The organism is Legionella qingyii (genome assembly GCF_003184185.1).
This window is the reverse complement of sequence record NZ_QHJG01000005.1, coordinates 57,672-173,014: the sequence shown is the minus strand read 5'-3', so window position 1 is coordinate 173,014 and position 115,343 is coordinate 57,672. Positions and strand designations below refer to the sequence as shown.

Genomic DNA, 115,343 nt, shown 5'->3' with positions numbered 1-115,343 from the left:
ATGCCAACGCTCTGTTCAGTTAGAAGAGCTTGCAAATAAAGTTAAACTTTTGCTCCCTGATACTTTAGCAAATGAATGTCAGGTGGGCAGTTTTAATAAAGGTTGTTTGCTGTTAACAACTACTGACGCTGCCTGGGCAATGCAATTACGTTATGCAATTCCTGAACTGCGAGATAAATTACGTAAAGAAGCAGGCATGTATCAACTTTCTTCAATTAAAGTGGTTGTTATTGAACCAACAGCACAATATGACAAATCCGTACCAACCTCAAAGCATGAGCTATCCGAAAAAGCGAAAGCAATCATTATTAGTGAAAGCCAACATTGTACCTATGAACCATTACAAAAAGCATTATTGCATTTAGCTGATGGTGATGATTCAGTAAATGCAAGCAGTAATAATCAAGAACATTGACAACTGCACCTATTATCATTAATACAATGTCATTGTAACCTGGGTGAAGCATTACATCCTGAGTGCAACGAGGCCCCACGATTTAGCACCGTATTACGATTGGAGTCCTGGGTTCCGTTTTGCTGTACTCAACCTAGAAATACTGCAGATATAATTAGAGAAAAAAATTAAGAATTTGTTTCAGTTAGCGCTGTTGCAAAACGACGAGTTACCCATTCCGGGCCAAGATAAGCAAAACAATCTTGTAGATAATCAGTCAATTCTTCTTCTTCAATTATATGTTCTTTACCACTCGGCTCAACATCATGATGAAAATAGGAATCAAAATAGTTTATGGAAAAATCGACATAATCTCGTGTATGGAGAATAAAGGTATGCCACAGTTCATCAAGAATGAGCAATGGTCCAAAAAGGTAGGTTTTCTTACCTTGTTTTGCCCTTTGCGCATTTAGCCACATCCAAGCCAATAAATCTGCAAATAAAACCTGACCTTCTTGCTCAGAACAGTCAGGATGATGATAGCAAAAATGATTAACTACTGTTTTATTTTTATAAGCAAGTAGTTCAGATAAACTAATCATCCGCAGCACGCTTTTTTGCGACTTGGTTTTTGGGTTACATAACGTACGATACGACAAATCATTTCTTCTTTAGTCATCATTATCTCCACAATTAATTGTAAACAGTGCAGAAAGTCTAACCAATGTTCACAATGGAAGCAATTTAATTATTTATATTTTTTCATCTTCATAAGCGTATAAGCTCCTCTTGCATATTCAGGAGGAGCAACTAATTACCAAATCACACAACGGTTTTTATTCACCATGGGACTGTCATTAGGAATATCGAACGCTTCCTGAAATTGAGGAATATTAGCTAAACTGCCATTCACCCTATATTGTGCAGGAGGATGTGGATCAGTAGTTACCTGATTACGCAGTTGTTGTGGCCGAATGTTCATCGCCCAAACATGTGCTGTTGCGAGAAAAAACTGTTGATCTGGTGTCAGACCACCAATTGTAGGTGCATTTTTATATGCATCAGAATGCTTAAAAGCTCTATAGGCAAGTGTAATCCCTCCTAAATCAGCAGCAGCTTCTCCTACAACCAACTTTCCTTGTACATGCAAATTATCATCTACAACATATTGAGAAAACTGATTCACAATGCACTGCGTAGCTGCCTTGAATTTTTCTAAATCACTTGGAGTCCACCAATTTTTTAAATTACCATGCCCGTCAAATTGCGCGCCTTGATCATCAAATCCATGCGTCATTTCATGTCCCATTACAAAACCAATCGCGCCGTAATTTACAGCAGCAGGTGCATTTGGATCAAAAAATGGTGATTGAAGAATTCCTGCTGGAATATTTAAATTATTCATTGAAGGATCATAATAGGCGTTGATGGTTTGTGGTGTCATAACCCATTCAGTTCGGTCTATAGGTTTACCGATTTTATTAAGATCACGATTCGTTAAAAATTTATTAGCGCGAATTACATTTAAGACATATGGCCCTCTATTAATTACTAATTTGGAATAGTCTCGCCACTTGGAAGGGTAACCTACTCGTTCCTCCATCATTGAAAGCTTTTTCAATGCTGCCTCACGAGTAGCAGGGGTCATCCATGATAGAGTGCTAATATCTTCTTGTAAAACCGCGCGGATATTTTTGAGTATATCCAAAGCTTGCTTTTTATCTTCAGGAGAAAAATAACGCGCCACATACATTTTACCAATAGCAAAACCCAAAGCACCATTTTCCGTAGCAACTACCCGCTTCCATCGAGGCAATATTTTTTCAGCCCCCGTCAGGACTGAAACCATTTTAAAATTCTGGTCCACAAAGGGTTTGGATAAGTATGATGCAAAAGCATCAATTAAATGCCAACGCACGTATGTTTTCCAATCATCTAAAGAAACGGTTCTTAGTTGTTTGTTCATGTCTTTAAAAAATTCGGGCATTGCTAAATTAATACTTTTGATTTGAGCTTGTCCCATCGCTGAAAAATAAGCTGGCCATGAGAAATTGGGAGTGACTTTAGCAAGTTGTGCTCTATCCAAAATATGATATATCGCATGGGGATCACGTTGTTCTATCTGAGACATCGAAGCCTTTGCCATTTGCGTTTCTAAGTTCATCACCGTGCTGGCTTCAGCAGCTGCTTTATCTGGAGAATCACCCAATAGCTCAAACATTTTAGCTATATGATTTATATAAGCCGTGCGAATTTGTTTAAACTTGGCATCACCTTTTAAATAATAATCGCGATCGGGCAAGCCTAAACCGCCCTGCATGGCGGCAGCAATCATCTCTTCACTGTTTTTGAAATCTTGCATGCTGCCAAAATTAAAAAACACATCAACTCCTATTTGATGCAAATGTGCTATTTCATTTTGTAGATCAGTTAAATTTTTTAAATGATTAATGCGATCAAATTCTTGCTGCAGTGGTTTAATACCCAGTTGATTGATGCTGGCTTCATCCATACCGCTATAATAAAAGTCCCCAACCTTTTGCTCTATGCTGCCTGGCTTTGCTTTAGTATCTTTTGCAGCATCGATTAACATTTGGTGAATAATATTTTGAACTTTCTCATTAATCAGATTAAAGCTTCCCCAGCTTGAATAATCGGGAGGAATGGGATTATTTTTTTGCCAATTACCCACAGCATAAGCATAGAAATCTTTGCTTGGTGAGATATTGGTATCCAACCAATTCATTTGGAGTGCTTGCTCAGCATTCTTTTTGGGTGTTTCTGCAGTACTTGCAGAATATATTGAGGAACTACACAACAACGCAAAAGTAAAAAGGCTAATATTAAGTTTCATGCCACAACACTCCCTTGCCAATCATTTATTATTAAATTCACTAGGAATCCGAATAAACGTAGCCAGGTGGAGGCAAATCATAACCAGAGACATATGCGGTTTTGTTTTCCTGGGTTACGACGTTGTCTTCACCCAGGCTACATTCCTACGCTTCGACAGGATAAAATTCGGTTTGCATTGTAGGGAGATATTCTTCTTTATCAAAATAAGTATATTCCCAAGCGTCTTGTCTTACCATTAATTCACGTAACAATCTGTTATTCAGTTCATGACCTGATTTGTACCCTTCGAATGCACCAATCAAACTAGAACCTAATAGATATAGATCACCAATTGCATCCAATACCTTATGTGAGACAAACTCTGATTCAAAACGAAGTCCATCATCGTTGAGAACACGATAGTCATCGACAACTATAGCATTATCCAAACTTCCGCCTTTTGCCAAATCACATTCTCTTAATTTTTCATAATCGGAGAGGAACCCAAATGTACGGGCTCTGCATACCTCTTTCACATAAGAAGTTGTAGAAAAATCAAAACTTACGGTTTGTGGCTTATCATTAAAAGCAGGATGATCAAAGTCAATAGTGAAAGAAATTTTATACCCATTATAAGGATAAAATTGAACGTATTTTCCATTGTCTTCCACTCGAATGGGTTTAAGAATCCGAATGTACTTTTTAGGCGCGTTTTGCTCTCGTATTCCTGCTGATTGGATCAAGAAAACAAAAGGAGCGGCACTGCCATCCATAATTGGCAATTCTGGAGCATTCACATCAATATAAGCATTATCAATACCCAACCCAGCCAAGGCAGATAGCAAATGTTCCACGGTGGCAATTTTAATTGGTCCATGGTGTAACGTGGTACATAACATAGTGTCACCCACATTTTCATATGACGCGGGTATTTCTACTACAGGTGAAAGATCTACTCTTCTAAAAACTATGCCTGTATTAACAGGAGCAGGTCTCAAGGTTAACAGCACTTTTTCACCGGAATGCAATCCTACACCAGTTGCCTGGATCACCTTTTTAGGAGTTCTTTGTTTTGTCATTCAGTGCTCACCTTGTTCCTCTTAATATCAATTTTAAAAATTTTTTATTTTGCACGCAAAACCTAGTGATCGTATCAATATTTTAATATTTAGTCTAATTATTTTTTTATCAAATAATTAAATTTCCCTTCATCTGTACTAATACAGAGGAAGGGGGACAATTTATTTTAAGCTTCTTCTTGCCGACGTAAAAATGCTGGAATATCAAGATAATCCACATCTGGTATGCCATCACCATTTTGTTTTACGCCCGAAGACATTCCTGATTGAGCTTGTTTGCGAACAACGGCAGGTCTATCCAATTGCTGATAATCCAAAGAACCATCACTGCGCGTTGTTTCAAGCAAACGTGCCCGATGGGATTGTGGCTGTGCCTGTTGATGGCGCTGTCTCGCATCGCCTAAACCAGTAACAATAACTGTTACCCGCATTTCATCTGTCATTTCTGGATCGATTACTGTTCCGACCACTACAGTTGCATCATCAGAAATGAATTCTTTAACAACATCTCCGACTTCTTCAAACTCACCAATTGACATGTCAAGGCCAGCAGTAATATTGACCAGGATTCCTCGTGCGCCTGAAAAGTTCACATCTTCTAATAATGGAGACGCAATTGCTGCTTCGGCGGCTTGACGCGCTCGCTGCTCACCCACCGCACTGCCAGTACCCATCATAGCCATACCCATTTCTGACATTACTGTTCGTACGTCTGCAAAATCAACGTTAATCAAGCCTGGACGAGTGATTAAGTCAGAGATACCTTTTACTGCGCCAAGTAAAACATTATTTGCAGCTTTGAACGCATTAAGAAGGCTGATGTTTTTTCCCAAAACACTGAGTAATTTATTATTAGGAATTGTGATTAATGAATCAACATGTTCGGCTAAACGACGGATTCCGTCCTCTGCGGCCAATGCGCGTTGCTTACCTTCAAAAGAAAAAGGCTTGGTTACAACAGCTACAGTTAAAATACCTAATTCTTTAGCAATTTCTGCAAAAACCGGTGCTGCACCTGTTCCAGTTCCACCACCCATTCCTGCAGTAATGAATACCATATCTGCACCACTTAAGATTTCTCGGATATGGTCTCTATCTTCTTCGGCTGCTTCGCGACCTATTTGTGGATTTGCGCCTGCCCCCAAGCCCTTAGTCAGCTCATCACCAAGTTGAATATGTATTTTTGCATTTGAGCCTCTTAGTGCTTGTGCATCAGTATTAGCACAAATAAACTCAACACCATCAATATTTTCTGCAACCATATGCTGGACGGCATTACCACCACCACCGCCAACACCTACGACCTTAATAACAGCATTATTACTATGGTGTTGGCCTTCCATTAATTCAAACATAACCTGCTCCCCTCATATGTTTAATCTTTCAACAAACATCGGCAGTATACCCTTAAATAGAATTATTACCGATCGAGTTATATACGTTAGTTGTAACCTAAAAATTACCCTGAAACCATTCTTTCATACGGGCCCATAAACTTTGGGTATTATCATTCATTGTAGGTACCTTGTAGTTCGATACATACTGTTGTTGGTATCCTTGTAACAACAAACCTACCCCTGTTGCAAATGAAGGATTTTCTGTTGCTTCAGCCAATCCGGATACATGATGGGCGCAACCTTTTCTTACCGGCATTTCAAAGCAAAGTTCTGCAAGTTCAATACCGCCTCTAACATTGGCAGCCCCACCAGTTAGAACAATACCTGCAGCCATTCTATCCTCAAAACCACTACGTCGTAATTCATTGCGTACTAGAGTAAATAGCTCCTCATAACGTGCCGCGACTACATCGGATAGAGTCTTGGCTGATATCTTCCTTCCTGGCCTGTCATTAACACTAGTAACTTCCAACATGAGGTCCGAATTTGCTAATTCAGTTAGAGCACACGCATGATTCAGTTTAATGGACTCTGCTGCTTTTGTCGGTGTGCGTAACGCCATAGCGATATCATTGGTTACTTGATCCCCCGCGATGGGAATTACGGCAGTATGTTGAATTGCACCTTCACAAAATATCGCAATATCCGTAGTACCACCACCAATATCAATCAAGCAAACACCAAGATCTTTTTCATCTTCGGTCAAAACTGCATGACTTGAAGCCAATTGCTCGAGAATAATATCATTTACCTCTAAACCACAACGACGCACGCACTTGACTATATTTTGAGCAGCGCTTACTGATCCTGTAACTATATGCACACGCGATTCAAGTCGTACTCCTGACATTCCTATAGGTTCGCGGATGCTGCCTTGTTGATCGATGATAAATTCCTGCGGTAATACATGTAGAATTTTTTGATCGGCAGGAATTGCTACAGCCTTTGCAGCATCGATCACACGTTCCACATCAGCTTGCGAGACTTCTTTGTCGCGAATCGCCACAATACCATGTGAATTTAAACTACGAATATGGCTGCCAGCAATACCGGCATAAACTGTTCTCACCTCACATCCAGCCATAAGCTCAGCTTCCTGAACAGCTCGCTGAATGGAGTTCACGGTCGCCTCTATATCAACCACAACACCACGTTTTAAACCCCGAGAAGGATGACGACCTATTCCGATGATTTCTATTGCACCATCCGCTGTGACTTCGCCAATTAATGCAATAATTTTTGAAGTTCCAATATCCAATCCAGTGATAATATCTTTTTCTATTTTTTTTGCCATTATCGTTCCGTTTGTTGTTTCCACTGCACTGCCATACCACGTGGATAACGCAGGTCCACGCTAGACAGTTGCTCAATTTTTTCAGCAAACACTGCTGGATATGCTTTACAAAAACGCTGCAATCGTTCTTCTAACTCTTTCTTTCCTAAATATATTTTTATATCATTGGCTAAAAGCAATACCCAGGATTGGTTTTCTCTTAGATGCAGTCCAGTAGCGTTTAAGCTGTACATTGACAATATCTTACTCAATTTTTCGTAAACTTGTAAGACTTCTTCTTGCTGAGATGGTGGTCCTTTTAATTTCGGTAAGCTTAGACCCTCTGGTATAGCACCTTCATTAAATAATCTTCCATCCGCGGTCATCAAAGCATTATCCCAAATTGCAACGGGTTTTTTTTCAACAAGCCTTATTTTCAATGTATCTGGCCAAACACGCTCCACAGATGCTGTGTCGATCCAACCGAGCTCATTTAACTCATTCTGTAACGCACTGATTGATAATGTAAAAAAGCTATTACTCAAGTGTTTTGATAATACACCTTCCAGCTCTTTATGCGTAACATGTTCATAATTTGCTGCAACTTTGATTGTAGTAATTGGAAACCGCTCTGCATCGGATAGAAAATAGTAGCCTAAGCGGCAAGTTAAGAATATTGCACTTAAACTTAATACCAACAACCAACAGATATACCGCAAATTACTGGAATCAACATCCCTATTTTTCTTCATGGCGCTCACAAATAGTTGGTTACCAAATGTTGGCGGCAATTCTGATGCACCATCGCAATACGAATCAACTCATCCAATAATTCGGGATAAGATAAACCACTCGCCTGCCATAGTTTTGGGTACATACTGATTGAAGTAAATCCAGGTAAGGTGTTTACTTCGTTAAAATAGATCGTTTCTGTTTTATCATTAACAAAAAAATCCACACGCGCCATGCCCTTACATTTTAGCCGGATAAAAATATCTGCAGATGCCTTTCTTAATTGCTCATATAAATTCTGACTTAAAGGAGCAGGTACAATCAGATCAGTTTGTCCACTCTCCAAGTATTTTGCTGAATAAGAATAAAAACCATCCGGGTGATTGACACGTATTTCACCTGCGATGCTAACTCTTGGCTCACCGGAAGGTACTGCACTCTCCAGAACAGACAATTCAATTTCTCGTCCATGAACAAAGGACTCTACTAAAATCTCTTCGTCATAGCGCAAAGCATCATCAACTGCGACTAACAATTCAGCCATATTTTTTGCTTTATGAATGCCTACGCTGGAACCCATTGAGCAAGGTTTAACAAATACTGGCCAACCAAACTCTTCTGCAACTTCATGGCAAAAGTGTTGCCTTTCTGATGCTGAGGCATGCCATGATAAGAGCTTATAATTTGCTGATTTTAAACCATTGACGCAAGCAATGCGTCTTGCCATATCTTTATCCATTCCAATGGATGAAGAAAGTACATCACAACCCACATAAGCAACACCTGCTAGCTCAAGCATTCCTTGCAAGCAACCATCTTCATATAAGGGTCCATGAACTACAGGAAAAACAACATCAGCATCAATTGATAAACGTCCATTAACAAATAAACTAGCCAAAGATTTTGAGTGTTCAGTTACTACTGGAAGTTTTTCTTTGTAGGCTAGCAAATCCTGATATTGATGGAGATGAAATAATCCCTCTTTATCCATTGCTACAGGAATAATATTATATTTTTCAGTATCCAAATGAGTAAGCACAGATGCAGCTGAAATTAATGAGATTTCATGTTCTCCGGATTTTCCACCATAAAGCAGAACTAAATTGAGAAGTTTGGACATTTAATGGTCTCCGATTATATGAACTTCGCGCATCAACTCAATTGATGTCTGCTCACGAACTTTAGTTTGTACTAAATTAATCAATGCTTCAATATCAGCTGCAGTTGCTGTACCTTGATGATTGATAATAAAATTAGCATGTTTCTGAGAAACTACTGCGCCTCCGATATTGATACCTTTTAATCCACAGGACTCAATAAGCCGAGCTGCATAATTTTCTGGTGGATTTCGAAACACTGAACCACAATTGTATTCATTAGTGGGTTGTGTGTTTGCACGGTGTGCCAACAAATCTTTTATGACCTGTAATGAGGTTTCTTTATCACCAGGCTGTAGCTTAAATGTAGCTGAGATGAACCATTCATCAGATGGGCCAGAAACATGTCGATACGCCACCGCATATTCATCGGGCTTACGAATTCTTATTTCACCATTGCGAGTCATGGTCTGCAGTTCAACTACAAAATTCCAGGTTTCGCCACCATGACAACCGGCATTCATACGCAAAGCGCCTCCCATTGTTCCAGGGATTCCCGCCCAAAATTCGCCGCCAGACAAATCATTACGCGCGCAAAAACGCGCCATACTCGCACAAGATACTCCTGCATCAACTTTAATAATTTGCTTGTCTAATAGTGCGATTTCTCTTAAGCATCCTTGAGTCAAAATCACTGTTCCTGGAAATCCAGTATCGCGAATTAGAGAATTAGAACCTAATCCCAACCATAATAAAGGTTCTGTTTCGGGGAGCTGGCGAAGAAATATAGCCAGATCCGCAATGCTTTTGGGCTTATATAGCTTGGCAGCAGGACCGCCAACACGCCAGGTAGTATATTCTGCCAAAGGTTCATTATAAAGCAAACTGCCTTGAAACTCGGTAACAAGGCTACAATCATTCTCAGTTGGACTCATGTTGCTCTCACACTTCCCTCATTAAGTTCACAGCAATTTGACCAATACTCCCTGCACCCTGCATCAAAACCACATCACCATCTTTAATCAACTGGTTCAATTTTGCTTTAAGCGATTGTTCATTCACAAGAGTTACTTTTTTATCTTTACCTCTGATTTTCTGTGCCAAACTTTCACTAGTTACTCCAGGGATTTCTGGTTCTCCTGCAGAATAAATATCAAACAAAAATAATTCATCAGCAAGGCTCAACACATCAACAAATTGTTCTTGTAAGGATTGAGTTCTTGTATAACGATGCGGTTGAAAGACATGTACAAGACGCTTATTGGGCCAAACATGTCGAAATGCATCAATGGTTGATAGAATTTCTTGAGGATGATGGCCGTAATCATCCACAATAAGAGCTGAACCATTCTCAAATCTTTTCTCACCTAACATTTGAAAACGGCGCCCCACTCCTTGGAATTTTGCTAATGCACGTTTAATGGAAGCATCATCCACACCTAATTGCGTCGCAATCGCAATAGAGGCCAAGGCATTTAATACATTGTGGCGACCCGGGTACTGAAATTGAATGTTTAATTCAGAATATGGTGCTGGACGTACTACAGTGAACTCGCTAATGAGTTCATTTTGAGTCCATTTGGTCGCACGATAATGAGCTTCCTCAGAAAATCCATACGTTAAGGTAGGTCGCTCAATAGCTGGAAGGATCTTGCGTACTTCCGGATCATCAATACATACCACCGCTAACCCGTAAAAAGGCAAGTGATGCAAAAATTCAAGAAATGTTGTTCTTAATTTATCAAAATCATTCTCATAGTTATCCATATGATCTGCATCAATATTGGTCACTATGGCCATCATGGGTTTTAAGAATAAAAAAGATGCGTCACTTTCATCAGCTTCAACTACAAAATATGGGGATTGACCAAGCTGAGCATTAACTCCGAGACTATTTAATTTCCCACCAATTACAAAACTTGGATCTAAGCCACCTTCAGCTAAGAGACTACTTACTAGGCTTGTTGTCGTTGTTTTACCATGGGTTCCAGCTACAGCAATCCCATGACGAAAGCGCATGAGCTCGGCAAGCATCGCTGCTCGTGGTATTACTGGAATCATTTGTTCGCGAGCAGCCACAATTTCAGGATTATTCATACCTACAGCTGAGGAACGCACTACAACATCAGCGCCTTTTATATGTTCTGCTTTATGTCCCATATAAACATGGATTCCCAAAGATTTTAACCTTTGTACGGTACTCCCATCACCTAAATCAGAACCGGTAATCCGATATCCTTGGTAGTGTAATACTTCAGCGATGCCACACATGCCAACCCCACCAATTCCAACGAAATGTATTTGTTCTACACAGCCCATCCTTGAAGATATAAATTGTCCTGAATTACCCACAAATGCCCCCTTATGATGACAGTGGCCCCAATCCAAGAGCCTGCCAACGATTTTCATGATCAATGCGCAATAATAACGCAATTACAACACAATTGATAACCATACTTGCACCACCATAACTCATTAGTGGTAAAGTTAACCCTTTTGTCGGTAATAATCCCGAATTAACACCCATATTTATAGCGGCTTGCAGCCCCAACCAAAAAGTCAGACCATAAGCAGTATATGAAGCAAACAATCGCTCTTGCATATGAGCATTGTATGCGATAGTCATACCTCTAATAACCAATATAGTGTATAAAAGCATGACCAGTAAAATGCCTACCAAGCCTAATTCTTCAGCCAATACAGCAAATAAAAAGTCAGTATGTGCTTCTGGTAAATACAATAATTTCTGGATACTTTCTCCCAAACCAGAACCAAACCACCCTCCTCGACCAAATGCAATCAAGGATTGAGTCAACTGATAACCACTATTGTACTGATCCGCCCAAGGATCTAAAAATGCCGTTAAGCGGGCAACTCGATAGGGAGATGAAACCGCCAAAAAGGCTAGTGCCCCCATAACGACAACCATAAGTCCTATATAATAGCGTAATTTCACACCAGCTAAAAATAGCATAGCCATAACAGTACCAGAAATTACTACTGTGGCACCAAAATCAGGCTCAAGTAATAACAAAAAAGAAACAACTCCCAAAATTACCATGGGCTTAATAAAGCCCAAAATGCTCTCACTGACAGCTTTTTGTTGGCGTACTAAATAGCCTGAAAGATAAAAGATCATAGTGAGCTTGGCAAGTTCAGACACTTGCACACCTATTGGCCCTAAAGCCAACCACCGTCGACTGCCATTGACTGACCGGCCTATTCCAGGAATCAAAACAATAACCAACATCAACAAACAAATTAGCAACATTGGCATGCTGATGCGTTCCCAAACACTACTATCTGTCCTAACCACGATAAGGGCAATCATTAAACCTGCAAATAAATAACATGCTTGACGAATTAGAAAATGAAATGGTTGATGGAAATATTTGGTAGAAATCATGACTGAACTTGAAGCCACCATCATCAGTCCGATAATCAGCAAACCAATAACCACGCTAATTAACCACTTATCATAAAGCGAAATAGGTCTGCTGACAGGTTTACCCCTTTGATTCACATGTCTTGGCCGCATTGATTACAATCCATTCACTAAAGAAGCAAACGTTTCACCGCGATGATTAAAATCACGGAACATATCTAAGCTGGCACATGCAGGAGACAATAAAACAACATCGCCTGGTTTGGCTTGCGATTTAGCCACAACAACAGCATTATCCAGGGAGGAAGCCCGCGAAATTGGCACTACATTAGCTAATGCAGCTTCAATCTTGTCTGCGTCTTCTCCGATTAAGATAATGGATCTTACATAATCAGCTATAGGCTGAGCCAGTTCGCTAAAATCAGCGCCTTTTCCTTGCCCGCCTGCAATCAATACAATCTTTCCTTCCATAGAGCCTCCTATTCCATTAATAGCAGAGATGGTTGCACCAATATTTGTCCCTTTAGAATCATTAATCCAATCTACGTCATCAAGAGTTCGCACCCATTGACACCGATTCGGTAACCCCGTGAATGAAGTTAACACACTAGTGATGTGTTGATTTGAAATCCCTGCAGCATCCGCTAAAGCAGAAGCAGCAAGCGCATTAAGCCAGTTATGAACTCCTTTGATTAATACAGACTCAACGGGCAAAAGGCCTGTGCTGCCTTTTGCCAAATAGATTTTATTTTCTTGGGTGATCAAACCCCAATTGTCTTTTTCAGGGGCATCAGTACCAAAAGAAATACGATTATCCTCTGTAGCTGGAACAGTATATAGATCATCGCGATTAAATAATGCAACTTGTGCTTGATGATACACTCGTTGTTTCGCTTGCACATAAGCATCCATTGTATGATGTCTATCTAAATGATCAGGAGATACATTCAGAATTGTAGCCGCGATTGGTGCTAAAGAATAAGTTAAATCCAATTGAAAACTGGACAATTCCAAAACCCACAAATCATACTGATGCTCATCATGAAGCATATCAAGAACTGGTGTTCCTATATTTCCGGCGACAGCAACTTTATATCCTGCTGCCTTTGCCATTTCCCCTACTAAAGTGGTCACCGTTGATTTTCCGTTAGTTCCAGTAATTGCGATCACTGGAGCATGAATCTCGCGAGCCAAACACTCTATATCACCATATACAGAGATGCCCATTTGCATCGCTTTTTTTAAAAACGGTGTATCCAAAGACAAGCCTGGGCTTGCAATTATATCTGACAGTTGGCCGATTACTTCATCAGGAATATGCTGAGTATAAACAAGAATATCCGGGAATTCTTTTGTAAATTCAGTTACACTTGGAGCTTGTGCACGTGTATCAAAAGCAATAAAAGGTTTATTTTTTCTACGTAAATATCGCGCTACCGATATTCCAGTTTTACCCAAACCTGCAACTAAATACAAAGGAGAGTTCATGAATGCACCTTTTTATCGAAGTTTTAAAGTGGCTAACCCGCATAACACAAACACAACAGTAATAATCCAGAATCTAACAATTATCTTAGGCTCTGACCATCCTTTTAATTCAAAATGATGATGTAAAGGTGCCATTCTGAATAAGCGTTTACCATGAGTATATTTAAAATAACCTACTTGTAAAATAACGGAAATTGTCTCTATGACAAATAAGCCACCCATCATTAATAAGACTAGCTCTTCTCTAATGACCACCGCGACAATGCCCAAAGCAGCCCCTAAAGCTAGAGAACCCACATCGCCCATAAATAACTGGGCAGGATAACTATTGTACCAAAGAAACCCAAGTCCTGCGCCAACAATCGAAGAACAAAAGATTGTCAATTCTCCTGTATTTGGAACATAAGGTATACCCAAATAAGGTGCATAGACTGAATTCCCAGAAGCATAAGTAAAAATCCCCAATGCACCCGCAACCATGACTATCGGCATAATAGCTAAACCATCCAGTCCATCAGTCAAATTCACTGCATTGGAACTTCCTACAATTACAAAATAAGCTAAAACAGGGAAGAGAATACCCAAACCAATCGTTAGAGATTTAAAAAAAGGCACTGTTAATTGGGTATGGACGGGTAAAGTAGCATGCATATATAAATAAATTACAGCAATAAGCGCGATAACTGATTGCCAAAAATACTTCCAACGCGCAGGTAATCCTTTACTGTTTTTTAATACCAGTTTGCGGTAATCATCAACCCAACCCACAACCCCATTTGCAAGCGTAACCAAAAGAACAAGCCATAAACTGGACTGTTGCAAATCACCCCAAAGCAAACAACTCACCGTGATTGCCAACAAGATTAAAACTCCCCCCATAGTCGGGGTTCCTGCTTTGGATAAATGTGATTGAGGACCATCATCCCGTACCATCTGACCAATCTGTAAGCCTCGCAACCAGCGAATCATGACCGGACCACACAATAATCCCACTATAAGTGCAGTCAAAGAAGCTAAAATAGATCTGAAAGTCAGGTATTGAAAAACTCTTAACGCATGATATTGCCCTTGAAATAGCTGCGTTAGCCAGTAGAGCATAATTGTTCCTCTTGGTTAACCCCAATTATGGGTTTGTGTTAAATAATGCCCAACAGAATGTTGGGTCAAAAAAGCGGCCAAGCATACCACAAACCTACATACCATTCAGCATCATACAAAAAAATTTCTTTTGTTCTTTATTTAATTATTTGTTGTCATGTAGCTTAGAGCTAAAGCTCCTTAATCTATATGAGCTGATGCACAATTTTTTCCATTGCACTGGATCGAGATCCTTTTACCAAAACAACAGTATCTGGTGCTAATTTTTCTACTAAGTTTTGTACCAGTGTCTCTTGACTAGAAAAATGCTCACCACCGACACCAAATGACTCAGCAGCTAGTCTGCTGTTGGAGCCACAACTGAGCAACTGATCTATACCCAACCTACGCGCAGCAAGTCCAACTTCCTGATGATGCTGAGTAGCCCAAGTTCCCAACTCACCCATATCACCAAATACAAAAATTTTTTTGCCTGGGCGTTCTGCTAATACCTCTAAAGCAGCTAAAACAGAACGTAAATTCGCATTATACGTATCATCGATCACTGTAGATTGATTTTTTCCTTTAAGAACCGACAAACGACCTTTTACACCTCCAAAACAATTGAGACCCTGTTGAATTTCTTTTATGGAAATACCCACTGCATAGCAACATGCTGCAGCCGCTAACGCATTGCGAACATTATGCAAACCAGGAATTTTTAAATGAATATCTGCTTGTCCATTAGGCACAATTAAAGAAAATTGACCACAGACCTGCTCATCCAGCACAACGTCTTGAGCATAGATATCCGTGGGATGATCTAGAGAAAAACGAAGAACCTTTTGGTCAATCAATAATTCATCCCAAAAATGGGCATAAGCATCATCATCGTTAACTACTGCAACACCAGCAAGAGATAAGCCCTGATGTATTTCACCTTTGGCGCGAGCAACACCATCTATAGAGCCAAATCCTTCCACATGTGCTGGAGCAATATTATTAATCAATGTCACATCGGGATGAACAATTGCAACCGTATGTGCGATTTCACCTGGGTGATTTGCACCTAATTCAAAAACCGCATAACGATGTTTGTTATTTAATTGTAAAACACTTAAGGGAGCACCAATATGATTATTTAGGTTGCCTTTAGTAGCATGAGAGGGAGGCGGTAAAATGGCAGCAATCATTTCTTTAGTTGTAGTTTTTCCATTGGATCCAGTTAATGCGATAACAGGACAATGCACATTTTGTCGGTGCGCTGCTGCTATTTTGGCTAATGCTTGTACAGGATCCGAAACTACAAATTGCGGTATACCTACTCCATCTACAGTATGACTCACTATTGCAGCTACTGCACCTCGCGCTTCTGCTTCTTTGATAAAATCATGCCCATCAAAACGCTCACCACAAATGGCAATAAACAGACTTCCTGGTGTGAGTTCACGAGTATCAGTACAAATACCAGTAAGTTCAGCATTGATCTGACATGGTTGGGCAAGTAATGCAGCAACAGTATTTAGGTTCATAGTATTTAGATATGGCCAAAAGTCTAGTGTACTAACACTTGTGCGTAGAGTTCAAGTGGGTAATAACAGTAAAAAAAGGTTAATCCTTATTCCCAATCAAAACTTTAGGCTGGCATGGCGCATGCAAAATCCATGTTTCAAGGAAATGAAATACATGTATCAATCCCGGGTTCCGCAGCGTGGCACCCGGGCAACTATACAGTCTTAACCTGCAACAGACTCGAAATGAGACTGATTAATTTGTAATAGACGGTAGTAACGTGCAATACGATCTTCAGTCAACGGCTTACGCTGATCATCCAGCAAGTGCGCATCCAAACCTTCACTTAATTGTCTTGCTGTTTCCAGCATCACCGTAAATCGTTCAATATCAATACCGGGATTTTTTGAGGAGTGCATATACAAACAAAGACCACGCACACTAAAAGCACCAATATTTTGCAAATCAAAAACACCTGTCGCAGTTGCAGCGGCCAAGCTACACAAAACAGGGCCTTGACCATTAGGAAATTGATGGCGATGAAATAATTGTCCTTCGCCAAAACGTAAACCAGCCGCTAAAACCGTTTGTAATAAGTCATATCCCGCAAATTGTCTGTTTTCTTTTGCGAGCAAAAACATCATCAAAGTAGTCTGACTGTCCACCTGGGTTTTCGTCTCAACTTCTATTTTAGGTGTTGGTTTTGACTCAATCTCTATCTTTAACTTAAAGTCATCTTCATCATCCATAGGCATTAAACGTGGTTGTGAGGGCTTTGCCGTAGTTTTCTTTACTAATTGCAAATCCTTATCCACTTCAATTTTATTCTCCATTGCCTCAGCATTGACTTTACGTACAGCAATAATGTCATCATTATAATTCTGTGTGCCATCGGAACTCTTTTCTGGTGTTCCCAGATTAGGTTGATAACGTTCTGGACTTAAGCTCTGTCTTCGAGCTTTCATTAAGCGCCCAATTGCTACGATAACGCCAATTAACAACAGGACATTAAGAATTAGGCTCCAATTTTCCTGCATCATCTACTCCATAGCCAAAGCTTGTGTTACATCAACCGCAACCAAGCGAGATACCCCAGGTTCACGCATAGTTACCCCAATCAAATGATCTGCCAATTCCATTGTAACTTTATTATGTGTAATAAAAAGAAACTGTACGAATTGTGACATTTCTTTCACTAAAGCGCAAAAACGCCCTACATTTACATCATCTAAAGGTGCATCCACTTCATCTAGCATACAAAAGGGTGAAGGATTTAACTGAAAAATAGCAAAAACTAATGCTACAGCAGTCATTGCCTTCTCGCCCCCGGATAACAAATGGATCGTACTGTTTCGTTTTCCCGGAGGTTGTGCCATTACTACAATACCAGCTTCCAACAGATTATCACAAGTCAATTCAAGCTGCGCTCTCCCACCACCAAACAAACGCGGAAAAAGCGCCTTGAATGAAGAATTAACTTCGTCAAAGGTATTTTCCAAACGTGAGCGGGTTTCTTTATCCATTTTTTCAATGGCAGTTTCCAGAGTTGCCAACGCTTGATTTAAATCATTATACTGTTCATCCAAATATACTTTACGTTGCTGTTCTGCAGTAAATTCTTCAATCGCAGCAAGGTTAATAGCACCCAAGCGTTTGATTTTTTCAGAAAGAGCGATTAATTCATCCTCCCGCATAACTTGGGTCACATCAATAGGAATCAACTCAAGTAATGATTGCGCTTGCAAACCCAGTTCATCAAGCGATTCATGTACGGAGCTAGCACGCACTGCCAAAGCCTGCTCTTCCATCCGAGTCTGGCTTATTTGTTCTTGGATACGTTTTACCTCAAAATCACAGTTTAAAATATTTTTCTCACACTCTTCAAGTTCGCTCCTTAATTGTGATGACTGCTCTCGACCAAGAGTCAATTGCAATTCCACTTCACTATGTTTTTGCAACAGTAGGGCCAGTTGTTCGTTGAGCTCTTCCCCAGGACCTTCAGTTTGCAAGCAAAGCATCGCTAAATTTTCCAGACGCTCCTGCAAAATATTTAAACGTTCTTGTTCCCGCTGGATACGATCGTTAATTTGTTGTATTTTATTTCGTTCTCTATCATATTCCAGCTCTGCTTGATGCAGCACAACGCGAGACTCTTCTATTTGTTTATTTTTTAATGCCAGAGTTTGCAACCATTCTTGCTTTTCACGCAGACAATGCTCATGTTGTTGTTCATAATCTCGACATTGTTCTTCTAAAGAATGCAATTTCTCTTTTATATCAAATTCTTCTGCTGCCATTTCTTCCAAAATAAGCTTCAACTCTTCGCACTCTGATGCTAAAGCGGTTGCTTGTTTTTCAGCATGAATAATGGCTTGCTCATTAGCACTCAAAGCCACACTATTTACTCTTAATGCCTCATTACTGGCATTCACATTAAGCTGTTGTAATTCTATTTCCTTCAGACTTCTCTGTAACTGCAGATGGGTCTCGTCACGTTCTGTTCTCAGGATCTCAATTTTTTGTTGTAACTCCTGAACAACTACAGATAAATCAGAAATTTTTTGTTGTCGGGCCAATAAACCTAATTCATCCTGGGTTTCAGGAGTAACAAATTTCACCCATCCTTTCCCCAACCAAAAACCATCAGGCGTTATAATAGACTCATGCTCTGCCAGCTCAGGCAACCAGCTTAATGCTTCATCAAAATGTTCCGCAGTATAAATATGCTCCAATGGACATACATGTGCCGGGATATCCCCTTTTATTTTATCTATGAGACGTGGATGAGTCGCGGATTTGAGATCGCCCTTTCTAAGGGTAACAATATGTTCCCCTTGCCGCTCACAAAGTACTCGGTGCGGCCATAACTCATCAAAAGTTTCCAATACGTAAGCATGTAATGCTTCATTAAGCACACGTTCGCAAGCTGATTGCCATTTGGTTTCAACCTGTAAAATATCCATTAATCGGGGCTTTTCTGACCATTCCTTAATCGTATTTTTATTACTCTGCACACCTTGTTTTGCTGCGCGTTGAGCGGCCATCAATGCGGCATACTCACTGTTTGCCTGATGGAAATCATCTTGTAATCCATGCAGCTTTTGTTCTATATCTTGTAATTTGGCGCGTAATTGTTCCGCACTCTCTTGGCTTTGTTTGAGTTGAAGTTCATCAAATTCTTGATCTGCAATTAATTTAGTATGTTGATTCTCTAAATTTTTCCGAGTTTGTTGTAAATCTGCTACAGAAATGGTTTCTTGTTCTAATTGAAGCTTTTCTAATCTTAAAAGGGTTTGCTGATGCTTCTCTTCCAGGTGCTGCGCTTTAACTTGTGCAACTTGAAATTCCCTTTTCAGAGTACTGCTTTGAGTCTGAACCTCTTGCCATCGAAGTTCCCATTCTGCCTGTTGTTTTTGCGTATCTAGCCAATTAGCTTCTTGTTCTGTAAATTGATTCTTTAATTGCTCAAGTTGTTTTTCCAAATCGCATGCGTGCTGCTGACACTGAAGCAGTTCTTCTTTATCATGTTTGAGTTGTTCCGCAGCAACCCGCCAATCCTCCTGCATTTGCTGTTGATCTTGTTCCAAACGTTTCTTTTCACGCGTTTGCTGTTGTATGGTCTCTTCCAAACGTGCAATTTCAGTACCCAACTGATAGAAGCTCGCTTGAATTTGTTGCGATTGTTCCTCTGCATCGTGCAGGGTTTCATTCAAAATGACCCGGTCTTTATTTGCTTTTGTTAATGCACTTTGCTGTTGTTCATAACCAACTGCGAATTCTTGTATTTGACGTTGTTTCACTTCTTGTTGGGCAATAAAATCTCGCCATTTTAATGCTAAAATTTCTGCACGACATAAGCGCTCTTCATCTTTGAGAATCAGATAACGTTCCGCCGCTTTAGCCTGACGTTCTAAACGCTGTAATTGTTTGTCTAGTTCTTCTCGGATATCCGCAACACGAGTTAGATTTTCGCGCGTGTGATCAATACGTTGTAAGGTCTCGCGTCGTCGTTCTTTATATTTGGATACGCCTGCAGCTTCCTCGAGGTATACTCTTAAGTCTTCTGGTCGGGCTTCAATCAACTGGGAAATAGTACCCTGACCGATAATTGAATAACCACGAGCTCCAGCACCAGTTCCAAGGAAAATATCGGTAATGTCTTTACGTCGACAACGACTGCCATTTAAATAATAAGAAGAATCACCATCGCGAGTTACAATGCGCTTTACGGCAATTTCTCCATAACTGGCAAAAGGACCGGTCAAACGTCCAAGGCTATTATCAAACACCAGTTCAACAGAAGCCTGACCTACAGATTTCCGATTAGAAGAACCATTAAAAATCACATCAGCCATAGATTCACCACGCAAATTTCGCGCAGAACTCTCCCCCATGACCCAACGTACGGCATCGATTATATTCGATTTTCCGCAACCATTGGGGCCAACAACTGCAACCAATTGACTCGGAAAATGAACCACCGTAGGGTCAACAAAAGATTTAAAACCGGCTAATTTTAATTGCTTCAAATGCATAAGAATGGCAATTCTAAACAAAAATAAGAGCGCATTATAACCGAGGATGCATAGGCTATCCACATAAGTACGTAACCTCTTTCCAGTTCCCAATCCTATAGTGAGCGATTTTTTCAGATGATCGGATGTCAATTGGGAATGATTTATAAATCAATTTATCAATAAAGCGGGAAAAGCAGGCGAAATTAAATGAAATGTCAACACACTCTAATAAAGTCAAAAATATAATTATTTAAAACTTTAATTTGGGACTGATTTGACAAACAAATGAACAAAGATATAATTCTGTCATTTAGTAAAAAATGGATGAATAATGACGCGTTTTCTCAATAAATCACTCACTCTAATTGCACTTGGTGTGGCGTTTCTTTTTTCAAATCCAATTTTTTCAGATCCACCGAATCTCACCTTAGTAAAAAATGAACTAAAAAGTTATTATAATTCAGGTCTTTATCAAAAAGAGTTAACACAAGTTATTAAAAAAGCCCAAAAATATATTGATCAACAAGTTGAATTAAATCTAAAAGATAAATCGCATAAAAAGCTCGCTCTGGTTCTAGACATCGATGAAACCAGCTTATCGAATTATAAGTACATGATTGAACGTGATTTTGGTGGAAATCGCAAAGCGTATCATCAAGACATAATGGCTGCTAATGCCCCGGCAATCAAACCTATGCTCACTTTATATCGAGATGCACGAAATCATGGTATTAAAGTATTTTTTGTCACAGGCAGAAATGAATCTGAGCGACAAGCAACAGAGAAAAATTTACACAAAGCAGGTTATACCGGATGGTCAGGTCTGTATTTGCGCCCCATGAATTATTCCTCAAAATCCATTATTCCGTTTAAATCACATACACGAAAAATGCTCACGGAAAAAGGCTACACCATTGTAGCCTCCATAGGAGATCAATATAGTGATCTTAAAGGTGGATATGCTCAAAAGGTATTTAAGTTGCCAAATCCCTTTTATTATTTGCCTTGAATACCTTGCCTAACCAGGCGGCTCTGCTTGCGGATAAGACATATTTCTTAAAAGTTTTTAGGACTATCAGGTACGAGTTCACTTGTATCCTGATGGACTATATCTTTTAAAACTAGTGATATTAATAATTGAATTTGTTGCTCATACATTTCTTGATCATATCCTCCTTCTAACCCCCAATATACTTTTTCAATGCAGCTTTTATTCTCTTGATATATCTTAAATAAATTCTCATAAAAAAAGGTTAAGTCTGTTGCGTTAAAACGAGTTTTTCGCGCCTCGGCACGTCCCATTAAGTGACCATCAACAAATTTACCACAATAAGCGGTTTCCTCTTCATGAGAGTCCCAACCTGTTGGCAGAAATAGAGCGACTTTCTGTTGGTTCGTTTGAGCCAGTTTTATTTCTTCTTTAATTTTTTCTAATGCAAAAACTAAAGCAGGATGTATCAAACCGGGTTTACGTACAGTAAGACTTAAATCTACTGCAAAATATTTAAAACTGCCTCGTTGCCATGCCTGAATTTTTTGTCCAACATCTGTTGCACTCTGTTTGAATGCTTTAGTAATAAAGGCATCATCTTGCTGGGGATAAACCCTTGAGTCAAAAATATCGATATGATGTATATCCATATCTGAAGCAGAATTCATCAAAATATCGCATAGGCCATTGTCTCGATTTACATCAGTTCCAACAATAATGTGTTTCAATGGTTTACTCGATAAGTGCTGCAGGTATTTAATTAACACTGCTGACTTATTTAAAATACAAAAGCCACTTCCCTCATCACTGTACGCATGGTGCGTCGGCAGGCCAAAAGAAAAATGTATTTTTCCCGAATGAAACAAAGTCATTGCAATATCTTTAATCAATACTTCAAATGCTCCAGGTGTAATAAGGATATCTGGGGATAATTGTTTCCATCCTTTTTTTTGTGCTTGAATGCAATAAATAATGAGTTCCTGCAAATATTTTAGTGTATGTACTGCTAATAATGCCTGGAGAATTTCATCTTCTTCAGGAAATTGAGCTAGAAGAGTCAATGCAACTTCCGCATCTCCTTTCTTCATTGCAGCAAATAATTGATTCCAGTGTTTCGGCAGCTTCACTAAATCGGTAGTAGCTACAGATAATGAAGAATCAGTTGATTGAATTTTTGCAATCAACTGAGTCATATTTTTTAAGCGTTCAAATTGATCTTCATCCGCACCTGCCGGCATCGCATGCATTTGCTCTATATCCTGGGGCGATGGAATTTGAATACAACATTCTTGAGCGTTATGTGTATTAGGAGAAACCTTATGTCCAAAAAAATATTTTTGCTTCATCTTCATTAATCCATATGAAAGTAAGGAGCAAAGGAGTTTTGGTATAAGCCAAACTCCTTTAATTTTCTACTAGATTATAGAGTATAGTGTCGTGATGCAATGAAGCAGAGATAAATTAATTTAAGACAACCGCACTATAGGGTGGAGGGTCATCATAGTTCTCAATCCCTTCTTTAATATCTATAAGTTCTTGAGATAAACCTTTACGTGCTCCTGATTCAATAGCTTTAGGACCCGCAAAAAATGTTAATCCAACTCCAGTAGCTGCTGCTAGAGTAGAGGCAACCCCAAAAACAAGTTCTGTTTCTAATAAACTTAGCCCTAATGAAATACCCCAGGCACTTAGTACAGAACTCGAACCAAAAGTAGTGATAAAACCAGCAATACTAGAACAAATGAGCAATGCCCCAAATACAATGAGCAGACCGCCTAAAACTTCCTTACCAATGGATTTGTTTCCGGATGCATGTTCAGCGATTTTTCCTAAACGTGTCGCTAATTGCTTATCTGTAGGATTAACCAAAGATCCGCCCAGTACTTGAAGAGTTCGGCCATAAAAATGGTAATCAATTTCCTCATGATTTTGCTTTTTAAATTTCACTTCTGCATCAATTAAATTGGCCGCATTCATGATGTGCTTTTGAAGTGCCGTAGGCTTTAACGGTGTATTCTGAGTAATAAAAGCAAGTCCATTGTTAAGGGTTTGTTCTTCTAAAATGGGCAAATATTGTTCTTGAATTGCAAAATAGGCTGGTGCAGTTTGTTTATTACTTTCAAACCAGGCAGTCGCACTATAACCTGTTAACATTGGATAAGGTAAATCACCATGTTGCGCAACATGAGCACTTTCAACAAGGCGTCTTAGAACATTCTCAAACTCAGCATCTTTATTTTCTTCTTTTACGTTAGAGTACATATCCCATAACAAACCACACAAACGAAGATAATTGCTGCGATGGACTTGATTCAGATAGCCAGGATCACCGACTCCAGGGTAGGCAGTTAGTAGATTCATATATTGAACAGCCATCAAGCAAATACGTACCTGAGGAGAAAGGCCGACCAAGTGCGTATCTTCATAATTAACGAATGCTTCCCAAATCCTATTGGTCAAATCCTGAACCGACTTCATAGGATTTTGTTGTAATGTTTCTAAAAATAACTGTGCAGCTGGAATATGCTCATTTAACCAGTCTCTCCGAGAAAATAATTCCTGCAAACGCTTTTGGGCTTCAATAATTGCTTGCTCATATGGATACATAGTTCGTTTGACTCTATCACGTTGCTCTTCCAAACGACTTAACTCCAGTTGCAATCCAAAGGTATCCAGTACCCGAATATATTCTCCATAATAATGCGTCTTAGGACGCATGAAATCCTGAGCCAGCCCAATATCCATAGAAATCTGGTGTTCAATTAAAGAAATACGTAAATTCAGGGATCTTAATTCTTCTTCGCTCGGACCAAGCTGTTGCCTCTGGTGTTCAACGAATTGTAAATGTTCTGATATTTGCAGTTCGAGTGGGGTTAATTCTTTCTGCCAGGATAGGAGAGCAGCGTGATTGTAAACAACTGGATTAGCTGTAGGCATAAAGATCCTCACAAGTGGGTTACATTAGAAGCGCAGTCGATTATACACGGTGGGAACTATTGATTCAATTATTGCATTTTATACCCAATATATCGGTATCTTACTGAATTTTAATGATAAAAAATTGGTCTGAAAAATTAAAATACTTCACATTTCATGCATTGGATTTTACTAAATGTGTATCAATAGGTAGCATGTTACATAGGCAAGAAGATACAATAACAACAGTTCCTAAAAATAGTTCAGGGCAATAGTAATGAGCACCCAAAAAACTTTTGGACCTTATTTTTTTCCGTTTATTTTAATTACAGCCATTTTGCTAGGAGGCCTCACAGGATACTTTTTGGGGCCGGCTACGCTCTATTTAAAGCCTTTTGGAGAAATTTTTCTTAACCTAATTTTTACAGCAATTGTCCCTTTAATTTTTTTTAGTGTTTCTTCAGCAATCGCACGAATTGGCTCTATGGGTAAACTGGGTAAGATTGCTTTTTATATGATGATTGTATTTCTGTTTACCGGAATCATAGCCGCCGTTTTTGCGCTTTTCATTGTAAGCCTGTTTCCTCCTGCTCAAGGAGTCGCATTAACACTCAATGTTCCAGAAAAAACGTCTGCATTAAGTTTCCTTAATCAAATTGCTGATATATTTACTGTTCCTGAATTTAGCAAACTTCTTTCGCAGCAGCATATTCTGGCACTCATTGTATTTTCAATCCTGGTGGGCCTGGCTGCATCGAGTAAAAATGAAAAAGGAACGATATTTGTTGATTTTTTAAAAGCAGGTGAAGAAACGTTCATGCGTGTTTTCGCTTTGATTATGTATTACGCGCCATTTGGTTTTTTTGCTTATTTCGCGGTGTTAGTCCATGACTTAGGCCCTCAGTTGATGGCTAATTACCTGAGAATTGCGGTTCTTTATTATTCATCTGGAATAATTTATTTTATTATTGCTTCGACAGCATTTGCCTATTTTGCTGGGAAAACTAAAGGTATAAAATTATTTTGGAGTGCTATTTTTTTACCCGGAGTTACTGCAATTGCCACCTGCAGTAGTGCTGCGAGTATTCCTGCTAATTTACTGGCAGCAAAAAAAATGCGGGTCGCTCCTGAAATTTATGAAACAGTCATTCCTTTGGGTACCATCATCCATAAAGATGGATCGGTAATAGGTGGGGTGTTTAAGATTGCTTTTTTATTTGGAATCTTTCACTTAAACTTTTCAAGCCCCAGTGTGTTGCTTACCGCCCTAGGAATTTCATTATTAGTTGGCACAGTAATGGGAGCAATTCCAAGTGGAGGCATGCTTGGTGAGTTACTCATACTCAGTGTCTATGGATTTCCTCCTTCAGTTTTAATAGCAATTGCGGCAATTAGTATTATTATTGATCCACTTGCAACGATGCTTAATGTAACATGTAATAGTATAAGCAGTATGATGGTTGCTCGTCTTGTTGAAGGAAAAAAATGGCTATCACAATCCTAACTAAATTGTTAGGAACATTCATTGAAGGTAAATTATGACTCAACCCTACAAAAAGTTATGGCGCTCTCGTAAAGATCGAAAAATTGCTGGAGTATGCGGTGGTTTAGGAGTTTATTTTGGTGTCGACCCGGTATGGATGAGAATTATATTTGTGATTTTCTTCCTCATTGGAGGCACAGCACTTATCGCATACCTCATATTATGGCTCATTATTCCTTTAGAGCCCGAGGGCTGGCAAGACGCATAAGCATAGATCAAGCACACTTCAAAGAAAGAGAGGACCTTTTAGTTCCGGGTTAGATTTTAAACCCTAACCCAGAACTACCCATTTAGAGTTCATCGTGTGATAAAACAAAGGACAATGCATTTAAAATCGCTGCAATACGAAGCACAGACTGTACTGCAACCTTGTTTAACTCATGCTCCAACAATTGCCTTATATGTGAATGGATGCACATCCCACAACCGTTGATTGCAGATACGGCCAAAGCGAATAACTCAAAATCAGTTTTAGGTACCCCAGGATTTAACATACCATTCATACGCAAATTAGCAGGCATTGATAAAAGTTCTTTGTTTTCTGCCAAATGAATTGCCCGATAATATATATTATTCATTGCCATCAAAGCAGTTGCTGTTTTTACAGCCTGATCCAATTCAGCGGTTATGTAAGATGTACCCTCTGTTTTAACGGCATCGATAATCCGCTTATTTTTTAAAGTGTAAGCAACAGCTAATGCAACTCCATAAAATTGGGTTTCTGTTAAACCTGATTGCGAGACATTGCCGAATATATTACTCACATTTAGACGAATATCCTTAGCAAAATCGGGTATCATTTGTTTCAATTGTTCTATAGACATAGTACTCTCCTTTGCAGAAGCTCTTATCGATAAGAACTTCTGAATTTTGCTCAGGCCTATAATGTTTCACCACCAATAGGACGATTACAAGGACACAACTCATCAGTCTGCAAGGCATCCAAAATACGCAATATTTCTTGAGGATTACGCCCAACATTTAATGAATTGACACTAACATGTTGAATCACATTGTTCGGATCAATAATAAATGTTGCCCTTAAAGCACACCCACTTTCCTCATCCCTAATACCAAAACCATCAGTTAATTTTCCATGCACATCAGCAAAACTGTACTGATCTAACTTATCTAAGTCCTTATGTTCTCTTCGCCAAGCCAATTTAACAAACTCATTATCAGTACTCCCTCCAAGTACTACCGTATCTCTATCGTTAAATTCGCTGTTTAATTTTGCAAACTCCACAATTTCTGTTGGACATACGAAAGTAAAATCTTTAGGATAGAAAAAAAGTACTTTCCATTTCCCCGGAAAACTTTTTTCAGTAATCACTTCAAATGCACTCACACCATGTTCTTCATGATTATTAAAACCAGGTTTTGCTGCAACAATAGAAAATTCTGGAATTTTTTGACCAACAGTTAACATAAAATTCTCCTCATTTGTTTCGTTCAAATAAATTATAGTTATGGTATATAATTATTTAAAATGAATAAAACAGATTACTTTAATCGGAAAAATCGATGAGCAGATTAATCAGTCTTAAACAGCTTCATTACCTAATTACACTATATGACCATCAACATTTTGGGCGCGCAGCGGCTGCATGTTTTATAAGTCAGTCAACCTTAAGTGCAGCAATTACAAGCCTTGAAGAAACTTTGGAGGCACAATTACTTGAGCGCGATCATAAAACATTTCTGTTTACGCCTTTAGGAGAAGAAATTGTTCGTCGCGGTCGACTAATCATTGAACAGAGTAACGATTTAGTGGATTACGCGCGAAATCAAGGAAAGCTGATGCAAGGTAAATTTTATTTGGGAGTAATTCCTACCATTGCCCCTTTTATCTTAAGTGACTTACAGAATCTATGTCAGCAACTTTATCCAGAGCTCACTTTATTTATCAGAGAGGACACGACAGACAATGTTTTGAACTATTTAAGTGAAGGAAAACTTGATCTTGTTATATTAGCACTGCCCTACTCAACCCAAGAATTTCAGACACAGATATTATGCAAAGATTATTTTAAACTTGTCTTACCAAAAACTTGGTCACAGGAAGGTTTTGACAAAGAAATCAGTAAATTGCCTGAAAACAGTATTTTCCTTCTGGAAAAAGAGCATTGTTTAACAGGACATGCATTACAAGCATGTCAATTAAAAGAAAGTAAAAAAATCAATCATTTTTTTGCCACCAGCCTGCATACTTTAATCCAAATGGTAAGCCATCAGCCTGGCATTACTTTTTTGCCTAATCTTGCAATTAACAGCGACATCCTTACCGGTACTGATTTAGTCTCCCTACCTTTAAAAACCGACCATGCCTACAGAGAAATTGGCGTAGCCTGGCGTGCAACCTCCCATAAAATAGAAAATTACACGCTATTAACGGAATTAATTAAACAGATTGTTGTTGCAAAGTGCACTGATGCTTCTTAAAAGTATTCTAACAAACTTACAGTGACAGAACTGATGGCCATAGATAAAGGAAATTAAAACAAACGATCTACTATTTTTGCTAATAAATCTTCTTAAAAAAGGCTCCGTATATTATAGTCTCCCAAAAACTCATGGTGAACATTATGCGACAATACATCACGTTGCTCCTTTGTATTCTTCCATTTTTAACATCAATAAATTCTTATGCAGATATAAAGAAAACCACACGCATTCCTCAACTATCAAACAAAGAGGTCTCTGTCTGGACAACAGTGATTTATCCGAATAAAAAACAAATTTTAAAAATGCATCGACATGAACACAATCGAGTCATTGTTGCCTTAGATAATGGAGTGTTGAAAGTAGTTAACAATAAAGGAAAAGTACATTTCTTAAAATTGGAAAAAGATAAAGCGTATTATCTCTCTAAAGATGTCCCTGGTGAATTGCACACCGATGAAAACATGAGTAAACATCCAATAAAAGTTGTTGTCATTGAATTAAAAAAGTAAACGGTTTCGCATAAGACACGAAACCGTCCGCTGCATCTTATGATTTTTTAGCAAAATTCTTATTCTGAAGACGACAATGATGACCGTGATGAACAGGCAATAAAACACCCAATTTTTGATAGGTTTGAAATTGGGTTTGAGCCCATAGAGTACTTATTTTCGCATGAACACGATTTCTTTTTTCTACCAAGCTCGAGATATCACTCCATTTCGCATTAGGAGTAGCTAATTTACCTCTTATTTGCATACTTAGGGCGCGCTTTTCTTTAACTAATGGAGCCATTTGTTCGCGAAGATTTTTTTTGATTTTAGCCAACTCTGAACGCTGCTCAGGAGTTAGCAGCTTACCAACATGCTGACGATAATGATCTGTTTGATTTATAGAGACTGTCGCGCTAGATACTACTGGTTGTGCTATTGCGATAGAGGTACTTAATACACTGAAAGCCAAGCTATTAACCAATAAGAATCGTTTCATATTCATTTTATTTCTCCTATTTGGATTCATTGATAAGTTTAATGAAGCAATGTAAAAGGAATATGACAAACACACTGTTTATTGTAACAACACTGTTACAATGCTAAAAATAGGGCCGTTTGCTGTTATAATACAGTCTGAGTACAACGCGTAATTTTACTCGTTAAAAAAACCTCTGGGTTCTGCTTCATTGCCCAAGATTACATTTCTTTTATCAGGTGATTCATGAGCACAAGAAAAAACCACATATTGATTATTGATGATGATCAAGAAATTACGCACTTGATTAATGATTACTTGATTAAAAATGGTTTTCGAACCACCTGGACCTTGAATGGCTTGAATATCAAACAATTATTAAGAGAAAATAATTTTGATTTAATTATTTTAGATATTATGCTCCCAGGAATTGATGGATTGAATTTATGCCAAACAATTCGGCAAACTCATAGCATGCCAATTATTATGCTCAGCGCAGCAAATAGTATTGCTGATCGAGTTGCTGGACTGGAATTGGGTGCAGATGATTATATTTCCAAACCCTTTAGTTCACGTGAATTACTTGCTCGCGTCAAAGCACAATTAAGAAGAACTCAGGGTGAATTAGAGCATGATCGTAAAAAACTCACTCCATTACAACAAATTCATTTCGATAATTGGATTCTTGATCGCAATACCCATTCTTTGATTGATAAAGAATCCGTGGCCATCCCTTTAAGTCATCGTGAATATGAGCTCTTGGTCATTTTTTTGGAGCATCCTGGGCGTATTCTAAGTCGTGATCAATTGATGGATTTGTTGTATGACAAAGACTGTGATTCGCAAGATAGAACAATTGATGTTCTAATCGGACGTTTACGTAAAAAAATTGAAATTGATCCTCGGAACCCCAAATTGTTATTAACGATTCGAGGCGGTGGCTACCAATTCAAAACCAAGGTTGATTTGGTATGAGTCAATTAACTAAAACCGCAAAAAAAACCCTGGTTGGGTTAATACTGGGGAATTTATTAATAATTTTTTCACTCATGCAACTGGGGAAATATTATTATGAAAACATCCGCTCCCCCCTTCCCCCCAAAGCAGTACGATCGTTGACTCATCTTGTGACACTATTACAAAAAAACCCCCAATCCATATGGCCTCTGATCTTACGAAATCAAAGTATTTCTTGGGCAGAAATAACTTTATCCCCTAAACCCTTGTTCGATAAAAATGCATTTTTGACTTTAAAAGCTCCAGTGCTTTTTAATTTAATAAAACAAAATAAAAAATTAGAATTCTCCGTTTTTATAAAGGAGAATAACTGGTTAAATATCAAGGTAATTTCCTTTTTTCCCGTGCAAGCAAACTCAGTTGTCAGCCTGTTTCTTATCCTAATTGGGGCGTTACTTTTCATCAATTATTGGGCCGTACGCACACTCAATCAACCAATTCATACTTTAATCCAAAGCCTTCATTACAGCGAACACCAAGAAAATTGGTTACCTATCCCAATAACTGGAAATCAAGATCAAAAAACTATTTTTAAAAAAATTAATGATCTACAAGAAAAAGTGAATAAACTTTTAGCAAATCGAACTCGAGTAGTTACTGCGATTTCGCATGATCTGCGCACACCGTTAACCCGTTTAAAATTACGTGCAGAATATTTGGAAGATGATCCCAACTACAACAAAATAATGGCTGACATCAATGAAATGGAAGTCATGATCCGTGAAACCCTGGATTATTTCAGAGATGTAAATGTTGAGGAAAAACCTCAACTTTTTGATTTGGTAGCGCTGCTTTCATCACTGAAAGATGATGCCACCGAATTAAACTATGATGTCAGTTTTACTAGTGAAACCACGAAGTTTGTCTATTATGGTACAGTAAATTTACTAAAACGTGCTTTTAATAATTTAATTAATAATGCAGTTCATTATGGCTATAAGGCGATGATTCACTTAGATTGTTTACAAAATAAAATAGAAATTACAATTACAGACCAGGGACCAGGATTAGCAGAAGCAGATCTAGAGCACGTTTTCTTGCCCTTTTACCGAGGTGAAAATTCGCGTTCACGCAGTACAGGCGGCACTGGACTTGGATTAACAATTGCCAGAGAAATTATCCAAATGCATCAAGGCGATATTACGTTAACTAATAATTTGCAAGGGGGTTTAAAAGTAATTGTAACTTTGCCCATGAGAACAAATTAAATTTGTGATTGAACACTATAGCGTTAAGCACCACCAGCCCGAACATAATGATGTCCCGACATATTGAGGGATCTCCTGTAAGTGGTATGACATTATAATAAAATAATGCCATGCTAAAATTTGGAGATCCTTAATTGTAAATTCCTCAAGATGACGTGGTCGTATATCCTATTGGGAGAAGCCATATCGTGTCCCCCAAAAGGCTATAGTTAAAAAATGACTCACTTAATATAGAAGCAGGTTATCGAATTAAATTCACAGCCCCTTCCAAACGTGTTTTAAGCAAGAAAAGAATGGCGTTTTTCTTTTCATTAGTCAGGGTATTAGATTGTACCAAAGTCAAACAATACTCAGCGAATGCAGCAAGCTTTTCCTGATTTGTTGGTGTTGACGCATCAAGCGCATGCATTTCTCTATAGTTATTTTCCAGCTCATTAGCAATAACATCCATCATTTTTGGATCTGGATTTTTTATATTTTCTAGACCTTCTTGTTTCTTAACTGTCGCGATCTTTTCCAAAAGTCCACTTACCTGCTCCGATGTCACTTCATTAGCTTGGTTCGATTTCTTTGTTATTGATTTTAAACTATCTCGGTGAGTACTTTCCCAATATTCTCTATCGCCCTGAAATGCAATTACAGTCATGAGTACGCGAGAATCAATTTCCTTTTGATTGAATAATACTCGGTTGGTAATAGTAAAAGTCCAGTCATTTTTCAGCCTAAAAAATGGTCGATATAAAGTAGCCATTTCTTTATCTGTTACCGGATCGTAGATTGTGAAGGTTGTACCCCAGAAGTTCATACTCGCCTTAGCCAATTTTGTATATCCATCTTGTCCATAAATATCAAAGGTAGGGAAAAAAGCAAATAATCGTTCATCAGCTGCCCCAATAAAATTTTCATAATTATCGTAAACATCAAAATGGGCCGTCAGAGAAAAGAATTTTGATCGGGCATATGCCAATTTGTTATCGAACGGATCAAAAAATTCGTAAGTTAATAAGAGACTGAAGAATTTTCGATATAAAGTACCTAGTTTTCGTGTTTTTGTTTCAATGTCATAGCTTGTGGTTAAACTGATCCAATGTTCTTTAATGAACATTTCATCAGGAATTTTCGTATTTGTCAGAGCAAAACTTGTATTAATACCTATTACTAATGAAAACAAAACAGCGATTGCATTTTTCATATAGAACCTCATTTTAAACATTCCTTTTTTATTATTTTTTAATCTTTTCAGAATGAATTTGCACACAACAAATCCATTCATGATTCAGAACGAGGACGATTATATGGAAGTTCTATTAAGATAATATTAAATTACATTAACCTGAGTTCGATATAAAAAACATAGTATTATATTCCTATATCGAACTGGATTTATTTAGAAAGGATCCCGCATAAAAGGAGCCGCATTTTTATTGGATAAGTTCATCTCGTAACCTAAAAAGTATAAAGCTATTATTTTATACTTCTTAGGTCTAACTCATGTTAATTTAGCAGGTAAACTCTTAACATCAGGATTTTTTGAGTAAGCATCAAGGATTTCGTTAATTAATTGTTCTACAATACTTTCTTTCAGTTCATCCTCAATCAAACCCATTTTTTCTTTCATACTATTCAATCGAGTTTCTAGTTCTTTGGCAACGGAACCATTAGGAAATAATGCAGCCAAAAGACGCCTTGCTTCTGCAGGGCCAAGATGTCGATATAAGTGGTTTCTCACTGTAGCATCTTCAGCTGTAGTACTAAACGCCCAGAGTTCCACAGGCCCTAAAGTCAGGGTAAGCAATTGCACATTTACACCATTTTTAGTGGCATACTGTGCCAAAAACGTTCCCCCACCTTGTCTTGGTCCATGTACACGGGTGCGCAAAGCAGTTTTTGCAGTATCCGAAAGTCCAAATATTGCAGTCGTTTTTTCGATCGCTTGTGAAGGTCCTGCATCCATAATGTAAATTGCAGTAGCAAAATCGATCATAACGGGATCAAAGTCATCAACTGACTGAGATAATAAGGCGATTTGTACTTTCCACTTACGTCCCTCACGCATATCGATAATGACTTGTTCGCGTACTGCTGCAGATTTTGAAGTACGATGGAACTCGTCATAAACAATACGTTTGTGATCTTCGCGAATTTCTTGCACTCTTTCTTTATGATATTCCTTATATTGATCCGGTATATTATTTAGACTCTCTTCAGTTAAATAATAATGTCTTGCCAAGACATAACGTGCCAACATATACATAACAGCTGTCTGTCTGTCTGCAGCATCTCCACCACTTTTTGCAACTTCATCAAGATCAAGTGATACCACGCGCGCATCACCGATATCAAATGCACTTACACGCGATAAAATAGGATATTCCCGAACCGCAGCGGAGATCATTCGCGAAAACGCATTAATTAGGGACTCACCTGTCGGTGCCGTTATTCTTTCGTATAAATCTTCAATAGATGGAGTACGGCAAATTGATGCAGCATCTGCCAACAAAGGCATCGCATAGCGTTGAGCCAACATCGCTTCATGAATAAATCCTGCTGAATAAAGTGAATCTGTTACTTCCCACCATGTTGATTTTGAATCACGAATAAAACCAATTTCTTCCAAAATACTGTCAATAAATTCCTCAACCCCAGGGGAGTAAGGTGCGGGATTATACTCATCAGCCAAACTTTTATATAATTCATCTACAACCATACCTGCAAGATCCGGCATACCATCATAGGGTTTTTCCGCACCAAGAGGAGTGGTAAGCAGCGTAATAAAGTTAACTAAAAAAGCACGCTCTAATGCTGTAGGATAGCGACACCCTAATTGCGTATCAAAAGGATTAATTGAATATTCAGGGGTCATCCTTAACCGATGATAAGCAACCTGGTGACGTTTTGATGCGGGAAGAGCTTCTTTCAGCAAAGAGATGAGTCCACTGCTTGAAGGTCCAATATCAATAATCGCAATACGTGGTAAACGTAACAATCCCCCAGACAAACATAATGCTAAATTAATCGCATTTGATAGAACTGATTTACCAGAACCTGGGCGTGCATAAACCAAATCAATCCAAGTAGTCTGTTCCGTAGAGCCTGGTTGGAAAGGCCAAGGCTTACCGTCAGGTGTCCTAAAAAGCAAGGCACCTTTTGTCCAAGGTGATGCCGGACGGGTAATAGGCAAAATGGATACTACCGAACTTAGTGGTGCAACTGTAGGTACGGCGGTGCTATTGAGCGTAGCCGCTAACATACTGGAAACAAACCCACCAAACGGATCGCCACAAATTTCAGAAACATCGGTTGAACCCCATCCCTCAATGGCTTTTACTAATTCAGAACTACGTTGGCGTAATAATGGAAGTCTGTCTTCAGGTGCCCAGGTTGTTGCAACAACTCGCAAGCGCACTATTGATTCATCCGTATTAAGCTGAATGTATTTTAATAAATTCACTGAATCACTGATCAAACGATTTTGTGCCGAACTAAAAGTAAGAATCGCAGCCAACATTCCCTTAAGCTTAATCGTGGCAAGTCCTTCACTCTCAATCAAAAAAGAGATTCGCCAAGGGACATGTGAAGGTAATATACGAGTAAATAACTGAATAAAAGGTCTTAGATCTTTGGGGAATAAATCGATATAGGTTGATGAATAAATCTTATCCCCAACCCTAACTGTTCGCAAATCTAATACTTCGGCGTCACGAGGAAATACTTGTTTTGCTAATGAAGGCCATAATAAATCAGAAGGATCACCTTCAAAACTATTAATTTCTCTAACTGTTACCCTATCTCCAGGCAAACTTGGTCGCCAATCATCGGCAGTATAATCAGGATCTGAAGTCATGCGAACTGCATGGATTGCATCGTGAACTTCCAGTAACTTAGCAAACACATGATGCGAATCCAGATCATTCATAACGGAACGAACATAGGCATCATGGGTGTCACGTAACTCTGGGATCGCAGCATAGATAGTCTGGGTGTTTTTAAAAGGGGGAGCCTTCTTATCTTTGAGCATCTTCATTTTGGCTTTGTTAGCAGCCTTTAATTGCTCTGATGTTAAATTGAAGGGTCGCGTAATCAGCACAAAATAAACTCGTTCTTCCGCGCAATACTGTGCCATATAATTAACTCGTTCTTCAAACAAGTCCGCTAAATTCAGTTCGAGTCGTTTTGCTGTAGCTGTAGCTGGTTGGTAGGTATCTTGGATCAACTTTTTTATGTTTTGTTTATCATGACTAAAATAAACCTGCAGAGCGTGTCCTGGACGTCCCATAGCGGCTTGAAATGAATTGGTTAGCCCTGCAACCAAATTTTCAAATTCTGCATTTCCTACAAGAGCTGAGACTCCTTCAACCTTCAAAATTGATAGCAGAGAACCATCGTGATTAACCAACACTGTTGAACTATCAGCTGTTTCTAAATCAATGTATGATTCTGTCGTTTGCTTGAGCGATGTACTTAGCCAGGCAAAGAAGGTATCTACTCCTTCAAAAAAAGATTCTGACCAATGCGCCATTCCTTTCCTCACATTTAACTTGAAATTTCTTCTAATGCACTTGCAGCCCATTTTTCAATTTGTTTACGAAATTTGGCTCTTGAAGGCAATAGAAGTATATTTTTAAACAATTGAGATCTTCTCTCTTCGTCATTTACGCCCGCATCAATCATTAGCTGACCGAATATTGCAGGGTCGCTTGTTCCCTCACCAAATTTTTCTTCCACAAGTTGTGAACGAAATTTGAAAGCTCGATAAATATTTTGTGCACTGGACTTATATCCCGTATCATTGGTAATCGCACAAAACAGTACATGGCATATGCTATTTAACTCGGCTTGAGTTAGCTCAGGAAGATAAATTAATGTTCCTCCACCATAGCCACCAACGCCAACAGATTCAACAAAAAAGCACTGTGCACAGAAACAACAAGAAGTAACCAAATTATCTAATTTGTTGTTAGCATAATTATTATCAAGATTCACCACTTCTTGGAATAAGCGAGCTTGAAATCCACAAAACCTACACGTATATCTATCTCTTTGAAATACTTTTTGCTCGAACGATTTAAATCGCTCGTCTACCTTTCTGGCAGAATACAAACGCCATGAACCTGGCGTAGCCATTAATTTTAATTTGTTTTGCTCTTGATTAACTGCCATATTCCTGGCTCACATTTAATACAATCTACTTTATTGGCAATTACTCGATTTGATACTCATTAAAAGATCCTCTTCCCTTGGGGAGAGAGGATCTGAAATGAATCTTACCATTTTTATTATAAAAGTAACGTCTATGCTAATTAGCTGCCACTTGTATAAACTGTTCCAGTTGGGCCCGCAGTTGAACCACCACTGCCCCCAAACATTGTTACTCCGGTTACCCCTAGAATAGAAGGTAGGAACAACAAGGCCGCAGCGATAAATACCAACGCAATTGGCGTACCTATTGGAATCTGAGTTGGGTTATCTTTGTGCTGTTTAAATTTCATAATAGCACCAATTGAGAAGCCCAAACCCGCCAAGTAAGAACCTGCAGTGATTAATTTGGTCAAGTTTGTAAATGATGAGGTAATCGTTGATGCCATTCCTCCTATAGACATTCCGCCTCCTGCAGCAGCATCTTGACTCACCAAAGCCAATAAACTTAAGCAAATAAAACTGCTTAACCAATATTTGTAACTAGATTTACTTATGACTTTACTCTTCACCTTTTTCTCCCCAATTTTAAATTTACTAGAAATTAAATCAAATTAAAATCGTGCTTAGCTCTGTCACGATGTCCCATATAAAGTATTGTTAATCATTTCAATTGTACCTATAATGTTAATCGCTAATATCCCTCCAAATACATGAATCAAACCTTTTCCTGTTCCTCCTGGGGGTTGTCCTTGGGAAGCAGAACGTGCAATCAACACCCATCCTCTTACGAAGGCTACTAAGCCGATGACCTGAATAATAATTGTCAAAGGCCTTCCCACAACACTCCCACTACCGAATAAGGTATCAAGTGTCGGGTTACTACTATTTACCGGAGCATATTGGAGAACATTTTGATAACCAAAAGTACTCACCATCAATGATGAAAAAGCCGATGGGAAATAAATAAATATCGCGCCAACTACTAAGTATACAATTGGTTCTTTCATACTCGTATTACTCGACATCATCGTACGAGCTTCACCATATATTTTTAAACTATAGACTGCTTTGAATAAAAAAGCACAACCAATTAAGTATGCCCCCCCTGTAATCAAGCGTTCTACAGGAATCAGCGAATTTGCAATATTTGTTAATATATTCACTTGACCTGATATCCAGCAAGCTACTGTTCCGCCCGTACATGTATCAGCCATACAACACCTCAACTATCTTCTTGACTAAACCTGATTACTCGCCCGGAACTCGTTAAAACCCGACCTTGCATAGAGTCAATGAGCTTAACAGTTCCGTATCCTGCGATTTTTGTTCCTTCTCTTACTGTAAGTGTAGAACCATTTGTGCCAATTAGCCAAGCCCGACCAGGAATTACTGCATTTATATAATAAATTATTTGTGGTGCCACTGGGCGGGAACGAACTATTTTCTTGACAGGCTTTGGTTTTGTACGTTCTATTAATACGTTAATTACTTCAGATTGCTTCGCCACCTGATTATTCAAATCGCTTATCATCTGATTCAGTTTCGTAATTTGGGCATTTAACGCATTTACATTATTATTGACATTTCCTACTTGCTGGTTCATTGAATTCACTTCAGATTGAACCGTTTGTTGGCTTGCCTCAATAGACGCTACTTTGTGCTCTAGTACCGCATTATTCTCTTGAACCGCCGGAGGCTGTTGTTGGACTACCGGTTTTGGTTGAATGGGTTCCGGTGGAATCTGAGTCACGGGCTGAGGAGGAGTGGGCGTTATCTCTGCTACAGGAGCCGGAGTTATACTCTCCTTAGGAGGAGTACTTTTAGAAAACATCCCTCCGATAAATTTATACATCAACATAGCAAAAACAATAACACCTATGGCAATTAAAGCATTACGCTTAATATTCTTTTGGGGCTCCATTCCTACTGATCGTGCAGGAGCAGAACTTTTCGTATCAAACTCTGAAGTATCTAATGATTCATTCTCAAGAGAATCTAATTCTTCGAATTTATATTCATCATTTTGATCATTATCCGCCATTTTTACCTACCATCAAATTAAATAGATTGTACATCCTGAGTAAATAAAACCCCAACAGGAGTTCCAGCATAGACTTCAACAGTTGGAGGTGTATTAAATAATACTTGTGCTTGCTGCCCCCACGTCTTACCAACGGTAGCTAAACCAATTACCGCATTTTCCAAAGTAGAACGGCCAACACCATTTGCAACGGTTACGTTATTGCCGCCACCTGTACCGCCTATGGTGACCGTAGTATTCGCAGACTGGAATGCATTACCAAAGCCCTCTAAAAACGAGGAAGCAAACAATGAACCGTATCTCAATAAAAAGTGATTGTTTGTTCTACTAGAAAGAGCGGTTCTTGCTGTATTTGGATCAATTGCATAGGCAGAGATCGAAATTGTTTTTGGTGCACCTGGAATTGACATAGTATTAAATGTAATAACCATTTTGTCGGCATTGGAAGGCAAATTAAAGCTGCCAATTAGTTTGGTTCCTTTAAGTTTACCTGCAACTATAGTAGCAAGAATTGGTCCGGGTTCATCACTATTGATTGAAGTATCGATTACAGCGAAAAGGACATCTCCTGTTTTAATCATATTTGTTTGAGTAGTTGATGCAGTTGGCGACTGGGCAACAGTTGCCCCTCCAGGACCAGGACCAATTCCTGCAGCAGCTGCAGCAGCACCAGCACCTTTCTCTTCATTACCCGAAGTATAAGTCTGTGTTGGTACGTTTTTCCATTCTGCAATTAATTGGTTCGCAGCGTTTAACATGTCAGAACTTTTTTGTTGAATTTTTTGTTGATATTTTTGCTCAGCCATTTGCTGATTTTGTCTGTTGATAATAGCTTGTAATTGTTCATTGCTAGCAGTAGATCCTGGCATTAAGGTTCCTTCTGCCCCTCCCTGGCCTAATGATGGGATTCCACCAACATTAAATGCGCCCTGCCCGATATTTGGAGCACCCAAACCTGCTACTTGAAACGCATTCACTAATTCAGAAGCACTGTATCCAGCGTTTTTTAAATCATCAGAACTAAACCCTGCACTAGCCAAATCTCTAGCACCAAAACCAGCCGCTTTTAACTCTGCGGCTGTAAATCCGGCATCCTTCAAATCTTTGGCGCTAAAGCCCGCTGCTCTTAGTTCTGCAGCGGAAAATCCTGCATCTTTCAATTCTTTGGCGCTAAAACCCGCGGCTCTTAGTTCTGCAGCGGAAAATCCTGCATCTTTCAATTCTTTGGCACTAAAACCTGCATCTTTTAGTTCTTGGGCAGTAAAACCTGCTGCTCTTAATTGAGCCGCAGTACATCCAGCATATTGTTTTATTAGTGCAGCACTAACTCCTGCAGCCCGTTCCTTTGTTAATGCATCAACACTACAACCCGCTTTTTTTATGCCATCAAGAGTAACACCTGGTGGTAACGTAGCCCCTGCTGCATTTATTTCTCCAGCAGAATAACCGGCCTTAGCAAGCTGATCTGGTGTGAACCCGGCACTTAATAGGTCTCCAGCAGTATACCCTGCTGCTTTTAATTCTTCGGCGGTAAAACCAGCATTTTTTAAATCCGCAGCGCTAAAACCAGCATCTTTTAATTCTTTAGCATTAAAGCCAGCCGCCTTTAGCTGTGCGGCTGTGAATCCTGCATCCTTCAAATCCTTAGCACTAAATCCTGCGTCTTTCAATTCTTTAGCACTAAAGCCTGCATCTTTTAACTCTTTAGCACTAAAACCTGCATCCTTTAATTCTTTAGCACTAAAACCTGCATCTTTTAAATCTTTGGCACTGAAGCCTGCATTTTTAAGCTCAGCTGCCGTAAAACCAGCATCTTTAAGTTCTTTTGCAGTATAACCCGCGTCCTTTAGAGCTTTGGCAGAACACCCAAGTGTTTTCTTAATCGTCAGGGCACTCACTCCTGCTGCTCTTGCTTTCTTTAATGATTCAACACTGCAATCTGCAACACGGCCACTTGCTATGATATCTGCCGGACTCAATCCTGCATTTTGTAAATCTTTAGGAGTAAATCCCGCTGCAAGAAGTTGCGCTGGTGTATATCCTGCATCAAGTAATGATTTGGCATCATATCCAGCATTTTTTAATGCTTCAGCACTACATCCATTTAATTCTTTAATGCGCTTGGCAGAAACACCGGCAGCGAAAAGTTTCTTCAAATTATCCGGATTACAACCCGCTGCTTTGATTTGTGCATCCGTCAAAGGAGTTGCAGCGCTAATTTGTTGGGGAGTAAAACCAGCATTCGCTAAATCTGCATCAGTAAAACCAGCTGCTTTTAAAGCTTGGGCACTACACCCAGCATATTGTCGAATAAGGGCTGCACTAACTCCTGCAGCTTTTTCCCTTTTTAATGCATCAACATCACAACCTGCTTTTTTTACATCATCAGGAGTAATACCTGGCGGCAATTCAGCCTCTGCAGCCTTTATATCAGCAGCAGAATAGCCAGCCTTCTCAAGATCCTCTGGCGAAAACCCAGCATTTAATAAATCCCTAGCACTATATCCTGCTGCTCTTAATTCTTCAGGTGTAAAACCTGCTCTCTTTAAATCAGCCGCACTAAATCCTGCATTACGCAACTCTTTAGCAGTAAAACCAGCCGCTTTTAATTGTTCTGCACTACATCCACTTATTCGTCGAATGGCAGAGGCCGTAACTCCTTCTTTACGTAATTTAGTCAATGCCTCAACACTACATCCGGCTTTTAATACATCCGCAGCAGTTATTCCTCCCGGTAAACCACTGGCATTGGCTATTTCCTCTGGAGAATAACCAGCTCCCTTCAATTCATCATCAGAAAAACCAGCATCTTTAAGTTCTAGTGCAGTAAAGCCCGCATTACGTAATTCGCATGCATTAAAACCACAGTCTCTTAAGCGAGTAGCATTATATCCTGCATCTTTAAGTTGCCTTGCATTATATCCTGCAGCCTTTAATTCTTTACAGGGACAAACTTGATTCAAATCTTTTAAAGAATAACCATTATCTTTTAACTGTGCACAGCTACATGCTGCTTTCAGATCAGTTAATTGTGCTCCTTGGCTAACAACCTGATCAACAACCGTCTTTGAACAACCCCCGTTTTGAAGTGCCTGCAGCCAAAGACTTTTTTGAGATCCTTCTTCATTCTCACGGGCTAACGTCGCAAACCCTACTCCACTTTGCCCCCCCTGAGAACCGATGACGCCAACTCCCTCACCCAAAGCTTGGGTTCGGATAATTGTTGGAATGGCACTTCCTCCGGTTTGCTCTGCTTTTTGTGCCTGAGTAATGTTCTGCTCTTCCTGCAATTTGGCATATTGCGCTGTTGGATTGAGAACGCCCGGAATAGACTGAATCGCTCCTGGAGTACGTCCAAGAGTAGCAACAGCTGAAGGGCCTGTATTTATGGATCTTAATTTTATATACCCTATCACCACAGCAAATAATAATAATGCCGCTGTAAAAATGATAATCACTCGCGTACGCGTGTTTGAAAAAAGCGATTTTATATTTTCTTTTCTGCCAGCCATTTATAACCCTTCTACCTTGAGCTGCATGACTTTCCCATGCCAAGAAACCAATAACACCGGAGATTTTTGCATTTCATATGCATGCGTCCCATCTGCACTGGTCATACTTGCTAACCAGCCCGGCGACAATATAGTAAGATTTGTTCTAACATACATTCTGTCGTTAGCTAACCAAGCACGCGCATCACCTCCGGTGATACTTAATCGTTTACTTCCGGGAGGTGGAACACCATCTAAAACATGAAGAAGCAATTCACTTGCTGAAGGGGGAATTCCAGTTTCTAGAGGCATGCTTTTAGCATTTGGCCCATAACCTTGAACACGCAAATCAACTCGATAATCAACAGCTTTTTGTCCCGGTATAAGGGTTAGCATCACTGGAGTATTTAAACCTCTCAAGCGAACTGCCAAATTACCATAATTGTATAATTTTAGTGCTTGAATCATTAGCGTATTGCTTGTTTTATCCCATTGAATATTGAATGAGTTTGGATCCCCTAAATCATAAGCAGCGATTGGCCATGGAGCTCCGGATGAATCAAGAAAAACTAATGAAGAGACAAATCCTTGCGCCAAACGAATGACGGGCGGAGTGGAGCCTGGAGATAAATTCACGAATTGAGATGTTGCTGTCGGTTTTGGTGGTGTACCTACAGGTGAAGACTTAGCGTATTCCATGGTTTCGTTCAATTGTTTTAAATGAACAATTTGCTCTGTATTCAATGGATAGATACTTTTTGTCATATCCTTATATGCTTTATTATCAATAATTTCCTCATCATTTTGTGTCATGACTTGCGGCGCATTAGGATTGGGAGTAGGACTAGGTGCAGGTGTTTGCGCTGGAGGCTTGTAAATATTATTTGCGAGAGGAATAGGAATATTTGCTGCTTGATCTTGTGCAGGCGCTGGATTTAGTCCAGAAATTTGACTTTGCCCTGCTGGCTGATTTTGCCCTGCTGGCTGATTTTGTGATAATCGTTGTTGTAACAAGCGTAACTGTTGCAATGCCTGTTGCGCACTATCAGATTGATCTTGCGCATAAGAAAGACCAGGAACCGAATAAGCTAATCCGGAGATCAAACAAAACTTTAAAAACCAGTTCAGCTTTTTCATTAAGACACTCCACCTGCAGCAGGTCCCACAACAAATTGCGATATACCTATTCCTCTGGGCGAATTCAATGTAGAAACACGAGTAATCAGCATAGTAACTACATTATTCTGTTGTGTAAATTCACTGGCGCTCTGGTACGTTACCAATATAGGCATTTGTACTCGCCATGAAAAACTACCGTTTAATACCCCTTTTTGTAAGATAATGGGGGCTCGTGTTGCTACTGCCGAAACAATCAGTTTTTTAGCTTTGACTGCATCCAGATTATTTGATTGTTGTAAAGCACTCAGAAATTGATCCCAACCTTCAGGTGTAAAAAATCCAGATGAAGCTTGTAATTCGTCTCTATAATTAACGAAATTATAAGTAAACGCAGCAATAGCGGCCTGGTTTGCCCATTGCAAAACTGCAGAATCTGATTGGTTTGGTTCATTTAAAGGAAAAAGCGGCGTGATACGTCCGTTAATACTGGTCGCAAAATATTTGGGGGCTGGCGGATGGGTAATGATATAAACCAATAACGAAGCTAGAACTATATTGACAATAAGAGCAATTAACAATGCAAGCATTACTTTACGCTGGCTGTCTTTATAAAATTTGTTTCTTAGTGCGACAACTGTCAAGGCATCTTCAGCCATAATATCCTCTATTTATTGCTTATTGTGGTATCAATTTATCCTCACTCTCCGCAGGTGGATCAGGAGGAAGTAACGCGTTTGCTGTAAAATTCGGAGCCAAAAGAGGTTGCAACTGAATAGGTGGTGATATTCCACTCGTTGCATAATAATCTCGCTCGGGCTCTGTTAAATGAATGTAAGCGATTAAAACTCCAAAAATGCAATTCACGATCAAAGAGATAATTAAAGTAATTAATCCACGTCTGTAGGAGATAACATAGAAATTTTTACTATTTTTTATCAATTCCCAAGTTTCGCGACTCATTATTTCCCCTATGCGACAGCTCGTCTAAACGTAATCTCTACCCGCGCATTTATTGAATTATCACCGCCTTTAGTGAACCCAATAATAGGTTTATCACTACCTAATCCTTGTGTAAAGATAAAACGGCTATCTACTCCCTGAGACCAAAGATATTCACCAACGACTCGCGATCTGGCTAAAGTCAATGCGTGTTCTCTTTGCGGTGATACATATTTGTTACTGTAACTCGCTACATTAATTGCAATTTTTCGAAACTGTTTTAGAAATACTGCAATTTCATTAAGCAATGGATAGGACTTCCATTTCAGATGCGGTGTTTCCGGTTCAAACAAATAATTAGCCGGGATACTGATCATATAATCCTGGCCAATAGTAATTACTTTTACCCCTTTTTTATTTAGTTTTTTAGCGAGCTTCATGATGGTAGCATCACAGGCACCAAGAACCTTGCAGGGATATTTAGGCTCCTCTTTATCTAGTGCCCAATAGTCCCTTTTGCAGGCGGTCAACGTCAATAAGACAATCACTCCAACAGCCTGAATTAGATTAATACGTACTGATCTCACTCACTATCCTCATATTTCAAAATGACCATTTTAAAATGATTCTGACTGTAGTTCGGTTGTGTGTTCCATCTTTAAGAAAAGGATACAAATCATTACGTTACAATGAATTCGATAAAATAGCTATTTTTTTAAAAATTTATTTATTGCTTTACAATTTTTTGAATAAAAACACAGCGGCTAGGTTTATTTTTTTTCAATGTTAAAATAGCCCTCAGGGAGTTTGATGCTTAAGAAATAAAGTTTGTGGTAAAACGTCTGGAGGGTTTTTAGCCATGAACTGACATGGCTAAATTTCTTCCAATTGTCTAAATAGGATTGACGATATAATGAAGTAGGGTGAATGAAAATAGTTCTGTAACGCTTACTCTGCTTCACCTTTTGCAACTGCTTTTTCACGTTCCGTTGCAATTTTTTCTGACAAAGATTTTACCAGATCAGTTAACTCATCTGGAGCAATGAAATCTCTTTCCTCAGGCGGATAACTAGTAGCTAATTGAAAATCCTTAATCAATTCATTTGCTACTGTGCCAGCATATTTATCCTTAGCACCAGCAAGACGCTCAATATTCATCATCTGGTTACGTGTTTCGTTAATAGGTAACAAGGACTCTGAAAATGCAGCCTTATCACTTACTAAAATTGGAGGCGCGCCTTCATTTTCTCGTAAAGGACTAAATATCGTTAATGCGCCTTCGACTTCTTCTTCAATCAAGTCCTCAACGGGTTCAGGCTCATTATGACCATGAAACGCAATTAAAGCAGAGACACCTCGCTCTATTGGTTCTTCTATGGGAGATTCATGCAACAGCTTAGAAATAAGCGTAATTTCTTCACTTTCAGCTGTTTTGTTTATTGATAAATCGCCGCTTTCTAGTATTGCCTGGAATGAAGCCAATTGCTTTTGTAACTTCATTAAATAATCGTCTGGTGGCGCTTCTACCTTTAAAAATTGATTTAATTTTAGTTGTTTAACAGGTTTCGGATTCGCATAAAACATCCGGGCACGAACAATTTTTGACTTGAAGAATATATGTGCCTCACCTTCTGTTTGTTCTTTTAAATCTAGAAGATCAACACGAGCTCTCTTTTCAAAAGAAGAGCTTTTACTATCCATATAAGTATTGGCAATGCTGGTATCTTTCGCTTGGAATGAGTCTACTTTAGTTACATAAGCTTCACCTGCTGTTTTGGTGAAGAAATCCCATGTTTCTGTAGGATCTTCCAATTTCATACATATTTTAATGTTCGTGTTTGCCCCAATGGATGCAGCTTCTTCTTTAGAGGCTTTTTGGAATGCCGGTAAATCTTGTCCTGCAAAAATTGCAGAGAAGCCAAGAGAACGCGCTTGCGCAGGAACCACCGCAAATCCCTGAACGGCATAATATCCATACTCATCAAGGATGCACATATAGGGTGTAGGTGCATTCGTTGGCTTTCTCAAGATCACATCACGATAATCCCCTTCGACGTCCTCTCCCAAACCTGCAGCCATCATTGCTTTTAATGAAGATACAATAATCTTACCTAGGTTAGACAACTCATCGGGGGATTTTTCTAAAGCGGGTAATAGCACAACCAAAATCCTTCGATTCAGTACCACGTCCTTAAAATCAACCTCGGCCAAATTCGTACGAACAATGTGCCCATATGTATCAGCCAAGGATGAAAACGCTCTGACCAACTGCATGGTAATAAAACCGTGTTGTTCCAATACCTGTGATACTTGCTTTCCTTTTTTCTCTTTATTGTAACCTGGCAAAGTACTTAAGTAGTTACGCAAAGGATCTGTAACTAATTTTGGAATCTGTTCTATGTTAACACTTTCTTGATTATCACGAGGAAAAATTTTATCAACAACAATGGTTTCTAATCGTGTTAATTCAAAGTAGTTACGGATAGTATCCGCATCCAAAAGTATGACTCCCTCATCACGCATATAAACTAGAAGGCGCATCAACGCTTCTACGAAGGCAATCGCACGACCTTTCCACATGTCTCCATCTCCGCCACCTTTTGAATCCCCCATCAAACTCACTACAAGCTGGGTTAACATACTGGAAGAACCTTGAGAAAAGGGATTAAAGGTATTAGACAACCTTTTTTCTTGTGGACCGATAATATCTCGCGCACCAGTCATAAAGTTAATCAAAAGCAAATCGTCTTCACGCCCCATGCTCCTGACCATGGAAAAAACTTTAGCGTAGAGCGAGTTATCCCCTTTACCGTCGACATAAATAAAACCACTACCTTGTACTAAGGCATTAAAAGCTAGAGAAACCAAACATTCTGTTTTACCGCTACCGGTTGAGCCGAAAATTAATGCATGGGTACGCATATCATCATTAGCAAACCATAATTCATGCCCTGTTTTACGATCATTGCCAAAAAAAGCGATACCACGAGCCATATTGGGCTTATTAACTCCTGGCTTCATATCGTTGTAATCTTTTACTCTGGAAATGAGAGGAAGACGAAACGGTAATTTTTGTTTCCGAGTGTAACTGTAAAGAAAGCTGCCAGCCCCTACAAGCATCAGGAATGTTGCTGACTCGGAAAAGTAATAAGACATTGCTGCTAAGGTAAAAAGTATAATCGAAATATTAGTTGGATCAGCGAAGAAATCAGCTAATCTCTGTGTCAAAGTTCGCGTATCCCTAAGTAAGAGGGTGGGATCTAACTCATGACGTGATTCAATGCCACGCATCATGGCTCTAACTCCTGCATTTGTCGGGGTGTTAACTTAACTTCTTTTATGGCAATTTCCAAAGCCTTAATCGCCTCGTCTATCATAGGCACCAAAGAACGACGTCCCATTTCTTTCTCTGCTTTCCAGTGAGCAAACGGGCCTGCAACTTCTGAAAATGGTGTTTGTCTACCAACACAATTGAGCATATACCACAAACGTCTATCTACAGGCCTTAACCATAAAAATTCAGCGCTCGGAACAACCCCATCATCCCGGGCCTTTTCAAGTAATGAAGCCATTACAGTTAAAGTATAGGCATGTTTTGCAACAACTTCCTGTATAATTTCTGTGTTTTTATATTTTTCTATGGTTGGTCTAGCAACAGAATAATCAAGCTTCCCTGCAACATAACTTCTATCTAAGGTTGCTAAGATATTATTTGCGGCATCTCTATCGCGATTAATGCGAGCAAGGAAAACGGCGGCTAAGGCATAAGCTTGTGGTGAACAATGTTCAAAACCATCCCAGTATGGTCCTAATTGCAGAGTAAAAACTCGTTTAGCATCTCCTCTTCGTATCCCTGCTGTCATCTCCTGCCCCGGTACAGGATTGTCTAATAATACATCTTCCTTTTTTAATAAATTGTATTTGCGTGCAAACTCCATTGGAGTTAGAGCCATAGCCCAAGGACCTTTATTTATATCTTCGTCTACCAAATTTTCTTTAACTATAGGCATAATTGCAGGCCAGTTAAATTGCTCTTGCTCACGTAATTTTTTCATATCGTACGTTTTGCGAAACTTCAGAGTGATATTTGATTGATACAAAAGAACTGCCAGGACAAGTAGCACAAGAACCACGGGATAACGCATGAAATCGCCAACAGCACGCGTTGTATCTACGAGCTGTTCCCAATTTACTGCATTGGGATCTATTGTTTGCATGATTTGAATCAAACTTGCTAGTTGCTCACTATGAACAAAAAGGTTAACTAGCTTTGCTTGCCAAATATTAATTTGAAAAACAACCATCACAATATACTGATGTCCGGTTTTCCATATAATAAACACCGTAATAAACAACAGTACCATGACCCATATTGGCCCCATGCCACTATCTTGACCTTGTTGTTGCGGTTGTTGTGCCATTAATGATTACTTCAAAATTATTTGTTTGCTTTAAGTATATACTGCTCTAAGATAATTTTGCGAGAGATTCGCAAGTATATCTATGCATTTATACAACGTTAAAACAGGATCACTGTTCTTTAATCAAACGACCACGTGAATATTTATAAACACCACTTATATGAATAAAACGAGTAATGTTTTCTACGTCTAGAGATCTATCTTTTAAAGTTAATAAGGGATTACCTAATCTATCAGATAGGGTTTTATCAGGAGAAAGAGCAATAATATCTGTTTTATTAATGTAAATCGCTACATAAGCCTCATTCTGTTTGTTCTCTTTTGATTTAATTACAGCGGTTACCTGATCTTCATTGCTGTAGATTGGGCGAGAAATCATTTGACGCGGCAAATTGGCGATTATCCTTTCCCAAGATGAAAGATTAGACCCATCCGAAGAATATAAAGAAACAAAAACTTCCTGCTGGCCACTACGTAAAGCAAGACGATTTGCTAAATGAGCATCAGAGCGAATTTGCTCTTCGCTTCGCGCACTAATTTTTTTGGCAAAATTATCGCGAATTCCAACCAGGCGATTACCAATTGACCGCAGAAAATTTGACTTATCCCAAGGTCCATTTTGAATTGCATAATCCAATGCTTTAAGAATCGCGTCATTATGCTCTTCGGTGAACGTATCTTTTTTCATAACATCAAATGTAACCTTATAAGAATGAAACAACTCTGCAAAAATCGATGCAATATTAAGGAGTATAACAGTAATTTCGAGATATATAAAAAAGATAAAATTCACAAAGAGGCTTAAACTCTCTTTGTGAATAGAACAAAAAAAGATTAAATTTACTGAGAGTTAATATTAACTCATTCCTAAACGAGACCCACTTTCATTTTCGACTTCTTCCTGGGCTACCTCTTGTTGTTTAGTTGCTTGAAGTTGTTGCTTAGCATCTTGGAATAGTGGTGTTGCTACTTGAGTTTGTTGCTTCGCTTCTTGGGTTTGCAAAGATTGCAATGCTTCAGGACCTTGAGTTATTACATTTTTCACAGCATTTAGATTTTTTATTGCCTCTTCAAGCAAACTCAAGCCCTCTTTATCAGCTTTTGCTAAAGCAACTGTTTCCATTTTTTGGACAGTTTGCATTAATCCATCTATTCCCTTACCTGCTTCTGTAGCAGCTGGCTCGCCTTGTCCGTGTTCGTGAGCAAAAAAACTCTCTCTTTTTAAAAATCCCATCACGTCACCCCTAAAACATAAAAACTTTAATAAGTTTAGTTTATCAAAATATATTGTAGATGTATTTAAAATCGTCAGTGCTTTCGATTTCTTTACAATTAATTTTCAAAAGTGTTCCTAGTCGTACATTAATTCGTCTAATGGGGTATAATCACGACTTGGTCCACCTTGAATCAACTCATTTAACACATCAGTCATGCATAACAAACGTAATACATTTGGCGTTACTTCATCAAAAATCACTCGCAGTCCTAACAAAGCACCTTCTGCCTCGTCAAATGTCGCCCCTAACCCATACCCAAGACACAGGGAACACAGTTGATCTGCTCGTTTCGCAATTGCTGGCAGCAAACCCGTATCAACAAAAACTTCCTCATAGCTCACAAATCTATCATTAAGATAAAATTTTGCATTTAAACTTGCTGCAATAACTGACATGCATTTGCTAATATCTCGTTCCATGTTATCGCCACCAAGGTTTTGAAGACTTAAGCGACCCGGCCAAAACGCTCCTCATCCATCTTAAAAAAACAGGCACTGTAAAACCGTAATGCTCAAGAATACCAAAAAACACTGCAGAGATTAAAACCAATATCCCTGTCCAGATTCTAATGTGCATTAAAAATAAAAAAATAGGAAATGCGGCTCGAGCATCAACTATAAAAAATCGAGCGCTTCGAGCAGAATCTCTCCAATGTGCAGTTTCAGCAAATCCTGCCATATTCAAGCCTCAAAAATAATAGCCTCTTCTAAAAAGTATATACCTAAATAAAGGCTTTAGCACCTTGGTATTTCATAAAATTTATAATATTTTTACGACAATTCGTATATTTACTGAATACTTTAGGTTATGAACTAAATAATCAAAACCTCCTCTCCAGAAAGGAGAGGACTAAGATTATGGATGACAATTGAATTGATTACTTTTTATCCATTGGGGAATATCCTTTTGAAAATGAAGGTCCTAAGATGTTGGTTAGGAGTTTTTTCATTTCTAATTCCTCAGATGTTTTTTTTGCAGAGGGTATTAATTGAGGCACAGCTAATTCTTGTCCAACCTCCTCTGTTGCCTGCGAAACGTCTTCAATACGTGTATTGCCTTGTCCAGCAGCCAGTTTTCCTAACATTTTAGAAGTACTGTATTGACTCATCTGAATTCCTTCTATTACGTCTATATGTAATAAATTAGCATAAACAACTTAAGAAATTATTAAAACAATTATATTTTTTATAAAAAATACTATTGAGTAATAAGTCAATTTTACGTTATGTTAAAACAACCTATAAAAAAATAGGTTCAATTGTCATTTATGGATAAATGCAATTGCTCAACTTACCAAAAAAGTCAGAGCAATTGAGAAACAATAGAGTCTAAGCTATGAGACTCTAGAAAAGGAGGAAATATGGCTAAAGGTGAAGTTAAATGGTTTAATAATGCCAAAGGTTGGGGATTTATTATTCCAGAAAATGGCGGCGATGATATTTTTGTTCATTTCTCGTCTATTCATGGTACAGGCTACAAAACATTAGTTCCCGGACAAACAGTCAATTACGATGTAGAACAAGGTGATAAAGGTCTGCATGCAGCTAATGTGATTGTGCTTAATGAAAGTGCTGATATTGAAATGGCTTAATTAAGTTAACGCAGTATCATTGGTGGTGCTGCGTCCCTAAGCCAAGAAAGACTTAATTTTACACAAGTACTGAATTAAAAACCGTCTTCATGTATGATGACCTTACTCTATTTAAGGTTAGAAATTTACTGATGAAGCATGGTCTATTACTCATAAATCTTGGCACCCCCAAGAGTGCAGATACCTCATCTGTCAGGAGCTATTTACGCGAATTTCTTACTGATAAGCGCGTCATCGATCTCCCTGCTTTGTTGCGCTATGCACTGGTTTATACATTTATTTTACCTTTCCGTTCAAGACGTTCTGCCCATGCATATCAATCCATATGGACTGAACAGGGTTCGCCTTTGCTTTTTCATAGCCAAACTTTAGTGAATCAATTACAAAAAGAAGTGGGAGCAGAGCACATCATTGCTCTTGGCATGCGTTATGGGGAACCATCTATTGAAACCGCTTTAAATCAGTTAAAACATTGCGAATCCATTACTATTCTGCCTTTATACCCACAATATTCATCAGCGGCTAGTGGCTCATCCATTGCAGAAGCCATGCGTGTCATAAGCAGCTGGGATCTCATTCCATCAATCAAAATCATTAGTAATTTTTTTCAACATCCAGCATACCTAAAAGCGCAAGCCCAAACCATTAAAGCGTTTCTTGAAGAGCATTCCCATGTACTTTTTAGCTATCACGGAATTCCTGAACGCCAAATTACCAAAAGCAGTTGTAAGACTATTTGCACTGGACCCTGCCCTAAATTAATAGATGATATTCATGGCTGTTATAGAGCTCAATGCTATGAAAACAGTCGTTTATTAGCATTGGAACTCGGCTTATCTCCGAATAGCTATAGTACCGCGTTCCAATCAAGATTAGGTAAAACGCCCTGGGTAAAGCCTTATACGGATCAGATTCTAGCTGAATTGATTACTCGAGGGATTACAAAACTGATTATTGTTTGCCCTTCTTTTGTAGCCGACTGTTTGGAAACACTTGAAGAAATAGGAATCCGTCTCAAAGAACAATGGATAACACTTGGTGGAAAAGAATTAATTATTGTTCCTAGTATGAATACCGACCCTTTATGGAGAAAAGCCATAATTACAATGGCACATCTGCACGCCGATTCAGAACTTAGGAGCATCTCGTGAAGCCCCGGTTAATCTTTGCCCAAAAGAGTATCCTCGGTTCTAAATTCAAGTTTATTGCATTATCGAGCATTCTGCTGACTGCTTTAGGCATTTACTTTAAATTCTATTATCAAGCGGCCAAATCTTCTGCCCCATCGCCTAAAATAGTCGAGACAGTTACCATAAGGCCCTCTACAATTGAAAAAAAGATAAAGCTTATTGGGACCATACGCCCCAAACATGCAACAGTTCTTATTGCTAAAGGCTCGGGAATGCTTGACATCCTAATGAGCTCAGGGCAAATAGTCCAAAAAGGTGACTTAATTGCCAAAATAATCAATCCAGACATTGAACGAAGCTACCAACTCTCTAAAGAAACAGAACAATTGGAAAAGACTCAATATCAGCGCGTTAAAAATTTGCAAAAAACAGGATTTGTCAGTGCACGAGAAGTGGAAGAGAAAAAAAGAATCTGGATCGATTCACAAAAGGAAAAAGCCAGAACCAAAATTGAATTAAAGAATATGCGTTTTTATGCCCCATTTGACGGCGTTATAGGCGCATTTAAAATTAAAGAAGGGGCCCAAGTAACTGAAGGCGCACCAGTAGTTACCATCTACGATCCGAACTCATTAACTGTGGAAATTGATATTCCCTGTACTAATAATCACTCAATAGAAGAAAATCAGCCAATTTATATATTGGGCAAACTTTATCATTTAAATCATGTGCAAAAAATGATCGACGATGAAACCCATATGTGCCCAGCAGATGTCGATATCCAATGTACTCATTGCTTAGTAGGAGCGAGCGTATCCAGCCAACTCGTAGTGAATAAAAAAACAAAAGCATTGGTTATTCCTGCACAAGCATTATTTCTCAAACAAGGTAAAACTCATGTGTATAAGGTCGTTGATAAAAAAATAGAACTTATAGCAGTCAAAACAGGGATACAAGAACAAGATAAGGTAGAAATTATTTCGGGATTAAAATCCGGAGATCAAATAGTAAGTAAAAGCCCCGAACGATTATATCCAGGACTGGAAATCTCAATTTATAAAGGTTAATCACCCTCTTATGAAATTTACAAGCTATTTCTTAAAACATCCAGTGATTGCGATCATCCTTAATTGCATGATTCTGCTCTTGGGAATACTTTGTTTTAATTCGTTACCTTTAAGAGAATACCCCAATATCAGTTTTCCAGTCATTACGATAAATACCAACTATCCCAATGCCAGTCCTGAATTAGTAGAATCGGTAGTAACTAATGTACTTGAGGATCAACTTGCCGGGGTAGAAGGATTAGAACTGATGACTTCACGTTCTAACCAAGGAAACTCATACATTACCTTACGATTTCGTCCAGGAACCTCCATGGACAAAGCTCTGAATGCCGCACATGAGGCAGCACGGCTAGCGCAGGCTCAACTTCCTTCAACAGTGAAGGCACCCGTTATCGAACGTCAACGGCAAGCGGATGGCTTACCTTTTATAGGCATTGCCCTAGAATCTTCTTCTTTAAATTTTGGAGAGCTCACCCATTATGCCAATTTAAATCTAAAAAATACGTTTCGTAGTCTGAAGGGAGTTGCCTCAGTCGATATATGGGGACAACCCTTCACTTATACTATTCAATTAGATCAAAAGAAATTATATACGTTTGGAATCAATGTCGATGAGATTGCCAATGCAATTGCTAGTAACCATTTATCCCTACCAGCAGGTAATTATCAAAATAAGATCCCTACAACACTTGATTTTGAATTAAAAACCCCAGAAGACTATGAAAATCTAGTAATCAAAACGCAAAACCATCATCCTGTTTTTCTCAAGTCATTAGCTAAAATTCAATTAACTACCGACAATAGCCAATTTCGAGTTAAGGTCAATGGCCATTCAGGTTTAGTACTTGCTGTTAATCGCGCTAATGATGCAAATCCCATTGAGGTATCACAAAGTGTCCGCAAAGAACTAAATATCTTGAAAAAAAGTTTGCCTGATGACATCAAGACTAAAATCATTATTGATCAATCTGAATTTATTAAAGCATCTCTTAAAAACATTCAGTCTTCCATTCTTGAATCTATTTTCTTGGTCTTAATCATCATTTTTATTTTTTTGCGAAATATACGCGCTACGATTATTCCATTAATTGCAATTCCCATTTCCCTATTAGGCTCTTTATTATTTTTGAAAATTGCAGGCTTTACCATAAATCAAATGACGCTTCTTGCGATGGTATTGGCTGTTGGTTTAGTTGTAGATGATGCCATTATTGTTCTTGAGAATATATGGCGGCACATCGAAGATAATTTATCGCCCATGGATGCCGCACTCAAAGGATCCAAGCAAATAGGTTTTGCCATCATCGCTATGACATTAACTCTAACCAGCGTTTATGCACCTATTGCTTTGATTGATGGCATGATTGGTCAATTATTCATTGAATTTGCGGTAGCCCTGGCAGGAAGTGTATTCATATCAGGAATAGTAGCCTTGACACTTTCGCCCTTGATGTGTGCTACGTTCCTGCATAAAAATACGAAGCACTTATGGCCTGCCATTGACAGGTTCCTGAATAACCTTGCTCAGTATTACTATAAATTACTAAATATCATTATCTATCGCAAAAAAACAACCTTACTCATACTATTTCTCTCCTTGAGCCTAAGTCTGCTTTTTTACAAAATAATGCCTGCTGAAACCGCCCCTAAAGAAGATCGCGGTTTAATAGGAATTTATACTCCACCTCTATCTGGTGATAACTTAGATAACCTGGAAGCCAATACAAAACTCATGCAAAAGTCCATAGGTATAGTGCCCGAAGCGAAAAATACATTAACATTTTTAGGAAATTGGGGTAGTAGCATTGTTATGCCTTTAAAACCTCATCGACAAAGAGCTCGCTCTGCAGAGCAAATTGTGAATTCATTAAAACCGAAAACAGAGCGGCTACCTTCAGTCGATGCTTCCGTCTGGAGCTGGGACTCAGGATTACCTGGAGTTGAAGATGCGCGCAATAATTCAGAACTGGAACTGGTTATTTCCACCACCGAAAATTTCCGACAATTATTTGAAGCAACGGAGCACTTGAAAAAAATATTGGATCAAAGCAAAAAATTTGCTTCTACTCGCTATGATTTACGTCTTGATTCCATGGGCTACTCTGTAAATATAGATAAAAATGCTTTAGCTCAATTAGGATTGACGCCTATACAGTTAGCTAAAACCATAGAAGTTTTTTTCAGTAGTGATAAGTCCCTATCATTTCAAAAAGACGGTGTATCTTACAATCTAACCCTGCAAGGCTCCTCCAAACCCTGGACTTTGGATGAACTTTATCTTACAGCCCCCTCTGGAAAACGGATTTCCATAGGCTCAGTGGCTCAAATGAAAAGACGAGCACAACCAACCGCATTAGAACATGTCAACCAAATGCGTTCTACAACCTTATATGCCAAATTACCTGAAAAACAATCCTTTAAAAAGGGTATGAATACACTCTTGGAGATGGCGAGAGAAAATCTCCCCAACCAATACAAATTAAGTTGGGCTGGTGCTGCTAAGGCATATAATGAATCATCGCATACTATGGTTTTGTTATTTGCTTTAGCGATACTCTTTATTTATGCCATTCTTGCAGCACAATTTGAGAATTTTGTTTACCCGCTCATCATTTTATTCACCGTACCCTTAGCTTGTTTTGGTGCCTTGCTATTCGCTTACTTATTTGGCCAATCTCTAAACATTTTTACCCAGGTCGGTTTAGTCACATTAGTTGGACTAATCAGTAAACATGGTATTTTGATTGTAGAATTTGCTAATCAATTGCAAAAGGAGGGCTTTACCTTGGCAGATGCGATAAAAAAATCGTGCTCGTTAAGGCTGCGCCCCATTCTCATGACTACTGGTGCTATGGTTTTTGGTGCCATTCCGCTGGTACTTTCACATGATGCAGGAGCTGAAGCAAGGCATGCTATTGGTACAGTGCTTATTGGAGGCCTATGCATTGGTACGTTATTTACTTTGTTTTTGCTTCCTGCCGTTTACTTCATGATCTCACAAATACTAAAAAGACCCGAAAAATCCTAGTTATTGTAGCCAGAACGTGGCAAAACAAAATCCAATTAAACGTTACCATTCACAACCCAGCTTCCGCTTTGCTGCATTTAGGTTCCTATTTCTAATCTTAATCATGCATCAAAAAGCACAGACTGAATATTAAATAACTATAAAAGCATGGTAAAGATGCATAAGCAAGTATTTTTAGAGCCAATTTCGCTCAAAATGTACGACTAATGTCTTTTCAATCAGCTATGCACAAGAATAAGCTCCATATTCTAAAAAACACTTCTTGCACTTTTCTATACTCTGCCCAATCAATTTAATGTACTATGAAATTGTTCAACTTTAATAGGAGATTATGTTGAAAAGGATCTGTTTTTTAATGATATTTTGTGTTACTCAAGCAATAGGTTCTGTATTTAGTTTTGAAGATATCCAAAAACTTCGACAACATTTTTTTGCCAATATTCAATCTAACGGAGCAATAGTAGCCGCTCCTTCAAAACAAAATCCAGATTACTATTATGATTGGATTCGCGATTCAGCGATTGCCATGACATTGATTGAGACATGGTATGAATCCACTCATGCGTTTGGATATAAAGAACGCTTATTTAATTATATTTCTTGGAGCCAAAAGCTTCAGCATCAATATGATCCATCACCCGGACAAGATATATTGGGAGAACCCAAGTTTTATATTAATGGTTATCCTTTTGATGGTCCTTGGGGCAGACCACAAAATGATGGTCCCGCCTTAAGAGCCTCTGTTTTGATTCGTTTTGCACAACAATTATTAGATGATGATGAAGCCGAATATGTACAGGCCAATCTTTATAATAGCAATTTGGATCCAAATTCAATGGGAGTTATTAAAATGGATTTGGAATACACAGCCCATCACTGGTCTGATAAAAATTATGATCTCTGGGAGGAAGTGTATGGATATCATTTTTTTACTGCTATGGCTCAGCAAAAAGCACTTTATGAAGGCGCAGCCCTTGCTCGCCGGCTCAACGATAATGAAGCGGCAGTTTATTATGAACATCAAGCAAAACTGATAGACACACGCTTAATGGAGCATTTGGATCCGGTGCATAAAACAATTCTAGCAACGCTTTCACCCCATTCCGGTCCACAAAAAACCTTAGAGCTAGATTCATCTATAATTTTAGGCATTTTACTTAATCCCAAAAAAGATGGTGTTTTATCTCCCGATAGCCTCTACGTCCAAAATACAGTGGATGCTTTGTATGAACAATTTAATTCAATGTTCCCAATTAATAGCAATCATTCAGGAGAAATTTTATTTGGTCGCTATCCCGGAGATACCTACGATGGATATCAAACCAATAGTATAGGGAATCCTTGGTTTATTTTAACTGCAACTATGGCTGAATATTACTATACACTTGCTGATAATTTACCTTTAACCAAAGCAAATCAATCAACAATAGCGAAACACATCCAAGCAGGTGATAATTATTTGAAGCTTATAAAAAAATATGGCAAAGACATGAAACTAAGCGAGCAAATTAATTTAAATACCGGGAGCCAACAAGGAGCTCCATCATTAACCTGGAGTTATGTAGCTGTTTTACGTGCAATTGAGTTAAGAGATAAACTAATCATCAAATTAAAATAATCTTCGAGGAAATCCTTCACTAGCCAACGGTTTTTGAAAAACCAATGGCTAGTTTTTCTATTATTTTTTAGGTAGAAGCCAAATATGACGGCTCTTTTTTACCAACCTCTTCGGTCGGAAGCACCTCTTCGCGCCCTAATAAACGTAGTGGCTTACCAGACATAATGTAATTCTCAATTTGTTCAAGACTGATACCTTTTGTCTCAGGCATATAAAAATAAGTATATATAAGGCCTAAAAGACAAATCACTGCATACAAAGCAAAAGTATACTCAATACCCATCATTTTTTCTAAAAGAGGGAAACTAAAAATGACGATTGTATTAAAAGTCCAGTTACTCATAGCAGAAAAACCCATTCCTGCGCCACGCACATGCAGAGGAAATATTTCAGCCATTGCAATATGCGGTATTGGCCCCACACTTACTGCAAAAGAAAAAATATAAAGAATTAGACAAGCAACTGATAAATAAGGAAGCCAAATGACTTGATATACTGAAAACATGCATAAGGACAATAGACTGAAACACATACCAGAAAAACCAAACAACAGGAGTTTACGACGACCTATTTTATCAACGCTAAGCATCGCAATAACCGTCACCAGCAAATTAACGAGACCAATGCCTATAGTTGCCAATATTTGCCCGGTAGTATTATTCATGCCTAAATTTTTAAAAATTTCAGGTGCAAAATAGATTACGACATTAATTCCGCTCAATTGTTGTAAACAAAATAGCATTGTACCTAACAGCAAAACAGGTAATAAAGGACTCTTAAACAACAACAGCCAGCTTCCCTTTTTAGGTTCATTAGCCAATGTCATTTCGATATCCATCAACTCATGCTCGATTGAATGACTTTTACGTAGTTTTTTTAACGCTTTAGATGCAGCATCACGACGTCCCACAGTGCACAACCATCTGGGAGACTCTGGCATGAGTAAAATTCCGATGCATAAAATCAGGGCTGGGAAAGCACTTGAAGCAAACATTGCACGCCAATCATTGTTCTCTAGAAATAAATAATTGACTGAATAAGAACAGACGATTCCTACTGTCATTGCCAATTGATAAATAGCAACCACTGCGCCTCTGGTCTCATAAGTTGCTGTTTCAGCCAAATACAAGGGGGCCATTACTGAAGCCATACCAATTGCCAGGCCAAGAACTAATCGTGAAATAATGAGTATGGTAATTGAATCCGCAAATCCAGCACCTAATGCGCCTAAAAAGAACAATACTCCTGAGAAAGACAGTAGTGTGCGACGGCCGAAGCGTTTCACTCCTTTTGATGCAGTAATCGCACCAATCAACATAGAGCCGAACAAAGCACCAAAAGGCAACGCGGAAGCCATAACACCAACATGAGTGGCACTTAAGTCAAAATGATTTTTGACCAACTCTATAGAACCCGCAATGATTCCTTCATCATAACCAAACAAAAAACCAGCGACCGAACCGATAATTGCAACAACCCATGTCATATTTAACTCCTTGATCGACAATCTAAAATTTGGCTATAAAAAAATTATCTCTAACCTGAAAATCATCGGGCTACTGTCTATCTACTCCCATCCTCTTATGCTCTGACGCACAGCAAGAGATAAATCGGTAATTAGTGCCCAATCACCTTTTTTAATCGCCTCTTCTGGTACTATCCAGGAACCTCCAACACACGTAACATTAGGCAATGCCAGATAATCAGAAAAATTTCCCCCATTAATTCCTCCTGTGGGACAAAATTTTGCTTGCGGAAAAGGACCATGCATCGCCCGTAACATATTGGTTCCTCCTGCAGCAGTCGCAGGGAAAAATTTAAAATGGGTATACCCCAAAATTAATCCTTCCATTAATTCAGATACACTCGATATACCAGGAATTAATGGAATGCTGGAAGTACATCCAGCGGTCAATAGGGTTTGTGTTTTTCCAGGACTCAGTGCAAATTTTGCACCGATGTCTGCAACCTGTTTTAATTGTTCAGGGGTAGTTACTGTGCCCACCCCAATTAAAGCTTCAGGGAAGGTTTCTATAAGTAACTTAACGGCATCCAAAGCAATTGGCGTTCTAAGTGTAACTTCGAGTATATGGATACCACCTGCAAATAACGCTGTAGCTAAAGGTAGAGCATGCTCTATTTCTTTAATAACAACAACCGGGATAACTGGTGATGTACAAAATACAATTTCCGGCTGCACCATCCAATTTGGGAACGACATGAAGCTCTCCTTGTAGTCGACCGTTGCCTAGGTGAAGTAAGTGTAATCTGGGATCATAAATAGGACTTTATCCGATTATGCTCATTTTTATCTAGACCACGATTGTTTTAAATAAACTGCAGCCCCTAATATCCCTGGCTGCTCGGCAGTAATCACATAGGTCGGGATTTTCGCATTGAAATCGCTAAAACGACCTTTTTCTTCAAAATTAGATCTGAAATCACTACCGTGCAACAATGAAATTAATCGAGGCACAATACCACCAGCGATATAAACACCACCAAAGGCTGCAAAAATTAATGCCATGTCTCCAGCATAAGAACCCAGAATTGCGAAAAATTGCGCTACTGTCGCTTCAGCAATAGTACATTGTTGTGCTAAGGCCAAAGCAATAATTTCTGATGCAGGAACATGGCCTGTCTCTTTTTGATGCAAAGCAGCCAGTGCTTGATATAAATTTTCCAAACCATGGCCTGATAACAAGCGCTCATAGGATACATGCTCATATGTTCGCTTGAGATAACGATAAATAAACCATTCTTGTTCTGTTTTTGCACCCCAACTTATGTGACCTCCCTCTCCGGCATGAGCAGAATATCCTCCCTGTGTTGACAAAAGGAAAGCAACACCTAATCCAGTACCAGCTCCCAAAACAGCCCTGGTTCCATTTTGATTTGCAGCCCCCCTTCCTATCTGAAGCATTTGCTGGTTCGATAAAACCGGTAAACTCATTGCAATAGCATTAAAGTCATTCAAAACCTTAAGCTTTGTCAATCCTAATTTTTGTTTTGATTCACTAATAGAAAAGCGCCAATGTGCATTGGTCATACAAATCACATCATCAAGCACTGGACAAGCAATAGCAATAGCGGCTTGCGTTATTTCTTCCAATGAATGTTGTGACTTATAGGCTAAAAATACTGATTCAAAGCAGGGATATGCAGCGCATGAATAAATTTCAATTTTATCCATGACCAAGTTTTCTAAATTGACACGGCTGAAACGCGCAAAAGTTCCACCAATATCCGCAACGATCGCATAAGATTTTAAATCATCACTCATAACAAGACTCTTTTCCTTGAAACAAACTACATGCTCCCTGCTCAGCCCCTGTAAATTGCGACCTTAAACTACTGAATAACTCTCTGCCCATGCCAAGGTAAGACCCAACTTCAGTTAAAACAGCTTTAGGTCTTAATCCCAACTCATAATCGGCAACTAATAATTGCAGTACCCCTTGTTCTGCATCAATTAAAATCATATCCCCAGTTTCAATACGAGAAAGCACTTCATTATCTATAGCCTCAGGTGTGACATGAATCGCTGCAGGAACCTTACCCGAAGCCCCAGACATTCGGCCATCCGTGACTAAAGCAACTTGATATCCTTTATCCATAAGCACCCCAAGTTTGGGGGTTAATTGATGTAATTCAGGCATCCCACACGCTTTAGGTCCTTGAAAGCGCACTACCACCACGCAATCTTTGTCTAAAGCGCCTTCAAGAAACATCTGTTCAAATTCCTCCTGACTCGAACACACCACTGCTGGCGCTTCAATTTTACTTTTTCCAGCAGCAAGCCCTGAGGTTTTAATTACAGCTCGTCCTATATTTCCACTTAATACTTGCAAGCCGCCTTGAGCTTTAAATGGAGTTTGAGCGGAAGTTAATACACTCTCATCATTTGAAGTAGAAGGGCCAGAAACCCATAACAATTGCTCATTATCCAGTAAAGGTTGTTGTGTATATCGCTGCAAACCATACCCCATCACTGTCTGAACATCTTCATGCAACAACTCTGCATCCAGTAAAGTATGGATAAAATACGCCATGCCACCAGCTCGTTGAAAATGATTGATGTCTGCATAACCATTCGGATAAATCTTGGCAATCAAAGGAGTAACGGCTGACAATTGGGCAAAATCATCCCAGTTGATCGAATAACCTGCCATAGCCGCTATAGCAATCAGATGCATTGTGTGATTCGTTGAACCACCTGATGCCAATAAGGCCACAATGCCATTAACAATATTTTTTACATCCATTAATTGGCCTATGGGCGTATAATGATCATTTAAATCCGTTAAAGAAAGAATTTGTTGTGCCGCAGTCCAGGTGAGTGCATCACGTAAAGGAGTACCAGGATTGATAAATGATGAGCCAGGAAGTTGCAACCCCATCGTTTCAATAATAAGTTGATTGGAATTAGCCGTGCCATAAAAAGTACATGTGCCTGCAGAATGATATGAAGCGGCTTCCGCCTCAAGCAATGCATTTTTATCCGCCTTTCCCTCAGCATATAATTGACGAATACGGGCCTTTTCCTGATTTGAAATACCCGATGGCATGGGGCCTGCTGGCACAAAAATAAAAGGTAAATGACCAAAGCTCAACGCCGCCATCAGCAGTCCAGGAACAATTTTATCGCAAATACCGAGCATAAGGCCGCCATCAAACATATTGTGCGACAAACCTATTGCTGTTGCCATGGCAATCACATCTCGGCTTAATAAACTTAATTCCATTCCAGCCTGGCCTTGGGTAATTCCATCACACATTGCCGGAACACCCCCTGCAAATTGGGCGACACCTCCCGCAGCAGAAATAGCTTTTTTGATTAACGAGGGATAACTCAGATAAGGTTGATGCGCTGAAAGCATGTCATTATAAGCAGAAACAATGGCTATATTGGCTTTAGTCATGCCCCTCAGATTTGCTTTGTCCTGCTTTGCACAGGCAGCAAAGCCATGCGCTAAATTACCACAGTGAAGCATGCTTCGCTGTGGACCTTTAATACGCGATTGTTCTATATGCTTCAGATAAAATTCTCTACTACGGATACTCCGTTCACGGATGTTATCCGTAACTTGAGCTACAACCGGGTGCATTATTTTTCCTTAAGGTGCATACAACACCTGAACGTTTGCATCAAAGTTATTTAAAAAAGCGCTCACCGGCATCACCATCGAATCATGCTCTGCCATTGCTTGATGCAATACAGTCAATTTTTTCTGACCTAGCAAATGCAAAAAGATAACGCGACTATTTAATAATCTTTTTTTCGATAAGCTTATTCGTTGATGAGGGGCTGTCTTTGGACTAATTCGGAGTACTGCAGCAGCATTATCATCCAATCCCATACTTAGTTCCTGAGAGCAAGGAAACAAAGAGGCAATATGCCCATCCTCTCCCATTCCTAAAACCACCGCATCAAAAGTAGGTAAAGAAGCAATCATTTGCTCGGTTTGCTCTAGAGAATAATCCTCGTTGTATAAACTCAAAAAATGAGCTTTAGCTGCATGATGTTGCAGTAAAAATTGTCGGACTAAACGTTCATTTCGATCCGGGTCATGGGCGGAGACACAACGCTCATCGGTAAGAGTAATTGTAATTTTCTCCCAGGGAATATCAGTTTTGGCTAGGGTCTTGAATAAATCAATTGGAGTTTTTCCACCCGAAACCACTAAATAAGCGTGACCGCGTTGAGCTACTGCATTACATAGAATCCGTTTTAACTGCTCAACCAAGTCATCTGTTAAGATAGAAGCTTCACTAAAACTACGTAACAGCATTTTGATCACCCCATACATGCGCTTTGCCATTGTATAAACGAATTACCTCCAAAGGCCCCCAAGTACCTGCTGGATAAGTATAGAGTGGAGTCTCTTGTCTTTCCCAGGCTTGCTTAATTTCATCAATCCATTTCCAAGCTTGTTCTACTTCTTCTCGACTTACAAACAAATATTGATGGCCTAACATCACTTCCAACAATAAGCGTTCATAAGCGTCGGCAATTCTTTGTGAGTTAAAGAGATGGTTAAAATTTAAATCCAGCTTACTGTCTCGTAGTTGCATGCTTTCACTAAGACCAGGAATTTTATTCATCATTCGAAGCTCTACCCCTTCATCCGGTTGCAAACGAATGATGAGCTGATTAGGAGACAGATCTTGTTTTAATTGTTTAAAAACATTATAAGGTTGCGGTTTAAAGTAAATCACTACTTCACTTTGCTTTTTTGATAATCTTTTACCCGTTAATAAATAAAAAGGAACCCCAGACCAGCGCCAATTGTCTATATATGCTTTAATCGCAACAAAAGTTTCAGTAGTTGACCCTTTATAGGCACCTTCTTCATTTAAATACCCTGGTATTTGTTGACCTTTAATCACGTTTCCCACATATTGCGCCCGCACAGTATGTTCATGAGCATGAGCATCAGAAATAGGCCGTAATGACTTTAATACCTTTAATTTTTCACTACGTATACATTCAGCAGATAGACTCATTGGTGGTTCCATTGCCAAAAGCGACAGAATCTGTAATAAATGATTTTGCAACATGTCCCTTACTTGACCTGATTTATCATAGTAAGCCCATCGCCCTTCAACACCGACTTCTTCTGCAACGCTAATTTCAACCTTATCAATAGCTTGATGATCCCAGTTTGAAGAAAAAATCGCATTGGCAAAGCGCAGTACTAAAAGATTCAATACAGTTTCTTTACCCAAGTAATGATCAATTCGATAAATTTGATCTTCAGCAAAAAAATGGGCTACTTCATTATTAATTGCTATAGATGAAGGTAAATCATGACCAATTGGCTTCTCTAAAACCACTCGTGACGGTTGCTTGGTTAAACCGATACTTGAAAGGCCTTGGCATGCTTGAGCATAAAGAGAAGGAGGAATTGCAAAATAAGAAATGGTTATTCGCTCATCAGGACTCACATAATCTGTTATTTTTGCGTAGTCTTCAGGTTGTGTCAGATCAATCGAGCAATAGGTCATCTTATTAATGAGACGTGACCAAACCTGCTCATCCAGCCCTTCACCGATAAAAGTCTCTAATTTAGATTTTATTAACCCCGTGTAGTCGGTTAAGGTAAATGCGTCTCGTGCGCAACCGATAATGTGGGTATTAGCATGAAGCAAATTCGCGCGTTCGAGCTGATATAGGGCAGGAAATAATTTACGGCAAGACAGATCCCCCAAAGCACCGAATATAATTAAATCACAAGGATGTTTTACAGCGACTTCTTCGATCATGTTTATCCCAAACAATCATTTTTTTGAGGTTCAATACTAAATTGAAAGATTGTGCAGATCAACCCAAATCAAGATTATCCTTGGCAAAGGAATTGCAATTTGCATGAAAAAGTTTAATGTGCTGGATCTTTTAGGGCAATTATTGCAAAACCTCATTTTTATGCTATATCAAATAAATAAGATAGCCGTTCGCTTCTGCCTGACTTTCATGGCTTAGCTGTGAGGCGATGACTTAGAGGAATAATTGCACGTATGTTACCTTAACCTAAATCATTATTAGGAGAAGCAGATGCTTAATAAGAGATTTTCTGAAAGACTAAATAAAGAGCTTGATAATATTGGTGCACCCGAATCAAGTGCAGAACGTATTGAGGTGTTATCAAAATTAGTAAAGATTCCCAAGTTCAAAGCGGAAGCATTGCTTAACGGCGCCACTAGCCCAGATGAAAAATTACTCAATGCATTAGCAGAAGAATTTGAGGTAAGCGCTGACTGGCTAGTTGGTAAGAGTGATTCATCCCACTAAATATTTATTTAGCGCATTATGGCCACATAAAACCTATATTGCCCATAATTAAAACGACAAACTTATAATTATGGGCTCACAATTAACCATGGAACCGATCATTTGCACTAATCGGTTTTGCATTTTTCTCAATGTACTCAATAATTTTTCCAGCAATATTGATGCCGGTGGCTTTTTCCACGCCCTCAAGGCCAGGTGAGGAATTTATTTCCAAAACTAAAGGGCCATGATTCGAGCGAATTAAATCAACACCCGCAACTTTTAATCCCATTGTTTTAGCAGCACTGATTGCAATTGCACGTTCTTGTGGCGATAACTTTACTTTGGTGGCCTTCCCGCCTTGATGAACATTGGCACGAAATTCTCCATCCTTTGCTTGTCGTTTTACAGCAGCAACTACTTTTTCTCCGACAACAAAACAACGGATATCGACTCCGCGTGACTCCTCAATAAATTCTTGCACCAAAATATTGGCATGCATTTCTTTAAAAGCATTAATAATACTCACGGCAGATTGATGACTATCTGCAAGAATAACTCCCTTCCCCTGGGTTCCTTCCAATAATTTAATAACTAATGGTGCACCACCAACCATACGAACCAAGTCTTCAGTATCATCTGGTGATTGAGCAAAGCTCGTTAATGGCATGGGAATACCTTTACGAGCTAATAACTGTAATGAACGGAATTTATCCCGAGAACGAGCAATGGCTATAGACTCATTTAAAGCATACATCCCCATAGTTTCCATATGGCGCAAAACTGCAGTACCATAATATGTATTTGATGCACCAATTCTTGGAATTACTGCATCAAAATGAGGCAAGGGCGACCCTCCTCTATAATGAACTTTAGGGCAGGAAGCGGCGACGTTCATATAACAATATAAAGGATTAATAATCCTAATTTCATGACCAGCAGCTTCTCCCTCTGCTTTCAGACGCTTGTGAGAGTACAAATGTGGATTTGTGGCCAATATTGCAATTTTCATGAAAAACGCTTTCCTCAATTTTTTATTATTCTAGAAACCTTCGAGCCTTCTAAAAAAACTTTATTTACAGCTGGCTCGTATAAATAAAGCCTAGTTCAAAAATGTAAAATCACCTTTGACTAACAAAAATATATTTTATAAAAAAACTTCCGTTAAGAAACCAACAAGATGTAATCCTTCGCTAATATATCTGCATGATGTGGTGTAGTAAAAAATGCATTGAGCTCTCCCTGCGGATTAAATAGCATTAAAGCGCCACTATGCTGAATATCATAGTTTGTTGCGTCATTATTTCCCTTTTCAATTACTTTTGCATAAGCAATACCCATTTCTCGGGTCATTAACTTAATGGATTGCTCATCTCCCCGAGCTCCATAAAAATCAGGATGGAATGAAGTTACGTAATGGCCTAATTTCTCTTGATTATCACGCTCAGGATCAATTGATATCATTACAACGTGCGGCAAATTCTTTACACCTTTCTCTTCAAGAATACGATACATTTTTGATAATTCTGCCATAGTAGTTGGACAAACATAACCACAGTTTGTAAAACCAAAAAACATTAAGGTCCATTTCCCTTTTAAACTCTTATTATCAAATGGTTTTTGATCAATTCCTGTCAAATTGAACTGATTCACTTGCCTTGGATTTTCAAGATAAGTACCATGAAATCTCGACACATCAATTTTTTTCTTAAAATGAACATGTTGGCCTACAAAAATTCCTGAAAGTAATCCTGCAAGAGCCAGCAAAACAACTACAGTAAAGGTAACACTCTTAGCCTTTAAACTCATTTTACCCCCTTATAGGAACAAATATGGAATAAGTCTCACAACCATCTGCTTTCACAAAAAACGGGTTCATAGGACTTATTTCATCCCTATTCCTTACAAATAATGATCGATCAATAAAAAAACAAACAATAACATTAAATACACTATTGAAAATCTGAATGTTTGCATTGCAACTACAGGCTTATCTGTACGATATAATTTATGCGACCAAAATAAGAATCGCGCACCAAGCACTAAAGCGCCTATTAAATAAAACAAACCACTCATCCCTATAACAAAAGGCAATACACTCACTACTAGCAATAAAATGGTATACAAATAAACATTCAATTTAGTAAACGCAATACCATGGGTCACAGGTAACATTGGAATTTGAGCATGTTGATACTCTTCGTAGCGATAAATAGCCAAAGCCCAAAAATGTGGCGGCGTCCAAATAAAAATAATTAATACCAGCAATAAAGCTTGTGGATCCAGTTGATTTGTAACCGCAGTCCAGCCAAGCAATGGAGGTGCTGCTCCAGCCAATCCGCCGATGACTATATTTTGTGAGGTGGCTCTTTTTAAATAACCTGTATAGATACCAGCATAACCAATCAATGTAACAAACGTAAGACATGCAGTGAGCTGATTTACAAAAATCACCAAAACCGTCAGTCCAAGGCCTCCCATGATTAAAGCAAACCATAAGGCCTGACGTACTGAAACCTGGCCACTAGCAACGGGTCTTTTTTTGGTTCTGGCCATAATGGCATCAATTCGTTTATCGACCAAATGATTAATTGCCGCGGCGCTTCCAGCACATAGCCCAATACCAAGCAAGGAAAAAAACATCAGCGACATGCTAACCCAACCTGGAGTTGCCAAATACATTCCGACAACTACAGTCAATAACATGAGCAATACAACTCGAGGTTTGCATAACTCGAGATAATCACGCCAAGTAGCCGACGAAGATTGAACTACATGCTCAGCGTGCATCATTTTGCCCCTTACGCGTAAAATGTAGTGTACTAAATAATGTTGCTAACAATAGAGCAGCAACCCCATTATGAGCTACGGCGACACTAATTGGCAGTAAATAAATTACATTCAAGATACCTAAAGTAAATTGAACTAATACTAATAAACACAACACCACAGCTGCGGTTTTAAGATAATTGAAGCTGCTTCTCAATAGAATCAATAAGGCGAGCACGAGAATATAAGCGGCAGTGATTATTGCACCTAATCGGTGAATAAATTGAATCGTTACTCTAACATCATGATCCAGTAAACCACCTTGATAATTAGCGCCGACAGGTGAAAATAAATTAAACCCTTGTGCAAAATGCAAATCAGGTAACCATACGCCATTACACATAGGGAAACCAATGCAAGAGATTCCTGCATAATTTGAACTAACCCAACCGCCCAATGCAATTTGCATGAACACGATAAGCACCCCAAGCCGTAACCAAGGACGCCATTGTGATAAATCCTGCCCCTTTACTGCACTGATTTGCAATCGAAAACGGCTTAAGCAGGCAACAATGAGCATACCGCCTAAAAGATGCCCCATAACAACCACGGGTAACAGCTTTAAGGTTACGGTCCACATGCCTAATGCGGCTTGGAAAAAAACGAGTATAAGTAGTGCAACGGGCAAATGCCATGGCAAATTATTACCTTGTAATCGCTTGCGCACTACATAAAAACCTATAAAAAGAATTAACAAAGCTAAAGTACCTGCAGCATAACGATGAGCCATCTCCGTCCATGCCTTTCTTGACTCGATAGGAATTTCTGGATATTGGGTTTGTGCTGCCTGCAATTTTTCCTTAGCATTGGGAAGAACCATCTGTCCATAACAACCAGGCCAATCAGGGCAGCCCAAGCCTGCATCGGTCAAGCGTGTATATGCTCCGAGCATGACAACGAATAAAGATAACAGCACAGCAAATGATGCAACATATCGTAATAATTTATTCTGCATTAGATTAATCACTCTTGTTTTCTGTTGTATTGAGCAACAACTTCAAATCTTTGTATACATCATTAGGATTAACCTGCGATGCATAACTGAGAATTAAATAATTACCTGGATCAGCTATAAATACTTTAGTTTCAGACGATAAAGTATCTTTAGTATTAACCTCAGCTGCAGATAATCTTGCCACTTTAAAATCTATTTCCTTTAAATAGGATTGTTGTTCTTGTGATAAAGCAGGTGCTTTATCACTGAGAAGAAGCCACTGATCCACCTGATATAATTTACGTCCTAATGCCAGACGAATTCGAGCAAGCATATCGAGCTGTTTCATACACGCTTGGTCACAGGCCTCTGGACTCCAAAAGATAATGCGCCATTTCGACGTTCCTTCCAGAGCATTCAACTTTACCGGTGGATTCAGTAAGGTCCCTTTATTGATCCGAGTAGCGCCCAACCAGGAAGGATGCTGGTAAAACAAATAAGCAGCTACCCCCGGAGCAACGAATAGTACAACCAACAACACTAAAATATAATATTTACTGGCTTGTTTTTTCATTTTTTTTCTTCAGGTTTAATGCTACAAATATAATTAGTATCACCAATGCCATAGCAAACCACTGCAAAGCATAAGCTAAATGCCGCTGCGGAGGCATGGAGACCGTCTCCCATTCACGCACAAATCCGTTTGTGTCTTGCTTGTCGAGGCGAATAATAAACGGAGCGACTGATTTTTGCAAAACTTGACTGAACAATTGATCATCCACACGCTCCAAAATGATCATTTTATTCCCTTTTTCTTCTAAAGCAGGACCCAAAACCCATTGATTTTTGCTCGGAAAGTAGGCTATCCCCTGCAATTCTATGCTTCCTTTGGGAATCTGAATGTTTGGGAGGATTCGTCGAGTCAGTTCACCAGGAACCCATCCTCTATCTATTACGATGATAGAACCATCAGGCAACTGCAAGGGTGATAAGACATCATAACCAAATTGATGTTTGTGATGCTGATTATCCAATAAAAATACCTGCGACAAATAATGACCTTTTAACGAGATACGTTCATATTGCACAGGCAGTGTTTTCGTTCCAGACCAAGGAACTGGTTTTTGCTTCTCTTGTGTTTTTTGTGCAACAATCATTTTTGTTTTTTCATCCGCACGATGAATTTGCCAAAAGCCAAGCCGAACAAATAAGGAAAAAAATAGGATTGCCAAAATCGACATCGGCCAGCTTGGGGTGAATTGAAATTTAAAACAGGTTAAACTAGGCATCATTAATTAATTGTTTAAATGTTAGTCATAATTAGACGGCAATTTCGGGAGTATAACAAATGATCACTAAAATTATCATCATCTGTGTCATGATTATCATCGCCGGATCTTTGGCAAGTGGTCTTGTCTTCCTTATTCGTGATGCAGGTAACTCCAAACGAACCGTTAAAGCCTTAACTATAAGAATCAGTATTTCAGTGGGTTTATTTATATTTTTATTAATTGCTTTTAAACTGGGTTTAATTAAGCCTCATGGCATTTGATTTTAAGGATATCATTATGCGTAGTGTATTAATCAGTTTCCTAATTCTGTGTCATTGCAGCATCCATGCAGACACCATAAAAAATTACATGAGTATTGCTGATAATATTCCTCAAATGGAAGTTAAAGCTGACCCCCAGGCACAAGCATGGGCTCGCTCTGCTCGTCATGTTTTGACAATAACTTGTGAAAGTATTGCAGAAACAATGCTCCAGGCAAATGAAGTTGCAAAAAACCAAGGAAATCCTGTTTTTTGCTTACCACCAGGTGTTCAGCTGAATGCATTTACTCTGTGTGAGTTGATTCAGCAAACATATAAAGAAATCTCCAGCCAGCAAAGCGATAAAGATTCCATGACTGTGTCTCAGGTTGCCTGGTTAGGTGCGAGTAAACACTATCCATGCCAACAAAATACAGCAGCAAAGAATGAAATGCTTCATGTTTCTGCAGCGCTAGGACAGCATGCAGCAGACAAATAACTGCCGACAAAACAATAAAATGTTTATATAAATAGATATTATCATCCAGTATGAAAGACTTTTTAATGAACTGTTATCAATCCTAGCTACTTCATCAGATTGCCTACTCCAGTCTGATGAACTAGGTCAATGAGCTTATTATCCATATGTTGTTTTTATTTAAATTGTACGAAATATGACTTAATGAACCCAAAAAATCCATTTTGCTCAATTTTAGGTGAATCGATTAATATTTTGTTATACAATACATTCTATAAAAGATCTTAAGAACTATAGCAATGAAGATTTTTAGTAAACAAGGCGTAGGTTTTCAAGAGGTTTATACACACAAAGATACTCTTCCAAAAGGTATAGAGCAACCAGCAAAGAAACCATTTATCATCGTAACATTACCCGCTAGTTCTAAGAATCTTGCTTATCTACTTAACAATTTTCCCCAATTTAAAAATCTAGCGTACACAGAGGTTAAAGAACAGACACTAGTATTAACAATTACCAGCAGCAGAAAGGTTTGCCTTGTTATTAACGCGATTCGTTCAAGCTCTGATTATAATCACCAGGCCAATAGAGCTTTACTCGAGCAATTAAAGCAGCTCCATGATGAGCTAGCCAATGCAACAAAAAAGCACCATCCACCACCAAAAAGTAAAGAGAGCACACAATATACTCCTGTTCAAGCTGAAATTAAAAGAGAAAAATATGCCCCACAACCTTCTCATAGCGCTCAAATAGTAAAAAAAGTTGATAAAGACGCAAAAGAAATTTTAAAAAAAGATGAATCTGGAAGACGAATTACTGAAATTGAAGCCTTCAATGGCATGTGTTATCGCCTTCTATTAAACGACCGCACCCCCAGTGTTAGAAGTGTCCATGACAGTAACGGTAATCGAGTTGGGGTTATTTCCAGGGCCATCGATGATTTTCAATCTTTGCATGATTACTATTCAATACAAAGAGAAAAGACTGGCCGCTACGGATCGCCGCGGCAAAGTGACCTAGTAAAATCAGGTATTGGCAGAATATTAGCTGCAGCCTATACTGAGGAAGAGAATGATTTGCATGGCGGGAATATCGGCTATGATCCAGTCAAACAGATATCCTACAAAATTGATCACGATCAAGCGACCTGGCCAATAACATCAAAATATCAAGGTATAAATCCGAATAAGCCGCTTTTCCATGATAACCATAGAGCCTATGGTATAAAACCTAAAGATGCTTTTCCCATAACTCAAAAGGATATTACCAATTTCCCGCATTTAAGCGATGCGAAACCACGTAATTTTCCTGATCAGGCTGATGGTGGCGTTTTAGCTCTTGGAGGGATTGAGGATAATCCTGATTTTATCAAGGATGTTTTTTCGATTTTTCTTAAACGAGCTTTATTTGACGAGCAAATTTATCGAGCCATTGCTAAGGAAACGATCGAGAATCCTAAACTACAAGAAGAATTAATAGCTCACAAAACCCGGCGTAGCGAGCTACTCAAAACAGAGCTTATAAAAAACAGAAAATTTTTAAATTTTCTGCTCCAAAATCCTAATTTAAAAGAGCAAATTATTGGTGAGTTTAAAAAATATAATGCTGACCATGGTGAATCTAGTCCTTTGCGCCTCGATCTTGAAGATTTAGGAAATAAATTTGATAGCCTTGTTGAGGATACATTAAAGCAGATAGTGCCGAAAGATACCAAACTTTTTAAAATCCATTATAGCCCAGATCAAGATGTAAAATCCTATGAATATAAAACAAAAGCAATCGATTCATCTTTGCGAAAGCAAGAAACAAAAGAACATCTCAAATCAGAACTTGATCTTAACGACATTGAAGCTGAGTTTATTTTTAATAGGATATGGAAAAGTGATCCGACAAATATTAAGAGAAATGCAGAAAAAACGCTTGAGGAAATTTTCAAGGATATCCTTAAACTTGATGGTCAAGTGGGCTTTTCCGGGGGCGAAAAACGAAAACTAGACATGGGTCGCGAAATTAAAATACCCAAAGGTGTTGCCGCTATTTTTGATCTGTATAACAAATATAAAAAGGGCGAAATTCAAACTGCGGTTGAGACTTTAGAGGCGATTATTGCACAAGCAGCTATTGCAAATAGCTATCAGGGACATACTTTGTTTAATCGCCGTCAGCCTGCAACATCTGATTTTTACAATAATATTGTTTCTATTCAGAATAGAATACTTTCGAAAGATGTGAATGATGCAGTGATACCAAAGACACAACTATATAAATGAGTCAGGACTTACAAAAAATCCCCAATCCCTTCGTTAAAAAATGTTTTTAATTCGGTCATTTAGTCTATCTAAACTCCCTCATTAAAAACATTTTTTGCCTCGACCTTGGGGTTTTTCGTAAGTCTTGTGAGTTTTATAAGCTACGCCTGGATCTCAATTGGACCTTTTGCTAAGATGAGGCGAGTTTTCAATGAAGTTTGGATGCCATGTTGGAAGATATCCCTGAAGAAGTTCAAGAAATAATATATTCCTTCTTCAAAGAAAGAGAACTTTTTCTGACAAGTCAGGTATCTCAGCGCTCTTTAAGAATTTCAAGACGACAACTTTTGGAAAAATCCTATTCTTTTATTCAAAATTTAATAAAAACTCCTTTAGAAAGTTCTTCTTTATCGAGTTTATTAATCAATATGCATAGCGCTTATAATGAAGCGTGCAAATTTGAAAAAATGTTCATTACATTCAAAATTGAATTTAAAGAATTATCGTCTGCTGATTTATTAAATATCAGAAAAAGCATTATCCACATTTCACTTGATCATATCAAAAAGAAAATACAAACCCCGTCTGTAGAATATGATGAAGAAACTCAAAAGCTTATGACCCAATACGATGCATCAATAAAAAAGGACGGTATAAGTAATGAATCACGCTCTAGCTTATATGAAAATCTTTACGCTAAAATGGAAGAACAAACGAATAAATATAACGCTTTTTTAAAAAAAGAATTGGCGCTATGGCAGGCTCGCATTGAAGAGTTCGATTCGGAACATAATGTAATTAATCTTATGCCAAATAGATCATTTTCTTAGCCATAATCCAACATAATAAAATCTGAGGGTTCAGTGTTTTATCAATAGGTGCCCCAAAGGGCAATATAAAGCATTAAATAAAGGATGTGAATCATCAACGGGAAAACAGAGACTATGGGGGCACTTCCAGTAAATAAAAACAAGAAATCCGAATTTTGACCTATTTTCACATCATCTTTAGAGAATATTGCATCCTCTCCTGTTGTGAGCTTTTTTATCTTCCCCTGCTATAGTATTGGATTTATCAACTTTTTCGAGACAATCCCTAAAGGAATCGATATGCGCAAGGTTTTGATAGGCTAGGTGCTGAACATCTTGTATTAGCAGAATTAGTTTCTCAGTAAGCAATAATTTTGCTGATTCAAGATCGTCAATATTTTCATCATATAAATCCATGAAGCCCTTTTTTATACGTTCACTCTCGACATTAATTGATTTTGGAGATTTCTCTAAAAGATAGTCTTTGACTAATTTATTTATGCTTGTTGCAAATTTATGATTCGCCTTGATTTGGAGTAATTGATAGGCGTCTGTTAGAAAATTATAAAGTTCATCAACATAACAAGTATCAAACATTGCTTTTAACTCTTTTGTAACATCTTGCTTAATGGCTATTTCCAAATGGTGGCATATACAGTTTAAAGATTTAGTACACATACATGTCCTTATCGAGGATAGTAAACCAAATATATTAAAAATGGCCACACTGTGCAAATAATATTATTAACGGAATCATCAAATTTACACCTGTGGGCGGTGATTTCGGGATACTTATTAAACCTGGTAAATAAACAGCCTTGGATTTTATTTACCTCAGTGGGGTGACTTATAATTTAAAGGGTAGATGTGTAATAGAACCAATTTGACTTTATTTTAATTTATATTTCGATAAACGAAGCCTGGATTCTACTTCATTGCTTCCAGGCTATAAGATCATTACAACAAGTTTATTTACTAAATTCTTCGAACGCTTCTAAAGCTTCAGCGGCATACATTAAAGAGGGACCACCTCCCATATACACAGCCATACCTAAAGTTTCTAAAAGTTCTTCGCGTGTCGCTTGCAATTTAATTAATGTTTGGGAATGAAATCCGATACATCCAGGGCATTGTTTAGCAACAGCCAAAGCCATGGCAATTAATTCTTTAGTTTTTTTATCTAGGGCACCATCTTTGGTTGCTGCTTGAGCTAAAGCCGAAAATCCAGACATTACTTCGGGCATTTCCTTACGCATTTTAGCTAATTGAGTACTAATATCTTTGGTAACTTGAGAAAATTTATCTGACATTTAAAAAGCTCCTTTTTGTAATCACTCATTCTTGCTTATCATCTTCCTTGTTATTAATGCGACAACAAGTCAATGTTTTAGTTTGAGTCATTATTTTTAATAATATACCTAGAAGGCACTCTAATGTACCGCATTACTTTATTCAGAAAAAGATTCTTGATTAAGAAACAGCTCGATTTAAGGTTTCCTTAGCTAAAGTTAAACGGCGCTCTACTTCCCCTAACTCCGCTTTTAAATGCAAAATTGCACTGGAATTGTGGCTATGTCTGAGGTGCTCCAAAGACTTGGTCATTGCCTGTTGTTGTGCTACAAGCGTATTAATTTCCATTTCAAGATCGTTTATCCATTGTTGCCTGGTGCTTAACATCTTTATGCCGAAGGAAACTTTTTCTTCTGACTTTTTTTTGCCCTGATGCATTTGACATAAGACAACCAGAATATTAATTTTTTGTCTGATTCGCTCAGCCAGATATAAAGCACTACGCTTGTTTTGTTGTTTGGATAATGCATGTATGTCCGCTTTAATTTCTGCGATACATCCAGCCCCATTGGCCTCTGAGGCTAAACGGAATACCCCTTTAGGCAAACGTTGAATTGAAAAAAATGAGCCGAGCTCGCTAATCTTCCATTCCAATTCAGGTAATCTTGCCATTAACTGGCTCAGCAATTCATTAGATTCTGTTGGTATGTCCATTATGCTTTTTGTCCTTACAAATCCTATTTACAGAGGATCAGGAACGTCTGCAAACATCTTAATCTGGAACAGCGGCATCCAATATCGCTGTTTTTTCTCGTGACCAAGAACTTACAAATGGTGGTAAACACATGAGAATTAAGCCACCAATTAATGTCAATTCATAGCGGGCCATACCGCCTACATTAATTCCTTCTGGTGGGATAAAACTCACTGCCAAAGTAGCACATACCCCAACAATTCCTACACCTGCAACAAATAACATACCTACTAAGCCGCCAGGGATTGCAAAAGGTCGATGATGATGTGGCTCGGCAATCCGCAATTTAATTGCAGCTGCAAACATAATAAAATACATCAGCATATATAATTGAGCCGCTAAAGCGGTTAGCAACCAATAAGATCCATTCACACTGGGCATAAATAAGAATAAACCCGACAATATAGTGACAATGCTTGCCTGAGTAAACAGCATAACAACCGGTGCACCTTTTGCATTCGTACGTTGGAAATAATCCGGTAAGTTACCATCTTCTGCCGCAACCAATAATCCTTTTGTCGGAGCAATTATCCAGTTACTCACGCCACCAAGCCCACCTAAAACCAACATCACAGCAACTACCGGCATCATCCAATACATGTGGTAACTGGAAAAGAATGCTTCAAATGCTTGCATAATTCCTGCTACTAAATTGATGTCCTTTCCAGGCAAAACAATTGCAATCGCCAAAGAGCCTAGAATTAATGTGCTTAAAATAATTCCCACTGAGTAAATTAATACTTTGGGAAAAGCATGCTGTGGATTGTTCACGTCATTCGCGTGAACAGTCGCAATTTCAATACCACAAAAAGACATGATGATTGCAGTTAAGGAGACCCACATGGACTTGTCATCTAAATGAGGTACGATACTTGGAATATCAAATTGAATTTGCAACGGATTACCTTGCGTAACCCAAAAAGCCCCAAGGCCGATAATCAACGACATAGGCAATAACAAACCTGCAAGAGAGCATAAATTACTGAATGCGGCTGAAGATTTCATTCCCCGCAAATTTAATATGGTAGCCCCCCAAAATGCGCTAACAATTACCGCCCAAAGAAAATAAGGGTTGCTCGTCAATGCAGGATTAATCAAATAACCAATAGTCCCTGCGACAAAAGATAGAATCGTTGGATACCAAATTACATTTTCAATCCATTGCAGCCAAATGGCTAAAAAGCCCATCTTTTTACCAAAAGCCTGTTTCACCCAAATATAAATCCCACCCTGTTTTGCCCATCCTGAAGCCAGCTCTGCAGAAACCAAGGCAGTTGGGATTAGAAAAAATAAAGCACCTAAAACAAAATAAAAAATTAATTGGCTACCAAATAAGGCCGTAGCAGGTAAATTGCGTATACTGTCTACAGAACCAACTGTTATCATAGTCAGACTGAAAATTGTCAGTGAATGTTTTTTATCGATCATCGCATTCCTTCAGTGCAGTTTTGGGCGAGCAGAAGCCTAATTATATAAAAAGTTAGCTTAAGGAACCCTTAATAATCGGGCAATAATTAAACAAAATGTTCCTTGATTTTATTTACTAGCCCATAGATTTTTAGCTTGCACTGTAAAATAACATGATTTAAGGAGAAAATCTCTGCATTTTTTCCTGTCTTTATGCACAAAATCATTAGCTCAAGCCAGAGAAGTGAACACCACTCAAACCTCCTTCTTCAAATAAAAATTAAAAAAAATTTTTGAACAACGCACCCGCTCATAACTGAACAAGCTGATGGACTGAAAAAATCATGTAAAAAGCGTAATCAGCAGCGGTCAGTTTTTTAGATTTGATTATAATGATATCTATGGAATTAATTCTTAAGATTTTAAGTAAGAAACAACAAGCCTTGACTTGCCTCAAATTAGATCATGGGGTGGACAGTTTCATATCATAGCTTCTCTGTGCTATAGTTCCTATTTTTTTCGGGTAATAGATCATGTTTGAAACCTTAACCGAACGGTTGACCCGCTCCTTTAAAAGTCTACGAGGGCAGAGTCGATTAACTGAGGACAATGTACAACACGCTCTGCGTGAGGTCAGGATGTCACTGCTTGAAGCAGATGTTGCCTTACCTGTTATTAAGGAATTTATCGAAGAGGTAAAACAAAAAGCTCTTGGACAGGCCGTTTTAACTGAGTTAAATCCTGATCAAGCTTTTGTTAAAATCGTTCATGATGAATTAATTCATATCATGGGTGATGAGCGTGCTGAGCTTAACTTTAAAACCCAACCGCCTGCAGTATTTCTAATGGCAGGATTGCAAGGTTCAGGAAAAACAACCAGTACTGCAAAACTAGCCCGCTATTTAAAAGAATCTGAAAACAAAAAAGTAATGGTGGCCAGTGTCGACGTTTATCGACCTGCTGCAATACAACAGCTTAAAGTATTAGCAGAACAAATAGATGTCACCTTCTTCCCCGCAGAAGCAAACGAACAACCACTTGCTATTGCTAAAAAAGCGCTTGATGCCGCGAAAAAACAATATATGGATGTATTGCTGCTCGATACTGCAGGGCGTTTGCACATCGATGCCGACATGATGGCTGAAATTAAAGCCTTACACCAGGAAATACACCCAATTGAAACTCTGTTTGTTGTAGACAGCATGACTGGACAAGATGCTGCAAATACAGCGAAAGCTTTTCATGAAGCCTTACCATTAACAGGAGTCATTCTCACCAAAACAGATGGTGATGCTCGTGGCGGTGCGGCTCTATCTGTAAAACAAATTACCGGACAACCTATCAAATTTATTGGTAGCGGTGAAAAAGTAGAAGCTTTGGAACCATTCCATCCCGAACGAATTGCTTCAAGAATTCTTGGCATGGGTGATATTCTTACCCTAATTGAAGAAGTTGAACGGAAAGCAGACAAACAAGCGAGTGAAAAACTAGCTAAAAAGTTGAAAAAGGGAAAAGGTTTTGATCTGGAAGACTTTAAACAACAACTACTGCAAATGAATAATATGGGCGGTATTGCTGGCATGATGAGCAAACTACCCGGTGTCAGTCAAATGATGCCGCAACAGGCAATGAAGCAAGTCAGTGATAAAGCTATGGCACAAACCATTGCCATTATCAATTCCATGACCCCCAAGGAACGTCGTATCCCCAAGCTTATTGTGGGTTCACGCAAGAAACGCATTGCGTTGGGTTCAGGAACACAAATTCAAGATGTGAACAAATTATTAAAGCAGTTTGAACAAATGCAAAAAATGATGAAAAAATTTACAAAACCTGGTGGAATGCAAAAAATGATGCGTGGAATCGGTGGTATGGCAGGGTTAAAAGGCATATTACCCGATGATTTTAAATAATTCGCAAGAATTACTTCACATGCCGAATTAATTTTCGTACAATACACGGCATTTTTACGTAACCACTCTAAAGTAGAGGAAAACAATGGTCGTTATACGTTTATCAAGAGGTGGCGCCAAAAAGCGTCCGTTTTATCATATGGTCGTTACTGACAGCCGCAAACGTCGCGATGGCAGTTATATTGAGCGTATTGGTTATTTTAACCCTGTAGCTCGTGGACAAGAAGTGCGTCTGCATATTGATGCAGAAAAATTGAGCCACTGGCAAAAAGTAGGGGCACAATTATCTGATCGCGTCAGCGCTTTAGTTAAAGAATTTAATAAAAAAGGCGAAGCTGCTTAATAACGTGAATAATCAGGAAAACTGGATAATAATCGCCCGTTTTGGGCGGCCTCATGGTGTTAAAGGTTTTGTTACGGTTCATTCCTTTACAGAACCTCGTGATAATGTTCTAAAGTATGCAAATTGGCATGCCTTTATTAACAATAAATGGCAACCAATCAAGTTGTTGCGTGCTGAAGTACAAAATAAATCCATCATAGTCCAAATTGAAGGTTATCCTGAGCGTGAGCTTGTAGCTCAACTCACTAATATAGAAATTGCAGTTCAACAGGAACAACTGGAACAACTGAAACCAGGCGAATATTACTGGCATCAGCTTATAGGCATGAACGTGATCAACCAACAAGGAGAATCTTTTGGGAAGGTCATTGAAATAATCCCTACAGGTGCAAATGATGTGCTGGTTGTAGAAGGTAATAAAAGACACTTAATACCTTATTTACCTGGAAAATTTATATTAGATGTTGACGCCAGCCAGCAGTTAATTACTGTTAATTGGGATATGGATTTTTAAGTGGTGCTTCATCTTGGAGTAATCAGCTTAATCCCTGAAATACTTAATGCCTTGAATTATGGCGTTACAGGCAGAGCCATTGAACAAGGATTAGTTAAAATCGATTACTGGAACCCAAGAGATTGGTCTTCCAGGCCCTATAGGCAAGTTGATGACAAGCCTTATGGTGGTGGCCCGGGAATGGTTATGATGTACGAGCCCTTAAAAGGGGCGATTATGCAGGCACGTAGTCAAATGCCTAGTCATTGTAAAACGATTTACCTAAGTCCTCAGGGCAAGGTAATTCGTCAAAGTGACTTGAATAAAGTGGCAAATGACAAACAACCCCTGCTCTTTATTGCCGGGCGATATGAAGGAATTGATGAGCGTATTCTTCAAAATTATGTTGATGAAGAATGGTCTCTTGGAGATTTTGTTTTAAGTGGTGGTGAGCTGGCCGCTACGGTATTTATCGATGCGATTATTCGCTTAATACCGGGGAGCCTAGGGCATCTTGGTTCAGCAGAACAAGATTCATTTATGAATGGTTTACTGGATTGCCCTCATTATACTCGACCAGCAACCGTTGACGGATTAGAGGTGCCATCTGTTTTATTAGGTGGTAATCATAGAGATATAGAACTGTGGCGGCGAAAGCAATCTCTGGGTAAAACCTGGCTTAAACGACCAGATTTACTTGAAAAAATACAGTTATGTGAAACAGACCAGCAATTGCTTGCTGAGTTTAAGTATGAACACGGTGATTCCTAAAGGATGAACCAATTTGAGGAGTAGTCCATGACTAATATTATTGACCAACTGAATGCTGAGCAAATGCAAGGCAAGGAAATCCCAGATTTTAATCCCGGCGATACTGTTTTGGTTCAAGTGAAAGTAATTGAAGGTAACCGTGAGCGTTTACAAGCTTTTGAAGGTATTGTCATAGCAAAACGTAATCGTGGTTTAAACTCTGCATTCACTGTTCGTAAGATTTCACACGGTGTTGGGGTTGAGCGTGTTTTCCAAACTTACAGTCCAATTGTTGACAGCATTACTGTAAAAAGACGTGGTGATGTACGTCGCGCTAAGCTTTATTACCTACGTAATTTGGCTGGCCGTGCTGCTCGCATCAAAGAAAAGTTAGCAGGTAAAAAAGCGGATTAATATAAAATTCCATGAAAAATTGCAATTATCCCCGTGCACACGGGGATTTTTTTTGTGACAAAAAATCTCTTCATTTGAGGCTAAAATATCCTTAATTCAGTAAATATAGTTAATCCAAGGTTTTTCTAAAAAGTAAAATTGCTGAAATAACAATGAGTACCATGAATAATAGTATGGGCCAGATATCGGACCATAAAATGCTTAAATCAGCACCCTTCAACATAATATTACGTGTAATTCTTAAAAAGTGAGTTAACGGAATTAATTGACCGATGTCTTGAGCCCAAAGCGGCATTCCACTGAATGGGAATAGAAATCCAGAGATCATTACAGCAACTAAAATATAAGCATTTGTTGAAGCAACAGCTTGGAATTGAGTCTTGGCAAACGCAGAAATAGCTAATCCCATGGCTAAACTTCCAATAGAGTATGGCGCCATAATTAAAAGATAAAGTAAGAAGCTTCCATAAAATGGCACCGAGAAAACAAAAAATGAAATGATCAAGAGCATAAATAAGATAAGATAACCCACTATAAAATGCGGAATAACCTTACCCAAAATAATATTTGCTGCACTAAGGGGCGTGATTAATAGTGTTTCGAAAGTACCCACCTCATATTCAGCAGTAATTGACATCGCAGTTAAGAGCGTAAGTGTTGTAAACATCAATACAGAAATTAATCCAGGGATAATATTATATTGTGAGAAACCTTCAGGGTTAAATTTGGCATGTATATCAAATTCAAACGGTGTTTTTTGGGAAGAAAGATAATCAAAAGAACCAGAAAGATCTCGTTCAAACAATCGAGCTGGCAGAGCTGCGGCGGCTCGAAAGGCATTTGAAATCGCAACTGGGTCAGAGGCATCCGCTTCAATGAGTATATGTGGTTTTTCTCCTCTCAATAAATCCCTTGAGAAATTAGGAGGAATATTAATAACAAAAAGTCCCTTTCCGCTAAGTAATAAATTCTCTGCTTCTTTTTCAGTTTGAGCAAAAGAATTTAAGGAAAAGTATTCTGTGTGTTTAAAACCCTCTAGTAATGTTCGAGTGAACGAATTAATCTCAGAGGATATAACCGCTGTTGGTAAATATTTGGGATTAGTGTTAATCATAAAACCAAATAGTAGTATCTGCATTATTGGAACTAAAAATAGAAACAAAAAAGTAGAAATGTTTCGTTTGATCTGGATAAATTCCTTTTTAGCAACCGCCAGAACGCGACAGAGTTCAATTTTTATCATTTATAATCTCTGCTCACCAAACGTAGAGAGCCAAACAAATACATCCTCCAAAGTCGAATCAATTATTTTTCCATAAAAAAATTCATTTTCGATATAAGGCTGGATTGCTCTGGATAATTCCTCCTGATTTTTACTGCTTACATGGAGTGTATTATGGAATCGTAAAACTTGATCAACGCCCTCCGTAGATTCTAATTGATGGGATAGCATCGCAATATTTTTTCCTTTTATCTCCCAGGTCGTTAAATTTACAGAATTTAAAATTTCTTCAATCGTTCCTGACATAAGGGTTCTTCCATAACACATGTATGCAATTTTATTACATTTATCTACTTCATCTAAATTGTGTGAGCTCAATAAAATGGTGATTCCTTCTCTTGATAATTGATGCATTAATTCCCAAAACTCTCGTCTTGCTTTAGGATCAATATTAGCAGTTGGTTCATCCAATAATAACAATAAGGGATCATGCAATAAAGAAACAGCTAATGATAAACGTTGTTTCCACCCACCAGACAAAGTTCCTGCGATCTGATTTTTGTATTGTTCCAAATCAAATTTGTGCAAATATTTTTCTATTTGATTTTTTCTATCTACTACTCCGTAAACCTCAGAGAAAAAAATCATATTTTCGTAGACAGTAAGATCCTTATATAGACCAAAATTCTGCGACATATATCCAACGAGGGCCTTGATCTGACGAGATTCTGTTACAATATCAAACCCAACACATTCACCAGAACCTGAATCAGGAGTAATCAGTCCACATAACATTCTTAAAGAAGTAGTTTTTCCCGCTCCATTTGGTCCAAGAAATCCATATATATCACCATATTCAACTTTAAGATTTAGATTTCTCACTGCCTGATATTTATCGAATTGTTTCGTTAAATTGCTTACATCGATAATATAATTGCTTTTATCCATAAAATACCTGTTAAAAATTTTATTCGAATATGCTTATTATTCATACATGAAACTGTAAGATTGCATTCTTGATGTATGCTTCCCTATTTCGTTCCCGAAATCTTCATAAGAATTTTTTGAAATAAAGATGGGCGATGAATAGTTATGAATTTTTTAACAAGCTCAGCCTCTATAACTAACAATTCGCTATCAATTTTTGCATAAGCCTGTTCTTTTCTTTTCATATCCGTCATAAATTCAGAATCCCCGAACATTTGATTTATTTTAATAGCTGTAGAACTACTATTTTTTAAACAAAGAAGAACAATCTCCCCTTTAAGGAGGTAATAACAAGCATTAGCAATATCCCCCTCTTTATACAAACAAGAGCCTGCTTTGACCTTAATATTTTTTGCTGTTTTCACCATGGTCTGTATTTTCTCATGGGAAAAATCGCTAAAGAGATGATGAGCGCGAATAAACTGAATTAAAAGAAATTCTTCGCTTAACTTTTTTAAATTAGGATACTTTATTTGTGGCTGTTCCAAAAAGCCAAGAAAGTCATAAAGACTGATCTTTAGTAACTGCATAGGAGTAAGTGCTTTCACTGTGGCCGTACGAAGTCCAGTATGTGAAACAAATCCTTCTGAGGATAAACCGATAATATCTCCTTCTCTTAATTCAGAAATACGCATAGTCTGCTTTTTTCCCAGTGAATGCACCTCTCTTGATACTTCTGCTCGTCCTGAAACAATAAGAAAAATACAATCAATTGGTTCACCTTCAACAACAATCACTTGCTCTGCTTCAACAGATTCAGGTTTTGCGTATCCGATTAACTGATGAGCATTTGAGCGATTGAGAAGACAGAAAAGAGGATGTTGTAAAATAAGCTCCTCACACTGTTCAAAGTTCATTTTCATAAATTATCTGTTCTCTCATAAGCTTTGTATTACCAAGTTATTAATCTAATGTTCTTCTAAAAAGTAAGATTCCAAAAAAAATAATAACTACCGAAAACAAAATTATAGGCCAAGTATCAGGCCACAAAATATCAAACCCGGCCCCTTTTAACATGCTATTTCGAGTAATCCTTAAAAAATGAGTCAATGGAATAGTTTGGCTTATCGATTGCGCCCAATGGGGTACACCAGTAAAAGGAAATAAGAAACCAGAAACCATAATTGCAACAAGACCATACGCATTCGTTAAGCCTACAGCTGCAAATTGTGTTCGAGTAACAGCTGAAATAGCAAGTCCCGTGCCCAAACTTGAGATAGAGTATGGCGCTAAGAGTAATAAAAACAACGAAAAGCTACCATGAAATGGGATGGAAAAAATAAAATAAGCAATTGCTAATAATATAAATAAAAGTAAATACCCTAAAATGAAATAGGGTATCACCTTGCCAAAAATAATATTGGCTGGAGTTAAAGGTGTTATTAATAATGTTTCGAATGTTCCTCGTTCAAATTCTGAGTTTATAGATACCGCCGTTAAAACGGTTAACGTTGAAAAGATTAATAACGCAATTAGTCCTGGTATGGTATTGTATTGAGAAATATTTTCAGGGTTATATTTAGCCTGGATATCAAAAATAAAAGGCGCCTCACTGGAGGCTAAATAACTGAGTGATCCTTTTAAATCATGCTCAAATACTTTCGCAGGTAATTCAGATGCTGCACGAAATGCATTTGAAACGGCTACAGGATCTGACGCATCAGCCTCAATTAATATATGCGGGTGCTTTCCTCGTATTAAATCCCGGGTAAAATTAGGTGGAATATTAATAACAAAAAGAACTGTTCCACTCAGTAATAGTCGCTCTGCTTTTTTTTCATCTTCCGTTATTGTTTCAATTGAAAAATAATTCGTGTTTTTTAGACCTTGTAATAACGTTCGAGTAAAAGAGGTATCTTCCGAAGTAATGACAACGGTTGGGAGATGTCGGGGATTAGTATTAATAATCGCACCAAATAATAATATTTGGATAACTGGAATGATAATTAGCCATGAAAAAATCAAAATATCACGTCTAATTTGAATAATTTCTTTCTTTGCAACCGACCAGATACGAAGAAATTCATTTTTAATCATTTATCGTCCTTGAATGAGAACTGGAAGTACTAATTTTTCTCAAACAAATTTCTGAAATTTTCTCAGAAAAATACCCATAGAAGGTAAGGTGTTTTGACAATTCATCTTCATCACCTACGTACCGTGATTTGTTCGCGGAATCGGGAATGGATGATAAAGCTGAAATGTTTGGTTATTAATCAAATCGATCGTGAATTCCGCGAACAAATCACGGTACGTGGGCTACGATGAATTGTCAACACACCTTAGTTTTTTTGATAAGAATCTTAATCAATTATGTTGTATCGTATCTTAATATGATCCGGACTAACAATCTATTGATCGTGAAGGTTTAATACCTTTCTTACTAAATTCAGTACCATTTACAAATTTTAAACAACATGATGCAAAGAACAACTTGAATGCATCGGCTATGTGACTGATGAACGTAGTGATAGCGGAACGATATTGATTTTCTTTGGATATATATTGTCAGATGTTACTATTTGATGGTAAGTTTTTTTATTTCAGCCAATTGAATCAAAAAATTCATTTAAGATCAAAATAATATGCAAGAATTTATTCCTAGGTGGTTGGTTCTCTTAATGAGTAGTGCATTGATTGTGGGCTGTAAGGAAAAGAACAATTCATTGCAGGGATATGTCGATGCTGATTATATATATATCTCAAGTAATTTTTCAGGCAATCTTATTAGCCTTGATGCCCCAAAAGGAACTGCAATTAATAAAGGAGCGCTGTTATTCAGCCTGGATGCACAGCCACAACAATCCCAACTCAAAAAAGCTAAAGCAAATCTTAGCCAGGCTTTGGCACAAGTAAAAGTAAAACAGGCCGATCTTGACTATCAAAGTAAATTATTGGCTCGTTATCAAAAACTGATAAAATCAGGCGGAGTCAGCCTTGAACAACTTGAAGAAGTAAAAAATAATTATCTTAATGCCGAAGCATCTTTAATATCCCAACAGGCATTAGTCGAATCCTCGATGGCAGAATTAACACAAGCAAAATGGAGTGAATCAAACAAAAAGAGATACTCTTCAATCTCAGGCTATGTTTATGATACCTATTATAATGTTGGTGAATTAGTATTATCAGGACGTCCTGTATTATCTATTGTTACACCTGAAAATCTAAAGGTTATTTTTTACATTCCTGAACCTTTACTATCAAAGTTAAAATTAAAAAATCAAGTTACCATCAGCTGTGATGGATGTAACGACACCTACACCGCGACTGTAAGCTATATTTCTTCAAAAACTGAATATACCCCTCCTTACATATTTAGTGAAAACTCAAGAACAAAATTTGTTTATCGAGTGGAGGCAAAACCAGTAAAAACAGCATTTAATTATTTACATCCAGGGCAACCGGTTAGCATCAACTTGGTTTTATAATCGTTTTAGCGACTCAATTCGCTAATTAATGATCCATTTATATAAGAAGATCAAATGCAAAAAATTTATTTATTTTTATGCACAATAATCCTTACGAGTTGTAAGGTTGGACCTAATTTTCATTCACCAGATGCTCCCAAAGCAACTCACTATAATACTAGCCCTTCGAAAACTAAAACAGTCAGTGCTCATAGTCGAGCAGGCCAACCGCAACGATTCAATTTTAAAAAAAATATATCCAAATCATGGTGGGAAATATTTCATTCAAAAGAATTAAATTTATTCATTGAAAAAGGATTAAAAAATAACCCTTCAATCGCAATGAGCAAAGCTAATTTGCGAAAAGCCCAAGCCAATTTGCTTGCTGAAGCTGGGCCTAATTTATTCCCTACTGTCGATACCCAATTTTTAGGAAGTCGTGAAAGAAATAGCTTGCTTGCTACAGGAATTAATCTTACACCTACCCCAGGAGCGACACTTCCATTTTCCTCCGTAAATACATTCGATCTTTACAATGCCTCAATCAGTGTTAGATATAATCTTGACTTATTTGGCGGTAATCGCCGTCAGTTAGAAGCTCTAAAAGCAGCAATTGATTATGAGCGTTTTGAATTGGAAGCTACTTATTTAACGTTAACAGCAAATATAGTAACAACGGGGATCACAATTGCATCTTTGCAAGAACAAATTAAAACAACAAAAGAACTTATAGAGTGTCAAAAAAAACTGGTGAAATTAGAAAATAACAACTATGTTCAAGGACACACATCCAGGCTTGATTTACTCAATAGTGAAAATCGACTCAAGGAAACTCAAGCGCACCTCCCTATCCTCAAAAATGATTTGGCTAAAAAGCATAATGCTCTTGCAGTCCTTACAGGATCATTGCCGAGTGAAACAAAATTTTTTGACTTTACGCTACAAAATATCCAGTTACCCCTAGATCTGCCAGTTACACTTCCTTCACTTCTTGTCAAACAAAGACCGGATATAAAATCCTCTGAATCATTATTGCATAAAGCAAGTGCTGAAATTGGTGTTGCAACTGCGAATCTATTCCCTAAATTAAATATAGGTGCTACCTATGCGTGGTACTCAACTGCGCTGAGTACCTTGTTTAATCCAGCTAATAACGTATGGAATTATGGTGGTCAAATAGCTCAAACACTTCTTAAAGGAGGAGCATTACGTGCAAAACGCAAAGTTGCCATTGCCACGTATGATTATGAACTTGCACGGTATAGGAAAGTGGTACTTGAAGCCTTCCAGCAGGTAGCAGATGTATTACATGCTTTAGAGTTCGATGCTGAATTGTTGCGTGAACGAGCAAATTCAGAAATAAATACACTTGAACATTTTAAAATAGTGAACATGCAATACCAACTCGGTAAAGTAAACTATTTGGCTGTATTAAAAGCAAAAGAATCCTATTTAAAAATACATTTAAAAGTAATTCACGCAGAAACAGCTCGTTATAATGACACCGCGGCGCTTTTTCAATCACTTGGTGGCGGATGGTGGAATAAGAGAGGGCTAAAGACTTGATGCCTAGTGTTTTTTTACATCGAGCTCGTATTCAACTCTTTTTCTTGCAGTGGTTGGAGCGGTTCGAAGTTTCGCTAGATTTAATTTCATTAAAATTGTGATGTAAAACCAACCCAGATCAAATTCCGAATCCTGGAAAGAAAGTTTGGCGGATGCTGGATTATTATGATGGTTGTTATGTAATTCTTCTCCATTCAACAAAATACCTATATGCATTAAATTACGTGAATTATCCTTTGTATTAAAGTTTCGATAACCACATTTATGGGTTAGAGCAGCAAATGCTCCAAATAAGACAGCAGTAATCACAAAAATATTTATATCCCACATTACCATCCCCCACAAACCAAAGAGCAGAATGTATACAGTTAAAAAGATTATTAATCCTAACGATTGAAATTTAGTGAAAATAAATTTCTCAAGCGCATCATTATCTGAGATATTTCCGTACTTTTCTATTAGCGATGAAGGGTTGCATTGAGCACAAATTTCAAAGCCACTCAAGAACAGATTAAATGTTCCCTTATAGATCGGACTATGCGGATCAGCTGGCAAGTCTGCTTTTTGATGGTGCAATCGATGAATTGAAACCCATTCAGCTCGGTTTAGTCCTGTAGCAATCCAGAGCCAAAAACGACTAAAATATCTTATAACCGGTGTAAGTTCAACTGACCTATGTGTTTCGCATCGATGTAAATAAATACTGAACACAACAATCGTTATATGGTACACAATAAGACAAAATATTAATTTTCCTTTCCATCCCAGATCCCATAGGCCATAAATAAGAATTTGGTTATTAGAAATAAGACAAAAAAGCAAATAAACAAAAAGAAATGACGATACTATTAAAACGTCTTTAGATAAGATTCTTTGATTTATAATCTTCATTACAACCTCTCGGCCCACAACACTGGGATATATCCTGTTGGATTTATTCCTTATGTATTAAAAATAATCATCCGGCATTACACATTTTCGTCCAAAGATTTTATTACTTCAGTGCCAGTCCTTAATTCAAGTGGAACTTTATTAAGATCATAAACAATCTTAATTTTTTCTAAAAAACATAATAAATAATAAGTGATATCTATTTGCCACCAGCGAAATCCCTGGCTAGCTGATCGTGGATAATAGTGATGATTATTATGCCAGCCTTCACCCAAGGTAATTAACGCTAAAAGAAAATTATTGCGGCTTTCATCTCCTGTCTCAAAGGGTTTTGTACCCCATACATGACAAAGTGAATTGATAGTAAACGTAGCATGGAAGAGAGCAATTGTTGAAATAAAGCCCCAAACAACTAACTGCATACCATTAGTATGTAGCTGAGGATAATAATTTGCTAGAAAACTACCTGTAAAATAAAGGATGAAAAGTAAACAAATGGGTACCACGTTATCATAACGATTCAACCAGCATAATTCCGGATATTTTGCAAAATCCTGTATCGCTTTATAGTCTGTTTTAAAATTTTCCGAATAAAAAATCCATCCAACATGACTCCATAATAAACCATGTTGTACCGGAGAATGAGGATCTTGTGATTGCTCTGTATAGCGATGATGATGACGATGATGGCTTGCCCACCAAAGCGGTCCTCGTTGTACAGCTGCATTACCGATTACAGCGAAAATAAATTGCCAAAACCGATTGGTTTTAAATGTCTTGTGTGAGAAATAACGATGGTAAAAGCCCGTTATTGCAAACATTCTAAAAAAATAAAGGAGCATGGCCGTAAAAATAGCGGTAAAGCTCCATCCTACCCAGAACACAGCCAAACAACACAGATGGAGAAGTACAAAAATAAATGCTCGGGCCCAATGTATCGTACCTTGCTTTAGATTGTTCTCTTTAAGACTCGCATCAAACCATCCATGTATGGAGAACATTAACGATTTGAATTTCATTTTATTACCTCTGCAAATGAAAATTCGTTATCTACAAGAAATATGAAATAGGCATGAGACGTTGATATTTTCCATTAAACTTAAGCATGATAGTTCATTTTATAAAATGAACGTGCTTTTACATCAAATGAAAAAATACCTTGCTCAGTGCTACAGCATAAACTCCCCGTCTAGCCTGCATCAGACATTTGCCATAATGTTTTATAAGTGTAGCAGACCCTCATTGTCTAGCACCAAATACAGATCAAAATGAATAAAAAATTACCATATCTTAACTAAATTTCCATATCCCATGTTAATACCGTTAATTCTTTACAAAGGTTGTAGGTTTCTTATAGTAAATCGACAGTTTTTTTGCCATCCATCCATTATCGGGAAAGGTTGTTCCTGGTACTTCCCAAACCCCTGTTGCAAAAGCTCCTGCTCCCCACAGAATTGCAAATATGTGTGCATCAACTGCCTTTTTTAATTGCTCGGCATTATTATGAGCCCAATTAAAATTGTTTAAGGTCAAACACTGGGTCGCATTTTTGCCAGCACATAAACCATACCCTTTAGGTAAATTGGCAATGTCTAGATTAATCCAAGAGGCAATATTGCTTAAATCACGTTGTAACTTTGAATCACCGAAAAAATATACAGGTGCAGAACCCTCTTCTTGAGCCTCTAGAAGAGGTTCATCCTGGGTAGGGAGATGAGCAGCAGGTATTTGCCATAACATAGTAGGTATATAGCCTTTTCCTGCTTGCTTTCCCAAACCTTCGCTAATTTGTTGCGTCATCGTCAGGAAATTTTGCCAGGCGGCATCATTATAAAAGGTTGCCTGATTTATGAGTAAATTTGGAAATTTGCTACTGTAATCATCGGCACCATAACGATCAAAATAAATAAAATCCGGTTTGTATTTGCTACTGAATAATTCAAAACTCTTTAAATCAGAAAGAACCTTGTCCACATAAGTCTTTACAGCAGTTGACCCTCGATGAATCCACCATCCCCCTTCTGGAACTGCAGAAATATTTTCATGAACACCAAGAGCAACATGAGGTCCAAAATATTTAACCATCCAGTTTTGCGCGTGTAACCATCCATTAAAGTTATCTGAAAACACAGGGATATTCTGATCCGGATTGGCTGCACTACAGAGGGGCATCACATAATCATTGACACAATTAGCAAACGCTTGTCCAGCAGTATAGTTATCAGTTTTAGATTTGAGCCAAAGAAGTAAATCAGTAGGAGTACCTTTAATTAGCACAGGTTTATTGTCCCATCCATAAGTGCAAGTGGGTGTATTAGCAGGACTAAAATTAAGTTTTTTACTCACCATGCAATAAGCGTTAGAAACAGCCTGACCTACCGGGATGTATAACGATTTAACTGCTTCCACACGATTTGTATTCCCTAAATAACCCAACATATCTGGATTTAATAAAATAGTGCCATATGTTCCAGTATTGATATAAGCATTATCTTCTAATGTTTTAGACAAAAACATTAAGTTAAAAAAATGTTTTGTTAGATCATCTAAATTAGTAACGCTATCCGGATTCCAACCGCCACTTAGTTGCCAACCGTATTCAACTAAAACAGGATTAACATCATGGCCAGTATTCGTTTTTATATTCTTAGCCATGTTAATCATATTCCAAATTTTATAAGGAGTTTCTATTTTTCCAGGATCTCCATCTCCGCCTGCGCCATTGTATGTAAATACAGCATCAATACGAATATTAGTCGGCTCTTGCGGGGCTCCATTCGTTATAGTTCCCATAGCCAGATAGTTTGGCCAACCAGGAATAATAGAATTGTTTGTATTTTGACTAAAAGAAAAGGAAGATAAGCTCATTGCAAAAATAATCAAAAAACTAAAACTCTTTTTTTTCATTGCATAGTTCCTAAATGATTCATCAGGATTGAAAACAATCGTTACACTGTTGCTGATTTTACTGACTAAATTGGTACTTATAATGAAACGAATTATACCACAACAGCTCACATTGAGCGCATACTACGCCTAATAGTCAAAATATATGCAGTTTTAATGATTGTTATTGCAGATGTGCATTGGCATTGGAAAATTTAGAGTCGCAGCATGCGACTCAACTCGCAAGCAACACGCGGCATCTTTATAGGAGGTAAATTATTCGCCTATGTCTTCATTCCATAGAGTTCTCTCTTGAGCAATGAAGTGTCGCATCATGGTGATACATTCTTTATTTTGTAACACCTCAAGTTTTACACCACGTGATGTTAATAATGATTCTTCGCCCATAAAGGTTTGATTTTCTCCAATCACAACATGAGGAATTTTATAAAGAAGGATAGCTCCGCTACACATCGCGCAAGGTGAAAGAGTGGTGTATAAAATGGATTGCTCATAAACTTTAGCTTGCTGTCTACCCGCATTCTCTAATGCATCGATTTCAGCATGTAATATGCTGCTTCCTTTTTGAACCCGTTGATTATGTCCGCGCCCAATGATCCTGTCTTGATAAACAAGTACCGCACCAATGGGTATTCCTCCCTGAGCGAGACTTCGGCGTGCTTCTTCTATAGCTGCTTCAAGAAATCGTTGATGAGACTCTGACATGGTTATCCCTCCAATGACAGTAATATTGGGAATATTCTCCAGTATTTAATCATTATAAACAAGAACATAAACATGGAAAAAAATAATCTGAGCCTACTGTGCCGCAGGTTGTATCAAATGACTTACTTAGTAGCGTTTATCATACATTAACCGTAGAGTAGGAAGAGACAATAAATCCAACACGATCAAATAAATCGAAAATGCAAAATTTGTTGGCCAAAAACCGAAAGGACACAATAGGAAATAATGTGACTCAATAGATTGAGCATCACATAACCCTTCTCAAGACTTGTTTGCGGGCTCAACGAAGCCTACATCCGAGATGGATCTCGAAGAAGTAGGCAGAAAGAAATTCACATTAAGAGATTGTGCATGAGCCGCTACCGTTTGGCAAACAAACTGGTGCGCGATTGACTACTTTCGTACTTGCAGGAGCAGGTGTTGGCGTTGGTTGAAAGAAGTGTGGCTGATATGCCGCGGCGGTCGGTAAGGGTTGGGATTTTCCTTCCATTTCTTGTTGATTCATATGATTGCTTGTTGCATTCGAAACAGGAGTGCTGTGTGATGGACTATCCGCTGTTTTTGGGGCAGGTTTAGCTGTTTTATCTTCGGTATTAGTCGATGCAGGCTTCACGGAAGGAAAATTATTGACAAGGATTCGATTAAAAATAAACGGTTTCTGAAATATTGTCCATTTCGCATGGTCAGTGATATGTTTTAATGCATATATATGTATTTCATCATTCACTTCTTTATAGCGGGCAAAAAAATCAACCCGGGAATAAGACGTATATTCGTGACTATCCTTACGTGCCTGTGCAAAAACACTATTTAGGTCTTCCTCACTTTTAAAAACCCTATTCTTGTATTTATACTCCCAATCGCCAGGATTGGTATTTGAAGATGTTGTATCATCTCCAACACCTTCAGGAAAATATATTTTTTTTACGTTGTCTGTCTTTTGAAATAACCGTTGCAGCTCTTCTTCAACAAGCGCATAACCCTTTGCTACCAGCCTATAACTAAATCCAGAAATATTAGGGAGGGTTAAAATCGTGTATAAGTCGGGATTTGAAAATTCTTCTTTTGTTTGGCCTACGGCTTTCTTCCAAACAAGATCACTCGAAGCAAGGTCCTGCCAATCTTTACAGACTAACTCTAAATTTGCTAAATCTCTTGGGCCTAAAAATGTCATTATATGCTCTACAATCTCTGCGGGTATCTCGGGTAATTGATCTTCATATTTCTCTTGCATGATGGTCCTCATTATGGAGTTGATTTACAATTGCTATATGACACATGATCAATACTAAATCAATATTAACAGAAAATGACTTCAACCTCCCCAAAATAACCAGTGCAAAATTTGTGAAAACATAACTCAAAAGCAAGGTAATCAGTGGTGCTGTGCCACCAAGTAAAGAATGACTTAGGTTAAAAATAAAGTAAAACCACTTGCTCGCCCTTCTAGTGGTTATAGTTCGAAGCTCGCATTAAATACATTTCCAATAAAAATAGAGATAATAATCGCCAAAACTCTGCAAGCAAGGACAACCTGCAGTAAAGTACCTGCAGCAATAATTTTTTTATCCATAATCCAAACGATAGTGTTCGTTTTACGTTATCTGATTGATTCTAAATTTTTTTTCAGTTGAGGATACGTTTGTTATTTCTTCAACGCCATTTTTATTTTCTAATACTTTGTCCATTTCGTTCTTAAAATTGAATTTTGTTGGATCAACAGACACTTTAAGAAGTCCGCAAGGAAAATCACCTGGATAACATATATCAATATTTATAATTAAGTGTTTGCTTTCTGAATCAAAGACGATATTTTGGGCATAGGAATCACTTGGATTAGGTCCGGATCCAATGGTAATAATAACTTGTTTCACATCGGCTGCAACATTGTTTAAATATCCCTATAGTTGAACTTTATTCTCCATATCTACTTTATCTTCTCGAGTGAATCTATACATATCGACACCTGTAAATTAGTTAATATTTTTAGAGGATGATTAATGCCCCTGATGGGGCGCAGTTGTACATTATAAGAATAACAATCTCAACAAAAACATTGAATGAACAACAAGAGATCACAATTTATTGAAACACAAACCGAACTTCATTTAGTTCGTTTTGTATTTTTTGCAATCAAGGCTTTGCGTACAGTCAACTCAAGTTTCATAAGAATTTTTTATCAGATGAGATGCTACATTTTTAGATTGGAATCAGGTGAATCAATCGAGTTAAAGATTATAGCTTCCCCGGAAATTAATTCACCAAGCGTCTTCTCACCTGAGACGATATTAAAAAAGCTAATCCCTATCGTGGTTATTTTTCTCCAAGTATGTTCCAGGGTTGAAGGAGGAGAGATTCTGTCCAACTGCTCTATTTCTCCTTTACCAGGATGCAATTCACGGAGTGAATTAACGTAGGTAGCAATTATCTCCGCTACTTCGTGTGTTAGTTCAGTTTGTTCATATAAATAGCCGAGAAAACGTTTTGCCAAACTTAATCGCGTAGCATAAAGTTCATCATCTTTTATTTTTAAACGTTCTAAATGCAAAATATAGTCTTCAAGAAGATATCTTGGTTGCGTAATCGCGTGAATTTTTTGAAATGCATCGGTTAATTCTTTTTTATCAATCTCCTCCACCCACTGATAAAACCGTGTTTGCATCCCTTCTAACCGTTCCTGATAAGTAAAAGGATTCAACTTGACAAGATTTTTTTCAATAAACTGATGTACTGCATCCCGTGCAGTGTCATGATTTGAGAGTTCGGTTACATCCCCTTCAAGTTTCTGAAAGACCATGCAGATGAATAAAGCAATGGCAATTGATTTAAGCGAATAATCTAATTTTCCTTGTAAAGGCTTGGATTCCAAATCATATACCGCTTGTAAGACAGCTAATTTCAGGGCGTCTTCTTCTGAATAACCATTATTTAACCATTCAAAAATCAAAAAATTTACTGTGTCATCAGCATCTAACAATTTATATTTTTGGGTAATAAAATCAGTCCACTGCAAAAAAAGTAGATATTTTCCTTCACGCAAGGCTTTAATGTATTCAGAACTGGATGAGAGCATGGCGATCCTTGACTGCTTTTTTAGAATATTATCCTATACTTAAAAAACATAAACATGCAAATGGTGCACACTATGAAAAGGAAATGGTATGTAGCTATTGCTGTATCTCTCTTACCCTTTAGTTTCGCTTTCGCAAATTGCGATTTAACCCAATTTCGCTGGGAATGTGACTTGCCGGTGAAAGTTAAACCCAAACCAGGAGCAACCTCACTCGTATATTGTGGTAACTCCTATGGCTACATCACCAAACAAGAATATGACATTCTTGCCCGTTACCAACGTGCTAACGTTAATATGGTTTTAAATATTAATGGCGAATACATAGACAGCCCTTGTATCGGCGCACAGAGATAGTACAATAGCTCTGATTCATTCCTTGTATACTTTGTATCATCATACCCTGGGACAAGCGCAGCAAAGCTCAGGGTTTTCTGAAGCTTAACGTTCAGGGTTCCGCTGCGCTGCACCCAGACTACATGATGTTAATGAGATGATCATTGAACTCGATGGTATTCCCATAGAAATATTAAGAAAAAAAATTAAGAACATGCACTTACGTATTTATCCACCTGATGGCTTAGTCAAGGTGAGTGCACCTCTGAGATTCAGCGAACAACTTATAAGACAAAGTCTTGAGTCTAAAAGTGCATGGATTCATAAGCAAAGGGAGCGAATTCGTAATCGTGCTGTTGTCGAGGAATGTACATTTGCAACAGGATCAACTATAGCATTCAGAGGGAACAAATATTTATTAATCATCGAAGAACATCACGGACCAGCACAAATTAAGCTCAACAAGGAACTGATGTACTGTTATACCCAGCCTAACAGCTCACCCACCCAAATTCAAACCATTATTGAGCGCTGGTATAAACAGCAAATGCAAATGCTATTGCCTGAGCTTATTCATCGCTGGGAAGCTATTGTTGGAGTTAGAGTAGCTGAATGGGGAATCAGAAAAATGAAAACACGTTGGGGTTCATGTAACACCAGAGCGGCACGTATTTGGTTAAATCTTAATCTTATTAAAAAACCGTCGATTTGTCTGGAGTATGTCCTTGTGCATGAGTTAGTTCATCTGTTAGAACCAAGTCATAATAAACGATTTTATGGGTTAATGAGTCAATTTATGCCACAATGGCGCGAATATGAATATCACCTTGAAGGACGTGTACTTTGATTGATTCCGCACAACTAATCCCTAACCTCTGTAACCAGGGATTCTGTATTATTGATGGCTTTCTTGAGCAAACCCAATGCCAATTATTGCGCGAGACAGCACAAGGGCTGTATGAAGAAGGATTGTTTCGTGGTGCTAAAATTGGTCTTAAACTAGAATCCCATAAGAATGATTTAATTCGTACTGATGAAATTTTCTGGCTGGAAGGAAATGAAACAAATCCAGCAATACAAATCTTTTTAGGGCGAATTAAACAATTGGCTCAAATATTGAATCAGTCGCTCTTTTTAGGTTTACATGAATTTGAAACCCATTTTGCTGCATATCAACCAGGTACTTATTATAAAAAACATGTGGATCAGTTCGCAGCGCAAAGAACACGGAAAATCTCATGTGTGTATTATTTAAACGAGCATTGGAACTCTGAATTTGGAGGCGAGCTAAAAATATACAATACAGAAGATCAATTAATTGAGAATGTACTGCCCTTAGGAAATCGCTTCATATGTTTTAATAGCGAATTGCCTCATGAAGTATGTGTTACTCATCAACCTCGATACAGTATTACTGGTTGGATGAAAACCCATGCTCACTTTGTATTGAACAAAGGCGCGTTCTCCGATTTATAAAAACGAAATTAACAAGCGGATTACTTAGTAATTCAGAACGCTTAACCTTGCTCGTAAAACAATATGATTATTGTGTATAATGATATTTTTATTTTCATTTAATCTTCTATGCATGCCTTAGACATTAAACAATTATTTAAAACCTATGCTAATGGTGTACAAGCAGTAAAAGGCATTGATTTGACCATTAATACGGGTGATTTTTTTGCTTTATTAGGTGCCAACGGTGCGGGGAAGTCCACAACTATTGGTCTAATAACTTCATTACTCAATAAAACATCGGGTAGCATCAGCATTCATGGTTACGATTTGGAAAAAGAACCTGAAAAAGCCAAATCCTGTTTGGGTCTTGTGCCCCAAGAAATTAATCTTAATATTTTTGAAAATTGTGAACAAATCCTTCTAAATCAAGCGGGATATTATGGAATTTCGCGAAAGAAGGCACAACCCCGAGTTGAAAGTCTCTTGCAACAGCTAGGTCTTTGGGAGAAAAAAAACTCTATAGCGCGACACTTGTCCGGCGGAATGAAACGTCGACTTATGATTGCCAGGGCTTTAGTGCATCAACCTAAAGTACTGATTCTCGATGAGCCTACGGCTGGTGTGGACATAGAAATCCGACACAGTATGTGGGAGTTTCTCACCAGAACCAATGCAGAAGGCACAACGATTATTCTCACAACCCACTACCTGGAAGAAGCAGAACAATTATGTAAAAACATTGCCATCATAGATAAAGGGGAAATTATAAAAAATACATCGATGAAGGCTTTACTGCAAACACTACGTCATCAAACATTTATCTTCAATACAGAAAACCGCATCGATACTTTACCCGATTTATTTCCATTTAAGCCCACACTGGTTGATAGCACTACAATAGAACTCCGTGTAGACAACAATTTGAATTTAAATGATGCCTTTGCCCTGTTCACCAAACATGGAATAAAAATTCATAGTATGCGAAATAAAACCAATCGCTTGGAAGAACTCTTTTTGGATCTTATAAAAAATGGCCATTAAACAACAAGTTATTGCATTATATACTTTAGTAAGGCGCGAGTTGGTTCGTATGTTTCGCATTGCAAGCCAAGTATTTTTACCTCCAGTGATTACGACCACGCTTTACTTCCTTATTTTCGGGAGTTTAATCGGGCCGCGTATCGGCTCCATTCAAGGAGTCAGCTATCCGATGTTCATTGCTCCTGGATTGATTATGATGTCCGTTATTGTTAACTCCTACGGTAATGTATCTTCTTCTCTTTACAGTGTCCGCTTTCAAAAAAGTATCGAAGAAATGCTTGTTAGCCCAATGCATAACAGCCTCTTGTTGCTTGGCTATGTCTTGGGCGGCGTATTTAGAGGATTAATTGTTGCTGTCTTGGTTTATATCATTGCCAGTTTTTTCTTGACCATTGAATTAAGTCACTTGCCAATGACGTTACTCGTGGTATTGCTGGTATCTGCTGTTTTTTCATTGGCAGGGTTCACTAATGCCATGGTTGCGCGGAATTTTGATGATATTATGATTATACCCACATTCATACTCACGCCACTTACCTACTTAGGTGGTGTATTTTACAGCATAACCATGCTACCAGAATTTTGGCAGAAGGTATCTTGGCTAAATCCCATTTTGTATATGGTTAACGCACTGAGACAAGCAATGATTGGCCAAAGTGAGGTCAATATCTCTTTAGCGATGGGAATTATTTGTATGATGTTAGTGTTACTGACTCTTCTCAATATGTTTTTATTAAAAAAAGGCGTGGGGTTTCGCGAATAATCATCATTCATATGAGTAAATAAAAAGTGCAAGAACCTATTACAAGCGCTCTCGAATCTATTTTCTTAAGTTGCATGTCATTGACCACTCGCTTAATGGTGTCAACTTAAGCGTGTAGCCTAGATGTAGCGAGGCGTAATCCCATTTATTTACGTGTAAATCCCAAGGCCTGTAAACGTTGGTCAATTGAAGGATGTGTTGCAAACGCATTACTTAAAGATTTTACCGGATCAATATCGGATGGATCGAAAAGGTATGATGCCTGCCTCACCTGTTCATGAGGAGTGTTACCATATTCCTCTGAATAATGCTCGGCATGTTGTTGATGATCGTCATTAATCTTGAGCAATGCCCGAGCTAAGGGTTCATTATCGCGCATTAACTGCACACAGCCAGCATCAGCCATATATTCACGTGTTCGGCTTAAGAATAAGGTTAACAAAATTGTCAGTAAGGGCAAAACGTAACGAAGAATTACAATCACCATTAACAAACGATTATCTTCTCGTTTACCATCACGCTTAAATACTGCGGAATAAAATAGAATATCCACTACAATCAAAAGAATATTACTCAAAATCGCCACTGTTAGCGTTAATTTAATATCATAGTGACGAATGTGACTTAATTCATGAGCCATCACTGCTTGCAGTTCTGCCCTGTCCAGTTTTTCCATTAAACCGCGAGTAATTGCAACCATTGCTGATTTTTCACTATACCCACTCGCAAACGCATTCATATAATCTGCTTCGATAATAAAAACTCTAGGCATATACTGTAAACCAGCAGCAACTTTCATTTCTTCAACTACATTATACAATTGTTGTTCCCGCAAATCTCGGGCGGTTTGCGGGGTAATTTCATGATAGTCTGTACCTAATAACATAATGCGATCATAAAATGCATACGTTATTAATAATGACACTATGGCAATAGCAACCATAATTATAGTGGCATAGGGAACAACGCGCAGATGAATCAACGCAAGAAAGCATTGCTGCAAGGTAACCTGTGGATAGGTCGATTGTAAAACAAATAAATCAGCAACGAAGCCCACAGCAAAAAAAATGGCAACAAAAAAAGCGATAACTCCATATGTCTTACGCTGATTCAGCTGTATTTGTTCGCGCCAATTCCCTACACTACCATGATAGTCTTCAAGGCCCATATTCTAAACTCAAAATTTTACGGTATAGTCTTCTTTAGCTTGAATCTGCTCTTCAGGAAGTCCCCAATATACAAAGTCTTTATCTAATGCTGAAGAAAACAAAGACACTACCATAGATTCAAAGAATGATTTCTTTTTCGCATTATAACGCTCTATACCATCGTTATAAGCCTGCTTGGAGTAGGCCAATTTATTTTCAGTGTTAACAATTTCTTCCTGCAATTGCATGACATTTTGACTTGCTTTCAAATCGGGGTAATTTTCAAATACCACATTCAACCCAGATGCAATCTGAGAAATTTGGTTTTCTGCAGCCATGCGACCTGCTTCATCTCCTGCAGCTTTAGCTGTTTGCGCTTGATTACGCAAGGCGACTACATCCTTTAATGTAGTTTTCTCGTAATCCATATATTTTTTTACTGCCTCAATGAGCGATTCAAAAACCTTAAAACGACGATCCAGTTGGATATCTATTTGTTTTTTGTCGTTATTAATAGCCTCAATTAAATGAATTAACGTGTTATAAACACTAATAGCCCATAAAAATAAAAGTACTACAATAATAATAAGGGCAATAAGAAAAGTACTCATTTTTCATCCTATGTAAAATTTTCTACAATTTAGTTATAGATCGAAAATAACAAAAAAAATAGTGGAATGACTGAGGATTTTTTGCTAACCGTAAGAGTACAAGTTAATGAATAAAAGTCAAATTGGGTGGTGCATCCATTTTTTAGCCTATTATCTGTGTTGGATAGCTTGTTTCTATTTTGCAGCCCAAAATGAAGTATTGCTTGGAACAATAATTGGTTTCCTGCTCATTGCCGTGCAAATCGCCTGGCAATCAATTAATCGTTTGCCTTATTTAAATGCTCTATATTTTGCACTTCTTATTGGGGTCATTGGCTCAATCACTGATACAATTTGGCTGCATCAAAATTATATTTCTTTTAAAGCAAATCCCTTCAGCTCTTATTTTACAGCCCCATGGATGATTTGTATTTGGTTAAGTTTCGGATTGAATCTTATTATTCTTAATGAAAAATTGACCCGCTACTATCTCATTTGGTTCCTGCTCATCCTTTTTTTGATGCCTTTTGCTTATAAAATTGGCGAAACATGCAATATCGTAGTGATCGAAAAAAGTTATCCATTTTATTTTTTTGTAGGAGTTACCTGGGCATTCCTCTTACCCGCCAGCTTTTATATCTATCACTACTTAAATAAACACGAAATTGTTAATTCATGAATTCAAGTTGTAGAAATCATGACACATTTAAAATAGGCTTCAAAAATTGTCCCGTATAAGAATGTTCACATGCAGCAACTTGCTCTGGTGTTCCTGTAGCCACAATACGACCTCCTTTGCTTCCTCCTTCAGGTCCCAGATCAATAATCCAATCTGCGGTCTTAATCACATCCAGATTATGTTCAATAATCACAACCGTATTCCCTTGCTCCCGTAAACGGAATAATACAGCTAATAACTGTTTGGTATCGTGAAAATGTAATCCTGTAGTCGGTTCATCAAGAATATATAGAGTGCTTCCTGTACCCCGTTTTGACAACTCTCGAGATAACTTAATTCTCTGAGCTTCTCCTCCTGAGAGAGTAGTCGCACTTTGCCCCAATTTAATATAAGACAAACCAACATCCATCAACGTTTGACATTTTCTGGCTAAAACAGGAATCGCTGCAAAAAACTGACCAGCGTCTTCAACAGTCATTTCTAAAACTTCATGAATATTTTTGCCTTTATATTGAATATCCAGGGTTTCTCGATTATAACGTTTTCCTTTGCACACATCGCATGATACATAAATATCAGGTAAAAAGTGCATTTCAACTTTAATCAGACCATCCCCCTGACACGCTTCACAACGCCCACCGCGCACGTTAAAGCTAAAACGCCCAGGCTGATAACCTCTTGACCGAGACTCAGGAGTTGCTGCAAATAATTCTCGAATATGAGTAAAAATACCTGTGTACGTAGCTGGATTAGAACGAGGAGTCCTGCCAATCGGGCTCTGATCAATATCAATTACTTTATCGCATAAATTCAAACCGACAATCTCTTTGGCTGAACCGGGAGTATATAAACTTGCTCTATTTAATAGATTGGCAGCATTCGGATATAGAGTATCATTAATCAAACTCGATTTTCCCGAACCTGATACTCCGGTAATACAAGTAAGCAACCCTAAGGGAATACTGACATCAACATCAACCAAGTTATTACAATTCACTCCTTTTAGATGAATCATTTTTTCGGAGTTAACGGGTAAACGTGTATTAGGAATTGCAATGGATTGCTTTCCAGATAAATATTGACCCGTTAAGGACGTTGGAGATTGCATAATTTCTTGCGGTGTACCACTTGCAACAATTTCACCACCATGTACCCCAGCCCCAGGACCTATATCCAGGACAAAATCAGCGCTGCGAATTGCATCCTCATCATGTTCCACCACAATAACCGTATTTCCCAGATTTCGTAAGTGCATTAAAGTCTTTAATAGCCGGTCATTATCTCTTTGGTGCAAGCCAATAGAAGGCTCATCCAAAATATACATAACGCCAACCAATCCAGAACCAATTTGACTGGCTAAACGAATACGTTGTGCTTCTCCGCCTGATAAAGTTTCAGCACTGCGGGCTAATGAAAGATAATCCAAACCCACATTGACCAGGAATCCTAATCGCTCAACAATTTCTTTATTAATTTTTGCCGCAATTTCACCTTTATATCCCGTCATCCGCAGATTTTTAAAAAAAACATAAGCTTTTTCGATCGAATAGGCTGTAATTTCAGGCAAATTTTTATCATCGATAAATACATGCCGAGCTTCTTCACGTAATCGCGCACCATGACAGCTCTGGCATGGGCGGGAAGATAAATACTTCGCAAGCTCCTCTCGTATCATTCCTGAGTCAGACTCACGATAACGTCGTTGCATATTAGGAATAATTCCTTCAAATACATGTCGCTTTACTGTATATCCGCCATTAGGGCGATGATAATGAAAGTCTATAACCTCACGCCCACTCCCGTATAATATAATCTGTCGAATCTCCTCGGACAAATCACAAAATGCAGTATTGACATCAAAACCATAATGCCCGGCAAGCGACTCAAGCATTGAGAAATAATAAGTAGTTTTTTTATCCCATCCTCGTATAGCACCTTCAGCCAAACTGGCAGTTTGATCATGTACAACCCGCTCCGGATCAAAAAACTGATCAACGCCCAATCCATCACAAGAAGGACAAGCACCTACTGGATTATTAAACGAAAAAAGTCTAGGTTCTAACTCACTGAGGCTGTATCCGCATTCAGGGCATGCAAATTTTGAAGAAAAGACAAGATCATCAAATTGATTATCCATGGATGCGACTATGGCGAGCCCTTCTGCTAAATTTAAAGCATTTTCGAATGACTCGCTTAAGCGCTGGGCGATATCGGATCTCACTTTAAACCGATCCACAACGACTTCGATCGTGTGTTTCGTACGCAAACCCAGTTTGGGAGGAGAATCCAATTCATACAACTCGCCATCGATACGAGCACGTACATAACCTTGGGCTTGCAACTGCTGTAAAAGCTGAACCTGCTCTCCTTTACGCTCACGCACGACCGGAGCCAAAATCATTACTTTACTGTCAGTAGGTAAAGCCAAAACCTGATCCACCATTTGGCTGATTGTTTGCGCATGCAAGCTGACATGATGTGTAGGGCAACGCGGCTCCCCCACCCGGGCATAGAGCAATCGTAAATAATCATAAATTTCGGTAATGGTCCCTACTGTGGAACGAGGATTATGGGAAGTGGCTTTCTGCTCTATAGAAATTGCTGGTGATAAACCCTCTATCGAATCAACATCAGGCTTTTCCATCATTGCCAAAAACTGGCGTGCATAAGCAGATAAAGATTCAACATAGCGACGTTGTCCCTCCGCATATAATGTATCAAAGGCTAAAGAGGACTTCCCTGAACCAGATAAACCCGTAATTACAATTAATTTATCACGTGGTAAATCCAAGTCGAGATTTTTAAGGTTATGGGTTCTTGCACCGCGTATGGTGATAGTATGCATATAATTCGATAATTTGGTTTAAAAACTAAGTTTGGGGTTTATATTTTTCGCCTACAAAGTATACAATTATACGTCAAAAAAATGGAGCGTATAGAGTAAATAAGTAATTCTTTTTGGGAATCAAATTCCAATAATTACTTTTTTTTCACATCTGTTTTGCACCACAAAACGCAATTTTTCAGTACACATTTATCATTTACAGATTATACTAAAATAAAAAAATTAAGTTCTTCATTTTAAAACATTAAAAAGGATTTTTAACATGAACGCTCTTTTGCCAAGGATCCTGTTATGGCTCGTGCTGGTCATATCGCCATTTACTCTTTATGCGCAAAATGATGCGGAAATCTGTCAATGGGCAAAACAAATTTTATTGAATACCTTATCCGTAGATTACAACTATCAAGCAAGTGATGATGCAGAATTACGTAAAAATTATACTGCGAATGCCTGGGACGCCCTAACCAATTTCTTAGGCAATTATCTCGATGTTATCCGAGAAAACCATCTTACACTGCATCCTAAAGTTATTGCAGAGCCTTATGTCGCTGAAAAAGGTTTTGCTCTTGGCGTCCATTTTTGGCGCATTAATGAAGTTTTTTCTATTCCTGAATTAAATCTTACGATTGCATTTTCACTAATAGTTATCGAAGCAAATCCTCAACCCAGTGGAAGTGGGCGTTTACTCATTCAGAGCATAGATATGATTAAAAAGGAAAATTCATGAATCTCTTGACTCGTTTTAGATTTTTTCTTTGGAAATTTAGCCATTTTAAAGTTCGCATGATAGGCTACCTAAAGCCCCGGCTGATCCAACTTACTGACAGTGAAATTATTATTTGCTTGCCTTTAAATCGACGCAGTCGTAATCATTTAAACTCCATGTATTTTGGTGCGCTGTGTGTTGGGGCAGACTTAGCAGGGGGGTTACATGGTTTTTATCATGCAGCACAAAAACAACTCAATGTTTCTCTCGTGTTTAAATCATTTCAAGCACAATTTTTACATCGCCCTGAAGCGGATGTTTATTTTGTTTGTCGTGAAGGAACAAAAGTCGCAGCAATGTTGGAAGAATCTAAAAAAACAGGAACACGAGTAACCCAACCCATCCAGATTAAAGCCTATACCGATTATCCTGACCTTAAAGAATCAGTTGCAGAGTTTGTTTTAGAGTTGTCAGTAAAAATTCGCGCCTAATTTAATTGGCTCCTTTATGAATGATGACAAAAGTAATCATTGATTTATATTCAAGAACAGACGAAAATATTGCCAAACTGTGGTATTATTAATGCCGGTTAATCTATTGACAGTCAACGACTTATGAATTCATTAGGCTATCTGTAATGATATTTGAAGAATATGTAAAATTATTAGAGTCATTCAAGCAAAACCAGATATCTAAAATACTGGAACAAATTGACACTAAAATTTTCGAAATTCTCTATAGCAAGCATGTTAGTCCTCGAATAGTCCCTTATTTTCCCCGCTACGAACTTTGTTTTATGTCCGATGAAACAAAAGAATTACAGCCTGGAAAGTTATACATAAGTGAACAAAATGGCAAAGTAGCCTACTCAGTAATCACCCCAGACAAAAAAACGATTGAAAATGCTGTTTTGGATGAGATTGATGCACCATCGCCTTTTAAATACACCATTGCCCCAAGGATCGATGTAGTAAAACCCCAAGCAGGTTTTTTTTATGTCCGTATGGTCGAAACAGGTCTTGAATATACTGTTATAGACCCCTCCGGCAAATTAGTAACCGCTGTAATTAAACGCGAAGAATTTAAAATTAACTTACGCTCAGATTTTTCACCTAAAGATCTAGAGCCTTTTATGCCTGAAATTCTTAATATTACGTCGAAAAGAAATCATACCCCACCCTTTACACTGGATGCTCTTAGGGCGCGAGTACTGTCAGCAACATCGAGGAAGGGCCATACGAATTGGGCTCCTTTTGCTAATTATTCTCTTGACCCTGATAATATTTCTCAAATTAAAAAGCTAATTAATGCACTTTATTATGCGCGCCTGACTTTTTTAGATTTGGAAAATATTGATGTCAGAGACTTAAAACGAAGTTTTTGGGATCTGAAATTACTCTACAATAAAACAATAAATCTGGCTTATGAGGCAAGTTACTTACTCACTCATTTAGATATTGACCTAAAAGATATGTTTCAGGAGGAACTCTCTCTTATTCTGCCCTTATTCAATCAAATACAAGTTTTTGCAGAAAAATATGCTAAAGAAAACGAATCGATTGTAAAATCATTCGACCCATTGCCTTTAGCTTATAAAGCGGGAACCGTGGCAGGAATTACCGTAGATCAAATGCGCCCGATCAGCAGCGATGTAGATTATAACTTCCTTGCCCAATTCAGTGCTGTCCTGCCGAGCTATATTGACAAATTAACTAACTACATAAAACAATTTTCCTCTGAAATTAAAGAATCAGAAGAAAAACTTAATAAAGAAAAACTAGACGAGTTACAAAATGCAGCACTAAACTTATTAAATGAGATCGAAAATTTAAAAGGAAACAGTGTTTTTGTTTCACTTAAATTTTTAAATTACATTCATATAATTCGCAATGTTATCACTTTATCCATGAGCTCGTTAGAACAAATAGGCGAACTTAGTGAATCATCTCAAGACGTGCTCCGTGATAAATTAGCCCAACTCAAATACGACGTATTGCCCGGCCTATTTAGTTTGGTTGATAAAATTGAAGACAATGCCATGCTTAAGCCTGGAACTTTGTCTGTTCCTTTGATGGAAAAAGTCAAAGTCTTGTATGACCAACTCCTTTATCTACCTAAAAAAGTAATTGATTTTAAAACCAAAGGAGAAGAGTTACTCGAAATCGAAGATCATCGATTTATCGAATTAAGGCTGGAAATGGTCTATAAAAGGATAGATAAGGCCAATAAAGCATTGTATAAAATTCAAAAAGCGCAGGCCGCGTGCACGGCATTTTTTGAACTATTAAAAAAACATAAAACCGTTCATTTATCCAAGCTCCCTCTCGATGTGAAACAAGAACTTATAAATCACTATAAGCTGCTTAAACCTTACATGACTCAACTGGACATCGATTTAAATCAAATAATTATCTCTAATTTAGTACAACCTGAAGAAAAGGAAAAAAAACAAGACTGGTACACTTTTATAGGAAAATCTCTGCAACGCTTTATGAGACAACCTTCTGCAGACCTAATTATAAAAAAAGAAAAAGAGCTCACTGATTTAATTACTAAAGATGAAAACAGCCAACTTTTTCACATTAATTTAAATAAAGATTTAATTGATTCGGTACATAAAAAAGCAAATTTAGCTTTATTCCCATATAGTGAAAAAACAAATGTCTACACTCTTGATGAAACGATCCCGCTACAAGTCGAACAAGGTAAAGATAAAAAATCAAGGTTAACAAAAGCACAGTTTCAACGAATCCAAAATGCTTATTTGCGCTTTTCACAGATAATAAATGAACAAATAAAAGCAAAACCCGAACGTTATGAACAGAATTTGGATCTAAGCTTACTTGACACTAAACTAAAAAAAGAGTGCCAACAGTTATTTAAGATATTTCAACCTTACATAACCTCAATCATCTTACCTGAATTTAACGACGCAGAAAAAAGGAAAGTACTCCAACCTTATTTAAGTTCAATCATAACCTCTGAACTTAAAAAATCGGCGAAACATTTTGAATCCTATTTATCGGCTTTATTTGCGCAAAAAACAGTCAAAAATATTCCATCTACAGAACTTTTTCTTGGACTGGATAAAAATATTCACACCTTCATCGATCATATTAATTTCGAATGGTGCAATAAAAGTGACTTTAAAAAAATCCTGATGGCGTACACTCGCTTTGCTCAGATAATAAAAAAGCAGATCGAAAGAAAACCGCAACTCTATGGGAATAACTTATTATTAACGAGTCTTGATGAACAAGCCAAAGAGGAATGTCGAGAGTTATATCCAATCTTTCAGCCTTTTTTCAAGTTTGCAATCCCACCGAAACTTCGAGACTCAGCACAAAATTTCGAAGAATATTTAGCTGCATTACTTGCAAATAAACCAGTAGAAATCTTAGAAGCACCACCTTCGTCTTTGTTTTTAAAACTGGATGAACACGTCCAGGATTTTCTTGCCAAATGGCAAGATAAAAGTCAAATGTATTATGATTTTGCAAAAGTCAGGTTTCTGGATGAAAATGAGTCAAGTGCTCTGAGAAGCAAACGAGAGGAAGAGAAAAGACTGCGATTTAAAACAGTTAATGGGGATAATTTACTGCAAAATCGCGAAGAATTAAATGCAGACCAAGCACTTGAAGTCTACCAGTGGTATCGAAATAAGCATACCAAATTTCTGGTAGTTCAAAATGCTTATATTCAATTTATCGCATTACTCAGAAAAGAAATCCGTACAAAGCCTCAAATTAAAGGAAATATGTTACTTCTAAATCGCATTGATCCCAAAGTAAAAGATCAATGTCGTAATTTATATAGCATTTTCCAACCCTTCTTTATCTGTGCCGTACCCCCTGAGATGAAAAAGGAAGCTTTAAAGCTTGATAAATATCTCGTGGCTATCTTATCGAACAATAAAATCTCTATAAAGAATGCACCATCCATGCGAATGTTTCTGGATCTCGATATACACTTCCAAGAGTTCTTTGCAGACATTACTCAGGAATGGAATCGGAGAACGGAGCGTTTTTATAACTTAGCGCAGAAAAAATTTACCCAAGAAAATAGGTTAACTACACTAAAACCAGAGCCCCAAACGGGCAGAGAGCACTATGTTATCCAACATAATAACTATTCCAAATGCATTCATGAGTTTAGACAATCCTTGTTTGGGGTAACTCAACTACTTAACAATGCAATGCAAACTGCATTAACACCCCAAGGTTTACAGCAATCATTGCCCAGAGTGGTTGATATATCACCCGAAGGGATATTGAACCAAGCTAAGGAAACTGTAAATCCGCAATCCTCACCACCATTCCCGGAAATGGAGGATAATAACAAGAGATTAGCTCAAAGCAGACAAGTTTGCGCTTTAAAAGACATATTTAACAGTTTATTTCATTTAGAAGGGATTGCTCTTGAGTTAGAAAAATTAAATAACAAGAGTGCTAAAAGTCGTTATGTTTATTATTTATTAAATGCTTATGGACATCTTAATGAAATCATTAAGTCATCCAAGCGCTTGGCTGCTGATCCACATTTAGGATTAATAGCCCGTAATTTACTTGATAAGGCCCAAGAGCTTTATGCAACGTTCCAAGAACACTCCGATGCATATCAGGTAAGTCCTGAACAAGTTCCATACGGCACAACCAAAGTGCAATACAATGCACTTTGGTATGTTCTGAATGCTTTTTATATTAGCCCCAAACATATTAGGGCATTAAAAAATACTAATTTCCTAACTACTAAGGAACTTAACCAATTACATCTGCGAGCCAAAAAAGCAACCTTATTTATAGAAGATCTGATTAATAATTCTAATTCATATTTTAAATTGTTCCTGCAAACCCCACGCATGATTTACCTATACCAGGAACTCACCACCAAACTAAATGAATTTACGACTACTTCTCACGATGGAATAATTGATAATCTAGAGAAGATGCGATCTACCGTATTCACCCCAATGCTTTTTGAGGCAGATCTCTGGGAAAACAAATTAGGACTCGCTCCAGGAGCACTTTCAGGCCCATTACGGCAAATTACTGATGAATTCTTTAAGGGATTGTTACACCCACTCGATTTAAAATCTAAAAAATGCATCAAGTTAGTTTGTGATGAAGAACCACTGAAACAAAGAACTAGCATAACTAAAAAAAGGATCCGTAATGTAGGAAAATTTCTTAAAAAAATAGACAAAGAATATCAAGATATTGAAAATCTTTATCATTGGTATCGTGTAGTTACTACTCCATTTGAAGCCTTTGCTCTCACTGCGCCAAACCTATCAAAAGAGGATTTGGAAAAAGCCAAAGTTGAGTTAAATGCGGCTTATAAAAAAGCACTTCCCAAACTGACTAAACTCAAGCGGGATAAGAAAGTTGAAATTCCGCCAAGCCAGTATCCTGAGGACCATCAATTTGATGAACTATGTAATTTTGGACTCAAAGCATACGACCCACATTTTACCGAAATCGAGGCGTTAATCACTGCAAGTCATCATTATTATCTTGGTCTAAAAGCAACATATCAAATGCGTTTAGATACCTTAAAAGAGAAATTGAGTTATCTTCAGGATTTAGTTCCAATTCAGAAACAAGAGAAACTGACTTTTATTAAACAATTCGCTACTGAGTCGTTTGGCAAACATCTCGAAAAGATGTGCAATGACAATTTAAGCTTACAATATACTGATTCAGAATATAGAGCCCAACTTAAGGCTTATTTGCTTAAACTTAAAACTGAAATAGTTGCTAAGTCAGAAACAGCTGAAGATATTGATCTAAGCATCAATAAATTGCTGCAAAAAGAAATCAGTAAATTTGAGAAAAAGTACTATGTGGACTACCATCATCTTGATGAAGTATTTGTGGCTTTGGCTCAATTTAAAATTTATTTCAAAAACTCCAGAATTGCGATACATAAACAAAGTTCTTTATTTGAAAGTAAAGAAACTTTATATGTAAAATCAAAGTGCATTAATAAGTTAAATGAGATTGCTACTGATACAACATTAGAAGTTCATGAGCGTTTGCGACAAATAAGAGCTCACGTAGTTAAAGATCCTAACTTCACAAGAATCATCCTGACACATAAGCAAGTTAATACCTTTAGTTTTACGTACTTAAAAATGTGTTTTTTCTCACTGTTGGAAGCATTAAATTTATATACCCCTACCCGAAAGAAGCTTCTTGACCAGCTTAATGAAGCTGTAAAAAAGCCTCCTGAAATCGGAGAATTAACAAAACGTTTTGGCCTATTTGCCCCGCCCCAAACACCCAAAGAGGTCGAAGCAAAAAAATATGCAGCACCTGCTATCCCAGTTAGCTTTTCCTAATCTTATCGCGAATTATTATTCTAATTAATAATTATCATCCTAAAGACTCTTCATCACTCAAATGTTCCGCTTCAGCTTTTTTTGTATGATCTTCTGCTAACCAAAGATACATTGAAGGAACAACAAAAAGAGTAAATAAAGTACCAATTGAAATACCCATTGCAATCACTAAACCAATGTTATAGCGACTCGCAGCACCGGCGCCCGTAGCAAAAATTAAAGGGATAACTCCTAAAACCATAGCCGCGGTAGTCATTAAAATAGGGCGCAATCGAATTGCAGCAGCCGCTTTAATTGCATCTAACTTTTTTTGTCCATTGGCTTGTAAGTCATTGGCAAATTGTACAATCAAAATACCATGCTTGCTGATAAGACCAATTAAGGTAACCAAACCTACTTCGCTATAGATATTAAGATTTGCTTCACCAATACCTAAACTAACAAAAATCATCGCGCCACAAATCGACATGGGCACACTAATCAATACAATAAGCGGATCACGGAAACTTTCAAACAAGGCAGCTAATGATAAAAAGATAATAATGAGCGCGAAGAAAAAAGTAGTGATCAGACTAGAACCTTCTTGAATAAATTGTCGTGATTGCGACGCGTAATCTATGTAATACCCTTGAGGTAAAACTTCCTTGGCAATAGTGGCAAAAGTATCCAACGCCTTCCCCATTGATACGCCAGGAAAAGCAACGGCAGAAATTGTTGCTGAGTTAAGCTGTTGAAAGTGATTTAAAGATTCAGGAACAATTTGTCGTTGCAGACTCGCAACGGTGGAAAGAGGGATTGAGTCTCCAGAAGCAGTTTTTATATAATAATTTAATATCTGATCCGCATTTAGACGAGTGTCTCTCATCACTTGGGGAATAACCTGATAAGAACGACCTGCGTAATTAAAATAGTTAATATATCCCTCACTAAGTGCTGAGCCAAACAAATTACCAATATCCTGCATGGTCAAACCAAACTCGGAGATTTTATCGCGATCTAAATTAATCTTTGTCTGAATTTGATCGATTTTGAGATCCGGATCAATATAAGCAAAAATACCCGAAGCATACGCTTTATCTAAAATACGCTGTAACACATCGTTTAATTTGTCAAAAGTTTCCGTCGTATTAATAACAAATTGAATAGGAAGACCACTCCCTCCTCCTGGTAAAGAAGGTAACTGAAACGCAGCTACTTTAGCGCCTGCAATTTTATCAAGTTCATTTTGCACTAACGGTTGCAATTGATTCGAGGTTCGCTGGCGTTGATCCCATGGTTTTAAAACCATACCAATAATAGAAGTATTTAACCCTTGAACTCCATCGACTTGAAAGATGTGATCCGTTTCAGGAAATTTTTTAAAAATTTCATTCACCTCATTTGCATAAAGTTTAGTTTGAGCTAAGGATGAGTTAGCTGGAGCGGTAACTTGAGCAATAATGACACCTAAATCCTCTTGTGGTGCCAACTCAGAATCTGTTGTAATAAACAGAAAGTAATTACTACAAAGAATAATCGCAGCAAAGACAATAACTACCGGTAGATGATTTAATGTTTTAGATAAAATTCGTTCATAAAATTTCTCTAGTTTTGCAAACGAATTATCAACATAAGTCATAAATCGTCCTTTAGCCCCCCCATCACCTAATTTAAGGAATTTAGAGCACATCATCGGAGATAAAGTTAATGCAATTACAGCAGAAACAGTGACTGCGCCTGCAAGTGAAAAGGCAAACTCTGTGAACAAAGCACCAGTCAAACCGCCCATAAATCCCACCGGCAAATAAACAGCAATTAAAACCACTGTAATTGCAATAATTGGATTTGCTAATTCCCGTGCTCCCAATAAAGCCGCTTTAAATCGAGTCTTTCCTTCTTCAATATGACGTTGTACGTTTTCTACAACAATAATCGCATCATCAACTACCAAGCCTATTGCAAGCACTAACGCTAATAAAGT

At 38.1% G+C, this 115,343-nt stretch carries 103 protein-coding genes (2 of these 103 cut by a window edge); 34 read left to right on the top strand and 69 right to left on the bottom strand.

The features are described 5' to 3' along the window. A protein-coding gene (locus DGG96_RS04555; protein WP_110141774.1) for a DciA family protein crosses the window boundary here: on the top strand, positions 1 to 415 show its 3' portion. The gene continues 44 nt to the left of window position 1, outside the view; 415 of the gene's 459 nt are visible here — the last part of the coding sequence; the start codon falls outside the window, past its left edge; it ends in the stop codon at positions 413 to 415. 167 nt (positions 416 to 582) lie between these two features. Here DGG96_RS04555 and DGG96_RS04550 read toward each other — a convergent pair whose 3' ends face one another. From DGG96_RS04550 to smc, 15 genes are all read right to left on the bottom strand, one after another. Continuing rightward, the gene (locus tag DGG96_RS04550; protein WP_110141773.1) at positions 583 to 996 is read right to left on the bottom strand and encodes a glycine-rich domain-containing protein; all 414 of its coding nucleotides are present in this window, start codon (positions 994 to 996) and stop codon (positions 583 to 585) included. 212 nt (positions 997 to 1,208) lie between these two features. After that, complete coding sequence (locus tag DGG96_RS04545) at positions 1,209 to 3,248, bottom strand: M13 family metallopeptidase (RefSeq protein WP_110141772.1); 2,040 nt, start codon at positions 3,246 to 3,248, stop codon at positions 1,209 to 1,211. A gap of 145 nt (positions 3,249 to 3,393) precedes the next feature. Continuing rightward, positions 3,394 to 4,308: a UDP-3-O-acyl-N-acetylglucosamine deacetylase gene (lpxC, locus tag DGG96_RS04540; protein WP_110141771.1), complete on the bottom strand. Its 915-nt coding sequence runs from the start codon at positions 4,306 to 4,308 to the stop codon at positions 3,394 to 3,396. Between the two features lie 167 nt (positions 4,309 to 4,475). Next, a complete protein-coding gene (gene ftsZ, locus DGG96_RS04535) occupies positions 4,476 to 5,663 on the bottom strand; it encodes a cell division protein FtsZ (protein ID WP_110141770.1) in 1,188 nt (395 codons plus the stop codon). 97 nt (positions 5,664 to 5,760) lie between these two features. After that, positions 5,761 to 6,999: a cell division protein FtsA gene (gene ftsA / locus DGG96_RS04530; protein WP_110141769.1), complete on the bottom strand. Its 1,239-nt coding sequence runs from the start codon at positions 6,997 to 6,999 to the stop codon at positions 5,761 to 5,763. Beyond that, positions 6,999 to 7,730, bottom strand: a complete 732-nt coding sequence (locus tag DGG96_RS04525) for a cell division protein FtsQ/DivIB (RefSeq protein WP_110141768.1) — start codon at positions 7,728 to 7,730, stop codon at positions 6,999 to 7,001. Before DGG96_RS04525 ends, ftsA begins: the two co-directional genes overlap by 1 nt. Positions 7,731 to 7,735: 5 nt before the next feature. Continuing rightward, a complete protein-coding gene (locus DGG96_RS04520) occupies positions 7,736 to 8,830 on the bottom strand; it encodes a D-alanine--D-alanine ligase family protein (RefSeq protein WP_110141767.1) in 1,095 nt (364 codons plus the stop codon). Further along, positions 8,831 to 9,742: a UDP-N-acetylmuramate dehydrogenase gene (murB, locus tag DGG96_RS04515; protein ID WP_110141766.1), complete on the bottom strand. Its 912-nt coding sequence runs from the start codon at positions 9,740 to 9,742 to the stop codon at positions 8,831 to 8,833. A gap of 7 nt (positions 9,743 to 9,749) precedes the next feature. Then, a complete protein-coding gene (gene murC / locus DGG96_RS04510; protein ID WP_110141765.1) occupies positions 9,750 to 11,159 on the bottom strand; it encodes a UDP-N-acetylmuramate--L-alanine ligase in 1,410 nt (469 codons plus the stop codon). Positions 11,160 to 11,169: 10 nt separating this feature from the next. Further along, entirely contained in the window at positions 11,170 to 12,345 is a 1,176-nt protein-coding gene (gene ftsW / locus DGG96_RS04505) for a putative lipid II flippase FtsW (RefSeq protein WP_110141764.1), read from the bottom strand. A 3-nt stretch (positions 12,346 to 12,348) separates the two neighbouring features. Next, entirely contained in the window at positions 12,349 to 13,680 is a 1,332-nt protein-coding gene (gene murD / locus DGG96_RS04500) for a UDP-N-acetylmuramoyl-L-alanine--D-glutamate ligase (protein WP_110141763.1), read from the bottom strand. A 12-nt stretch (positions 13,681 to 13,692) separates the two neighbouring features. Beyond that, complete coding sequence (gene mraY / locus DGG96_RS04495) at positions 13,693 to 14,778, bottom strand: phospho-N-acetylmuramoyl-pentapeptide-transferase (RefSeq protein ID WP_110141762.1); 1,086 nt, start codon at positions 14,776 to 14,778, stop codon at positions 13,693 to 13,695. A gap of 185 nt (positions 14,779 to 14,963) precedes the next feature. Beyond that, entirely contained in the window at positions 14,964 to 16,289 is a 1,326-nt protein-coding gene (locus DGG96_RS04490; RefSeq protein WP_110141761.1) for a UDP-N-acetylmuramoyl-tripeptide--D-alanyl-D-alanine ligase, read from the bottom strand. A 204-nt stretch (positions 16,290 to 16,493) separates the two neighbouring features. Further along, positions 16,494 to 17,306, bottom strand: coding sequence for a cell division protein ZipA C-terminal FtsZ-binding domain-containing protein (locus DGG96_RS04485; RefSeq protein WP_199739210.1), 813 nt, complete (start codon positions 17,304 to 17,306; stop codon positions 16,494 to 16,496). 3 nt (positions 17,307 to 17,309) lie between these two features. After that, positions 17,310 to 20,804, bottom strand: a complete 3,495-nt coding sequence (gene smc, locus DGG96_RS04480) for a chromosome segregation protein SMC (protein ID WP_110141780.1) — start codon at positions 20,802 to 20,804, stop codon at positions 17,310 to 17,312. Between the two features lie 313 nt (positions 20,805 to 21,117). Here smc and DGG96_RS04475 point away from each other — a divergent pair, with 313 nt between their 5' ends. After that, positions 21,118 to 21,795 carry an HAD family acid phosphatase gene (locus DGG96_RS04475; protein WP_110141759.1) on the top strand — a complete coding sequence of 226 codons (678 nt, stop codon included), beginning with the start codon at positions 21,118 to 21,120 and terminating at the stop codon, positions 21,793 to 21,795. 47 nt (positions 21,796 to 21,842) lie between these two features. Here the strand turns inward: DGG96_RS04475 and DGG96_RS04470 are convergent, their stop codons facing one another. Together DGG96_RS04470 and DGG96_RS04465 are read right to left on the bottom strand one after the other, a co-directional pair. Further along, positions 21,843 to 23,123, bottom strand: a complete 1,281-nt coding sequence (locus DGG96_RS04470; RefSeq protein WP_110141758.1) for an arginase family protein — start codon at positions 23,121 to 23,123, stop codon at positions 21,843 to 21,845. 115 nt (positions 23,124 to 23,238) lie between these two features. Then, complete coding sequence (locus DGG96_RS04465) at positions 23,239 to 24,714, bottom strand: hypothetical protein (protein WP_110141757.1); 1,476 nt, start codon at positions 24,712 to 24,714, stop codon at positions 23,239 to 23,241. A gap of 256 nt (positions 24,715 to 24,970) precedes the next feature. Here DGG96_RS04465 and DGG96_RS04460 point away from each other — a divergent pair, with 256 nt between their 5' ends. Beyond that, positions 24,971 to 26,197: a dicarboxylate/amino acid:cation symporter gene (locus DGG96_RS04460; RefSeq protein WP_110141756.1), complete on the top strand. Its 1,227-nt coding sequence runs from the start codon at positions 24,971 to 24,973 to the stop codon at positions 26,195 to 26,197. Between the two features lie 34 nt (positions 26,198 to 26,231). Beyond that, positions 26,232 to 26,444, top strand: coding sequence for a PspC domain-containing protein (locus tag DGG96_RS04455; protein ID WP_110141755.1), 213 nt, complete (start codon positions 26,232 to 26,234; stop codon positions 26,442 to 26,444). An 82-nt stretch (positions 26,445 to 26,526) separates the two neighbouring features. Here DGG96_RS04455 and DGG96_RS04450 read toward each other — a convergent pair whose 3' ends face one another. Together DGG96_RS04450 and DGG96_RS04445 are read right to left on the bottom strand one after the other, a co-directional pair. After that, positions 26,527 to 27,060 (bottom strand): carboxymuconolactone decarboxylase family protein, encoded by a 534-nt coding sequence (locus DGG96_RS04450; RefSeq protein ID WP_110141754.1) that lies wholly within the window; start codon positions 27,058 to 27,060, stop codon positions 26,527 to 26,529. A 56-nt stretch (positions 27,061 to 27,116) separates the two neighbouring features. Beyond that, a complete protein-coding gene (locus DGG96_RS04445; RefSeq protein ID WP_110141753.1) occupies positions 27,117 to 27,665 on the bottom strand; it encodes a peroxiredoxin in 549 nt (182 codons plus the stop codon). A gap of 95 nt (positions 27,666 to 27,760) precedes the next feature. Between DGG96_RS04445 and DGG96_RS04440 the strand changes: the two genes are divergently transcribed. After that, on the top strand, positions 27,761 to 28,678 hold the full coding sequence (locus DGG96_RS04440; RefSeq protein WP_110141752.1) for a hydrogen peroxide-inducible genes activator: 918 nt from the start codon (positions 27,761 to 27,763) through the stop codon (positions 28,676 to 28,678). A gap of 143 nt (positions 28,679 to 28,821) precedes the next feature. Continuing rightward, positions 28,822 to 29,190 carry a cupin domain-containing protein gene (locus tag DGG96_RS04435; protein WP_110141751.1) on the top strand — a complete coding sequence of 123 codons (369 nt, stop codon included), beginning with the start codon at positions 28,822 to 28,824 and terminating at the stop codon, positions 29,188 to 29,190. A gap of 37 nt (positions 29,191 to 29,227) precedes the next feature. Here the strand turns inward: DGG96_RS04435 and DGG96_RS04430 are convergent, their stop codons facing one another. Then, positions 29,228 to 29,674: a Spy/CpxP family protein refolding chaperone gene (locus tag DGG96_RS04430; RefSeq protein ID WP_110141750.1), complete on the bottom strand. Its 447-nt coding sequence runs from the start codon at positions 29,672 to 29,674 to the stop codon at positions 29,228 to 29,230. Positions 29,675 to 29,893: 219 nt separating this feature from the next. On the opposite strand from DGG96_RS04430, the gene DGG96_RS04425 reads away from it, so the two are divergent. Next, the gene (locus tag DGG96_RS04425; protein ID WP_110141749.1) at positions 29,894 to 30,622 is read left to right on the top strand and encodes a response regulator transcription factor; all 729 of its coding nucleotides are present in this window, start codon (positions 29,894 to 29,896) and stop codon (positions 30,620 to 30,622) included. Continuing rightward, the gene (locus tag DGG96_RS04420; RefSeq protein WP_110141748.1) at positions 30,619 to 31,872 is read left to right on the top strand and encodes a sensor histidine kinase; all 1,254 of its coding nucleotides are present in this window, start codon (positions 30,619 to 30,621) and stop codon (positions 31,870 to 31,872) included. Before DGG96_RS04425 ends, DGG96_RS04420 begins: the two co-directional genes overlap by 4 nt. Before the next feature lie 241 nt (positions 31,873 to 32,113). Here DGG96_RS04420 and DGG96_RS04415 read toward each other — a convergent pair whose 3' ends face one another. The 18 genes from DGG96_RS04415 to DGG96_RS04330 form a co-directional block, all read right to left on the bottom strand. Beyond that, complete coding sequence (locus DGG96_RS04415) at positions 32,114 to 33,064, bottom strand: LURP-one-related/scramblase family protein (RefSeq protein ID WP_110141747.1); 951 nt, start codon at positions 33,062 to 33,064, stop codon at positions 32,114 to 32,116. Positions 33,065 to 33,361: 297 nt separating this feature from the next. Beyond that, a complete protein-coding gene (locus DGG96_RS04410) occupies positions 33,362 to 36,391 on the bottom strand; it encodes a type IV secretion protein IcmB (RefSeq protein WP_110141746.1) in 3,030 nt (1,009 codons plus the stop codon). A 14-nt stretch (positions 36,392 to 36,405) separates the two neighbouring features. Further along, positions 36,406 to 37,032 carry a type IVB secretion system protein IcmJDotN gene (gene icmJ, locus DGG96_RS04405; RefSeq protein WP_110141745.1) on the bottom strand — a complete coding sequence of 209 codons (627 nt, stop codon included), beginning with the start codon at positions 37,030 to 37,032 and terminating at the stop codon, positions 36,406 to 36,408. A 140-nt stretch (positions 37,033 to 37,172) separates the two neighbouring features. Next, on the bottom strand, positions 37,173 to 37,580 hold the full coding sequence (locus DGG96_RS04400) for a type IV secretion protein IcmD (protein ID WP_110141744.1): 408 nt from the start codon (positions 37,578 to 37,580) through the stop codon (positions 37,173 to 37,175). A 63-nt stretch (positions 37,581 to 37,643) separates the two neighbouring features. Continuing rightward, complete coding sequence (locus DGG96_RS04395; RefSeq protein ID WP_110141743.1) at positions 37,644 to 38,225, bottom strand: type IV secretion protein IcmC; 582 nt, start codon at positions 38,223 to 38,225, stop codon at positions 37,644 to 37,646. Between the two features lie 8 nt (positions 38,226 to 38,233). Further along, entirely contained in the window at positions 38,234 to 39,052 is an 819-nt protein-coding gene (icmG, locus tag DGG96_RS04390) for a type IVB secretion system protein IcmG/DotF (protein WP_110141742.1), read from the bottom strand. 17 nt (positions 39,053 to 39,069) lie between these two features. Beyond that, complete coding sequence (gene dotG / locus DGG96_RS04385; protein WP_110141741.1) at positions 39,070 to 42,564, bottom strand: type IVB secretion system protein DotG/IcmE; 3,495 nt, start codon at positions 42,562 to 42,564, stop codon at positions 39,070 to 39,072. After that, positions 42,565 to 43,680 carry a DotH/IcmK family type IV secretion protein gene (locus DGG96_RS04380; RefSeq protein ID WP_110141740.1) on the bottom strand — a complete coding sequence of 372 codons (1,116 nt, stop codon included), beginning with the start codon at positions 43,678 to 43,680 and terminating at the stop codon, positions 42,565 to 42,567. Next, complete coding sequence (locus DGG96_RS04375) at positions 43,680 to 44,318, bottom strand: type IVB secretion system apparatus protein IcmL/DotI (RefSeq protein WP_110141739.1); 639 nt, start codon at positions 44,316 to 44,318, stop codon at positions 43,680 to 43,682. Before DGG96_RS04375 ends, DGG96_RS04380 begins: the two co-directional genes overlap by 1 nt. A gap of 19 nt (positions 44,319 to 44,337) precedes the next feature. Beyond that, positions 44,338 to 44,622: a type IVB secretion system protein IcmM/DotJ gene (gene icmM, locus DGG96_RS04370; RefSeq protein WP_110141738.1), complete on the bottom strand. Its 285-nt coding sequence runs from the start codon at positions 44,620 to 44,622 to the stop codon at positions 44,338 to 44,340. 8 nt (positions 44,623 to 44,630) lie between these two features. Beyond that, the gene (icmN, locus tag DGG96_RS04365; protein ID WP_110141737.1) at positions 44,631 to 45,188 is read right to left on the bottom strand and encodes a type IVB secretion system protein IcmN/DotK; all 558 of its coding nucleotides are present in this window, start codon (positions 45,186 to 45,188) and stop codon (positions 44,631 to 44,633) included. Between the two features lie 361 nt (positions 45,189 to 45,549). Continuing rightward, positions 45,550 to 47,895: a TraM recognition domain-containing protein gene (locus tag DGG96_RS04360; RefSeq protein WP_110141736.1), complete on the bottom strand. Its 2,346-nt coding sequence runs from the start codon at positions 47,893 to 47,895 to the stop codon at positions 45,550 to 45,552. Then, complete coding sequence (gene icmP / locus DGG96_RS04355) at positions 47,892 to 49,022, bottom strand: type IVB secretion system coupling complex protein DotM/IcmP (protein WP_110141735.1); 1,131 nt, start codon at positions 49,020 to 49,022, stop codon at positions 47,892 to 47,894. The genes DGG96_RS04360 and icmP overlap by 4 nt, the downstream gene beginning before the upstream one ends. 109 nt (positions 49,023 to 49,131) lie before the next feature. Continuing rightward, positions 49,132 to 49,710, bottom strand: a complete 579-nt coding sequence (gene icmQ, locus DGG96_RS04350) for a Dot/Icm secretion system protein IcmQ (RefSeq protein ID WP_110141779.1) — start codon at positions 49,708 to 49,710, stop codon at positions 49,132 to 49,134. 168 nt (positions 49,711 to 49,878) lie between these two features. Then, positions 49,879 to 50,256 (bottom strand): hypothetical protein, encoded by a 378-nt coding sequence (locus tag DGG96_RS04345; RefSeq protein WP_110141734.1) that lies wholly within the window; start codon positions 50,254 to 50,256, stop codon positions 49,879 to 49,881. 117 nt (positions 50,257 to 50,373) lie between these two features. After that, on the bottom strand, positions 50,374 to 50,718 hold the full coding sequence (locus DGG96_RS04340) for a type IV secretion IcmS family protein (protein WP_058466666.1): 345 nt from the start codon (positions 50,716 to 50,718) through the stop codon (positions 50,374 to 50,376). Position 50,719: 1 nt separating this feature from the next. After that, positions 50,720 to 50,977: an IcmT/TraK family protein gene (gene icmT / locus DGG96_RS04335; RefSeq protein ID WP_110141733.1), complete on the bottom strand. Its 258-nt coding sequence runs from the start codon at positions 50,975 to 50,977 to the stop codon at positions 50,720 to 50,722. A gap of 199 nt (positions 50,978 to 51,176) precedes the next feature. Then, the gene (locus DGG96_RS04330; RefSeq protein ID WP_110141732.1) at positions 51,177 to 51,407 is read right to left on the bottom strand and encodes a hypothetical protein; all 231 of its coding nucleotides are present in this window, start codon (positions 51,405 to 51,407) and stop codon (positions 51,177 to 51,179) included. A 252-nt stretch (positions 51,408 to 51,659) separates the two neighbouring features. On the opposite strand from DGG96_RS04330, the gene DGG96_RS04325 reads away from it, so the two are divergent. From DGG96_RS04325 to DGG96_RS04305, 5 genes are all read left to right on the top strand, one after another. Next, positions 51,660 to 51,890, top strand: coding sequence for a cold-shock protein (locus DGG96_RS04325; protein ID WP_058466669.1), 231 nt, complete (start codon positions 51,660 to 51,662; stop codon positions 51,888 to 51,890). Positions 51,891 to 52,021: 131 nt separating this feature from the next. Continuing rightward, the gene (hemH, locus tag DGG96_RS04320) at positions 52,022 to 53,041 is read left to right on the top strand and encodes a ferrochelatase (RefSeq protein ID WP_165831577.1); all 1,020 of its coding nucleotides are present in this window, start codon (positions 52,022 to 52,024) and stop codon (positions 53,039 to 53,041) included. Continuing rightward, positions 53,038 to 54,087, top strand: coding sequence for an efflux RND transporter periplasmic adaptor subunit (locus DGG96_RS04315; RefSeq protein WP_110141730.1), 1,050 nt, complete (start codon positions 53,038 to 53,040; stop codon positions 54,085 to 54,087). The genes hemH and DGG96_RS04315 overlap by 4 nt, the downstream gene beginning before the upstream one ends. A 10-nt stretch (positions 54,088 to 54,097) precedes the next feature. Continuing rightward, positions 54,098 to 57,115, top strand: coding sequence for an efflux RND transporter permease subunit (locus DGG96_RS04310; protein WP_110141729.1), 3,018 nt, complete (start codon positions 54,098 to 54,100; stop codon positions 57,113 to 57,115). Positions 57,116 to 57,470: 355 nt separating this feature from the next. Further along, on the top strand, positions 57,471 to 58,733 hold the full coding sequence (locus DGG96_RS04305; protein WP_110141728.1) for a glycoside hydrolase family 15 protein: 1,263 nt from the start codon (positions 57,471 to 57,473) through the stop codon (positions 58,731 to 58,733). A gap of 67 nt (positions 58,734 to 58,800) precedes the next feature. Here the strand turns inward: DGG96_RS04305 and DGG96_RS04300 are convergent, their stop codons facing one another. From DGG96_RS04300 to zwf, 6 genes are all read right to left on the bottom strand, one after another. Continuing rightward, positions 58,801 to 60,219 (bottom strand): sugar porter family MFS transporter, encoded by a 1,419-nt coding sequence (locus DGG96_RS04300; RefSeq protein ID WP_110141727.1) that lies wholly within the window; start codon positions 60,217 to 60,219, stop codon positions 58,801 to 58,803. Positions 60,220 to 60,300: 81 nt separating this feature from the next. After that, positions 60,301 to 60,954, bottom strand: coding sequence for a bifunctional 4-hydroxy-2-oxoglutarate aldolase/2-dehydro-3-deoxy-phosphogluconate aldolase (locus DGG96_RS04295; protein ID WP_110141726.1), 654 nt, complete (start codon positions 60,952 to 60,954; stop codon positions 60,301 to 60,303). 87 nt (positions 60,955 to 61,041) lie between these two features. Continuing rightward, a complete protein-coding gene (gene glk, locus DGG96_RS04290) occupies positions 61,042 to 62,016 on the bottom strand; it encodes a glucokinase (RefSeq protein WP_110141725.1) in 975 nt (324 codons plus the stop codon). After that, the gene (gene edd, locus DGG96_RS04285; protein ID WP_110141724.1) at positions 62,009 to 63,841 is read right to left on the bottom strand and encodes a phosphogluconate dehydratase; all 1,833 of its coding nucleotides are present in this window, start codon (positions 63,839 to 63,841) and stop codon (positions 62,009 to 62,011) included. Before edd ends, glk begins: the two co-directional genes overlap by 8 nt. Positions 63,842 to 63,850: 9 nt before the next feature. Beyond that, a complete protein-coding gene (gene pgl / locus DGG96_RS04280; protein ID WP_110141723.1) occupies positions 63,851 to 64,525 on the bottom strand; it encodes a 6-phosphogluconolactonase in 675 nt (224 codons plus the stop codon). Continuing rightward, complete coding sequence (gene zwf / locus DGG96_RS04275; RefSeq protein WP_110141722.1) at positions 64,512 to 65,999, bottom strand: glucose-6-phosphate dehydrogenase; 1,488 nt, start codon at positions 65,997 to 65,999, stop codon at positions 64,512 to 64,514. The genes pgl and zwf overlap by 14 nt, the downstream gene beginning before the upstream one ends. Before the next feature lie 289 nt (positions 66,000 to 66,288). Between zwf and DGG96_RS04270 the strand changes: the two genes are divergently transcribed. Next, positions 66,289 to 66,525 carry a hypothetical protein gene (locus tag DGG96_RS04270; protein ID WP_058466680.1) on the top strand — a complete coding sequence of 79 codons (237 nt, stop codon included), beginning with the start codon at positions 66,289 to 66,291 and terminating at the stop codon, positions 66,523 to 66,525. 82 nt (positions 66,526 to 66,607) lie between these two features. On the opposite strand, the gene rimK is transcribed toward DGG96_RS04270, so the two are convergent. The 6 genes from rimK to DGG96_RS04240 form a co-directional block, all read right to left on the bottom strand. Further along, positions 66,608 to 67,516, bottom strand: coding sequence for a 30S ribosomal protein S6--L-glutamate ligase (gene rimK / locus DGG96_RS04265; RefSeq protein WP_110141721.1), 909 nt, complete (start codon positions 67,514 to 67,516; stop codon positions 66,608 to 66,610). A gap of 152 nt (positions 67,517 to 67,668) precedes the next feature. Further along, the gene (locus DGG96_RS04260; RefSeq protein WP_110141720.1) at positions 67,669 to 68,313 is read right to left on the bottom strand and encodes an SCO family protein; all 645 of its coding nucleotides are present in this window, start codon (positions 68,311 to 68,313) and stop codon (positions 67,669 to 67,671) included. A gap of 93 nt (positions 68,314 to 68,406) precedes the next feature. After that, the gene (gene cyoE, locus DGG96_RS04255; protein WP_110141719.1) at positions 68,407 to 69,294 is read right to left on the bottom strand and encodes a heme o synthase; all 888 of its coding nucleotides are present in this window, start codon (positions 69,292 to 69,294) and stop codon (positions 68,407 to 68,409) included. Beyond that, positions 69,284 to 70,288: a COX15/CtaA family protein gene (locus tag DGG96_RS04250; RefSeq protein WP_199739207.1), complete on the bottom strand. Its 1,005-nt coding sequence runs from the start codon at positions 70,286 to 70,288 to the stop codon at positions 69,284 to 69,286. Before DGG96_RS04250 ends, cyoE begins: the two co-directional genes overlap by 11 nt. 4 nt (positions 70,289 to 70,292) lie before the next feature. Continuing rightward, entirely contained in the window at positions 70,293 to 70,841 is a 549-nt protein-coding gene (locus DGG96_RS04245) for a hypothetical protein (protein ID WP_110141717.1), read from the bottom strand. Then, the gene (locus tag DGG96_RS04240; RefSeq protein ID WP_199739211.1) at positions 70,822 to 71,556 is read right to left on the bottom strand and encodes an SURF1 family protein; all 735 of its coding nucleotides are present in this window, start codon (positions 71,554 to 71,556) and stop codon (positions 70,822 to 70,824) included. The genes DGG96_RS04245 and DGG96_RS04240 overlap by 20 nt, the downstream gene beginning before the upstream one ends. A gap of 59 nt (positions 71,557 to 71,615) precedes the next feature. Here DGG96_RS04240 and DGG96_RS04235 point away from each other — a divergent pair, with 59 nt between their 5' ends. The 4 genes from DGG96_RS04235 to DGG96_RS04220 all read left to right on the top strand — a co-directional run bounded on the left by DGG96_RS04235 (position 71,616) and on the right by DGG96_RS04220 (position 75,355). Further along, positions 71,616 to 71,819: a twin transmembrane helix small protein gene (locus DGG96_RS04235; protein ID WP_110141715.1), complete on the top strand. Its 204-nt coding sequence runs from the start codon at positions 71,616 to 71,618 to the stop codon at positions 71,817 to 71,819. 16 nt (positions 71,820 to 71,835) lie between these two features. Beyond that, positions 71,836 to 72,297 (top strand): phosphatase, encoded by a 462-nt coding sequence (locus DGG96_RS04230; protein WP_165831576.1) that lies wholly within the window; start codon positions 71,836 to 71,838, stop codon positions 72,295 to 72,297. A gap of 278 nt (positions 72,298 to 72,575) precedes the next feature. Next, a complete protein-coding gene (locus DGG96_RS04225) occupies positions 72,576 to 74,546 on the top strand; it encodes a hypothetical protein (protein ID WP_110141714.1) in 1,971 nt (656 codons plus the stop codon). A 206-nt stretch (positions 74,547 to 74,752) separates the two neighbouring features. Continuing rightward, positions 74,753 to 75,355 carry a hypothetical protein gene (locus DGG96_RS04220; protein WP_110141713.1) on the top strand — a complete coding sequence of 201 codons (603 nt, stop codon included), beginning with the start codon at positions 74,753 to 74,755 and terminating at the stop codon, positions 75,353 to 75,355. Between the two features lie 177 nt (positions 75,356 to 75,532). Here the strand turns inward: DGG96_RS04220 and DGG96_RS04210 are convergent, their stop codons facing one another. From DGG96_RS04210 to DGG96_RS04195, 4 genes are all read right to left on the bottom strand, one after another. Then, positions 75,533 to 76,012 (bottom strand): hypothetical protein, encoded by a 480-nt coding sequence (locus tag DGG96_RS04210; protein ID WP_110141712.1) that lies wholly within the window; start codon positions 76,010 to 76,012, stop codon positions 75,533 to 75,535. A gap of 290 nt (positions 76,013 to 76,302) precedes the next feature. Continuing rightward, a complete protein-coding gene (locus DGG96_RS04205) occupies positions 76,303 to 76,644 on the bottom strand; it encodes a carboxymuconolactone decarboxylase family protein (protein ID WP_058466692.1) in 342 nt (113 codons plus the stop codon). Between the two features lie 160 nt (positions 76,645 to 76,804). Next, positions 76,805 to 77,338: a hypothetical protein gene (locus DGG96_RS04200; protein ID WP_199739208.1), complete on the bottom strand. Its 534-nt coding sequence runs from the start codon at positions 77,336 to 77,338 to the stop codon at positions 76,805 to 76,807. Between the two features lie 58 nt (positions 77,339 to 77,396). After that, positions 77,397 to 78,806, bottom strand: a complete 1,410-nt coding sequence (locus DGG96_RS04195) for an APC family permease (protein ID WP_110141710.1) — start codon at positions 78,804 to 78,806, stop codon at positions 77,397 to 77,399. 512 nt (positions 78,807 to 79,318) lie between these two features. Here DGG96_RS04195 and ffh point away from each other — a divergent pair. The 5 genes from ffh (at position 79,319) to rplS (ending at position 82,698) form a co-directional block, all read left to right on the top strand. After that, a complete protein-coding gene (gene ffh, locus DGG96_RS04190; protein ID WP_110141709.1) occupies positions 79,319 to 80,698 on the top strand; it encodes a signal recognition particle protein in 1,380 nt (459 codons plus the stop codon). An 85-nt stretch (positions 80,699 to 80,783) separates the two neighbouring features. After that, positions 80,784 to 81,041 (top strand): 30S ribosomal protein S16, encoded by a 258-nt coding sequence (rpsP, locus tag DGG96_RS04185; protein ID WP_058466696.1) that lies wholly within the window; start codon positions 80,784 to 80,786, stop codon positions 81,039 to 81,041. Between the two features lie 4 nt (positions 81,042 to 81,045). Beyond that, a complete protein-coding gene (rimM, locus tag DGG96_RS04180) occupies positions 81,046 to 81,555 on the top strand; it encodes a ribosome maturation factor RimM (protein WP_110141708.1) in 510 nt (169 codons plus the stop codon). Beyond that, positions 81,556 to 82,305, top strand: a complete 750-nt coding sequence (gene trmD / locus DGG96_RS04175) for a tRNA (guanosine(37)-N1)-methyltransferase TrmD (RefSeq protein WP_110141707.1) — start codon at positions 81,556 to 81,558, stop codon at positions 82,303 to 82,305. A 27-nt stretch (positions 82,306 to 82,332) separates the two neighbouring features. Continuing rightward, a complete protein-coding gene (rplS, locus tag DGG96_RS04170; protein WP_110141706.1) occupies positions 82,333 to 82,698 on the top strand; it encodes a 50S ribosomal protein L19 in 366 nt (121 codons plus the stop codon). A gap of 109 nt (positions 82,699 to 82,807) precedes the next feature. Here the strand turns inward: rplS and DGG96_RS04165 are convergent, their stop codons facing one another. The 4 genes from DGG96_RS04165 to DGG96_RS04150 form a co-directional block, all read right to left on the bottom strand. Then, positions 82,808 to 83,941, bottom strand: a complete 1,134-nt coding sequence (locus tag DGG96_RS04165) for an ABC transporter permease (protein WP_110141705.1) — start codon at positions 83,939 to 83,941, stop codon at positions 82,808 to 82,810. Then, positions 83,942 to 84,868 (bottom strand): ABC transporter ATP-binding protein, encoded by a 927-nt coding sequence (locus DGG96_RS04160; protein WP_110141704.1) that lies wholly within the window; start codon positions 84,866 to 84,868, stop codon positions 83,942 to 83,944. Positions 84,869 to 84,951: 83 nt separating this feature from the next. Next, positions 84,952 to 85,770 carry a cyclic nucleotide-binding domain-containing protein gene (locus DGG96_RS04155; RefSeq protein ID WP_110141703.1) on the bottom strand — a complete coding sequence of 273 codons (819 nt, stop codon included), beginning with the start codon at positions 85,768 to 85,770 and terminating at the stop codon, positions 84,952 to 84,954. A gap of 40 nt (positions 85,771 to 85,810) precedes the next feature. Beyond that, positions 85,811 to 86,944: an ABC transporter permease gene (locus DGG96_RS04150; RefSeq protein ID WP_110141702.1), complete on the bottom strand. Its 1,134-nt coding sequence runs from the start codon at positions 86,942 to 86,944 to the stop codon at positions 85,811 to 85,813. Positions 86,945 to 87,528: 584 nt separating this feature from the next. Here DGG96_RS04150 and DGG96_RS04145 point away from each other — a divergent pair. Both DGG96_RS04145 and DGG96_RS04140 read left to right on the top strand, forming a co-directional pair. Further along, complete coding sequence (locus DGG96_RS04145) at positions 87,529 to 88,338, top strand: HlyD family secretion protein (protein ID WP_233590499.1); 810 nt, start codon at positions 87,529 to 87,531, stop codon at positions 88,336 to 88,338. Between the two features lie 54 nt (positions 88,339 to 88,392). Continuing rightward, positions 88,393 to 89,883 carry an efflux transporter outer membrane subunit gene (locus DGG96_RS04140; protein ID WP_110141700.1) on the top strand — a complete coding sequence of 497 codons (1,491 nt, stop codon included), beginning with the start codon at positions 88,393 to 88,395 and terminating at the stop codon, positions 89,881 to 89,883. A gap of 3 nt (positions 89,884 to 89,886) precedes the next feature. Here the strand turns inward: DGG96_RS04140 and DGG96_RS04135 are convergent, their stop codons facing one another. The 7 genes from DGG96_RS04135 to DGG96_RS04100 form a co-directional block, all read right to left on the bottom strand. After that, a complete protein-coding gene (locus DGG96_RS04135; RefSeq protein ID WP_110141699.1) occupies positions 89,887 to 90,774 on the bottom strand; it encodes an acyl-CoA desaturase in 888 nt (295 codons plus the stop codon). A 77-nt stretch (positions 90,775 to 90,851) separates the two neighbouring features. After that, positions 90,852 to 91,793, bottom strand: a complete 942-nt coding sequence (locus DGG96_RS04130; protein WP_110141698.1) for an acyl-CoA desaturase — start codon at positions 91,791 to 91,793, stop codon at positions 90,852 to 90,854. 304 nt (positions 91,794 to 92,097) lie between these two features. Next, on the bottom strand, positions 92,098 to 93,681 hold the full coding sequence (locus DGG96_RS21020) for a hypothetical protein (RefSeq protein ID WP_199739209.1): 1,584 nt from the start codon (positions 93,679 to 93,681) through the stop codon (positions 92,098 to 92,100). 255 nt (positions 93,682 to 93,936) lie between these two features. Beyond that, a complete protein-coding gene (locus DGG96_RS04120) occupies positions 93,937 to 94,386 on the bottom strand; it encodes a nucleoside deaminase (RefSeq protein ID WP_110141697.1) in 450 nt (149 codons plus the stop codon). A gap of 358 nt (positions 94,387 to 94,744) precedes the next feature. Next, the gene (locus DGG96_RS04115) at positions 94,745 to 95,641 is read right to left on the bottom strand and encodes an F-box protein (protein ID WP_158618864.1); all 897 of its coding nucleotides are present in this window, start codon (positions 95,639 to 95,641) and stop codon (positions 94,745 to 94,747) included. A 361-nt stretch (positions 95,642 to 96,002) separates the two neighbouring features. Then, positions 96,003 to 96,281, bottom strand: a complete 279-nt coding sequence (locus tag DGG96_RS04105; RefSeq protein WP_110141695.1) for a hypothetical protein — start codon at positions 96,279 to 96,281, stop codon at positions 96,003 to 96,005. Positions 96,282 to 96,598: 317 nt separating this feature from the next. Continuing rightward, positions 96,599 to 97,480, bottom strand: a complete 882-nt coding sequence (locus tag DGG96_RS04100; protein WP_110141694.1) for a helical bundle domain-containing protein — start codon at positions 97,478 to 97,480, stop codon at positions 96,599 to 96,601. Positions 97,481 to 97,552: 72 nt separating this feature from the next. Between DGG96_RS04100 and DGG96_RS04095 the strand changes: the two genes are divergently transcribed. From DGG96_RS04095 to DGG96_RS04075, 5 genes are all read left to right on the top strand, one after another. Further along, a complete protein-coding gene (locus DGG96_RS04095; protein WP_110141693.1) occupies positions 97,553 to 97,834 on the top strand; it encodes a hypothetical protein in 282 nt (93 codons plus the stop codon). A gap of 136 nt (positions 97,835 to 97,970) precedes the next feature. Beyond that, a complete protein-coding gene (locus DGG96_RS04090) occupies positions 97,971 to 98,660 on the top strand; it encodes a M48 family metallopeptidase (protein WP_110141692.1) in 690 nt (229 codons plus the stop codon). Further along, the gene (locus tag DGG96_RS04085) at positions 98,657 to 99,289 is read left to right on the top strand and encodes a 2OG-Fe(II) oxygenase (protein WP_110141691.1); all 633 of its coding nucleotides are present in this window, start codon (positions 98,657 to 98,659) and stop codon (positions 99,287 to 99,289) included. The genes DGG96_RS04090 and DGG96_RS04085 overlap by 4 nt, the downstream gene beginning before the upstream one ends. Positions 99,290 to 99,397: 108 nt before the next feature. Continuing rightward, positions 99,398 to 100,312 (top strand): ABC transporter ATP-binding protein, encoded by a 915-nt coding sequence (locus DGG96_RS04080; RefSeq protein WP_110141690.1) that lies wholly within the window; start codon positions 99,398 to 99,400, stop codon positions 100,310 to 100,312. Next, positions 100,302 to 101,075, top strand: a complete 774-nt coding sequence (locus DGG96_RS04075; RefSeq protein WP_110141689.1) for an ABC transporter permease — start codon at positions 100,302 to 100,304, stop codon at positions 101,073 to 101,075. Before DGG96_RS04080 ends, DGG96_RS04075 begins: the two co-directional genes overlap by 11 nt. A gap of 145 nt (positions 101,076 to 101,220) precedes the next feature. Here the strand turns inward: DGG96_RS04075 and htpX are convergent, their stop codons facing one another. Continuing rightward, a complete protein-coding gene (htpX, locus tag DGG96_RS04070) occupies positions 101,221 to 102,243 on the bottom strand; it encodes a zinc metalloprotease HtpX (RefSeq protein ID WP_110141688.1) in 1,023 nt (340 codons plus the stop codon). 9 nt (positions 102,244 to 102,252) lie between these two features. Next, the gene (locus tag DGG96_RS04065) at positions 102,253 to 102,834 is read right to left on the bottom strand and encodes a LemA family protein (protein ID WP_110141687.1); all 582 of its coding nucleotides are present in this window, start codon (positions 102,832 to 102,834) and stop codon (positions 102,253 to 102,255) included. Between the two features lie 106 nt (positions 102,835 to 102,940). Here DGG96_RS04065 and DGG96_RS04060 point away from each other — a divergent pair, with 106 nt between their 5' ends. Beyond that, positions 102,941 to 103,492, top strand: coding sequence for a DUF2878 family protein (locus tag DGG96_RS04060; protein ID WP_110141686.1), 552 nt, complete (start codon positions 102,941 to 102,943; stop codon positions 103,490 to 103,492). A gap of 16 nt (positions 103,493 to 103,508) precedes the next feature. Here DGG96_RS04060 and uvrA read toward each other — a convergent pair whose 3' ends face one another. Next, positions 103,509 to 106,337: an excinuclease ABC subunit UvrA gene (gene uvrA, locus DGG96_RS04055; protein WP_110141685.1), complete on the bottom strand. Its 2,829-nt coding sequence runs from the start codon at positions 106,335 to 106,337 to the stop codon at positions 103,509 to 103,511. Positions 106,338 to 106,599: 262 nt separating this feature from the next. On the opposite strand from uvrA, the gene DGG96_RS04050 reads away from it, so the two are divergent. From DGG96_RS04050 to DGG96_RS04040, 3 genes are all read left to right on the top strand, one after another. Next, complete coding sequence (locus DGG96_RS04050) at positions 106,600 to 107,064, top strand: hypothetical protein (protein ID WP_110141684.1); 465 nt, start codon at positions 106,600 to 106,602, stop codon at positions 107,062 to 107,064. Beyond that, the gene (locus tag DGG96_RS04045; protein ID WP_110141683.1) at positions 107,061 to 107,534 is read left to right on the top strand and encodes a hotdog family protein; all 474 of its coding nucleotides are present in this window, start codon (positions 107,061 to 107,063) and stop codon (positions 107,532 to 107,534) included. The genes DGG96_RS04050 and DGG96_RS04045 overlap by 4 nt, the downstream gene beginning before the upstream one ends. A gap of 146 nt (positions 107,535 to 107,680) precedes the next feature. Next, complete coding sequence (locus DGG96_RS04040) at positions 107,681 to 113,383, top strand: SdhA (RefSeq protein ID WP_110141682.1); 5,703 nt, start codon at positions 107,681 to 107,683, stop codon at positions 113,381 to 113,383. A gap of 34 nt (positions 113,384 to 113,417) precedes the next feature. Here DGG96_RS04040 and DGG96_RS04035 read toward each other — a convergent pair whose 3' ends face one another. Then, a protein-coding gene (locus DGG96_RS04035; RefSeq protein WP_110141681.1) for an efflux RND transporter permease subunit crosses the window boundary here: on the bottom strand, positions 113,418 to 115,343 show its 3' portion. It continues 1,158 nt past the right edge of the window; only the last 1,926 of its 3,084 coding nucleotides appear in the window; the start codon falls outside the window, past its right edge; it ends in the stop codon at positions 113,418 to 113,420.

Coding starts and splice junctions, on each gene's coding strand:
- DGG96_RS04330 (WP_110141732.1), bottom strand. CDS start 51,407: ATGAGTCAATACAGTACTTCTAAAATGTTAGGAAAACTGGCTGCTGGA.
- DGG96_RS04550 (WP_110141773.1), bottom strand. CDS start 996: ATGATTAGTTTATCTGAACTACTTGCTTATAAAAATAAAACAGTAGTT.
- icmJ (WP_110141745.1), bottom strand. CDS start 37,032: ATGGCAGTTAATCAAGAGCAAAACAAATTAAAATTAATGGCTACGCCA.
- DGG96_RS04045 (WP_110141683.1), top strand. CDS start 107,061: ATGAATCTCTTGACTCGTTTTAGATTTTTTCTTTGGAAATTTAGCCAT.
- icmQ (WP_110141779.1), bottom strand. CDS start 49,710: ATGAAAAAAGATACGTTCACCGAAGAGCATAATGACGCGATTCTTAAA.
- DGG96_RS04245 (WP_110141717.1), bottom strand. CDS start 70,841: ATGAAAAAACAAGCCAGTAAATATTATATTTTAGTGTTGTTGGTTGTA.
- DGG96_RS04130 (WP_110141698.1), bottom strand. CDS start 91,793: ATGAAATTCAAATCGTTAATGTTCTCCATACATGGATGGTTTGATGCG.
- DGG96_RS21020 (WP_199739209.1), bottom strand. CDS start 93,681: ATGAAAAAAAAGAGTTTTAGTTTTTTGATTATTTTTGCAATGAGCTTA.
- DGG96_RS04100 (WP_110141694.1), bottom strand. CDS start 97,480: ATGCTCTCATCCAGTTCTGAATACATTAAAGCCTTGCGTGAAGGAAAA.
- ftsZ (WP_110141770.1), bottom strand. CDS start 5,663: ATGTTTGAATTAATGGAAGGCCAACACCATAGTAATAATGCTGTTATT.
- uvrA (WP_110141685.1), bottom strand. CDS start 106,337: ATGCATACTATCACCATACGCGGTGCAAGAACCCATAACCTTAAAAAT.
- DGG96_RS04435 (WP_110141751.1), top strand. CDS start 28,822: ATGCGACAATACATCACGTTGCTCCTTTGTATTCTTCCATTTTTAACA.
- DGG96_RS04475 (WP_110141759.1), top strand. CDS start 21,118: ATGACGCGTTTTCTCAATAAATCACTCACTCTAATTGCACTTGGTGTG.
- DGG96_RS04040 (WP_110141682.1), top strand. CDS start 107,681: ATGATATTTGAAGAATATGTAAAATTATTAGAGTCATTCAAGCAAAAC.
- DGG96_RS04445 (WP_110141753.1), bottom strand. CDS start 27,665: ATGTTAACTGTTGGTCAAAAAATTCCAGAATTTTCTATTGTTGCAGCA.
- ftsW (WP_110141764.1), bottom strand. CDS start 12,345: ATGCGGCCAAGACATGTGAATCAAAGGGGTAAACCTGTCAGCAGACCT.
- cyoE (WP_110141719.1), bottom strand. CDS start 69,294: ATGCACGCTGAGCATGTAGTTCAATCTTCGTCGGCTACTTGGCGTGAT.
- DGG96_RS04360 (WP_110141736.1), bottom strand. CDS start 47,895: ATGATGCGTGGCATTGAATCACGTCATGAGTTAGATCCCACCCTCTTA.
- DGG96_RS04430 (WP_110141750.1), bottom strand. CDS start 29,674: ATGAATATGAAACGATTCTTATTGGTTAATAGCTTGGCTTTCAGTGTA.
- DGG96_RS04455 (WP_110141755.1), top strand. CDS start 26,232: ATGACTCAACCCTACAAAAAGTTATGGCGCTCTCGTAAAGATCGAAAA.
- DGG96_RS04135 (WP_110141699.1), bottom strand. CDS start 90,774: ATGAAGATTATAAATCAAAGAATCTTATCTAAAGACGTTTTAATAGTA.
- DGG96_RS04225 (WP_110141714.1), top strand. CDS start 72,576: ATGAAGATTTTTAGTAAACAAGGCGTAGGTTTTCAAGAGGTTTATACA.
- DGG96_RS04075 (WP_110141689.1), top strand. CDS start 100,302: ATGGCCATTAAACAACAAGTTATTGCATTATATACTTTAGTAAGGCGC.
- DGG96_RS04200 (WP_199739208.1), bottom strand. CDS start 77,338: ATGGACATACCAACAGAATCTAATGAATTGCTGAGCCAGTTAATGGCA.
- DGG96_RS04345 (WP_110141734.1), bottom strand. CDS start 50,256: ATGGGATTTTTAAAAAGAGAGAGTTTTTTTGCTCACGAACACGGACAA.
- murD (WP_110141763.1), bottom strand. CDS start 13,680: ATGAACTCTCCTTTGTATTTAGTTGCAGGTTTGGGTAAAACTGGAATA.
- DGG96_RS04305 (WP_110141728.1), top strand. CDS start 57,471: ATGATATTTTGTGTTACTCAAGCAATAGGTTCTGTATTTAGTTTTGAA.
- ftsA (WP_110141769.1), bottom strand. CDS start 6,999: ATGGCAAAAAAAATAGAAAAAGATATTATCACTGGATTGGATATTGGA.
- smc (WP_110141780.1), bottom strand. CDS start 20,804: ATGCATTTGAAGCAATTAAAATTAGCCGGTTTTAAATCTTTTGTTGAC.
- htpX (WP_110141688.1), bottom strand. CDS start 102,243: ATGGGCCTTGAAGACTATCATGGTAGTGTAGGGAATTGGCGCGAACAA.
- DGG96_RS04410 (WP_110141746.1), bottom strand. CDS start 36,391: ATGGCGCATTGGTCAGAATCTTTTTTTGAAGGAGTAGATACCTTCTTT.
- DGG96_RS04090 (WP_110141692.1), top strand. CDS start 97,971: ATGATCATTGAACTCGATGGTATTCCCATAGAAATATTAAGAAAAAAA.
- DGG96_RS04220 (WP_110141713.1), top strand. CDS start 74,753: ATGTTGGAAGATATCCCTGAAGAAGTTCAAGAAATAATATATTCCTTC.
- hemH (WP_165831577.1), top strand. CDS start 52,022: ATGAAGCATGGTCTATTACTCATAAATCTTGGCACCCCCAAGAGTGCA.
- DGG96_RS04065 (WP_110141687.1), bottom strand. CDS start 102,834: ATGAGTACTTTTCTTATTGCCCTTATTATTATTGTAGTACTTTTATTT.
- DGG96_RS04545 (WP_110141772.1), bottom strand. CDS start 3,248: ATGAAACTTAATATTAGCCTTTTTACTTTTGCGTTGTTGTGTAGTTCC.
- DGG96_RS04465 (WP_110141757.1), bottom strand. CDS start 24,714: ATGCCTACAGCTAATCCAGTTGTTTACAATCACGCTGCTCTCCTATCC.
- DGG96_RS04520 (WP_110141767.1), bottom strand. CDS start 8,830: ATGTCCAAACTTCTCAATTTAGTTCTGCTTTATGGTGGAAAATCCGGA.
- DGG96_RS04440 (WP_110141752.1), top strand. CDS start 27,761: ATGAGCAGATTAATCAGTCTTAAACAGCTTCATTACCTAATTACACTA.
- DGG96_RS04120 (WP_110141697.1), bottom strand. CDS start 94,386: ATGTCAGAGTCTCATCAACGATTTCTTGAAGCAGCTATAGAAGAAGCA.
- DGG96_RS04115 (WP_158618864.1), bottom strand. CDS start 95,641: ATGCAAGAGAAATATGAAGATCAATTACCCGAGATACCCGCAGAGATT.
- DGG96_RS04150 (WP_110141702.1), bottom strand. CDS start 86,944: ATGATTAAAAATGAATTTCTTCGTATCTGGTCGGTTGCAAAGAAAGAA.
- lpxC (WP_110141771.1), bottom strand. CDS start 4,308: ATGACAAAACAAAGAACTCCTAAAAAGGTGATCCAGGCAACTGGTGTA.
- zwf (WP_110141722.1), bottom strand. CDS start 65,999: ATGATCGAAGAAGTCGCTGTAAAACATCCTTGTGATTTAATTATATTC.
- DGG96_RS04395 (WP_110141743.1), bottom strand. CDS start 38,225: ATGGCTGATACATGTACGGGCGGAACAGTAGCTTGCTGGATATCAGGT.
- DGG96_RS04205 (WP_058466692.1), bottom strand. CDS start 76,644: ATGTCAGATAAATTTTCTCAAGTTACCAAAGATATTAGTACTCAATTA.
- mraY (WP_110141762.1), bottom strand. CDS start 14,778: ATGCTCTACTGGCTAACGCAGCTATTTCAAGGGCAATATCATGCGTTA.
- rimK (WP_110141721.1), bottom strand. CDS start 67,516: ATGAAAATTGCAATATTGGCCACAAATCCACATTTGTACTCTCACAAG.
- DGG96_RS04470 (WP_110141758.1), bottom strand. CDS start 23,123: ATGAAGCAAAAATATTTTTTTGGACATAAGGTTTCTCCTAATACACAT.
- ffh (WP_110141709.1), top strand. CDS start 79,319: ATGTTTGAAACCTTAACCGAACGGTTGACCCGCTCCTTTAAAAGTCTA.
- DGG96_RS04310 (WP_110141729.1), top strand. CDS start 54,098: ATGAAATTTACAAGCTATTTCTTAAAACATCCAGTGATTGCGATCATC.
- DGG96_RS04210 (WP_110141712.1), bottom strand. CDS start 76,012: ATGTGTACTAAATCTTTAAACTGTATATGCCACCATTTGGAAATAGCC.
- DGG96_RS04420 (WP_110141748.1), top strand. CDS start 30,619: ATGAGTCAATTAACTAAAACCGCAAAAAAAACCCTGGTTGGGTTAATA.
- DGG96_RS04460 (WP_110141756.1), top strand. CDS start 24,971: ATGAGCACCCAAAAAACTTTTGGACCTTATTTTTTTCCGTTTATTTTA.
- edd (WP_110141724.1), bottom strand. CDS start 63,841: ATGCACCCGGTTGTAGCTCAAGTTACGGATAACATCCGTGAACGGAGT.
- DGG96_RS04380 (WP_110141740.1), bottom strand. CDS start 43,680: ATGAAAAAGCTGAACTGGTTTTTAAAGTTTTGTTTGATCTCCGGATTA.
- DGG96_RS04270 (WP_058466680.1), top strand. CDS start 66,289: ATGCTTAATAAGAGATTTTCTGAAAGACTAAATAAAGAGCTTGATAAT.
- DGG96_RS04165 (WP_110141705.1), bottom strand. CDS start 83,941: ATGATAAAAATTGAACTCTGTCGCGTTCTGGCGGTTGCTAAAAAGGAA.
- DGG96_RS04300 (WP_110141727.1), bottom strand. CDS start 60,219: ATGACATGGGTTGTTGCAATTATCGGTTCGGTCGCTGGTTTTTTGTTT.
- DGG96_RS04050 (WP_110141684.1), top strand. CDS start 106,600: ATGAACGCTCTTTTGCCAAGGATCCTGTTATGGCTCGTGCTGGTCATA.
- DGG96_RS04450 (WP_110141754.1), bottom strand. CDS start 27,060: ATGTCTATAGAACAATTGAAACAAATGATACCCGATTTTGCTAAGGAT.
- icmM (WP_110141738.1), bottom strand. CDS start 44,622: ATGAGTCGCGAAACTTGGGAATTGATAAAAAATAGTAAAAATTTCTAT.
- pgl (WP_110141723.1), bottom strand. CDS start 64,525: ATGCTGTTACGTAGTTTTAGTGAAGCTTCTATCTTAACAGATGACTTG.
- murB (WP_110141766.1), bottom strand. CDS start 9,742: ATGAGTCCAACTGAGAATGATTGTAGCCTTGTTACCGAGTTTCAAGGC.
- dotG (WP_110141741.1), bottom strand. CDS start 42,564: ATGGCTGGCAGAAAAGAAAATATAAAATCGCTTTTTTCAAACACGCGT.
- DGG96_RS04155 (WP_110141703.1), bottom strand. CDS start 85,770: ATGAAAATGAACTTTGAACAGTGTGAGGAGCTTATTTTACAACATCCT.
- rplS (WP_110141706.1), top strand. CDS start 82,333: ATGACTAATATTATTGACCAACTGAATGCTGAGCAAATGCAAGGCAAG.
- DGG96_RS04490 (WP_110141761.1), bottom strand. CDS start 16,289: ATGAACCTAAATACTGTTGCTGCATTACTTGCCCAACCATGTCAGATC.
- icmG (WP_110141742.1), bottom strand. CDS start 39,052: ATGGCGGATAATGATCAAAATGATGAATATAAATTCGAAGAATTAGAT.
- icmP (WP_110141735.1), bottom strand. CDS start 49,022: ATGGCACAACAACCGCAACAACAAGGTCAAGATAGTGGCATGGGGCCA.
- DGG96_RS04060 (WP_110141686.1), top strand. CDS start 102,941: ATGAATAAAAGTCAAATTGGGTGGTGCATCCATTTTTTAGCCTATTAT.
- DGG96_RS04325 (WP_058466669.1), top strand. CDS start 51,660: ATGGCTAAAGGTGAAGTTAAATGGTTTAATAATGCCAAAGGTTGGGGA.
- DGG96_RS04425 (WP_110141749.1), top strand. CDS start 29,894: ATGAGCACAAGAAAAAACCACATATTGATTATTGATGATGATCAAGAA.
- rpsP (WP_058466696.1), top strand. CDS start 80,784: ATGGTCGTTATACGTTTATCAAGAGGTGGCGCCAAAAAGCGTCCGTTT.
- DGG96_RS04240 (WP_199739211.1), bottom strand. CDS start 71,556: ATGCCTAGTTTAACCTGTTTTAAATTTCAATTCACCCCAAGCTGGCCG.
- DGG96_RS04145 (WP_233590499.1), top strand. CDS start 87,529: ATGAGTAGTGCATTGATTGTGGGCTGTAAGGAAAAGAACAATTCATTG.
- DGG96_RS04485 (WP_199739210.1), bottom strand. CDS start 17,306: ATGCAGGAAAATTGGAGCCTAATTCTTAATGTCCTGTTGTTAATTGGC.
- DGG96_RS04340 (WP_058466666.1), bottom strand. CDS start 50,718: ATGGAACGAGATATTAGCAAATGCATGTCAGTTATTGCAGCAAGTTTA.
- glk (WP_110141725.1), bottom strand. CDS start 62,016: ATGAGTGATGATTTAAAATCTTATGCGATCGTTGCGGATATTGGTGGA.
- DGG96_RS04415 (WP_110141747.1), bottom strand. CDS start 33,064: ATGAAAAATGCAATCGCTGTTTTGTTTTCATTAGTAATAGGTATTAAT.
- DGG96_RS04080 (WP_110141690.1), top strand. CDS start 99,398: ATGCATGCCTTAGACATTAAACAATTATTTAAAACCTATGCTAATGGT.
- DGG96_RS04260 (WP_110141720.1), bottom strand. CDS start 68,313: ATGAGTTTAAAGGCTAAGAGTGTTACCTTTACTGTAGTTGTTTTGCTG.
- DGG96_RS04095 (WP_110141693.1), top strand. CDS start 97,553: ATGAAAAGGAAATGGTATGTAGCTATTGCTGTATCTCTCTTACCCTTT.
- DGG96_RS04525 (WP_110141768.1), bottom strand. CDS start 7,730: ATGAAGAAAAATAGGGATGTTGATTCCAGTAATTTGCGGTATATCTGT.
- icmT (WP_110141733.1), bottom strand. CDS start 50,977: ATGGCAGGATTTGCTGAAACTGCACATTGGAGAGATTCTGCTCGAAGC.
- DGG96_RS04250 (WP_199739207.1), bottom strand. CDS start 70,288: ATGCAGAATAAATTATTACGATATGTTGCATCATTTGCTGTGCTGTTA.
- DGG96_RS04195 (WP_110141710.1), bottom strand. CDS start 78,806: ATGATCGATAAAAAACATTCACTGACAATTTTCAGTCTGACTATGATA.
- DGG96_RS04140 (WP_110141700.1), top strand. CDS start 88,393: ATGCAAAAAATTTATTTATTTTTATGCACAATAATCCTTACGAGTTGT.
- DGG96_RS04295 (WP_110141726.1), bottom strand. CDS start 60,954: ATGTCGTTCCCAAATTGGATGGTGCAGCCGGAAATTGTATTTTGTACA.
- DGG96_RS04235 (WP_110141715.1), top strand. CDS start 71,616: ATGATCACTAAAATTATCATCATCTGTGTCATGATTATCATCGCCGGA.
- DGG96_RS04375 (WP_110141739.1), bottom strand. CDS start 44,318: ATGGCTGAAGATGCCTTGACAGTTGTCGCACTAAGAAACAAATTTTAT.
- DGG96_RS04160 (WP_110141704.1), bottom strand. CDS start 84,868: ATGGATAAAAGCAATTATATTATCGATGTAAGCAATTTAACGAAACAA.
- DGG96_RS04230 (WP_165831576.1), top strand. CDS start 71,836: ATGCGTAGTGTATTAATCAGTTTCCTAATTCTGTGTCATTGCAGCATC.